The organism is Acinetobacter legionensis (genome assembly GCF_048552295.1).
GTDB lineage: Bacteria > Pseudomonadota > Gammaproteobacteria > Pseudomonadales > Moraxellaceae > Acinetobacter.
The window spans coordinates 1-90,675 of the sequence record NZ_JBIMCW010000018.1 but is presented as its reverse complement, the minus strand read 5'-3'; the positions used below and the strand labels follow the sequence as shown (position 1 = coordinate 90,675).

General features: G+C 39.5%; 86 protein-coding genes and 1 pseudogene. 38 read left to right on the top strand and 49 right to left on the bottom strand.

Features of this window, described 5'->3' with window-relative positions; translation table 11 throughout:
• From ataA to ACG916_RS14630, 6 genes and pseudogenes are all read left to right on the top strand, one after another.
• Positions 1-3,731, top strand: a pseudogene (gene ataA / locus ACG916_RS14655) (trimeric autotransporter adhesin AtaA); the annotation flags it as partial.
• Positions 3,732-3,794: 63 nt separating this feature from the next.
• Positions 3,795-4,589, top strand: a complete 795-nt coding sequence (gene tpgA, locus ACG916_RS14650; RefSeq protein WP_262783031.1) for a trimeric autotransporter adhesin/peptidogylcan-associated protein TpgA — start codon at positions 3,795-3,797, stop codon at positions 4,587-4,589.
• Between the two features lie 586 nt (positions 4,590-5,175).
• The gene (gene ilvD / locus ACG916_RS14645; protein WP_056517335.1) at positions 5,176-7,005 is read left to right on the top strand and encodes a dihydroxy-acid dehydratase; all 1,830 of its coding nucleotides are present in this window, start codon (positions 5,176-5,178) and stop codon (positions 7,003-7,005) included.
• Between the two features lie 248 nt (positions 7,006-7,253).
• Positions 7,254-8,594, top strand: coding sequence for a hypothetical protein (locus tag ACG916_RS14640; RefSeq protein ID WP_004718883.1), 1,341 nt, complete (start codon positions 7,254-7,256; stop codon positions 8,592-8,594).
• Positions 8,587-8,877, top strand: coding sequence for a chorismate mutase (locus ACG916_RS14635; protein WP_016539541.1), 291 nt, complete (start codon positions 8,587-8,589; stop codon positions 8,875-8,877). Before ACG916_RS14640 ends, ACG916_RS14635 begins: the two co-directional genes overlap by 8 nt.
• Before the next feature lie 52 nt (positions 8,878-8,929).
• Complete coding sequence (locus ACG916_RS14630; RefSeq protein WP_004718881.1) at positions 8,930-9,307, top strand: surface-adhesin E family protein; 378 nt, start codon at positions 8,930-8,932, stop codon at positions 9,305-9,307.
• Positions 9,308-9,478: 171 nt separating this feature from the next.
• On the opposite strand, the gene ACG916_RS14625 is transcribed toward ACG916_RS14630, so the two are convergent.
• A complete protein-coding gene (locus ACG916_RS14625) occupies positions 9,479-10,876 on the bottom strand; it encodes a glutamine synthetase family protein (protein WP_419330239.1) in 1,398 nt (465 codons plus the stop codon).
• A 208-nt stretch (positions 10,877-11,084) separates the two neighbouring features.
• On the opposite strand from ACG916_RS14625, the gene ACG916_RS14620 reads away from it, so the two are divergent.
• Positions 11,085-11,828 carry a sulfite exporter TauE/SafE family protein gene (locus tag ACG916_RS14620; RefSeq protein ID WP_234623450.1) on the top strand — a complete coding sequence of 248 codons (744 nt, stop codon included), beginning with the start codon at positions 11,085-11,087 and terminating at the stop codon, positions 11,826-11,828.
• 140 nt (positions 11,829-11,968) lie between these two features.
• Here ACG916_RS14620 and ACG916_RS14615 read toward each other — a convergent pair whose 3' ends face one another.
• Entirely contained in the window at positions 11,969-12,874 is a 906-nt protein-coding gene (locus ACG916_RS14615) for a LysR family transcriptional regulator (protein ID WP_035370793.1), read from the bottom strand.
• Between the two features lie 320 nt (positions 12,875-13,194).
• Here ACG916_RS14615 and ACG916_RS14610 point away from each other — a divergent pair, with 320 nt between their 5' ends.
• Positions 13,195-13,884, top strand: a complete 690-nt coding sequence (locus tag ACG916_RS14610; protein ID WP_419330241.1) for an aspartate/glutamate racemase family protein — start codon at positions 13,195-13,197, stop codon at positions 13,882-13,884.
• Between the two features lie 72 nt (positions 13,885-13,956).
• On the opposite strand, the gene ACG916_RS14605 is transcribed toward ACG916_RS14610, so the two are convergent.
• The 4 genes from ACG916_RS14605 to ribF form a co-directional block, all read right to left on the bottom strand.
• Positions 13,957-14,442 carry an FKBP-type peptidyl-prolyl cis-trans isomerase gene (locus tag ACG916_RS14605; RefSeq protein ID WP_004818226.1) on the bottom strand — a complete coding sequence of 162 codons (486 nt, stop codon included), beginning with the start codon at positions 14,440-14,442 and terminating at the stop codon, positions 13,957-13,959.
• Positions 14,435-14,974 (bottom strand): signal peptidase II, encoded by a 540-nt coding sequence (gene lspA, locus ACG916_RS14600; protein WP_004718873.1) that lies wholly within the window; start codon positions 14,972-14,974, stop codon positions 14,435-14,437. The genes ACG916_RS14605 and lspA overlap by 8 nt, the downstream gene beginning before the upstream one ends.
• Positions 14,967-17,807 (bottom strand): isoleucine--tRNA ligase, encoded by a 2,841-nt coding sequence (gene ileS / locus ACG916_RS14595; RefSeq protein WP_096732450.1) that lies wholly within the window; start codon positions 17,805-17,807, stop codon positions 14,967-14,969. The genes lspA and ileS overlap by 8 nt, the downstream gene beginning before the upstream one ends.
• Positions 17,808-17,868: 61 nt before the next feature.
• Positions 17,869-18,870 (bottom strand): riboflavin biosynthesis protein RibF, encoded by a 1,002-nt coding sequence (gene ribF, locus ACG916_RS14590; protein ID WP_262084761.1) that lies wholly within the window; start codon positions 18,868-18,870, stop codon positions 17,869-17,871.
• 207 nt (positions 18,871-19,077) lie between these two features.
• Here ribF and ACG916_RS14585 point away from each other — a divergent pair, with 207 nt between their 5' ends.
• Positions 19,078-20,208 carry a TDT family transporter gene (locus tag ACG916_RS14585; protein WP_151957664.1) on the top strand — a complete coding sequence of 377 codons (1,131 nt, stop codon included), beginning with the start codon at positions 19,078-19,080 and terminating at the stop codon, positions 20,206-20,208.
• A 181-nt stretch (positions 20,209-20,389) separates the two neighbouring features.
• Positions 20,390-21,106 (top strand): nucleotidyltransferase domain-containing protein, encoded by a 717-nt coding sequence (locus tag ACG916_RS14580; protein ID WP_419330244.1) that lies wholly within the window; start codon positions 20,390-20,392, stop codon positions 21,104-21,106.
• Between the two features lie 49 nt (positions 21,107-21,155).
• Here the strand turns inward: ACG916_RS14580 and ACG916_RS14575 are convergent, their stop codons facing one another.
• The 4 genes from ACG916_RS14575 to ACG916_RS14560 all read right to left on the bottom strand — a co-directional run bounded on the left by ACG916_RS14575 (position 21,156) and on the right by ACG916_RS14560 (position 25,005).
• Positions 21,156-22,457 (bottom strand): solute carrier family 23 protein, encoded by a 1,302-nt coding sequence (locus tag ACG916_RS14575; RefSeq protein WP_004718863.1) that lies wholly within the window; start codon positions 22,455-22,457, stop codon positions 21,156-21,158.
• Positions 22,458-22,775: 318 nt separating this feature from the next.
• Positions 22,776-23,237, bottom strand: a complete 462-nt coding sequence (locus tag ACG916_RS14570) for a hypothetical protein (protein ID WP_262084764.1) — start codon at positions 23,235-23,237, stop codon at positions 22,776-22,778.
• A gap of 14 nt (positions 23,238-23,251) precedes the next feature.
• On the bottom strand, positions 23,252-24,571 hold the full coding sequence (locus tag ACG916_RS14565) for a LysM peptidoglycan-binding domain-containing protein (protein WP_419330246.1): 1,320 nt from the start codon (positions 24,569-24,571) through the stop codon (positions 23,252-23,254).
• 2 nt (positions 24,572-24,573) lie between these two features.
• A complete protein-coding gene (locus ACG916_RS14560; RefSeq protein ID WP_262084765.1) occupies positions 24,574-25,005 on the bottom strand; it encodes a hypothetical protein in 432 nt (143 codons plus the stop codon).
• A gap of 63 nt (positions 25,006-25,068) precedes the next feature.
• On the opposite strand from ACG916_RS14560, the gene ACG916_RS14555 reads away from it, so the two are divergent.
• Positions 25,069-25,734 carry a hypothetical protein gene (locus tag ACG916_RS14555; RefSeq protein WP_315079505.1) on the top strand — a complete coding sequence of 222 codons (666 nt, stop codon included), beginning with the start codon at positions 25,069-25,071 and terminating at the stop codon, positions 25,732-25,734.
• A 41-nt stretch (positions 25,735-25,775) separates the two neighbouring features.
• Here the strand turns inward: ACG916_RS14555 and ppc are convergent, their stop codons facing one another.
• Both ppc and ACG916_RS14545 read right to left on the bottom strand, forming a co-directional pair.
• On the bottom strand, positions 25,776-28,466 hold the full coding sequence (gene ppc / locus ACG916_RS14550) for a phosphoenolpyruvate carboxylase (protein ID WP_419281038.1): 2,691 nt from the start codon (positions 28,464-28,466) through the stop codon (positions 25,776-25,778).
• A gap of 226 nt (positions 28,467-28,692) precedes the next feature.
• Positions 28,693-29,313 (bottom strand): TetR/AcrR family transcriptional regulator, encoded by a 621-nt coding sequence (locus ACG916_RS14545; protein WP_262084767.1) that lies wholly within the window; start codon positions 29,311-29,313, stop codon positions 28,693-28,695.
• Between the two features lie 149 nt (positions 29,314-29,462).
• On the opposite strand from ACG916_RS14545, the gene ACG916_RS14540 reads away from it, so the two are divergent.
• From ACG916_RS14540 to dnaJ, 4 genes are all read left to right on the top strand, one after another.
• The gene (locus ACG916_RS14540) at positions 29,463-30,563 is read left to right on the top strand and encodes an efflux RND transporter periplasmic adaptor subunit (RefSeq protein WP_419330248.1); all 1,101 of its coding nucleotides are present in this window, start codon (positions 29,463-29,465) and stop codon (positions 30,561-30,563) included.
• 2 nt (positions 30,564-30,565) lie between these two features.
• Positions 30,566-33,712: an efflux RND transporter permease subunit gene (locus ACG916_RS14535; RefSeq protein ID WP_151801881.1), complete on the top strand. Its 3,147-nt coding sequence runs from the start codon at positions 30,566-30,568 to the stop codon at positions 33,710-33,712.
• A gap of 136 nt (positions 33,713-33,848) precedes the next feature.
• Positions 33,849-34,226, top strand: coding sequence for a hypothetical protein (locus tag ACG916_RS14530; RefSeq protein ID WP_004718846.1), 378 nt, complete (start codon positions 33,849-33,851; stop codon positions 34,224-34,226).
• 93 nt (positions 34,227-34,319) lie between these two features.
• Positions 34,320-35,432 (top strand): molecular chaperone DnaJ, encoded by a 1,113-nt coding sequence (dnaJ, locus tag ACG916_RS14525; protein ID WP_004718844.1) that lies wholly within the window; start codon positions 34,320-34,322, stop codon positions 35,430-35,432.
• Between the two features lie 80 nt (positions 35,433-35,512).
• On the opposite strand, the gene ACG916_RS14520 is transcribed toward dnaJ, so the two are convergent.
• Together ACG916_RS14520 and ACG916_RS14515 are read right to left on the bottom strand one after the other, a co-directional pair.
• Entirely contained in the window at positions 35,513-35,734 is a 222-nt protein-coding gene (locus ACG916_RS14520) for a hypothetical protein (RefSeq protein ID WP_004818245.1), read from the bottom strand.
• A 275-nt stretch (positions 35,735-36,009) separates the two neighbouring features.
• Entirely contained in the window at positions 36,010-36,201 is a 192-nt protein-coding gene (locus tag ACG916_RS14515; protein ID WP_004818247.1) for a hypothetical protein, read from the bottom strand.
• A gap of 289 nt (positions 36,202-36,490) precedes the next feature.
• On the opposite strand from ACG916_RS14515, the gene dapB reads away from it, so the two are divergent.
• Positions 36,491-37,306 carry a 4-hydroxy-tetrahydrodipicolinate reductase gene (dapB, locus tag ACG916_RS14510; RefSeq protein ID WP_004718838.1) on the top strand — a complete coding sequence of 272 codons (816 nt, stop codon included), beginning with the start codon at positions 36,491-36,493 and terminating at the stop codon, positions 37,304-37,306.
• Positions 37,307-37,363: 57 nt separating this feature from the next.
• Positions 37,364-38,014: an START domain-containing protein gene (locus ACG916_RS14505; protein WP_151956668.1), complete on the top strand. Its 651-nt coding sequence runs from the start codon at positions 37,364-37,366 to the stop codon at positions 38,012-38,014.
• 174 nt (positions 38,015-38,188) lie between these two features.
• Here the strand turns inward: ACG916_RS14505 and ACG916_RS14500 are convergent, their stop codons facing one another.
• Both ACG916_RS14500 and dkgB read right to left on the bottom strand, forming a co-directional pair.
• Positions 38,189-39,364, bottom strand: a complete 1,176-nt coding sequence (locus ACG916_RS14500; protein WP_004718835.1) for an MFS transporter — start codon at positions 39,362-39,364, stop codon at positions 38,189-38,191.
• A gap of 275 nt (positions 39,365-39,639) precedes the next feature.
• Complete coding sequence (dkgB, locus tag ACG916_RS14495; protein WP_004818250.1) at positions 39,640-40,452, bottom strand: 2,5-didehydrogluconate reductase DkgB; 813 nt, start codon at positions 40,450-40,452, stop codon at positions 39,640-39,642.
• 123 nt (positions 40,453-40,575) lie between these two features.
• Here dkgB and ACG916_RS14490 point away from each other — a divergent pair, with 123 nt between their 5' ends.
• Positions 40,576-41,466, top strand: a complete 891-nt coding sequence (locus tag ACG916_RS14490; RefSeq protein WP_004718832.1) for a LysR family transcriptional regulator — start codon at positions 40,576-40,578, stop codon at positions 41,464-41,466.
• Here ACG916_RS14490 and ACG916_RS14485 read toward each other — a convergent pair.
• Entirely contained in the window at positions 41,426-41,833 is a 408-nt protein-coding gene (locus ACG916_RS14485; RefSeq protein ID WP_419330250.1) for a hypothetical protein, read from the bottom strand. The two genes, ACG916_RS14490 and ACG916_RS14485, sit on opposite strands and share 41 nt — an antisense overlap.
• Positions 41,834-41,943: 110 nt before the next feature.
• On the opposite strand from ACG916_RS14485, the gene ACG916_RS14480 reads away from it, so the two are divergent.
• Positions 41,944-43,380 carry an aminotransferase-like domain-containing protein gene (locus ACG916_RS14480; protein ID WP_419305947.1) on the top strand — a complete coding sequence of 479 codons (1,437 nt, stop codon included), beginning with the start codon at positions 41,944-41,946 and terminating at the stop codon, positions 43,378-43,380.
• An 84-nt stretch (positions 43,381-43,464) separates the two neighbouring features.
• Here the strand turns inward: ACG916_RS14480 and ahr are convergent, their stop codons facing one another.
• From ahr to ACG916_RS14440, 8 genes are all read right to left on the bottom strand, one after another.
• Positions 43,465-44,487 (bottom strand): NADPH-dependent aldehyde reductase Ahr, encoded by a 1,023-nt coding sequence (gene ahr / locus ACG916_RS14475; RefSeq protein ID WP_262084775.1) that lies wholly within the window; start codon positions 44,485-44,487, stop codon positions 43,465-43,467.
• A gap of 31 nt (positions 44,488-44,518) precedes the next feature.
• A complete protein-coding gene (locus ACG916_RS14470; RefSeq protein ID WP_151801874.1) occupies positions 44,519-45,073 on the bottom strand; it encodes a DNA-3-methyladenine glycosylase I in 555 nt (184 codons plus the stop codon).
• A 42-nt stretch (positions 45,074-45,115) separates the two neighbouring features.
• On the bottom strand, positions 45,116-45,361 hold the full coding sequence (locus ACG916_RS14465; RefSeq protein ID WP_056517037.1) for a hypothetical protein: 246 nt from the start codon (positions 45,359-45,361) through the stop codon (positions 45,116-45,118).
• Between the two features lie 30 nt (positions 45,362-45,391).
• On the bottom strand, positions 45,392-45,940 hold the full coding sequence (locus tag ACG916_RS14460; protein WP_004818257.1) for a M23 family metallopeptidase: 549 nt from the start codon (positions 45,938-45,940) through the stop codon (positions 45,392-45,394).
• Positions 45,941-46,015: 75 nt separating this feature from the next.
• Positions 46,016-47,050, bottom strand: a complete 1,035-nt coding sequence (mutY, locus tag ACG916_RS14455; RefSeq protein WP_419330252.1) for an A/G-specific adenine glycosylase — start codon at positions 47,048-47,050, stop codon at positions 46,016-46,018.
• 135 nt (positions 47,051-47,185) lie between these two features.
• Complete coding sequence (locus ACG916_RS14450; RefSeq protein WP_004718818.1) at positions 47,186-47,554, bottom strand: HIT family protein; 369 nt, start codon at positions 47,552-47,554, stop codon at positions 47,186-47,188.
• 63 nt (positions 47,555-47,617) lie between these two features.
• Positions 47,618-48,355, bottom strand: a complete 738-nt coding sequence (locus ACG916_RS14445) for a dienelactone hydrolase family protein (RefSeq protein WP_244014575.1) — start codon at positions 48,353-48,355, stop codon at positions 47,618-47,620.
• 183 nt (positions 48,356-48,538) lie between these two features.
• Positions 48,539-48,697: a DUF1328 domain-containing protein gene (locus ACG916_RS14440; protein WP_004718815.1), complete on the bottom strand. Its 159-nt coding sequence runs from the start codon at positions 48,695-48,697 to the stop codon at positions 48,539-48,541.
• Between the two features lie 189 nt (positions 48,698-48,886).
• Between ACG916_RS14440 and ACG916_RS14435 the strand changes: the two genes are divergently transcribed.
• The 4 genes from ACG916_RS14435 to ACG916_RS14420 all read left to right on the top strand — a co-directional run bounded on the left by ACG916_RS14435 (position 48,887) and on the right by ACG916_RS14420 (position 54,190).
• Positions 48,887-49,339 (top strand): YcgN family cysteine cluster protein, encoded by a 453-nt coding sequence (locus tag ACG916_RS14435; RefSeq protein ID WP_154130164.1) that lies wholly within the window; start codon positions 48,887-48,889, stop codon positions 49,337-49,339.
• A gap of 83 nt (positions 49,340-49,422) precedes the next feature.
• On the top strand, positions 49,423-50,352 hold the full coding sequence (locus ACG916_RS14430) for an alpha/beta hydrolase (RefSeq protein ID WP_419330254.1): 930 nt from the start codon (positions 49,423-49,425) through the stop codon (positions 50,350-50,352).
• Between the two features lie 70 nt (positions 50,353-50,422).
• Positions 50,423-51,697 carry a replication-associated recombination protein A gene (locus tag ACG916_RS14425; RefSeq protein ID WP_034614710.1) on the top strand — a complete coding sequence of 425 codons (1,275 nt, stop codon included), beginning with the start codon at positions 50,423-50,425 and terminating at the stop codon, positions 51,695-51,697.
• Between the two features lie 144 nt (positions 51,698-51,841).
• Positions 51,842-54,190 (top strand): glycerophosphodiester phosphodiesterase family protein, encoded by a 2,349-nt coding sequence (locus ACG916_RS14420; RefSeq protein WP_419330256.1) that lies wholly within the window; start codon positions 51,842-51,844, stop codon positions 54,188-54,190.
• Position 54,191: 1 nt separating this feature from the next.
• Here ACG916_RS14420 and ACG916_RS14415 read toward each other — a convergent pair whose 3' ends face one another.
• The 3 genes from ACG916_RS14415 to ACG916_RS14405 form a co-directional block, all read right to left on the bottom strand.
• Positions 54,192-54,725 (bottom strand): hypothetical protein, encoded by a 534-nt coding sequence (locus tag ACG916_RS14415; protein WP_419330258.1) that lies wholly within the window; start codon positions 54,723-54,725, stop codon positions 54,192-54,194.
• 300 nt (positions 54,726-55,025) lie between these two features.
• On the bottom strand, positions 55,026-57,428 hold the full coding sequence (locus tag ACG916_RS14410; RefSeq protein ID WP_419330260.1) for a TonB-dependent receptor plug domain-containing protein: 2,403 nt from the start codon (positions 57,426-57,428) through the stop codon (positions 55,026-55,028).
• A gap of 426 nt (positions 57,429-57,854) precedes the next feature.
• A complete protein-coding gene (locus tag ACG916_RS14405) occupies positions 57,855-58,043 on the bottom strand; it encodes a heavy-metal-associated domain-containing protein (protein ID WP_004818287.1) in 189 nt (62 codons plus the stop codon).
• A gap of 237 nt (positions 58,044-58,280) precedes the next feature.
• On the opposite strand from ACG916_RS14405, the gene ACG916_RS14400 reads away from it, so the two are divergent.
• Positions 58,281-58,841 carry a DUF4303 domain-containing protein gene (locus ACG916_RS14400; RefSeq protein ID WP_419310211.1) on the top strand — a complete coding sequence of 187 codons (561 nt, stop codon included), beginning with the start codon at positions 58,281-58,283 and terminating at the stop codon, positions 58,839-58,841.
• 51 nt (positions 58,842-58,892) lie between these two features.
• Here ACG916_RS14400 and purC read toward each other — a convergent pair whose 3' ends face one another.
• The 3 genes from purC to dapA are packed head-to-tail and all read right to left on the bottom strand — an operon-like array spanning position 58,893 to position 61,170.
• The gene (gene purC / locus ACG916_RS14395; RefSeq protein ID WP_004818291.1) at positions 58,893-59,612 is read right to left on the bottom strand and encodes a phosphoribosylaminoimidazolesuccinocarboxamide synthase; all 720 of its coding nucleotides are present in this window, start codon (positions 59,610-59,612) and stop codon (positions 58,893-58,895) included.
• A 37-nt stretch (positions 59,613-59,649) separates the two neighbouring features.
• Entirely contained in the window at positions 59,650-60,258 is a 609-nt protein-coding gene (locus tag ACG916_RS14390; RefSeq protein ID WP_004718797.1) for a hypothetical protein, read from the bottom strand.
• Positions 60,259-60,273: 15 nt separating this feature from the next.
• Entirely contained in the window at positions 60,274-61,170 is an 897-nt protein-coding gene (gene dapA, locus ACG916_RS14385; protein ID WP_004718795.1) for a 4-hydroxy-tetrahydrodipicolinate synthase, read from the bottom strand.
• Between the two features lie 485 nt (positions 61,171-61,655).
• Between dapA and pncA the strand changes: the two genes are divergently transcribed.
• On the top strand, positions 61,656-62,291 hold the full coding sequence (gene pncA / locus ACG916_RS14380; RefSeq protein ID WP_224964521.1) for a bifunctional nicotinamidase/pyrazinamidase: 636 nt from the start codon (positions 61,656-61,658) through the stop codon (positions 62,289-62,291).
• Positions 62,292-62,384: 93 nt separating this feature from the next.
• Complete coding sequence (locus ACG916_RS14375; RefSeq protein WP_419330262.1) at positions 62,385-63,338, top strand: bile acid:sodium symporter family protein; 954 nt, start codon at positions 62,385-62,387, stop codon at positions 63,336-63,338.
• A 329-nt stretch (positions 63,339-63,667) separates the two neighbouring features.
• On the opposite strand, the gene ACG916_RS14370 is transcribed toward ACG916_RS14375, so the two are convergent.
• Together ACG916_RS14370 and ACG916_RS14365 are read right to left on the bottom strand one after the other, a co-directional pair.
• Positions 63,668-64,138, bottom strand: coding sequence for a 2-thiouracil desulfurase family protein (locus ACG916_RS14370; protein WP_419330264.1), 471 nt, complete (start codon positions 64,136-64,138; stop codon positions 63,668-63,670).
• A complete protein-coding gene (locus ACG916_RS14365; protein WP_419330266.1) occupies positions 64,138-64,656 on the bottom strand; it encodes a GNAT family N-acetyltransferase in 519 nt (172 codons plus the stop codon). Before ACG916_RS14365 ends, ACG916_RS14370 begins: the two co-directional genes overlap by 1 nt.
• A 105-nt stretch (positions 64,657-64,761) precedes the next feature.
• Here ACG916_RS14365 and ACG916_RS14360 point away from each other — a divergent pair, with 105 nt between their 5' ends.
• Positions 64,762-65,031: a DUF4031 domain-containing protein gene (locus ACG916_RS14360; protein ID WP_004718783.1), complete on the top strand. Its 270-nt coding sequence runs from the start codon at positions 64,762-64,764 to the stop codon at positions 65,029-65,031.
• 140 nt (positions 65,032-65,171) lie between these two features.
• Positions 65,172-65,492, top strand: coding sequence for an ArsR/SmtB family transcription factor (locus tag ACG916_RS14355; RefSeq protein WP_004718782.1), 321 nt, complete (start codon positions 65,172-65,174; stop codon positions 65,490-65,492).
• A 111-nt stretch (positions 65,493-65,603) separates the two neighbouring features.
• Here ACG916_RS14355 and ACG916_RS14350 read toward each other — a convergent pair whose 3' ends face one another.
• From ACG916_RS14350 to ACG916_RS14310, 9 genes are all read right to left on the bottom strand, one after another.
• Positions 65,604-66,575, bottom strand: coding sequence for a cation diffusion facilitator family transporter (locus ACG916_RS14350; protein ID WP_004718779.1), 972 nt, complete (start codon positions 66,573-66,575; stop codon positions 65,604-65,606).
• Between the two features lie 426 nt (positions 66,576-67,001).
• The gene (gene glmS / locus ACG916_RS14345) at positions 67,002-68,840 is read right to left on the bottom strand and encodes a glutamine--fructose-6-phosphate transaminase (isomerizing) (RefSeq protein ID WP_034611139.1); all 1,839 of its coding nucleotides are present in this window, start codon (positions 68,838-68,840) and stop codon (positions 67,002-67,004) included.
• Between the two features lie 12 nt (positions 68,841-68,852).
• A complete protein-coding gene (gene glmU / locus ACG916_RS14340; RefSeq protein ID WP_244014593.1) occupies positions 68,853-70,217 on the bottom strand; it encodes a bifunctional UDP-N-acetylglucosamine diphosphorylase/glucosamine-1-phosphate N-acetyltransferase GlmU in 1,365 nt (454 codons plus the stop codon).
• Between the two features lie 21 nt (positions 70,218-70,238).
• Positions 70,239-70,715: a phosphatidylglycerophosphatase A family protein gene (locus ACG916_RS14335; RefSeq protein WP_016539097.1), complete on the bottom strand. Its 477-nt coding sequence runs from the start codon at positions 70,713-70,715 to the stop codon at positions 70,239-70,241.
• A gap of 22 nt (positions 70,716-70,737) precedes the next feature.
• Positions 70,738-71,655, bottom strand: a complete 918-nt coding sequence (thiL, locus tag ACG916_RS14330) for a thiamine-phosphate kinase (RefSeq protein WP_419330269.1) — start codon at positions 71,653-71,655, stop codon at positions 70,738-70,740.
• An 11-nt stretch (positions 71,656-71,666) separates the two neighbouring features.
• Positions 71,667-72,116 carry a transcription antitermination factor NusB gene (gene nusB, locus ACG916_RS14325; protein ID WP_004718751.1) on the bottom strand — a complete coding sequence of 150 codons (450 nt, stop codon included), beginning with the start codon at positions 72,114-72,116 and terminating at the stop codon, positions 71,667-71,669.
• Between the two features lie 3 nt (positions 72,117-72,119).
• Entirely contained in the window at positions 72,120-72,590 is a 471-nt protein-coding gene (ribH, locus tag ACG916_RS14320; RefSeq protein WP_004718750.1) for a 6,7-dimethyl-8-ribityllumazine synthase, read from the bottom strand.
• Between the two features lie 97 nt (positions 72,591-72,687).
• Entirely contained in the window at positions 72,688-73,809 is a 1,122-nt protein-coding gene (gene ribBA / locus ACG916_RS14315; RefSeq protein WP_004818315.1) for a bifunctional 3,4-dihydroxy-2-butanone-4-phosphate synthase/GTP cyclohydrolase II, read from the bottom strand.
• Positions 73,810-74,099: 290 nt separating this feature from the next.
• Positions 74,100-75,386 (bottom strand): hypothetical protein, encoded by a 1,287-nt coding sequence (locus tag ACG916_RS14310; RefSeq protein ID WP_004818317.1) that lies wholly within the window; start codon positions 75,384-75,386, stop codon positions 74,100-74,102.
• Positions 75,387-75,463: 77 nt separating this feature from the next.
• On the opposite strand from ACG916_RS14310, the gene serB reads away from it, so the two are divergent.
• The 3 genes from serB to ACG916_RS14295 all read left to right on the top strand — a co-directional run bounded on the left by serB (position 75,464) and on the right by ACG916_RS14295 (position 78,125).
• On the top strand, positions 75,464-76,684 hold the full coding sequence (gene serB, locus ACG916_RS14305) for a phosphoserine phosphatase SerB (RefSeq protein WP_004718743.1): 1,221 nt from the start codon (positions 75,464-75,466) through the stop codon (positions 76,682-76,684).
• A 430-nt stretch (positions 76,685-77,114) separates the two neighbouring features.
• The gene (aciT, locus tag ACG916_RS14300; protein WP_004818318.1) at positions 77,115-77,429 is read left to right on the top strand and encodes a ciprofloxacin tolerance protein AciT; all 315 of its coding nucleotides are present in this window, start codon (positions 77,115-77,117) and stop codon (positions 77,427-77,429) included.
• Positions 77,430-77,645: 216 nt separating this feature from the next.
• Complete coding sequence (locus ACG916_RS14295) at positions 77,646-78,125, top strand: SCP2 sterol-binding domain-containing protein (protein WP_004718739.1); 480 nt, start codon at positions 77,646-77,648, stop codon at positions 78,123-78,125.
• Between the two features lie 79 nt (positions 78,126-78,204).
• On the opposite strand, the gene dtd is transcribed toward ACG916_RS14295, so the two are convergent.
• Entirely contained in the window at positions 78,205-78,645 is a 441-nt protein-coding gene (gene dtd, locus ACG916_RS14290) for a D-aminoacyl-tRNA deacylase (RefSeq protein ID WP_004818319.1), read from the bottom strand.
• A 279-nt stretch (positions 78,646-78,924) separates the two neighbouring features.
• On the opposite strand from dtd, the gene pncB reads away from it, so the two are divergent.
• From pncB to asd, 3 genes are all read left to right on the top strand, one after another.
• A complete protein-coding gene (gene pncB / locus ACG916_RS14285) occupies positions 78,925-80,151 on the top strand; it encodes a nicotinate phosphoribosyltransferase (RefSeq protein ID WP_004718736.1) in 1,227 nt (408 codons plus the stop codon).
• Between the two features lie 92 nt (positions 80,152-80,243).
• Entirely contained in the window at positions 80,244-81,092 is an 849-nt protein-coding gene (locus ACG916_RS14280) for a sulfurtransferase (protein WP_262084791.1), read from the top strand.
• On the top strand, positions 81,089-81,940 hold the full coding sequence (gene asd, locus ACG916_RS14275) for an archaetidylserine decarboxylase (protein WP_419330272.1): 852 nt from the start codon (positions 81,089-81,091) through the stop codon (positions 81,938-81,940). Before ACG916_RS14280 ends, asd begins: the two co-directional genes overlap by 4 nt.
• Positions 81,941-81,991: 51 nt before the next feature.
• Here the strand turns inward: asd and ACG916_RS14270 are convergent, their stop codons facing one another.
• The 4 genes from ACG916_RS14270 to ACG916_RS14255 all read right to left on the bottom strand — a co-directional run bounded on the left by ACG916_RS14270 (position 81,992) and on the right by ACG916_RS14255 (position 85,490).
• Entirely contained in the window at positions 81,992-82,423 is a 432-nt protein-coding gene (locus ACG916_RS14270; protein ID WP_419330274.1) for a hypothetical protein, read from the bottom strand.
• A gap of 24 nt (positions 82,424-82,447) precedes the next feature.
• Positions 82,448-83,806, bottom strand: coding sequence for a phosphate regulon sensor histidine kinase PhoR (gene phoR / locus ACG916_RS14265; RefSeq protein WP_419330276.1), 1,359 nt, complete (start codon positions 83,804-83,806; stop codon positions 82,448-82,450).
• 25 nt (positions 83,807-83,831) lie between these two features.
• Positions 83,832-84,542: a phosphate regulon transcriptional regulator PhoB gene (gene phoB, locus ACG916_RS14260; RefSeq protein ID WP_004718724.1), complete on the bottom strand. Its 711-nt coding sequence runs from the start codon at positions 84,540-84,542 to the stop codon at positions 83,832-83,834.
• Positions 84,543-84,815: 273 nt separating this feature from the next.
• Positions 84,816-85,490, bottom strand: coding sequence for a TetR/AcrR family transcriptional regulator (locus ACG916_RS14255; RefSeq protein WP_004718721.1), 675 nt, complete (start codon positions 85,488-85,490; stop codon positions 84,816-84,818).
• Positions 85,491-85,702: 212 nt separating this feature from the next.
• On the opposite strand from ACG916_RS14255, the gene ACG916_RS14250 reads away from it, so the two are divergent.
• Entirely contained in the window at positions 85,703-86,548 is an 846-nt protein-coding gene (locus tag ACG916_RS14250) for an SDR family NAD(P)-dependent oxidoreductase (RefSeq protein WP_004818325.1), read from the top strand.
• A gap of 95 nt (positions 86,549-86,643) precedes the next feature.
• Here the strand turns inward: ACG916_RS14250 and ACG916_RS14245 are convergent, their stop codons facing one another.
• Positions 86,644-88,011, bottom strand: a complete 1,368-nt coding sequence (locus ACG916_RS14245; protein WP_004718718.1) for an MATE family efflux transporter — start codon at positions 88,009-88,011, stop codon at positions 86,644-86,646.
• 127 nt (positions 88,012-88,138) lie between these two features.
• The gene (locus ACG916_RS14240) at positions 88,139-89,293 is read right to left on the bottom strand and encodes a methionine aminotransferase (RefSeq protein ID WP_034611166.1); all 1,155 of its coding nucleotides are present in this window, start codon (positions 89,291-89,293) and stop codon (positions 88,139-88,141) included.
• Positions 89,294-89,625: 332 nt separating this feature from the next.
• Here ACG916_RS14240 and ACG916_RS14235 point away from each other — a divergent pair, with 332 nt between their 5' ends.
• Genes ACG916_RS14235 through ACG916_RS14225 form a run of 3 tightly spaced genes read left to right on the top strand, consistent with a single transcriptional unit; the run spans position 89,626 to position 90,576 of the window.
• Positions 89,626-89,808 (top strand): hypothetical protein, encoded by a 183-nt coding sequence (locus ACG916_RS14235; protein WP_004818327.1) that lies wholly within the window; start codon positions 89,626-89,628, stop codon positions 89,806-89,808.
• Between the two features lie 4 nt (positions 89,809-89,812).
• Complete coding sequence (locus tag ACG916_RS14230) at positions 89,813-90,403, top strand: hypothetical protein (RefSeq protein WP_004818329.1); 591 nt, start codon at positions 89,813-89,815, stop codon at positions 90,401-90,403.
• The gene (locus tag ACG916_RS14225) at positions 90,400-90,576 is read left to right on the top strand and encodes a hypothetical protein (protein WP_155768672.1); all 177 of its coding nucleotides are present in this window, start codon (positions 90,400-90,402) and stop codon (positions 90,574-90,576) included. The genes ACG916_RS14230 and ACG916_RS14225 overlap by 4 nt, the downstream gene beginning before the upstream one ends.
• Positions 90,577-90,675 lie beyond the last annotated feature (99 nt).

Genomic DNA, 90,675 nt, shown 5'->3' with positions numbered 1-90,675 from the left:
GCAACATCAAGACAGTGATTACTGGCAATACGCTAGATATCCAGTTGGCAGACGCACCAGTATTTGCAGGCAAAGTGACAGCAAATGGTTTAGATGCAAATGGCAACAAAGTTGAAAATGTAGCAGATGCGACAGCAGCAAGCGATGCAGTGAATAAAGGTCAGTTGGATGCAGCGACTACAGCATCAAGCAGTAAGACCGATACTTTGGGTAATAGCACTGCAACGAACTTAGGTGGTGGATCAAAATATGACAACAGCACAGGTGCAATCAGTGCGCCAAGCTACGTCACCACTAAAACAGATGGTACGACCACAACAGCGAACAACGTGGGTGATGCATTAACGAACCTCAACACTGAAGTGGTTAAACCAGTGACCTTCACAGGTAACAGTGGCACAGTTGATCGTAAACTTGGAGAGACGCTGAACATTACAGGTGGCTTAACAGGCGCAGGTTCGAACAGCAACATCAAGACAGTGATTACTGGCAATACGCTAGATATCCAGTTGGCAGACGCACCAGTATTTGCAGGCAAAGTGACAGCAAATGGTTTAGATGCGAATGGCAACAAAGTTGAAAATGTAGCAGATGCGACAGCAGCAAGCGATGCGGTCAACAAAGGTCAGTTGGATAGCTTAAGTACAGGTCTTACTAATACTGGCTTTGGCTTAAAAGCAGCAGATGGCAATACAGTTAACAAGAAGTTAGGCGAAGCAGTTGAAGTTGTTGGTGCAGATAGCAACATCACTACGAAGGTTGCAAATGGTCAAGTTGCGATTGAGTTAAATAAAAACCTCAATAACTTAACCAGCATTACAGTGAATGATGGAACCAATGGTACAAATGGTTCTACTGTGATCGGTAAAGATGGTATCTCAGTTAAAGATGGTTCAGGCAATACGATTGTAGGTTTAGATAACACAGCGTTGACGGTTAAAGATGGTAGTGGCAACACAGAAACTAGCATCAACAAAGCAATCAATACTCTCAATGCATCGCAAGGTGAAACTGATAAGTTTGCCGTGAAGTACGACAAGAATGCTGATGGTAGTGCAAACTATGACAACGTAACCCTTGCAGGTACAGGTGGAACCACGATCACCAACGTTAAAGCAGGCGCTATTAACGCAACATCAACTGATGCGATCAACGGTAGTCAATTGTACGATGTTGGTAATAGTCTGAAAAATGCAATTGGCGGTTTGACCACGAGAGATGCAACGACTGGTATCATTACGACAAGCAACATTGGTGGCACGGGTTCAAACACAATTGATGGTGCAATCAACAGCATTAAAGATTCAGCAACCAAAGCGAAGACCACAGTTACGGCTGGAGACAATGTTGTTGTGACTGCTGGTACCAATGCAGATGGTTCAAGTAACTATCAAGTTGCAACAGCGAAAGACGTAAACTTCGACAAAGTGACTGTAGGTAATGTTGTTGTTAATAAGGCAAGTGACACAATTGAAGGATTGAGTAATAAAGATCTTACAGCGAGTGATTTTGCGACTAAAGGTAGAGCAGCGACTGAAGAGCAATTGAAGCAAGCTGTTACGAAAAACATCACTGAAGTTGTAGATGGTAATGGCAACAAAGTGAATATTATTGATCAAGTTGTAAATACGAAACCTGACAATAAAAACCAAGATTCATTGTTCTTAACCTACGATAAGCAAGGTCAAGAAACCACAGATCGTCTGACGATTGGTCAAACAGTGCAGAAGATGAATACCGATGGTATTAAGTTCTTCCATACCAATGCCGATATGTCGAAAGGTGATTTGGGAACAACTAATGACTCAAGTGCGGGTGGTTTAAACTCTACAGCGATTGGTGTAAATGCAATTGTTGCAAGTGGCGCGGATAGTTCAGTTGCTTTAGGTCATAACACGAAAGCAAATGGCAAAGAGTCAATTGCAATTGGTTATGGTGCTGAAGCATTAGGTACTCAATCAATTAGTATTGGTTCGGGCAATAAAGTGAAAGGTAACCATTCTGGTGCCATTGGTGACCCGACCATTGTGGATGGTGCGAACAGTTATTCTGTGGGTAATAATAACCAAGTGCTTACAGATGATACTTTTGTACTTGGAAACAATGTGACCAAAACAGTTGCTGGTTCAGTTGTGTTAGGTAATGGCTCAGCGGCGACGACTGGTGCAGGTGTTACAGGTTATGCGTTGTCAGTTGCAACAAGTGCAGACAAAACAGCAATTAGCAATACAACATCAACAACTGGTGCAGTAGCAGTTGGTGATGCGGCAAGCGGTATTTATCGTCAAATTACTGGTGTTGCAGCGGGTAGCGCAGATGCTGATGCTGTAAACGTAGCGCAGTTAAAAGCTGTTGGAAACCAAGTTGTTACCACTCAAAATGCACTTGTAAATGGTTTGGGCGGTAATGCGAAAGTCAATGCTGACGGCACCATTACAGGACCAACCTATAATGTTGCACAAGGTAATCAGTCGAATGTTGGAGATGCTTTAACAGCATTGGATAAAGCCATTGGCTCTGCAGCAACAACATCTAAAACGACTGTTTCTAATGGTCAGAATATTGTTGTGAATAAGAGCAAAAATGCTGATGGTTCAGACAATTATGAAGTATCAACAGCTAAAGATTTAACAGTTGATTCTGTGAAAGCAGGTGATACGGTTCTCAATAATGCTGGAATCTCAATTGGTAATAATGCGGTTGTGATAAACAACACAGGATTAACTATTGCCGGTGGGCCAAGTGTAACGGTGGCAGGTATTAACGCGGGTAATAAAACAATTACCAATGTGGCAAATGCTGTTAACGCTACAGATGCAGTCAATAAAGGGCAGTTAGATAGCGCAATTGGCACTGTGAATAACAATGTCAATGAGCTTGCCAATAATGCTGTTAAATATGACGATGCATCAAAAGATAAGATCACACTTGGTGGTGGTGCAAATGGCACAACCATTAGCAATGTAAAAGATGGTGCAGTTAGTCAAGGTTCTAAAGATGCTGTAAATGGTGGTCAATTATGGAATGTTCAGCAACAAGTTGATCAAAACTCAACGGATATCAGCAACATCAAAAATGATATTAACAATGGTACTGTCGGCTTAGTTCAACAAGCAGGTAAAGACGCAACAGTTACAGTTGCGAAAGATACTGGTGGTACCAGTGTGAGTGTAGCGGGTACAGACGGTAACCGTGTTGTGACAGGTGTTAAAGATGGCACAGTCAATGCAACATCAAAAGATGCAGTCAACGGTAGCCAATTGAATACGACCAACCAAGCAGTTGTGAATTATCTTGGCGGTGGTGCTGGCTATGACAATATTACGGGTAGCTTCACTGCACCAACTTACAATGTAGGTGACTCTAAGTATAACAATGTTGGTGGTGCAATTGATGCATTGAACCAAGCGGATCAAGCATTGAATAGCAAAATTGACAATGTCAGCAACAAGTTAGACAACGCTTTCCGTATTACCAATAACCGGATTGATGATGTTGAGAAAAAAGCCAATGCGGGTATTGCAGCAGCAATGGCACTTGAATCAGCACCATATATTCCTGGTAAATATACCTATGCTGCAGGTGCGGCATACCATGGTGGTGAGAATGCGGTAGGTGTGACCTTACGTAAAACTGCAGACAATGGACGTTGGTCGATTACAGGTGGTGTTGCGGCAGCATCTCAAGGCGACCCAAGTGTTCGTATCGGTATCAGTGGTGTAATTGACTAAATCACGAGACGAGGAAGATCGAACGGTCTTCCTTTTTCTTCGCAAATTTTTAAGAGAGAAAAAATGAAAGCATTTAACAAAAAAATTATGTTCAGTGTATTCAGTGGTCTTGTGATGTCATTGAGTCATGCAGCTGAAGTTGAAACATCAAATATCCAAGAAATTCATTTTCCTGAAGTGAAAGACAGTTATTTAAAGCAAGTGAATCGTTATGAATACGATGATGTGGCACGTTTAGATAAAGGTTTAAGCAAAGATCAGATTCGCCATGTTTTGGGGAATCCACAATTTTCTGAAGGCCTTTTTGCTGTTAAAACTTGGAACTACGTATTGGATGTTCGAGAGCCGAGTTCCAATCAATATAAACGTTGCCAGTTGCGCATAGACTTTGATAAGCACTACCGTTCAGAAAATCTATATTGGAAAGGTGAACAATGCCAAGGTCTGATGGCTTGGGGCATCAATAACCAATCCGCGACAGAACAAACGGCTCTATCCCCTACAGGTCAATCAGCCAGTGTTTTATTCTATTTTGATCATTCAGATAAAAGTGGGGTAAAAAATCCTGAAGTGATTAGCAAAATTGCCGATCAAATTAAACAAACTGATGGGAATAGCAAGATTTTTGTTGCAGGTTATACCGACCGTTTAGGTTCATTTCCGTATAACCAACGTTTATCAGCAGCGAGAGCCAATACCGTTGTAAATTTGTTGAAACAACAAGGAATTCCTGCTGATCAAATTCAATTTTCAGCAGAAAATAAAACTGACGTGTATCAGAAATGCAATGGAATGAACAAAAAAATTCAATTGGTCGAGTGTTTAGCGCCTAATCGCCGAGTAAACATAACTTGGTAAAACTGAATGCATAATCAAATAAATTCAGTTTAAAAGAAGGTGTTTATTCTTCAAATAGATTGAGCCTTATTGCATGCAAACGCCCGATGAAATTCATCGGGCGTTTTAAATTATTTACTATTCTGGTTTATTTTGAATAAATCATACATCACCAAATGATATCGATTGCCAAGTTAACCGAGCAGAAGCATCAGCAAAAAAACATTTTGATTAAACAGAAATAATCTGTTTGAAAGTGAATAAACGAGGTTCGTTTAGAGAGCTTTTATAAAATAAAATTTAGTGAATTTTGTTAAATGATAAATATTTTTTATTAAAAAATAAAAAATTATTCATAGAAGTTTTGTGTCTTATCCAACACGATAGCGTTATATTAAATTCTAATGTTTTATTTATCTACAAAGCTTGTTGGAATATCAATAGACACGTCTTGTTTAAAAAAAGATCATGCTCAAGATCATTGGTTATATGCTAAGTTATAGTATGATGTGTTCATATTTCGACTGATTTATTGCTATATCATCAGTTTTATTTAGCCAGAGTGAATTGATATTCATTTCAAGCTCAAACAATGTTGGAAATACAAATGCCTGACTATCGTTCAAAAACATCGACACATGGAAGAAATATGGCTGGTGCACGTGGCTTATGGCGTGCAACAGGAATGAAAGATGAAGATTTTGGTAAACCGATTATTGCGGTAGTCAACTCATTTACTCAATTTGTACCTGGTCATGTACATCTGAAAGACTTAGGTCAGCTGGTTGCTGAACAAATTCAAGCAGCGGGTGGCGTGGCAAAAGAATTCAATACGATTGCGGTCGATGATGGTATTGCAATGGGGCATGATGGCATGCTGTATTCATTGCCTTCGCGTGATTTGATTGCAGATTCTGTTGAATATATGGTCAATGCGCATTGTGCAGATGCCATGGTGTGTATTTCTAACTGTGACAAAATCACACCAGGAATGTTAATGGCGGCAATGCGTCTGAACATTCCTGTGGTATTTGTGTCTGGCGGCCCAATGGAAGCGGGTAAAGTTAAAATCCGTGGTACAGAACATGCGATTGATCTCGTTGATGCAATGGTGGTTGCTGCTGATGATAGTTTTACCGATGAAGAAGTAAAACAATACGAGCGTTCAGCTTGTCCAACTTGTGGTTCATGTTCAGGTATGTTTACAGCCAACTCAATGAACTGTTTGACAGAAGCCCTTGGTTTATCTTTACCAGGTAATGGTTCAACTTTAGCAACCCATGCAAATCGTCAAAAATTATTTGAAAAAGCCGGTCAATTGATTGTTAAGTTGGCAAAGCGCCATTATGAACAAGATGACTACACCATATTACCGCGTTCAATTGCGACCAAAGCATCTTATGAAAATGCGATGACGCTAGATATTGCAATGGGTGGTTCAACCAATACCGTATTGCATTTATTGGCTGCGGCACATGAAGCAGGTGTTGATTTTACCATGGACGATATTGATCGTTTATCGCGTAAAGTGCCTGTGTTGTGTAAAGTTGCGCCTGCAAAACAAGATGTCCATATGGAAGATGTCCATCGTGCGGGCGGTATCATGTCAATTCTAGGTGAATTGGATCGTGCAGGCCTTTTAGATACAACAGTCTATACCGTACATGAAAATACGCTGAAAGATGCCTTAGATAAATGGGATATTATTCGTACCGAAGATCCAGAGGTTTACGAGTTTTTCCGTTCAGCACCAGGTGGTGTTCCAACTCAAACAGCATTTTCGCAAAACCGTTATTATCAAACTTTAGATGGTAACCGTGAAAAAGGTGTGATCCGTAATGCTGAACACGCATTCTCTAAAGACGGTGGTTTGGCTGTACTGTACGGAAACATCGCTGTGGACGGTTGTATTGTAAAAACTGCGGGTGTAGATGATTCGATCCTGAAATTTAATGGTACGGCTCGTGTCTTTGAAAGCCAAGATGCTGCTGTAGATTCAATTCTTGGTCATGAAATCAAAGCTGGTGATGTGGTTGTCATCCGTTATGAAGGTCCACGTGGTGGTCCGGGTATGCAAGAAATGCTTTACCCAACCAGCTATCTAAAATCGAAAGGTTTAGGTAAAGAATGTGCTTTACTTACAGATGGTCGTTTCTCTGGTGGTTCTTCAGGTCTTTCCATTGGTCACGTATCGCCAGAAGCTGCAGAGGGTGGTGTTATTGGATTGGTTGAAGATGGTGATTTGATTGAAATCGATATTCCAAATCGTACAATTCATCTCGCTGTTGATGATGCAACCTTGGCTGCACGCCGTAAAGTTCAAGACGAAAAAGGTTGGCAACCAGCTGAAGAACGTCCACGTAAGGTTTCAAAAGCATTAAAAGCTTATGCTATGCATACCACCAGTGCGTCGAAAGGTGCGGTGCGTGAAATCTAAGCGTTAAAATAAGATTCCCAAACAAAACAAAAGCACTCATGAATTGGGTGCTTTTTATTGCATTGACCTAACGATTTAAATTTTATCGAGTTTTGGGATATTGATCATTCAGATTCAAATTGTTATAAGTTTTGTTATGACTGGTTAGAATTAATTTTCTCAGCATCACCCGTGAATGAATGGTATGCTTGAGCGAGTTTCAATCAGATTTTCTTTTATTTTTCAGTGCTTATTTCGAGGCTCTACGCATGTCACTGTTACGCCGTTGGTTTGATCCAATCCGATCGAGTTGGTTTTACCAAAAGCCGATTCGTCAAGAGGTGTTATCTACGGAACAGGGACTGAGTATTTATCTGCGTTTAGATGATGTTTATAGTTATCTTGCTGTACAGCAACTGACACAATTGGAAGATCTTTTAAGTGATGATTTAAAGCCACTTAAGGTGATTATTTCCAATACCGCAGCAGAACCCCCCAATGGCATGACTATAGAGGAATGGCGCAATTATAGTTTAGAAGACGCCAAAATCTTAGCCAATCAACATCGCTTTAGTTATGATGATGAAAAACCAGAACAACCAACTCAAGAAGCATTACAACAAGCGGAAACAATCCTTAGAAATACACCGCTGACCGGTCAAAATTTTCTTTATTTACTCGAAGATGTATTCCATATGCTGTGGCAACAGCAGTATGGCAAATTGCGCACTTTATTCGTGATGGCTAGTCAGCATCAAAAACCACAGAATTTTCCAGAACGTATTTTTGGTCAAAGCCCAATTTTAGAAAGCTATTTTGAATTTGGTGGACGTAAATATCATGCAGTGGATGATTTATTACGGCTGACTCGTCGCTTAAAACAACAAAAATTATTGATTGATAACCCTATTTTTCTGATCAATCACATTGAATGGCGTGAGCATTTGATGAGTGATGCGGAAGAGCTTGCTGAAATTCAGGCCATGCATCCTGAACTTGATTTATATATTGCCTTAGAAGACCCAATCAGTTGGTTATTATTGGCATATATCAAAGAAGAACTCGCAAATTATTATAATATTCAGTTGAACTTATTTCCGCTGAGTTATCACGGTCGGGACTTTTTTGATTGGAGTTTGGCAACCCGTCTTTCCAAGCGTTCAGAAGTGAAATTTACCCCGTTCTGTCGTCCGACTGCTGAAAGCACCTTAAATATGGCAAAGCTTTATTACAGCGTACCAGAAGAGCAACGTGTAGATGTGATGTATGACATTTTACAAGCGGTTTGGACCAAGGGGCGTGATTTATCATTCAAGCCGCATTTACAGCAAATGCAACATGATTTAGGGATTGAAAATCTAACAGATACAGATGTTGAAGCTTTATTAACAGCCAATGATCAGCAATGTGCAGAGAAGCATCAACCTGATTTTCCTGTTTTAGAATTGCGTATTGAAGGAAAGCGTTACGTTTTTAATAGCCTATATCGGGTTTGGATGATTGAAAGTATTTTTAGTAATGTGTTAGAACAGAAGTATAAAGCCGAGAATGAGTTGGAACGCGCTCAACATCATATAGAAGCACAGGATGCAGAAAAAACAGATGATTAAAAAAGAGAAATGTGAATCATTAGAACAAGTACGTGATCGAATCGATCAGTTGGATCAGGAACTGATTGAGTTGATTGCAACCCGCCAATTTTATGTTGATCAAGCTGTCCGATTTAAACGTAATGTAGACGACGTACAGTCTCCTGAGCGTGTACAACAAGTAATTAATAAAGTACGTCAGAAAGCCATAGATGTTGGTACCAACCCTGATTTGGTGGAAATGCTTTATCGGGAAATGATTCAGCACTTTATCCAAAGAGAGTTAAAAGAAATCCGTCCATAACGGTGATGTAATTTCAATTTCACCCATAAAAATATTTATTTTAGAGAACGGTATGAAAAAAATTATTTTAATCTGCATTACAACAATGTTGAGTCAGTATGCACTTGCAGAAAATTGGAAATTTATTGTCAAAGATGAGGATGGTAGTTTTTATCTAGACACCGATCGTATTGTGAAAAAAGACAAAACGGTAAATTATTGGGCTAAGTTTGTTGCTGATGCAGACAGTGAAGAACTGGATATGAAAAAAGGTGACTATACACTTTCTCATAATTTAGACCAATGTGCTGATCGTACGACAAATATCACTTTGGTTGAAGATTATAAAAAAAATGGTCAATTGATCAATAGCGATCCGCAAGATTCAGATCCAAGTGATATTGATGATGATGAAATTAATCTGGCATTTTTTAAAGTCGTGTGTAAATAGTTTCTAAATTGTTATTTATTTCAATACTTAAAGCATAATCAGCTTTAACGCAATTCAGTCTAAGCTGCTTAAAATCCCTTTTATATAAAAGGGATTTTTTTATTGATCACTGTTAATTTATGGTCATCATACTATTTTGATTTAAGGCATTAGAATTTTTAAATCAGCCCTTTATATGCCCCATTCCAATTCTGCATTTGTGATTTTATTGATGACAGATTGATATTCAAACTTTTTACATGCACACCATAATTGGATAAAATCTGAACCAAAATATTGTTTAAAGACTGCATGTTTTTCAAATAATTGCAGTGCTTCAAGCTGATGAGAGGGTAAGAAATGCCGTGAGTTGATCACTTTTACTTGTTGGATTGATTGAGGTAAATCCAGTGCTGCATGTAAGCCATGCAGTACCCCCGTCAGAATGGTTGCAACACACAAATAAGGGTTGACGTCTGCACCTGCAACACGATATTCCAAGCGTTGATTGTCCTGATCTGAACAGGGGATACGAATCGCAACATTGCGATTATTGAAGCCCCAATTGGCTTCTAGTGGAACATGATTGCCAAGTTGGAATCTGCGAAATGCGTTAATATTGGGTGCTAAAATAGCCATGGATGCGGGCATTAAGTCAAGTAAACCTGCAATCACGTTCTGCATGATGGGGTTTGGATTTTTTAACTGATCTATTTTAAAAAGATTGTCTTGCCATTGATTGCGTATGCTCATATGAAAGTGCATGCCACTGCCTGCTTTCGCCATATTTGGTTTCGCCATAAAACTGGCTTTTAAACCATGTTGCATCGCAATTTGACGAATCATTCGTTTAATACACATGATGTCATCACACAGTTTTAAAATGTTGTCACTGTGCTGAATATTCAATTCAAATTGTCCAGAAGCACTTTCAGCTACAACACCTGTTAAATCAATATCTTGTCGTTTTGCTTCTAATTCAATTTGTTGAATGACAGTTTGAAAATTATGCGGAGTATCGACATCGAAACATTGGGTAGAAAGCGGATCAGATTGGGGAGAAAACGGGGCATCTTGGATATTTTTAGACAAATAAAACTCGATTTCACCGGCCATCATTGGAAAATAGTGCATCTGATGCAGTGTCAATAAAATTCTTTTTAATATATTGCGAGGCTCAATCACACAATCTGAACCATCATCGGATTTCATGGTTAATAGCAGCTGGGCATGCTGATTGGGTTGATCTGCACAAGGCTTTAGACTGCCCAAGACGGGCATACATAAGCGATCAGGTTCACCAATATATTTTCCCAGCCCACTTTCTTCAACCACTTGACCATCCAAGCTCATCGCATAAATAGACAATGGAAAATAACAACCTTTCTGCAATTGGTGGAGGGCATTTACTTCAATACGCTTACCACGAAGATGACCATTGAGATCATGTAAGCAGATATCAATAAACTGGGTCTCTGGATAATCTTCTAAATATTGTTGAATTTCTTTGTTGAAATCATGCATGTCCTGATTTTCTAAGATCAGTGCTGTGGGGAATATTTTTGTAGAACTGGCAAGCGACATATTCATTGTGAATAGATCCAAATGAGGTAAAAAAATTATAGGAAGCTTGCTTACTTGAGTAACGTAAAATGATCGTAAATTCTTTTCTTAGACGCTTAGCCAAAACACTCAACCTCAAGCCTCAATCATTGCTTGAGGCTCTATCCTAAAAACAGTGATATTTCAAAACAAAGCTTTGGCGTAGCATTGCCTCAGAATATTGAGGTAAAATGACATGATGGGATTTGTAATTGGTGTATTTGCAATTGCAGGCATGATTAAAGGCACAATTGGTCTCGGCTTACCTGCCGTTTCAATGGGACTTTTAAGCCTTGTGATTAGCCCATTCCAAGCCGCAACTTTATTGATCATTCCATCTATGGTGACCAACTTTTGGCAATTGTTTGCTGAAGGTCATGTATGGCGGTTGGTTCGCCGTTTTTATCCCTTATTGTTGGGAATTATTATCGGTTCAATTTGGAGTATTTTCCCAACATTAGGCCACTCTAGTAGTGGTTTCCATAGTGAAGCATTACTGGGGGGAATGCTGGCATTGTATGGACTATATGGTTTATTTTCCAAACGTATGCCAAATCTTGCACCGCATGAAAAATGGCTTTCCCCAATCATTGGATATTTAGGCGGTGCTTTAACTGTTGCCACGGGAGTGGTGGTGATTCCTGTGGTCCCTTATTTACAATCTTTGCAGTTAAAGCGTGATGATTTGGTTCAATCTCTAGGTTTAGCTTTTACCGTTTCAACCCTGTGCCTTGCCGTTTTTTTACATCAAAACCCTGTTGAAGATACGCCAATTGATTATCAGTTATCTCTTATTGCCTTAGTACCTGCATTAATAGGAATGTGGGTGGGAACAAAAATTCGTTATCGTATTCCAGAGCAAAAATTTCGTAAAGTTTTCTTCTGTGGCTTGGTGATTTTTGGCTTATATTCAGTATTGCATCAATTTGGCGTGATCTAATTCGTGGACTTAAATGGTCGTGTAATCGCGCTTTCCGCAAATGTGAAGCTATGGCCCTATTGGGTAAACTGAAAAAATCAAAGCAGATGATAGCGATTTAGTTAGTTTTAAAAATCAATATCAGCGTGGTGCTTAAGTCTTTAAGCTAAAATCAGTTTCGATTTTTGTGAAATTAAGAATTGGGCAAAGTGTTGATATGCTGTTGGAAGTTCATCAAAATTTTGAGCAGCCAATTGTAGTTGACGTTTTGCCCATTCACCGACTAGTTCAATTTGATCAAATGCATAGAGTTGATTGAGTCGCATTGCTGCCCGTTTGGGCATAATGGCAATGCCGACACCACTTGCAACCACTTGAGCGATCGCAGCAAAATTTGGCAATCTTAAACGATACTGAATTGCACAATTAAGCAATTTGGCTTGGTTTTCAATCGACTGCTGTAGAGAGTGATATTGCATTAAACCCACAAAGGCATAGTTCAGTGTATCGACCAGTCTAAGTTGTGTTCGCTGGCTTAATTCATGATTTGATGGACAAATCAGCACTAACGGATCATCTGAAAAGGTTAAAGTCTGTAATTGATGTGCATTAAAAAAGCTCGAAATTAAGCCGAGTTTTGCATTGCCTTTTTCAAGGGTCTGAATAATTTCATTACTTTCAGCTTCTTGTAGATCAATCTGAATATGTGGGTTTTCAACTAAATACTGAGGAAGTAATAAGGGTAGATATTCACTTTGTGCAGATGAATTACACCACAAAGTCATCTGTGTGCTTAGACCTTTTGCGAAGGGTGACATCGCTTGTTCAAGCTGTTTACTTTGTTGTATTAGACGTAAAGCCTGTTCTGCAAAAGTTTGACCTGCAATTGTGAGTTTGACCCCAGAGGCATGGCGGGTAAAAAGGCTTGTGGCATATTGTTGTTCGAGTTTTTTAATACGTTCACTGGCTGCCTGTAGTGAAATCGACGAGCGTTCTGCGCCTTTGGTGAGGCTTCCTGTGTCCACGATATTGATAAACAGTTGCAAATCGAAGAAGTCTAGGCGCATGCGAATCATAAAGAGCTGAAATGAGATCAAAGTATAGCTGAATAATCATACAAATATGCGATATCGTGTAGATTGTTTCAGCGGTAAGTAGGACGAGATTTAAATTGAAACTATGAATGAAGGCTTGATCACGACGATATCGTACGATAGTCACAGGATATTTTAAGCGATTGTATTGGAAAATATATGGGCTTGAAACAAAAGTAACTTGATTGATATTGATCATATGCCTGACTTGCTCAATTTGAGTCTACAACGCAAACCATTGATGAAATATCAAAAGACCCTAGAAAAGATGAAAATTCTAAGCGAGCAAAAAAGTGAAAACGATTGGTTTATTAGGTGGAATGAGTTGGGAATCTACAGACTTGTACTATCAGCAGCTGAATAAAAGCATTCAACAAAAATTAGGAAAATTACACTCTGCAAAAATTGTTTTAATCAGTGTTGATTTCGCTGAAATAGAAATATTACAGCGTCAAGGCTTATGGGACGATGCAGCACTGTATTTAAAAGAGAAGGCAATTCAGTTGGAGAAAGCTGGGGCAGAAGGGATCTTACTGTGTACCAATACCATGCATAAAGTTGCTTCTGCTATTGAAAACTCGGTCTCAGTTCCATTTATTCATATCGCTGATGCAACAGCAAAAGACGTTTTAAATCAGAATATTGGCAAAGTCGGTTTGTTAGGTACTCAATTTACCATGGAACAAGACTTCTATAAGCATCGGTTAGAAGAACAAGGCATCAATGTACTGGTGCCTAACCAAGCGCATCGACAGATGGTTCACAATATTATTTATGATGAATTGTGTTTAGGTGTGATCAAGGAAGAATCTCGTCAAAAATACATCCATATTGTTGAGCAGCTAATATTAGAGGGTGCTGAAGGCATTATTTTGGGATGTACAGAAATTTGTATGCTCATTGGGGATACTCAGTTTTCTGTTCCGCTGTTCGATACAACATCGATCCATGTGCAAGCTGCTGTAGATTTTACTTTGTCTTGACTTTTTTGAAGCGGGTATTTGTATCAATAAAAAAGCTCCCGAAGGAGCTTTAAATACTATATAAGCAAAGGCTTACATAATTTTCACACCTTGTTGACCCGCAGGGGTAACTTTGAAGATTTCTACTTCAAAAGTGATATTTTTACCTGCGAGTGGATGGTTGAAATCCACTTCAGTGATGTCTTCACCGACAGTTTTAACCACGCCAAATAGACTTTGTTTGGCTTTGTCTTCAAACTCAATCATGTGGCCTTCAACAGGACGTTGTTCAAATTTTACTGTATCGAATTTTTGCACATTTTCAGAATTCCACGGACCGAAAGCATCTTCTGGTGGAAGGCTAACAGTACGACGGTCACCTGCACGAAGACCAAATAAGGCTTTTTCAAAACCTGGCAATAAACTGCCATCCCCGATCACTAAGCTTACAGGCTCTTCACGGCTACGTGTGTTATCAATTTCAACACCACTTTCGATGGCAACAGAAAAATGCAGTTCTACTTTTGAGCCATCCGCAACGCGCGTTTCGTCATTGGGGTTAATCATTTGTTCAGTCATTTTGCGCTTCCGCACGTTGAATACGATGCTTTTCTAAAAAGAAGGTATCAATTAACAATAAAATCGTACCGAGAGTGATCGCACTATCGGCAATGTTGAATGCAGGGAAACTACTGCCTTGGTAATGCAAATGAATAAAATCGACCACATAACCTAATGTTACCCGATCAATTAAATTCCCCAATGCACCACCAAGAATCAATGCGATTGCAGCAGGTAAGATCAGCGTGGTTTTTGGCATACGCATGAGCCAAAAAATAAAGATGATCGATACAACGCCTGCAAGACCTGTGAATAAATAATGCTGCCAACCGCCCGCATCAGACAAGAAGCTAAATGCTGCGCCGTAATTATGCAGTAATGTCCAATTTAAGAAGGGCAATACAGGTACAGGCTGAGCATAAGTCAGCTCTGCACTTGCAATGTTTTTTGTCCATTGGTCAATGATAATGGCAAGGACAGAAAGTCCAAGCCACATCAAATTATGCGGATAAAACTGTAATAAGCCCTTTTTATTTTGCGGATTAGGCATATTTTCTCTCTTCACCTTGACCTGTAGGAAGGTTAATAATACAACGAGAACAAAGGCCTGGATGTGCATGATGTGTATTCACATCTGGAAGGACATGCCAGCAACGTGCACATTTTTCGCCTTCAGCAGCAGAAACTTTAACACGTAGGCCTTCAAGCTCTGTTGCTTCACCTTGCTCAGCGTAGTCATAAACAATTGCTTGAGAGGTGATCAAGACAAAACGAAGCTCATCGCCCAATTGCTTCAAGACGTTTTGTAGGTCTGTATTTGCCCAAAGTTCAACTTTAGCAGACAGGTTACTACCGACCAATTTAGCATTACGCGCTGTCTCAATCTGTTTATTAACCGCAGATTTGACTTCAATTAAGGTTTGCCAATCTGCTTCAGAGATCAAGTTGGTGCTTGATGCCACTGGAATATCATACCAATGCGCTGTAAATACATATTTTTCAGTTTGTTCTGGAATCAATGGCCACGCTTCTTGTGCTGTAAAGCTCAAGATAGGGCTCATCCAACGAACAAAGGCTTGAACCAAATGATACAACGCGGTTTGAGCAGAATGACGTGCTGTTGAATCAGCTTTAGTTGTGTATTGGCGGTCTTTGATGATGTCTAAGTAGAAACCACCCAAATCATTGATACAGAAACTGGTCAAAGCATTGGTGACGACATGGAAGTTCATATCTTCATAAGCTTGTTGAATGGTTTTCTGTACGTCTGCTGCACGTTGTAGGATGTATTGATCCAATGCAATCAATTGGTCCACAGGTAACGCATCTGTTGATGGTTTAAAGCCGTTCAAGTTTGCCAATAAGAAACGTAAAGTATTACGAATACGACGATAGCTGTCACTTACACGGCTAAAGATTTCGTTACTTGCGGCAATTTCATAACGATAATCGCTTGATGCAACATATAAACGTAAACCATCAGCACCTAACTGCTTGATGATGTCTTCAAGTGGGATAAAGTTACCCAATGATTTCGATAATTTGCGACCTTTTTCATCCACGGTAAAACCATGTGTAAGCAGGGCTTTATAAGGTGCACGTTTATGGATCGCAATCGACGTGAGCAATGAAGACTGGAACCAACCACGATGTTGGTCAGAACCTTCAAGATATAAATCAGCAGGATCTTGCAGTTCTGCACGTTCACGCAATACTGCATAGTGCGTTGTACCTGAGTCAAACCATACATCGAGCGTGTCACGAACAGCATTGTACTGCTCAGCATCATCACCGATAAATGCTTTGGCTTCACGATTATACCAACCATCAATGCCTTCTTTTTCGATGAGCTTCGCCACATCTTCAATGAGCTCTGCGGTACGAGGGTGCAATTCATTGGTATCTTTATGTACAAAGAATGGAATCGGCACACCCCAAGTCCGTTGACGAGAGATACACCAGTCTGGGCGACCTTCAATCATTGACTTGATACGGTTTTTACCCCAATCAGGGACAAAGTCGATGTCGTTTTCAATTGCATTTAAAGCATCTTGGCGTAACCCATTCGCATCCATGCTGATAAACCATTGTGGGGTTGCACGGAAGATGATTGGTGTTTTATGACGCCAGCAATGCGGGTAACTGTGCTTAATCGGCAGATGCGCCCAGAGTTTGCCAGCATCTGTTAATGCTTCAATGATTTTTGGATTGGCTTTATAAATGTGCTCGCCTGCAAAAAGAGGCGCAGTCGGTAAATATACACCATTACCACTTACAGGGTTTTCAACTTTTAAGTTATAGATTAAGCCAACTTTATAATCGTCCACACCATGTCCAGGTGCAGTATGCACAGCACCTGTACCACTGGTTGCAATGACATGTTCACCTAAAATCACAGGTACTTGACGATCTACAATCAATGGATGTTGTAATTGTAAGTTTTCGAGCGTCGCACCAACAAAGTCAGCCAATACTTTTGGTTGTTCAAGTTTGTAACGTTCACATGCAGATTCAACTAAATCTTTGGCTAAGATTAAGTTTTGTGTACCACGCTCAGACTGAACTTCCACCAATTGATAGGCAATATCCGCATGTAAGGCAACCGCTTGGTTTGCAGGTAATGTCCAAGGTGTCGTTGTCCAAATCACGATATCTGTTGGATTGTTAACGCTGACACCAACTTTTGCAGACAAATCAGCAAGATCTACAACACCGAAACCCACATCAATTGCATCAGATTTTTTATCTTCATATTCCACTTCTGCTTCAGCAAGTGATGATCCACAATCCATACACCAGTTCACTGGTTTTAGACCAGGTTCGATATGACCTGCTTTGGCAATTTCACCGAGCGCGCGAACAATATCTGCTTCTTGTTTGAAGTTCATGGTGAGATATGGATTATCCCAATCTCCAAACACGCCCATACGAACAAAGTCTTTTTTCTGTAATTCGACTTGGGTATATGCATATTCACGGCAGGCTTTACGGAAAGTCGATGCGTCAACTTTTACGCCAACTTTACCGATTTTTTCTTCGACTTTGAGTTCGATTGGTAGACCATGACAGTCCCAACCTGGAACATAAGGTGCGTCAAAATCATCTAAAGTACGACTTTTAACAATAATGTCTTTTAAAACTTTATTGACGACATGACCTAAATGCAATGAACCATTTGCATATGGAGGACCGTCATGCAGAATATATTTTTTCTTGCCAATACGCGAAGCACGAATCTGCTGATAAATGTTGTCGGCATACCACTCTTCTAACCATTTTGCTTCACGTACTGCGAGATTTGCTTTCATTGCAAATTCAGTACCTGGTAGGTTTAGCGTGGCTTTATAATCCACTGCATTTTCAGAAGTTTGCTTATCGCTCATGCAAGTTGTCATCCAATATTATCAGCACCATTGCTGACGCGTTTTACAATAAAAGTTTAAGTTAAAAAGGAAATTTGGGGGTGTTTTTGCGAAACTCAAGCAAACGCTCGACATCATCATCAATTCCCGCCTGAAGCGCTTCAAGTGATGGGTAATTTAATTCACCATGTAAATAGTCGAGGAAAGTGACTCGCATTAACAGACCATACAGATTAGCAGAAACATTTGGAAAATGTACTTCTAATCGCCATTCTGGATGTTCTTGTTTGATTGCAGGGCGTGTTCCCACATGGCCCGCACCAAATAACGCATCTGTTTGATAGCCAGCAACACCTATTTTATCGGGGTTCTCAGCTCTGACTTTCTGTGTCAATGAGGTACTTTCGCAAATAACATCAACAGCATAAATACCACTTAAACAGGGTTTATGACGGCCAAGTCGAACATTGATGGTTGGAAAATTCAAAGTACGACCAATTTGATCACCATATTGCACACGACCAATCATGCTATATGGACGACCTAATAATTTTGCTGCAAGTGATAAGTCACCCGCTTGGAGAACTTGGCGAATACGGGTTGAACTGACACGTTCGCCATTAAATTCAATGGTATTGAGATTGGTGACATCAAAACCATATTGTTTTAAAAATTCACTATTGCCTTGACGGTCTTTACCGAAGTGAAAATCATCACCTAAGATCAAACTTTGCGCATTGAGTTTGTTTTTTAACAGGCTTGCAAAGTTTTCAGCACTTAAGCTACGGAATTGATTATCAAATTTAGCGATAGCAATATAGTCGACACCCAATTCAGATAAATATTCTACTTTTTCTCTGAGTGATGAAATCCGTGGTGGTGCTTCATAACCTTTGAAAAACTCTAAAGGTTGCGGCTCAAAAATCATCACCAAGGTTTTTAAATTTTGGGCTTTCGCCACTTCTTTGAGTTGAGAAACCATCGCCTGATGTCCCAAATGGACACCATCAAAATTGCCAATCGTCACAGCGGTTTGGGGCAATTGAAAATTTGGTGCTAAGGCATTTAGACGTAACAGCTGCATGGTTTCAAAATAAGCTTAAAATTTGAAAGGACTATATATTGCCATAATCTCACAGTTTCGTCTTTGTTGTTGTGTTTTTATCCAGAAAAAAATGACTGAGAATACTTTTATATCAGTAAAGTTGATTCATTTTATGAAATTAAATCAATTTTATTTATTAGAGGATGCTTTTATAATCAATTTATCTGCTGAAATGAGGATGAAGCAATGAAAAAGCCATTTTACCAACTTGAACAAACAGGTGATGTGATTCGACAGTTTACGCCAAACTGGTTCACCATGACCATGGGAACAGGGGTTGTTGCACTGATCTTGCCTGAATTTCCGTTTGCATCTGATTTTTTATGGCAGCTGGCAACTATTTTATGGCAGTTCAACACACTACTGTTTACTGTATTTATCATACTGTATGTTCTACGCTGGCTCATCTATCCTCAAGAAGCGAAGCAGATTTTTTCCCATCCCGCAATGGCACTCTTTTTAGGTGCAATTCCAATGGGGTTGGCAACGGTACTAAATGGCTTTTTAAAATATGGCATACCTATGTATGGTGATGTTGCGTTCCAAATTGCGCAGTTGTTGTGGTACGTCGATGTGGTTTTAGCGGTGGGTATCGGGGTGCTGGTACCGTTTTGTATGTTCCATAAACAAGATCATCAATTGCATACAATGACTGCAATGTGGCTATTGCCAATTGTGGCCTGTGAAGTTGCAGCAACATCAGGCGGCTTACTTTTAGCGCATATGCATGCTAGTCAACAGGCAGTGGCTATTTTATTCGCCAGTTATATGCTGTGGGGGATGTCTGTATTGCCTGCTTTTGGGATTCTCACCATTCTGATGTTACGTTTGGCTGTACATCAATTGCCGAGCAAAGAGTTGGCAATTACGAGCTGGTTAGCTTTAGGGCCAATTGGTACAGGTGCATTGGCACTCTTGGTTCTAGGTGCTCAGGCTCCTCAAGTCTTGGCATTGATTCAGTTAGAAAATTTAGGTGTGTTCTTTCAAAATGCTGGGATTGTGGCAAGTTTTATTTTGCTTGGCTTTGGTGTGTGGTGGGTTGCAATCGCAGTTCTAACCACACTTAAACATGCGGCAACCGAGCTACCATTTAATCTTGGTTGGTGGGGCCTGACTTTCCCACTGGGTGTATTTACCTTGGCAATATTGAGTTTAGGTCACCAATTACATCTCAGTTTTATTGTAGATACAGGCTTAGCATTTGCTGCAATTTTAATGATGTTGTGGGTGATGGTGATGAGCAAAACTTTGCGGGGGATGTATCAAGGGAATTTGTTTTTTTCTCCTTGTTTAAAGACTTTTTTAGAACGTGAATAAACAGAAAACCTTGTTAATCAGTCTATAAAACAATCATTAAGAACCAATGATAAAATCGCCCAAGCCCAATTGTCTATTGATGACAATTGGGCTTTTTTAATATTGAAATACAAAATAAATATTATATAAGCAGTATGATGTTGGTTTGAGAAAATTTAAAAATGGATGAATGTTGCAATCAATGAGGATTCAAAAAGCATTTCAGCCCGTGCTAGAAGAGGTGATTAACGCTTTTAGTCGCAGCTTTACCGAAGATTTACATAGTATCTATGTTTATGGCAGTGTCGCTCAAGGCATTGCAATTATCGGTCAGTCAGATTTAGACCTTTGTGTTGTTTTTAAAAATAAACCTAATAATTTAAATGAAAAGATTGCTGAAATAAGCGCAAATCTTAAGGTTTTACACCCATTTCTGCCTAAAGTTGATGTCGATATTGGTTTTCTAGACGAGGTTTTAAATAAGCATTCCCTACAAAGTTGGGGAGCATGGATCAAATTCTTTTGTCAGCACATTTATGGAGAAGATTTATCTGCGCTTTTTAACGATGTTCAGATTGATCGAGATGTAATTAAGGCGATAAATAGTGGTTATGATGCAGATATACAAGGTTATTTACGTATATTAGATGCATCTGATCAAACAGCAAAAGAATTAATCAACCTTAAAAAATCTTTAATTAAACGGATAATACGACTGCTCCCTTTAACATTGGATAATATAGAAGGATGGCCATGCAATTTAAATGATACTGTGGCACAAGCGATAGATGTATATCCTGAACAAAAAGCAGCGTTTCAATACTTGTTAAACGAACTTGATCACCCAAATGTATCGAGTGAGACCTCTCTCCAAGAAATAAAAAACGTTTATTTGTGGATAGATGCTCACATTATATAAAAATAAAAAAAGCAGCCTTTTGGCTGCTTAAAATAGGTTAAATTTATAATTATGATTTATCTTTTAAGCTAAAGAACCAGTTGAGAATCAATGCTGCAAACGTTGCAGTACCAATACCACCCAAGTTGAAATCACCAAATTGAAGGGCAAAGTCACCTGTTCCTAAAATGATTGTTACTGCGGCAACCATCAAGTTTTTATTTTGAGAAAAATCGACTTTGTTTTCAATCCAAATCTTCGCACCCGCAATGGTAATTAAACCAAAGACCACGATTGAAGCACCTGTTAAAATCGCCGTTGGGATGGTATGAATAACTGCGCCAAATTTAGGTGAAAACCCTAAGAAAATTGCAAAAATACCCGCAATAACAAAAACAATTGTAGAATAAACACGAGTAACGGCCATTACACCAATATTCTCACCATAGGTGGTCATACCCGGTGCTCCGACACCACCAGAAAGCGTGGTTGCAATACCATCTGCAACAAAAGCTTTACCAATTTGTGGATCTAGGTTTTCGCCAGTCATGGCACTGACTGCTTTGATATGCCCCAAGTTTTCTGCCACTAAAATTAAAGCAATCGGGGCAATAATTAACATTGCATTGAGATCAAAAACAGGTGAATGGAAAGTGGGTGTACCAAACCATGCGGCTTGTTGAATAGGCGTGAAATTAATCGGTGTTCCATTTCCCATTACATTTGCAACAATGAAATAGATCAAATAAGCCAATAACAACCCAACCAAGAGCAATAAGCGTTGTAATAGCCCTTTCGTGAATACAGCAATTGAACCCATACACAGTACAGTGACCAAGGCCATCCACATATTAAAGTCATTACCAGCGACACCTTTCACCGTAACAGGCGCAAGGTTTAAACCAATGATCATGACCACTGCACCAGTCACCACTGGTGGCATGAGTTTTTCAATCCACTTGGTTCCCGTTGCCATGACGAGTAAGCCGAACATTGCATACAACACACCACATGCCATGATCCCGCCAGCTGCAACAGCTAAATTTGCATTTGGTGTACCTGTACCTGATGCAGCATAGCCAGTTGCAGCAATTACGACCCCAATAAAGGCAAAGCTTGAACCTAGGTAACTTGGAACACGACCACCCGTAACAATAAAGAATAAGATGGTACAAATCCCTGACATTAAAATGGCAAGGTTTGGGTCAAAGCCCATTAAAAAGGGTGCGAGTACAGTTGCACCAAACATGGCAAATGCATGTTGAATCCCTAAAACGACACTTTGCGCAGGAGGTAAATACTCATTGGTACCGACAGGTCTTGCATCAATGCTGCCAGAATAAGGACGCCATTTGGGAAACCAGTTGGACATAAATTGAGCACTCAAAAAACAAATTGGACACATCATACGCTTTCTTTTCGAGAGTTTTAATCATTTTAGTCAAACTAAGCACTTGCATTTATTAGGGAAAATTGATGTTTTGTACCATTTGGTCAAATATTTGAATGATGTTAGTGCGTAAAATCAAAGTATTAAAAAATATAAATATAAAAAAGAAGAATAATTCAGGATTTTGTAACTGCTTAAATTTTTTCCATTCAAATTGAGATTTTTTTGCAATTGTTGATGAATTAGGCATTTTATTTGTGTGAAATTGCTTCTATTCTAAATTAATAGTTTCATTTTTCGTTAGCACTGATTCAACGTTCTTCTGTTTATATACTTTATATAATTTTGAAATTCTTTTTCTAACTCGACAAGATTTTTATTATTAATCATATGCTTCTCATATTTTGGAATTTTCGACTTTAGAGTTCCTTCATTATTTAAAACAGTATAACTATAATTTTCTCTGTAACCTGTTAAAAATTTTGAATTGAAAAAATATAATATTGTCTCAGTTCCATATACTCCAGAATCACCATCTATTTGAGAAATAATCACACAATTTTTTTTATCTAATTTATAGATACTAATTTCATTATCAAAGACGGGACCTCCATTTTCAATTTCATAATCTATGATAAAGCTCTGTAAGATTTTAAATTTATTTTTAATTTCATATCCTGTATATTTATAAGAATCAGTGATTTTAGTTGTACAACCTCCAACTATAAAAATAAAAAATAACAAGGCTAAAACATTTTTCATAAACACTCCGAAAGCTAAAAATTTAATTTTTTATAATTACTTATACCAAGTACTAAAAGTTGAGGTCTTAAGTCACGCCATGTTTTTCCATTCGGATGTAATTCGAAATGAGGTCTATCAATTAGGGATTTCCATCGACCACCCCATACTAATCCTAATTGTTCACCAATTGGTCCTAATTTTTTATGATCTTCTTCTGCACTATTTCTTCTGTCTTGTGGAGATAATTTCTGATTATAGGCAACAATTTCACCATCTCGCACAGACCAAACATCTACAGCCAAACCATATTGGTGATAACTTTTTAATGGTCCCGCTTTTGTAACCCCGCCAGATAAAGCGCCTTGTGCTGCAGGGCTTCTATAACCATCCGTAATTGTCCAACATATGTTGAGTGTTTGGTAGCCAGTATTAATTAATTGAATTATGTAGGGTTGATATATTGGATGAAGTTCAGAAATTCTAGCTAATGCCCGTTTGTAATGCTTTTCTCCTCCACATGCCTCTGGTAATAAGCCACTAGTATTGACAGGATCAGGTGCTTCCACTTCAGCCACAGGAGATTCTTCTTTGTTTTGAGAAGCATTCTGTTTTACTTTTGGTGGCGTAGATTTCTTATCTTTCTTGCTCTCAATTTTAGCTTTTGCTTGAGTGAGCCCTACTTTTCGGTCATAGACTTTTAACTTTTGGTTCTCACGGAGATGATCATCGCTTAGCCCATTAAGCTTTTTAATTTCATCGACCGTATTAGCTGTAAGCTTTGCAATTAAAGTTAATGTATCTTTATACTGAACCACAATGATCGTGGTTTTTTCTTGCTGACGAGGCTTTGTTTCTACTGGCTTAGTTTTATTTTCAGGAGTTGCTGTTTTTTTGACAGGGATTTTTAGCACTTGCCCAGGATGAATATCTGTATCACTTTTTAAATTATTTATTTTGATCAATTCTGATGTCGTTGTTTGATTATCATTCGCTATTCGAGATAAATAATCACCTTCAGCCACAATATAGGTTGATCTTAGATAAGTACCAGTTGCCACATCCTTTGTAGAAAGATTCACGCCTTTCAGTAAAACTTTTGGGCTACGAACAATAAAAATTGTTTTTTCTCCAACCAGCTGTATTTTGACTTTAGATTGATATTCCCCAGATGTACTACTCCTGATCCTCACATCAATCATCGTGCCTATAGGTCGCTTAAACCAAACAGATTCACCACTGGCAGGAGTAACATGATCAGATATAAGAGAAGACCCCACCCAAAGTTGATGGACTAATCCTTGAATAGGTTGTTCTAATGCATCAAGAAATTTAATATTTGCTAAGCAATCCATCATTAAACCTCTTGATCATGCTGGTCATGTGAACGGCATAGGTATTCAAACGCGTCCTCATCGTCAAGACCATCATCTACAGACACGGTCCAATCTTCTTCTGTACCAATGAGAATATCGTAGTTATCATTATGGTCCGAGCTTAGTCTTTGAGTTCGCCCATGCTGATCCAGTGTTCCTGAAACATAGGTGTTATTTTTATTATTGATGAGTTTATATTTCACATTAGAAAAATCAGTCTGGTAAAAAAGATCATAAAAATCCCATTTATTACTAAATAGAGTCTCTTCTTTTAAGATAGGAAGTGTTGGAATTTCAGCTTTAACACGACTTCCCGTTTTAAACTGATGTTGCCCGGCAAAAACTTTAAAATCATTTGGTGTTTTAATTGTTATGCCATTTTTTGAAATGATGATTTGTGAACCACCAGCCATGACTATACCATTTATTAGTTTGTTGATATTATATGTTTAGCATATCTTACAAAAATGAACAATATGACTTTTATCATTGCTATACAACTTGAGGATGGTGTAGTGGTTGCTGTAGATAACAAAAACATTCAATTAAAAGATAAAAATATCAATGATTTTGAGGAATATGACGATGTAAAGTTGTATGGGTGGGATGGCGGTGTTATCACGGGAACGGGTGAAATGTATGTCATTGATAAAGCAATAAGACTTTTTATTAATAATGCTGAATCTGATCTTAAAAAATTACCAGAATGTTTAAATATATCGAGACAAATTCGTGAAATGGAGGTTGGTCAGCATGAGCAAATCCAATCATCCAAATTGCTCTATTCAAGCTTTAGTGATTCAGGTGCAAAAATTTTTGCGGTTGAATGTGATGAAACAGGCGTTTATCGAACTCGTGAATTTCAAAATAACGATGTAATCGTTTGGTTTTTTAACCAAAATATTCAGGAAATAACGCAAGATTTAAACAACTTGTATAGCAATGCACGAAGTTATAGTTCTTTTGAGCAACAAGCAGATGGGTTTAATTATTACCTTCATCCTATTGCAGAAATTTTCTATAAACAAAGTCAAGTCGATACTTGGATGAGTAGCAGTTTTAATATTTGCTTCCAAACAAGAAACCAATGCTTTTCTGCCTATATCCATAATCAAAGAAATGACTTTATCAAGGGTCACTAAGTTGAAGGGGTACCTATGTACCCCTTCAAAGAAACTTGAACTTAACCCGTATTACGTAAACCTGCCGCAATACCAGCAATACTGACCATCAGTGCATGATCTACAGGCGTATGCTCCGCCTGACATTCAGCCAAGTATGCACGACGACGTTTCATCAATTCGGCTTGTAATAAATGCAAGGGTAATAAATACGGCTTACGTACTTTCATGGCTTGATCAAGTACATCATTGGAACTTAACAGCTGCGATTCACCTTTCATCGCCAACAGGGTTTGTACTGCATCATGCAAGCGTTGACGTAATTCAGCACCAAGTACTTTTAAGTCCTCATCATCGGTAAGATGAGATTCATAATACAGTGCAATATTTGAGTCGGCTTTAGAGAGAACCATTTCCAACATATCAATTAAGGTTTGGAAATAAGGCCATTCCGTTAACATTTCATCCAATACCGCTTTTTGACCTTGATCAATCACTTGGTTGATCGCTGCGCCAGTACCCAGCCAAGCAGGAAGCATTAAACGAATTTGGGTCCAGGCAAAAACCCAAGGAATGGCACGTAAAGATTCGATCCCACCACTGACTTTACGCTTTGCAGGGCGTGAACCAAGTGGCAACATTTGTAACTCAAGCTCAGGGGTGACGGTACGTAAATATTTAACAAAATGAGGATTTTCACGCACGGTCTGACGATAAACCTGAACAGATAAATCCGTCATGCTGTGCATCAAATCTCGCCATGCTTGTTTTGGCACAGGCGGTGGTAATAATGTCGCTTCTAAGGTTGCAGCAGCATAAATTTCCAAATTTTGTAAGGCAATTTCTTCTAGACCAAATTTAAAGCGAATCATTTCACCTTGTTCAGTCACACGGATTGCGCCTGAAATTGAACCCGGTGGTTGAGAAAATAATGCTTGTTGCGTCGGTGCACCACCACGACTGATTGAACCACCGCGACCATGGAACAAAGTCAGTTGAACGCCGTGTTGTTTGGCAATTGCCGTTAACTCTTCTTGCGCACGATACTGGGCCCAGTTTGCGGACATAAAGCCAGCATCTTTGGCCGAGTCCGAATAGCCAATCATGACTTCGTGCTTAGCTTGGATATGCTGTTTATACCAGTGCATATTGAACAGGGTACTCATGGTACTTGCAGCACCATCCAAGTCTTTCAAGGTTTCAAATAAAGGAACAACGCGTAATGGATGCTCAATTCCCGCTTCTTTTTGTAGTAACAGTACCGCCAAAACATCACTTGGATATTCCGCCATTGAAATGATATAAGCGCCTAAGCTTTCTTTGGGTTGTTCAGCCAAAGTACGCATGGTTGCAAAGACTTCTTGAACATCAGGGTTTTCAATCAGACTACCTGAAGGCTCATTTAAATGTTTAGGCAATAACGGGCGTTTGCTTTGTAATTCTTGCAATAAGAAATTTTGACGCGCTTGTTCTGTCCATGTCTCAAAATTACCCAAACCGAGATATTCGGTAATTGCTGAGATAGCTTGGCGATGACGACCTGACTCTTGGCGAATATCCAGTTTAAGCAATTCAATACCGAAACAATTTACTCGATAGATAAAGTCGAGCAATTTACCATTGGCAATCTCAGGTAAATTACATGCCATTAGTGAACGATAGCAAAGTAATAACGGTTGTAACAATTCATCTTTATGGCGAATGATTAAACTGCGATCTACATCTGAATGTTGACCACGTAATTTATCAGCCAACCATTGACGGGTTGCTTTGAGGCGTTCACGGGTCGCACGTAAATATTCGCGGTAAGGTTCAGGATGGCTATAACCCAAAGCTTGAAGTAGCTCATTGGAATAGGCTTCAATCGAGAGTTCCCAACGAAGATCTTCGATATCACGTACATAAAGGTCAGCCGCTTTCCAGCGTGACAACCACAAAACTTCTTGAGTAATGTTATGGGTGACGTTCGGGTTACCATCACGGTCACCCCCCATCCAAGATGCAAAACGAATTGGAGAAATATCCAAAGGCAAAACCTTTGCACAATTGTCCTGAACGAGGTCATCCAATTCACGGATGAATTTTGGAACCGCATTCCATAAGGTCTGTTCAATCGTGGTAAAACCCCATTTTGCTTCATCTATCGGGGTTGGGCGATGCTGACGGATTTCGTCAGTTTGCCATGCAGAACAGATCAGTTGTTTTAAATCGGTTAACACATCTGCACGTTGCTTAGGTGTCAGTTTTTGCTGGTCAAAAGTAGACAGGCAATGATTAATGCCATCATATTTTTGGATTAAAGTACGACGACTGACTTCGGTTGGATGCGCCGTGAGAACCAATTCAATTTTTAATTCACAAATTTGTTTATAGAGCGTTTCTGCTGAAATTTGCTGATCTTTGAATTTGCTAAACAAATGATCCAGCACATTGGGTGATGGCGAATTTTCATCGCACTCACTTTGACGACGACTACGCACAACGTGATATTGTTCAGCAATATTGGCAAAATTTAGAAAGTGTGAAAAGGCGCGGGTGAGTGGCAGAATTTCATCATCTTTTAAATTTAAAAATAATTGTTCAAGTTGTTTTTCTGCTTCAATTTGACCATCTCGAGCACCTTTACCTAAAGCCCGAATTTGTTCAATTTGATTAAACAAATCTTGTCCTGCATGTTCCTTTAGCGTTTCGCCTAAAAGGTTTCCGAGTAAGCGTACATCTTCACGCAGCGGAGCATCAATTTGTTGAACCATTTGTTACTCTCCAGTTCTTGTTATCTCGAATATAACGTGATTCCACCACAATCCAAGAGACTCCCTACAAAAGTATGTAAATGACTGTGCAAGAAGTCGGCTTTGGCTTAATTTTAATTTGGATATTTAGCTTTAGTTTTTGCCCTTTTGATATCAACAAGCCTATGCGATATGCATTGAGTATGCCTTAAACAACAATTGGACATTATTTTGTTTTTAAATAATTTCAGTTGGCTTTATATTTCATCATAAATAAATCAATACTTTCGGTGATGATTTGCTGTTTTTCATCTTCGGTGGGAATTGGGCGGATCCCCAATAAGACCTCGTGGTGTCGAACACCCAATAATAATGACAGAATCAGATTGATTTGTTTTTCAATGTTATCTGCTTGAATAAATTTAAGCGTGCCCGCTTGTTGGAAAAAATCTTGCCAGACTGCACACATTCTTTGATGGGAAGAATTATAAAACTGTAAAGCTAAAGGATTTTTTTCTGCGGCAAGTTCTAACAGCAAATGCTCAAGTTTAATGGCTTCAGGTAAGCTAATAACAGTGAGTGTCAACTCGCACGCCTGAAAAAAATGCGCATAAAAATTACTTTGAGCATTGAGCTGCAATGGCCGGGCATTGATGGATGCAGCACAAGTCTCTTCAATGGAGCAGCAAAATAAAGTTTCTTTATCTTGAAAATGGTTATATACCGTCAGCTTTGTGACGCCTGCTTCTTTGGCAATTTGGTTCATGCTTGAACCATGATAACCCAATTTTAGAAATAGCTTTTTGGCGGCTTCCAAAATGTGTTTCCGTTTTTCTAAGTCCTTGGGACGTCCAGCTGTTATTTGCACAATAAGTTCCAAAAAAAGAAAAATAGGTCAATTACTCTATACATGATTCACAATTACTGTACCATGCAGTATATTAATTAAAAAATGAGCAAATAAATATACTCATTCTATTTTGCCCGAAAAAATGCATTTGATTAAGAGCCTTGCCTATGCGTAGTTTAAATTTAATGATCACGAGCCTATTGGTATTGTGTAGTGTAACAATAGTGGGGTGTAGCAAACCAGCACCTGAAGCGGAACAAATTCCCTTGGTGATGGTGACGCAACCTGCAACATCACATGAAGACCAAAAAAGTTATGCGGGGGATGTTCAAGCTCGACAGCAAACAGCATTGGCATTCCGTGTCGGGGGACAAATTACAGAACGCTATGTCGATGTTGGGGTTCGTGTCAAAGTTGGGCAAGTCTTAGCAAAACTTGATGTGAAAGATGCCCAATTACAATTGAATTCAGCCAAAGCACAACTTGAAAGTGCACAATCTGCGGCTAAGGCTGCAGCAGATGAATTTAAACGCTTTCAGCAGCTCTTACCGATCAATGCCGTGAGTCGTTCACAGTATGATTCAGTGAAAAATCAATATGATGCTGCTCAGGCAAGTTTAAAACAAGCCCAATCTAATTATGATGTGAGCGCCAATCAAACAGGTTATAACCAATTGATTGCCAATAAAAATGGGGTGATTACCCAACGTAATATTGAAACTGGGCAAGTGATTTCAGCAGGGCAAGCGGCATACCAACTGGCGATTGATGGTGATCGTGAAGTGGTGATAGGTGTACCTGAACAAGCCATTGCAGAGATTAAAGTCGGTCAAAATGCATGGGTAACTTTATGGTCTAAACCTCAAGATCGATTTGCTGCCTATGTTCGAGAGATTTCTCCAGCAGCCGATCAATCACGTACATTTATGGTTAAAGTGGCTTTAAAAGAAGGGCAGTCCGCTATTCAACTTGGGCAAAGTGCGCGGGTATTTTTTAATCAAAATATTCAAAATGTATTGAGTGTGCCTTTATCTAGCGTCTCAGCAAACAATAATCAAGCCTATATCTGGGTGGTGAATCCAGATCAAACGATTCGTAAAGTTTCAGTGACTTTGGGCAGCTATGGTCGTGACAGCGTTACTGTTGTGAATGGCTTAAATCCTGGGCAATGGGTGGTTGTAGGAGGGGTACATTTACTTCGTGAAAAGCAAAAAATAAAACCGGTAGACCGTGAAAATCGTGCTGTAACTGTTCAAAAAGGAGCATGATCATGAGTCCATTTAACGCCTTTAACTTGTCAGAATGGGCACTCAAAAATAAAGGATTAGTACTTTATTTTATGATTTTGCTCGGTATTGTTGGGCTATTTTCCTATTCAAAGCTCTCTCAGAGTGAAGATCCACCATTTACTTTTAAAGTCATGGTGGTACAAACCTATTGGCCTGGTGCAACAGCTCAAGAGGTTTCTTTACAAGTTACCGATAAAATTGAAAAAGAACTGATGAGCACAGGGCTCTATGACAAGATTATGGCTTACTCGCGTCCGGGTGAGTCTATGGTCATGTTTATGGCAAAAGACTCATTAAAATCTAACCAAATTCCAGATGTTTGGTATCAAGTGCGTAAAAAAGTAGGCGATATCAAAACACAGTTACCTTCTGGTGTTCAGGGGCCGTTCTTTAATGATGAATTTGGTGACACCTTTGGGAATATCTATGTCTTAACAGGCAAAGATTTTGATTATGCAACGTTAAAAGAATATGCAGACCGGTTACAGCTTCGCTTACAACGGGTAAAAGATGTCAGTAAAGTCAATCTGGTGGGCTTACAAGATCAAAAAATTTGGATTGAGCTTTCCAACACCAAAGCCGTGCAAATGGGCGTACCAGTTACTGCAATCCAAGAAGCCTTGGCAAAGCAAAACAGTGTGACCAGTGCAGGCTTTTTTGAAACAGGCACTGACCGTATTCAAGTGCGAGTCAGTGGTGCTTTAAAAAGTGTCGATGATTTGAAAAAAATGCCATTGTTGGTGGGAAATCGAACCATTCAACTGGGCGATGTTGCTGACGTTTATCGTGGATTTAGTGAGCCTGCACAACCTCGCATGCGTTTTATGGGCGAGAATGGAATTGGTTTAGCGGTTTCTATGCGTAAAGGTGGTGACATCATCGCATTGGGTAAAAACCTAGAAACGGAATTTAAAACCTTACAAAAATCACTGCCTTTAGGTATGGAACTGAAAAAAGTTTCAGATCAGCCTGTGGCTGTTCAACGCAGTATTCATGAATTTGTCAAAGTTCTTGCAGAAGCAGTCATTATCGTTTTATTGGTGAGCTTTTTTTCGCTTGGTTTTCGTACAGGCTTGGTGGTGGCATTTTCGATTCCGCTGGTGCTTGCGATGACTTTTGCAGGCATGAATTTATTTGATGTTGGCTTACATAAGATTTCTCTAGGAGCCTTGATTCTGGCCTTAGGGTTATTGGTTGATGATGCCATCATTGCTGTCGAAATGATGACCATCAAAATGGAGCAGGGCTATAGCAGGATGAAGGCAGCTGGTTTTGCATGGACCAGTACGGCATTTCCAATGCTGACAGGAACATTAATTACCGCAGCAGGTTTTTTACCTATTGCTACAGCCGCATCAAGCACAGGGGAATATACCCGTTCAATTTTCCAAGTGGTGACCATTGCCTTAATTGTTTCATGGATTGCTGCTGTGGTTTTCGTTCCTTATCTAGGCGATAAGTTACTTCCAGATTTTAACAAAGTGCCACAAAAAGCGCCGTGGTATCAGCGTCTTCTCGCAAGATTACGAAAGCAACCAGAACCTCAGCCCGTGATTCATCATACTGGTGAGCATTTTGATCCATATCAATCTAAATTTTACCAAAGCTTTAGAAAGTTGGTGAATTGGTGTGTCACCTATAGAAAAACCGTCATTTCAATTACGGTTGGGGTTTTTGTCCTGTCTGTGGTGATGTTTAAGTTTGTACCCCAACAATTTTTCCCGTCTTCAAACCGTGCTGAAATTTTGGTTGATTTAAAATTGGAAGAAGGCGCATCACTGACTGCAACTGAAGATGCCGTGAAGAAAGTCGAGGCATTTTTATCCAAGCAAAAGGGCATTGATAATTATGTTGCTTATGTAGGAACAGGTACACCACGCTTCTATCTGCCTTTAGATCAACAGATGCCACAAGCCAGTTTTGCACAATTTGTGGTTTTAGCATCGTCATTGGATGATCGTGATGAAATTCGTAAATCCTTAGATACACAAATTCGCCAATTATTGCCGCAGGTGCGTATCCGTGTCTCTTTATTAGAAAATGGTCCTCCAGTCGGCTATCCATTGCAATTTCGTGTATCAGGTGAAGATATTGCAATTGTTCGTCAGGAGGCGCAAAAAGTTGCTCAACTGGTGGGTGAAAATCCAAATACCGCAAATGTTCATTTGGACTGGGGTGAGCAAAGTAAAATCATTTCTTTGGTGATTGATCAAGACCGTGCCCGTCAAATGGGTGTGACCTCAGAAGATTTGGCGAATTTTTTAAACAGTTCAATATCGGGTGCAATTATCAATCAATATCGTGAAAAACGTGAGCTGATTGATGTTCGTATCCGCGGTGATCAGGCTGAGCGAGTCAATGTTGAAGCATTATCCAGTCTTGCTGTTCCAACAAGCAAAGGCACCACCGTACCTTTGGCGCAAATCGCTACACTCCAATATAAATTTGAAGATGGTTTGATTTGGCACCGCAATCGTTTACCGACCATTACTGTACGTGCAGATATTCGGACCAAGTTACAGCCTGCAACGGTGGTCAATGAGCTGGCTGAAAAAATGGATCAGCTTCGTACAACCTTACCAAGTGGTTATTTGCTAGAAGTTGGTGGCGCGGTAGAGGAGTCGGCAAAAGGGCAAACTTCTGTAAATGCAGGGATGCCATTATTCCTTGCGGTGGTATTTACTTTGCTGATGCTGCAGTTAAAGAGTATTTCGCGCTCATTCATTGTATTTTTGACAGCGCCGTTAGGTTTAATTGGGGTGGTATTATTCCTGCTCTTATTCAATAAGCCTTTTGGTTTTGTGGCGATGCTGGGCACCATTGCATTATCTGGAATGATTATGCGTAACTCACTGATTCTGATTGATCAGATCGAACAAGATATTCGAGCTGGGCAGAATCAATGGGATGCGATTTTGGATGCTACAGTTCGTCGATTCCGTCCCATTATTCTCACCGCCTTGGCAGCGGTATTGGCCATGATTCCGCTTTCTCGGAGTATTTTCTTTGGACCAATGGCAGTGGCTATTATGGGTGGTTTAATTATTGCGACACTTTTAACGTTATTTTTCTTACCAGCGTTGTATGCGACTTGGTTTAAGATTAAAAAAACTACAGAAAATACATAAATTGTTGAGAATATTAGGTGCGAAAAATTGAAAACTTCAATATAGTAGCACTTAATCTTTAACAGAAAATAACATAGGAAATTTTATTGCATAATAAGTAAATCGGTATGCAATAAATTTGAGGTCAAAAACACCCATGGGGCAAACAAATCCAGAACAGCATCGTAAATTTATTACGAGCTCTTATTTGTTTATGTTTCTTGCATTGTTTACGGTGATTACAGCCGTGTTGGCGTATTGGTTAGCACGTAAAGTAGCAGTGGCAGATAATGCAGAGGTATGGATACATGCGCAAGCGTTGTGGATTATGCGCAATGCTCTCATTTTTTTGATTTTGGCAGCCTTTGCTGCGCTATGGTTTATTCCGTTAATCTTTTTCTATTGGGACAGTTTCATTTGGGTAAAAGCGTGCACTGTGGCAGGTGTGGTATTTAGTGCCATTGCGTGGTTATATTTACTCAATACATGGCTCAAAGGTTTTACTAAATATTTACAGAAAAAAGCTGTTTTTTAAAAAAAAACCACATTTCACGCTTGTAAAAAATAACATCGCCCCCAATTTACTCTGCATAGAAGTATTATCAAATTTTGTGGAGCATCGCCAATCATGGCTAAACGTGATTATTATGAGGTTTTAGGTGTTGCTAAAACCGCTAGTGATGATGAAATTAAAAAAGCCTACCGTAAGTTGGCGATGAAGTATCATCCAGATCGTAATCCTGACAACTCAGAAGCTGAAGAAAAGTTTAAAGAATGTGCGGAAGCATATGAAATTCTTTCTGACGGTGAAAAACGTAGCATGTACGACCGTATGGGTCATAACGCCTTTGAAGGTGGTATGGGCGGCGGTGGCTTTGGTGGTGGTTTCAGCGCCGAAGACATTTTCAGTCAGTTTGGTGACATCTTCGGTGGCGCTTTTGGCGGTGGTGGCCGCGGTCAGCAACGTGCGCGTCGTGGTTCCGACCTGCGTTATGTCATGGAATTAACGCTTGAAGAAGCGGTGCGAGGCGTTAAGAAAACCATTACCTTTACTGCACCAGCACCTTGTGATGTGTGTGATGGTAAAGGTTCAAAAAATCCAAATGATGTAGAAACCTGTAAGACTTGTCATGGTGCAGGTCAAGTGCGTATGCAACAGGGCTTCTTTTCTGTTCAGCAGACATGTAGTACCTGTCGTGGACAAGGTAAAATTATTAAAAATCCATGCAGCAAATGTCATGGTTCAGGTGTATCAGATCGTCAGCAGACTCTTGAAGTTACTATTCCTGCAGGTGTTGATAATGGTGATCGCGTTCGCTTAACAGGTAAAGGTGAAGCGATCCGTGATGGTCAATCTGGTGATTTATACGTTGAAGTCGTAGTGCGTGAGCACGATATCTTCCAACGTGATGGTGCAGACTTATATATGGATGTACCTGTCAGTATCGCAGATGCTGCTTTAGGTAAAGAACTTGAAATTCCAACATTGGATGGTCGAGTTAGTTTGAAAGTTCCTGAAGGTACACAAACTGGTAAAATGTTCCGACTACGTGGTAAAGGGGTAAAACCTGTACGTAGCAGTATGCAAGGTGACTTACTTTGCCGTATTGTGGTGGAAACACCTGTACATTTGACCAGCCGCCAACGTGAGCTATTGAAAGAACTTCAAGCCACGATGGAAAGTGATGACAATAAATCGTCACCGAAGAAAAAATCTTTCTTCGATCGTTTATTTGACTAATTGAGTTTAGACCTTTTCATTTAGCAAGCTAAACATTGAAGATGTAAAAACGGAGCAACAGATCTTGTTGCTCCGTTTTTTTATTTTGATGCTTGATCTGATGGTGATAAATCAAATTCGTTGTCATCCGGGGCCGCATCTATTGAATTATCATCTTGGGGGAGTATCACCGCGGGATGTGTTGCTGGTGTCGATGATTCTGATGATGGAGCGGGAGAGGATGTAGGCGTTGTGTCTTCGGCCCAAACGAGTGAAACAGTTGTTGTTATCACCAATCCTAAAATGATTTTTTTGAGTTGCATGGTATTTCCTTTGATATTCGCTTTTTATGATTGCATCCAAGCGCTTTTAGTTTAATAGATCTGAAAAATTTAATTTTTACTTTTTAGTTATTTTTAGCTGTAATTTAATATACATTTCAATAAATTTTTAGATGATTTAAAAATAATATAACTGTTAATGTTTAGCGATAAAGCCTGATTTTTATGATGATGATTACAATTGAATTGGGCTATTTTAAAAAAAGACAGGTCGAAGATATTGGACATACCCTCAACCGCTGAAAAATAGGTGCTTATTACTCGATGATCGGTGCATCAATATCTTCAACACGAACTTCTGTTTGAGGTTCAGATGCAGTGTTGCTATTGGGTTGAACAAGTGTTTTTTCTTCAGTTGTTGCTGATGTTGTTGTAGGTGCTGATTCAGCCCAAACATTTGTCATCATCATGCCGAGTACTAGAGCGAAAGCCATTTTATTCGAATGCATATTGATCTCCTTATAAGCCATATTCTTTTCATTCGTGGCATGTAGTCTGCTGTGGGATTTTTGCATTTTGATGAAATAAATTTGAAAAGTTGTAAATTTTTCAAAGTTTTACCGATATATTTTATAAAATTAATCTATTTATTCGTTCAGGCTATTCCGGACCAATGAGCGCATCAGATCCCAAAGCAAGCAAAAAGATCACAGTATTTTTTTATATTGAAACGTCGTCTTAGAACCGAGTTTTGTTATAGTAGAGCCAAATTTTCAAATTCAGATTTAGGAAGATCGTATGTCAGCAGCTCCACGCATTGGTATTGTAGGTGCAGGTGGCCGTATGGGCCGTACATTGATTCAAGCTGTACAACAAGCAGGTTTTCAACTTGCTGCTGCAGTAGAGCGCCCGGAAAGCACATTAATTGGTGCAGATGCAGGAGAGCTTGCAGGAATTGGTGCTGTGGGGATTAAAGTGGTTGGCAACTTGGAAGAGATCCTCAAAGATGTGGATGTGGTAATTGATTTTACTGCGCCTGTTGCAACTGAACATAATTTAAAACTATGCAGTGCTGCTGGTGTTGCAATGGTGATTGGTACAACTGGTTTCTCGGATCAACAAAAAGAGCTATTAAATCAATCTGCGACTCAGACACCGATTGTTTATGCGGCAAATTATTCAGTGGGTGTGAATGTTTCGATTAAATTACTTGAGCTGGCAGCTAAAGTATTTGGCGATACTGTGGATATTGAAATTATTGAAGCGCATCACCGTCATAAAGTAGATGCACCATCAGGTACTGCTCTGATGATGGGTGAAGCTGTTGCTGACACACTGGGTCGTGATTTAAAGAAAGTTGCTGTCTATGGTCGTGAGGGACATACAGGTCCACGTGAACGTGAAACCATTGGCTTTGAAACGATTCGTGGTGGTGATATTGTGGGCGAACATACAGTGATGTTTATTGGCGAAGGTGAGCGTGTAGAAGTGACACACAAAGCCACGAATCGTATGAATTTTGCTGCTGGTGCTGTACGTGCAGCCGCTTGGGTTGTCGGCAAAGATGCAAAAAAATACGATATGAAAGACGTTTTAGGCTTAAATGATATTTAAGCTTAAAATCTGATGCGATAGAATTAAAACAATTAGTCAAATTTTGAACATTCAAAAATGAAAAAAACAGTGATGTTATTTGCTTGTGTAATCAGTGCTTTTGGCCTGACTACACAAGCTGCTTTACCAAGCAATGCCAAATTGAGTTTGAATAAAAATAACATTCAGGTATGGACATACAAGGATGCCAGTAATTCTGTGTTGTCTTATAAAGCTGAAACAACATTAGACGTACCAATTGATCGTGCTGTTGCTTTGGTATTGGATGTTAAAAACTCACCGAAATGGGTCCCCAATGTTGCCAAAGCTGAAGTGTTATCTCGCGATGATAAAAAAGGTGAATTCAGCATTTATATGGTTTTAGATTTTCCCTTTCCGTTAAAAGATCGCGATATGGTGGTCAAAGGAACCATGTCTAAAGATGCAAATGGCAGTATTTTTATTAAAAATTCTGCGATTCAGCAAGGTAAAGCACTGAATCCTGACTATGTGCGTTTAAAAGATTATTCAGGTGATTGGATCTTTCAAAAACTGGGTGCCAATAAAGTCAAAGTCATTACCTCTGGACACGCCAATCCAGAAGGTTCCATTCCTGCAAGCTTAACCAATATTTTGGTCGAACAGCAGCCTTATCAGATGTTGCAGAAAATGAAAACAGAATTGGCAAAGAATAAACCCTTTACAGCTTTGCCTGATATTTTAAAATAGGCATTGTTTGATCAATAATTCTGAAGCAGATCACTTATTGACGAAACAACGCTATATTCGAAAAAATAAAGCTTGGCAGATCTTTCCGCTCATTTAACTATTGAAAGTAACCTTTCTCAATGTGTTGATGTAGAAAGAAAGGTTACTTGCAGTCTTTGTGGCGATTGTTAAGCGCTACGCTGAATGGCTATATTGTTGAGCAGGTGCTTTATTCATTTTCATTTGAATAAAAACCAGCACTAACCCTAAAGCTGTAAGTACCGCACCTGCAATAGACACCGCAGCATAACTCATGCCCATACTCAATACTGCTCCACCAGCTGTTGCACCTAAAGCATTGCCTAAATTAAATGCCCCAATATTCACAGAGGACGCCAATCCAGGTGCTTCATGAGCAACAGACATGACACGCATTTGTAAAGGTGGGACCACTGCAAAGGCTGCTGCTCCCCAGACAATCAGTGCCAATGCTGCACCAATTTGAGTTTGAGCCAGTATTGGGAACAGCAACATGCTCACCATCAGTAACAGCAAGAAACTGGTCAATGTTTTGGTCAGTGACAGGTCTGCAAATTTCCCACCTAAGTGATTACCAATTGAAAAACCAATCCCAATCAGTACCAGCATCAAAGTAATAAACATTGGGCTTGCATGGGTGATGTTTTGTAGGCTAGGCGCAATATAGGTATAGAGGGTAAACATTGCACCTGCACTCATCACAGTGGTGAGCAATGCAAGAACCACAGGCAACCGAGTCAGCACTTTTAATTCTGCTTTGACATCAGGACGTTGACTTGCTTTATCTTCAGGCAAGGCTTTCCATAGTGACAGCATAGTAATCACGCCGAGTAAGGCGATTGCTGCAAATGACATACGCCAACCAATATTCTGCCCAACCCATGTGGCTAAAGGCACACCACCGATGTTGGCAATGGTGAGGCCCATAAACATGGTAGCAACAGCACTGGCTTGTTTGTCTTTAGGTACGACGCTTGTTGCAACAATGGAACCAATCCCGAAAAACACCCCATGATTGAGGCTGGTCAGGATTCGAGCGGCCATTAAGCCCCAATAATTGGGGGCAATTGCAGCGAGAATATTGCCAATGGTAAAAATAATCATGGCTAGAATAAGCGCTTTACGTCGTGGGAACCGTCCAAACCATAAGGTCATAAACGGTGCGCCAATCATAACTCCGAGTGCATAAGCGGTGATCAGCATACCTGCGGTTGGGATTGAAATATTCAAATTTTCTGCAATTTGGGGAAGAAAGCCCATAGGAGAAAATTCAGTTGTTCCTATTGCAAAAGCACCAATCGCCAATGCGAGTAAGGGAAAATTTAATTTCATGAGAAATCTCAAATATACAGCATATTGAAAATGATGGGATGTAACAGTGTGCGGTCAATCACGAGGATGGTCATTTACTTTTCAGCCGCTATTTTGATGAAATGACAAAATAAAGCTTCGCAAGAAAACACTCTTGCGAAGCAATCTAAGTCATGATCAAAAGGGGTAAATCATGTTTTGAAGCCTAGTAAGCAAAACCTAGCAACTAAACTTTGCTAATCAAAGCCTAAGCCAAGATTTGCGCTGCTTTAAATCACTTTTACTCCAGCAGTGAATTAAACATCCCACTGAGGTGCTAAGTTTTCAGGATCAACCTCACGGCCATTACGTTCCAATTGCGCAATTAATTGCATTTCTTCAGCAGATAGCTGAATCTCTTGTGCTTTTAAGTTGGCGATTAAGTTTTCACGTTTAGTCGATGACGGAATGACAGCAAAACCTTTCTGCAATGCCCATGCCAATGCAATTTGAGCGCTAGAAGCCTGATGCTGTTTGGCAATTTCAGTTAATGTTGGGTCATTTAAAACTTTGCCATATGCCAAGGTCATATAAGAGGTCACATCAATATTTTGTGACTGTAAAAAATTCACCAACTTATCATTTTGCAAATAAGGGCTAAGTTCAATTTGGTTGGTGGCAATATTTTCAAGTCCTACAGCAGCAATGGCTTGTTGCGATAAGTCGATATTGAAGTTTGAAATTCCAATATGTTCAGTTAATCCCAGTTTTTTCGCTTCTAACAGGTTATGCATCATTTCTGCAACAGAAATCCCTAGACTTGGCGCTGGCCAGTGAATCAAGGTTAAGTTGACTGCATCAGTACCCAGTTTCTGTAAGCTCTGTTTAAGACTTGGAATAAGTTTGTCGGCTTGATAATGATCTGTCCATATCTTTGTTGTGATAAACAAATCATCACGATGGATATGGCTTTCTGCAATGGCCTGACCGACTTCTGCTTCGTTGCCATAGATTTGAGCAGTGTCTACAGCACGATAACCAACGTCTAAGGCTGTTTTCACCGAGTCAATCACAGTTTGTCCTGTTAAACGGAAAGTACCGACACCAAATTGAGGAACGATGTTTGTCATGTTGGATTTCACTTTATTTTCTAAGATTGAGTGTATTTTGCTACTTTAATTGTTGCGGAAAAATACAGGAATATGCAAAATATTATTGACTAGAAATCAACAATAAACAGAGCGTTGACAGCAATGAAATCTACACTCGAAGAATTACAGGCTTTTATTAATATTGTTGATAGTGGTTCAATTGTTGCAGCAGCAACGCATCTTGAACAAACTACTTCAGGTGTAAGTCGAGCCTTGCAACGACTTGAATCTAAACTGAATGTCACCTTATTAGAGCGGACAACACGTAAACTTAAGTTGACCCAAGAGGGGCAATTATTTTTAGCAAAAGCCCGAAAAATTGTGCATGACCTCAATGAAGCAGAAGATGCTTTATTAAAATCAGACAGTGATACATCTGGGCTGATTCGCGTGGATTCTGCGACACCTTTTGTATTGCATGTGATTGCACCGTTGATGCAAGAGTTTTCTCAGTTGTATCCTGAGATTGAAATAGAGTTAAACAGTAACGATCAGATCATCGATTTATTAGAACATAAAACAGATGTTGCAATACGTTTTGGGGATCTTAATGATTCGAGCTTACATGCGCGTTTGTTATGTAAAAGCCGATTATATATCGTTGCCAGTCCTGAGTATTTAGCCACACATGGTTATCCAGCAACACCGCAAGATATTTTAAATCATACCCAAATTGGCTTTAGCAAAGTCAGCCGTTTAAATACTTGGCCGATTCGAGTCAATGGAGAAAGGCTTACTGTCAAACCAAAAATCAAAGCATCCAGTGGTGAAACTGTCCGCCAACTGTGTTTACGCGGGCATGGAATTGCGAGATTGTCTGAGTTTGAGATTTTAAAAGATATAAAGCAAGGACGCTTGATCGCTCTATTTGAAGATCAAATAGAGCTTTATGAGCAACACATCCATGCGGTGTATTATCAACAGGAGCATTTACCAAAGCGTGTCCGTTTATTTATTGAGTTTTTAACGCAAAAGCTGTCAAAGTTTCGATAGTCTTTTGTGGTGGTAAATCCAGACTTAGTAAAGTTTGGCTACTGGGTTGTTGTGGATTGACCAATTGGATTTCAAAATGATCAGTTGCTGTCTGAAGGCATTTGAACACCAAGTCTTTTTGCACCGGGATATTAATCTTCATTCGCTGATCACTACTGCTATGGTAGCGGTAGTTTCGCACAGCAGCAGTCTGATGTAGTGTGGGTTCTAGATGATCAAGCTGATACTCAGCTAAATTTTGTGTTTTTAAAAAGCCTTCAATCAAAGATTTACATACAAAATGTTGTTTCTGAGCAGCTTGATTGACCTGCTGAGGCTGGCAAGCAGTTAATCCAAAGACAATACTGATTAAAGCGATCGTTTTCATTTTTTTCTCCTTTCAAATCAATTTGTTTGTAAAAATTGGCTGTGAATGAAGCATAAATCTGTTAACTTTATAGATACAGATACAACAAATATTAAAATTTGAGTACAGATATGGCTTTTCAATATCAAACATTAGCACAACAAATTGCACAGAAAATTTATTGTGGTGAGTTGGCCGTTGGGCAACGACTCAGTTCTTTGCGAAAATTTGCAGCATTGCAAAATATTAGTCTTAATACAGCAAAGAGTTGTTATGAATTGCTTGAAGCGCAAGGCTTGATTTACGTCAAAGAAAAGTCTGGCTATTTTGTTCAATCGCAGCAAAAAGCCCCACAGATTGCTGTACCTGACCATCCTGATTTTAAGTCGAGAGCGCGTGAAGTTTCAAATCTAGACTTACAAATTCAAATTCATGAAGCTGCAATCAATAATAAGCTGATTCATTTAGGTTCGATTCAGTTATCGCCTAATCTAGTTCCTGTAGAGGCCCTACGCCGTTCAATACAACGTGCTTTAAAGCACAGTAAACCAGAAGACTTTTTATATAATGACCGCCAAGGGCACCTTCAGTTAAGAGAGGCTTTGTCAGCACATTGGGCTGAAGATGGTTTTTATATTGCCAAAGAAGATATTTATATCAGCAATGGTTGTATGCCGGCATTGTCTGTGATGATTCAAAGCCTGAGCCAAATCGGTGACAGTGTGATTGTGCCCACACCAAACTATAATGGTCAGTTGCAATTGTTGGCGTTGCTCAAACGAAAAATTATTGAAATCCCCGCCAATACCGAAGGTTTTGATCTGGATCGTTTAGAACAAGAGATGCAAAATTCAGCTGCAAAAGTCTGTTTATTAACGGCCAATTTTCAAAACCCTTTAGGCTTCTGTTTGACTAATGCCGAGAAAGAAAAAATCGCACAGCTGGCAGCGAAGTATCAGTGTTACGTGATTGAAGATGATATTTATGCTGAATGTAGCTTTAATGCCAAACGCCCTTTACCGATTAAATATTGGGATCAACAGGGTTATGTGGTTTATTGCGGATCCGTTTCCAAGTCGTTGTCGACCTCTTATCGGGTCGGTTGGTTCTGTTTGCCACAACGTTTACAGCACTTACATGCCAAGTTGATTTTACAAAATGTTTCGGTCAATACACCATTGCAATTGGGGCTTGCCGATTTGATTTATAGCCGAGCCTATCGTCAGCATTTGAGTGAGTTACGCCCTAAGTTGATGGCTCAAGTTGCGCAATATTTACAGTTTATTCAACATGCTTTTTATGGGGTTGAGATCCGTTTAAATCAACCGCAGGGAAGTTATGCCTTGTGGTTACAGTTCCCAGAACAGATTGATAGCTTGGCGTTGTATTATTATGCACAGCAATACAGTATCAATATTGTGCCAGGGATTATTTTTGGTGAGGATCACCGTTATAACAATTGTATTCGCTTAAATGCAGGCCATGAATTGTCTCAGGAAATTCAGGATGCAATTATGTTATTGGCAGATTGGGTAAGGGGGGAATTGTCAGCCAAGAGTGTGGCTTAAACTGATTTGTGAGTAAATGCATAGCCCGACAGCCTTATTCCATTCACGGTTCTTGATAAACCGTGATGGATGGTCAGACTTAAATTAGAAATCCGCTTTTAATACGATACGATAACGGGCTTTTCCAGAGTGAAGTCGCTCCAAAGCCTCATTAATTTTTGACATTGGATAAACTTCAATTTGTGGTGCAATGTTTTTGCGTGCGGCAAATTGTAATAATTGACGTAATGCAAAAGGGGAGCCTGTTGGTGAACCAGTCACTGATTTCGCACCGCCAATCAGAGCACCCGCAGGAATCGGCATCGGTTCGAGGACTAAACCTAGCATATGAATTGTGCCATTTGGTGCCAATGTATTGAGATATGCTTTCCAGTCCAAAGTCACATTTACTGTACAGAGCAATAAATCAAATTTGCCACGTTGCGCTTTTAACGCATTGGCATCGCGACTATTGACCACATGGTCTGCACCCATCGCTTTAAGTTCATCTGTTTTATCCAAACTTGATGTAAAGGCAGTGATCTCACAACCCCACGCTTTGAGTATTTTAATGGCCATATGACCTAAGCCACCAATTCCAATGACACCAACATGGTGAACTGCTTGAATTTGATGTTTTAAAATTGGGTCAAAAACAGTGATACCACCACACAATAAAGGGCCAGCACTTTCAGGGTTTAAATCTTCAGGAAAAGGAATAATCCACTGCCAACCTGCACGGACCTTATCTGCAAACCCGCCTGCATGACCAACGATAGTTGCAACTGAACCCCCTGTGCAAAGCACTTGTTGACCACTAACACATGGATCACAGTGCTGACAACTTTCCGCAGTCCAACCGATACCGACACGTTGACCGACTTTTAATCCTTTCGCTTCTGAACCCAGCTGAGTGATGGTACCGATAATTTCATGACCGCCGACCACTGGGAAAACTGAATTTCCCCATTCATTGTTAATCACTGAAACATCGGAATGGCATAAACCGCAATATTCAACTTTGACTTCGACCTGATGAGGCTGTAATTCACCTGCATCAAATTGATAGGGCACAAGTGCTGCACCTGCCTCTAAGGCAGCATAAGCATGAAACGTATTATTTGACATGTGAATCCTTCCTGTTTGCTCAGTTAAACTTTTAGCGGGATATACAATCATTTTCATGGTCATTGACCATACCCACTGCTTGCATAAAGGCATAGCAAGTGGTTGGACCAACAAATTTAAAACCATTCTTTTTTAACGCTTTGGAAAGCTTTTGACTGGTTTCGGTTTGTGCTGGTGCTAATTTATAATCAGGGACATCATTGAGTTGTACTTGCTGGTCGACGAAATCCCATAACCAGTTCACCATATCGATGTCTTGAGCTTTCATGTTTTGCCATGCAATGGCATTGTCACGAATTGCCGTTAATTTCCCGATATGGCGAATCAGCCCAGCATCCTGACATTTTAGGGCAAGCTCTTGTTCAGTAAAATTGGCGATGGTTTGAATCGGGTGGTTAAAAAATTGGGCGCGGTAGCTTTCACGCTTTTTTAAAACAGTAATCCAAGATAAACCTGCTTGTTGCCCCTCTAGGCAAAGCATTTCAAATAAATGCTGTTCATCTCGATTGGATTTACCCCACTCTTGATCATGATATTCAATATAAATAGGATCATCTGAACACCAACCACAGCGTTTATTTGTCATAAAAGATCTACCATTGTTCTGATTGATTTAAGTTTTAATTGTCTAAAGTTTAAATTCGACCCACTGATCTTGTTTGTTGTCCCAATAGGAAAGTTGCGCATGTTGTAAATCTTTAAAATTTACCCAAATATCTTTACCCGCTTTGTCTGCAAAGCCAGTACTGATCATTAATGCTTCATCGGTGATTTCCATAATCCAGCCTTGATGATTTTGTCCATTGAGGGCAATTTTTTGTTGATTGCCTGATTCTGCAAATTCAACTAAACGCTCAAGCAATGCTTCTGACATGGAATATTCCTAAATTGATTCAATCTAAAATTAACGTAAATAAGGGTAGGGGTTGACTGCACCTTGGCCTTTACCCCTTAAGTATAGTCCATAGTGCAAATGCGGTGCAGTATGTCGTGCATTTCCCGTATTGCCCACATAGCCGATTAACTGACCTTTTTTAACGTAATCACCTTCTTGTAGACCACGTTTGTGATCGTTTAGATGAGCATAATAGTGATAAACCCCACCTGGTCCGATGAGCCAAATCACTTTACCCCCCAGATTATTGCTCTTTAAACTGGTAATCACACCTTCAGTGCTACTATAAACTTTGGTTCCACGTGAAGCCATGATGTCAATTCCTTCATGTGCTCGCCCAGCACTACGAGATGCACCCCAAGTATCTGTGAGGTTTTGTGGTTTTACTCCATCTACAGGAATTGCCAATCGGGTTGGCATTGACATTGCTTTTAGGCGGTTAATTTGAGCTTGTGGAAGCTGAGGCTTAGATGAGCTTGGCTTTTTAGGTGCAGTGGTACATGCAGTTAAAATAATGGCAAGCAAGGCCATCAAGCAATATTGGATGCTACGTGACACGAGAAATCCTTTTTTCAAGTTTCAAAAGGGCAAATTAAAATTGAAATATGCTTCGAATACCCGTGTCTGACTATGTCATATTTTTACTGCTGAGATCAATTTTTTCATGGCTGTAGGGATGCCCATTTGTGTAGCTTTTTGTGGTGTTAACCATTCGCCCCCAAGTTCAGCCTGAAGGTATTCTTTTTGGTCTGATTCAACTCGAACAATATGCGCATTTAAAATCCATGTGAAATGGGTAAAGCTATGCGAGATTTGGACAGGTTCAACAGTTGAAGTAAGTTTTAGACTTTGACAAAGCTGTTGAAACGCGAGCTCATTTTCAAAAATCGGTAAACTCCATAAGCCTCCCCATAAACCACTGTTGGGACGCTGTTCCCATAACCATTGTTGATCTGACTCAATTAATAACACAGTGCCAGTTCTAACAGGAACAGGCTTTTTAGCTTTCTTATAAGGCAGTTCAGTTTCTAGCCCTTGTTGATGGGCTTGGCAATGTTGTTGCATAGGGCAGTATAAGCAGAGTGGCTTTTTGGGTGTACAAATGGTTGCGCCCAAATCCATAATTGCTTGGGTATAGTCGTGGTTGCGTTCAGTTGGGCATAAGCTTTCCGCCAGTTGCCACATGGCTCGTTCATGGATGGGTTTACTCAGGTCATCTTCAATGGCAGAGAAACGGGCCAAAACACGTTTTACATTGCCATCCATAATGACGCCATATTGGCGTAAGCCAAGCGACATCAGTGCGCCACCAGTAGAGCGACCAATACCTGAAAGTTCCACCCATTGTTCTAAGCTTTGTGGAAAATGCCCTTGCTGGCTGACCACGCCTGCTGCTTTATGCAAATTGCGTGCACGGGCGTAGTAGCCTAATCCTGCCCAATACGGGGCAACATCATCCCATGAGGCTTTACCCAAATCATCGACAGTTGGAAAGCGTTGGATAAATTTATCAAAATATTGCAGTACAGTTTTGACTTGTGTTTGTTGCAACATAATCTCAGACACCCAAACTTTGTATGGATCATCAGCCACTTGCCACGGTAAATCATGGCGCCCGTGTTGATCAAACCAAGTCAATAGCGCATCTGAAAATGAAAATTGCGACATAACAATCTAGCGTAAAAATTGGATGCTCAGTATAACCAAGATAAATTTATTGCGGAAAATTATCTTAAACTTGAGCAGTAATCTACATAAAAAAAGACGCCAAAGCGTCTTTTCAAATGCGTTTATAGCCACAACTTAGTTTTCGTTGATGATACCCCAACGCTTATCCAGTTTAAGCGGTTCGTTTTTATAACGTGGGATAATGTGAATATGGAAATGTTCACTTTGGTCTTCACCAAACACATGACCATCATTAAAAGCGATATGGAAACCTTCAGGTTGATGGCGAATCTTAAGCTCGTTACGTGCCAGTTCCAATAAAGAGGAAAGGCTTTTACGTTCTTTCTCTGAAACCTCAAAAAAAGAAGCAATATGGCGCAAAGGAATAATCACTGAATGACCTTTAGACAAAGGGTTATGTTCAGGCAAAATTGCACCAAATTCATTTTTATCAATGATATCAAATTCTTCAAAGTCACAATAAGGACATACTTTTTCAGTCATTTCTAATCCCTCGTTTTGTTGTCTTAATCGACGTAGAACGTATTTTAATTAAGCCAGAGTAGGTTAAGCCAAGGTACGATCTAATAAATCATACATTGCTGCTAATCCGGCTTTTTCTGCTTCGGCGTTATAACCTAGATCTACGCCATTGGCTTTTGCTTTTTCATCTGCTTGTGGGTTACTAAAGCCATGTTTAGCATCTTTCAGGATGATCACTTCAGATTTTACCTGAGCATGCTGCATTTCTTGTTTAAACGATTCAACATCTGCCAAAGACACCATGCTGTCTTTTTCACCATGTAGCACTAACACTTGCGCTTTAAATTTTTCTGCTTCCGCTGCTTTTTGCGCAGATAAATTTGCATGGAAAGTAATCGCAGCTTTTAAGTCAGCACCTGAGCGTGCCAAATCTAATATCACTTTACCACCATAACAGAATCCAATCGCAGCCAAACGCGTTGCATCGACTTCTGGTTGTGCTGCTAAAGCAGCCAAAGCCGCAGATGAACGCTCAACAATGGTCTGCTCATGTTGGAAGGTTTGCATCATCCACTCATGGGCTTGAGTCGCAACAGCCGTGGTTTTTTTATCGCCATACATATCAATTGCCAGCGCAGCAAAACCATGTTGTGCCAACTCTCGAGCACGTTGTTCAGAATACTCATTTCGGCCCCACCATTCTGGACCAACAATCACACCTGCAACTGGTTGTGCGGATTCAGGCGCAGCAAAATAACCGATTAAAGTTGTTCCATCTTTTGCTTGGTATTGAATTTCACGAGTTTTGATTGCAAGAGTCATCTGTTAATCCTTGTGTATCGGCGAGAATGAGATTGATTAAAGCATAAATATATAAGATTCAAATGACTAAATTTCGAATATTTACAATAGAAATGTGAAAATTTATGAATGAAAAAGGTCGTTTTCAAATGAAAAAGAGAAGAACCAAGGTTCTTCTCTTTCATGAAAATTGATCAGGAAAAGCTAAACTTTTCCTCTCGAAATAAAACCAACAATCGCGAGGATTACTGCGACAACGAGAAGAATGACTGCGAAGTCTTTAGACATTCCCGCAACACCACCAAAACCAAATAAACTTGCGATTAAGGCGATCACAGCGAAAATAATTGCCCAACGAAACATAAGATTCATCTCCATATTTTTGTTATGTATTTTCAGTATAGGCAGAAAAATCTGAGGGACTTGTGAAGTTGTGTTTAAAAAGTGTGATTAATAAAGCAATATGTAAAGGTTTGTTCTGTTTTAAATTTTCTAATTTCTGCTTATATACTGATATAATTATTTCGCCTTAAATGACTTTAATGTTATGCCATGACCTTTGAGATCCGCCCCCAGTTTTGGAAGAATTATACACTGTCTGAGTTAAATCCGACCGAGTGGGAAGCGTTGTGCGATGGTTGTGGGTTGTGCTGTTTGGTGAAATTAGAAGATGATGACACACATGAAATAGCCTATACCAAAGTGTCTTGTAAACTCCTCGATTGTGAAACAGCACAATGTTCTGACTATCCCAATCGTTTAGATTATGTACCCGACTGTATTCAATTAAGCCCTGAAAAATTAGCCAATATTCATTGGTTGCCTTCAAGTTGTGCTTATCGTCGGGTGAATGAAGGTAAAAATTTACCGGCATGGCACTATCTGATCACAGGCTCAAGAAGCAATGTGATTAAAGCCAGAAAATCTGCTGCTGGGCGCTGTATCTCCGAAACAGAAGTCAATGAAGAAGAAATTGATGAATACATTGTAAGATGGGTGCGGTAAATCATTTGAATCAATTATGAATTGATAATCATTATCAAATAGTAATATGATAACCAAGCCCTCCAGTTTGATGTGTTTTTAAAATGTTTGCTTTATCTTGGTTATTCAAAAAAAGTGCATTCTGTTTATGTGCAATCAGCCTGAGTTTCGGTATTCACTGCAATGTTTATGCAAAACCAGATTTGCAAGCTTTAGGGCCAAATATTGCGGAGCAAGGCTCCAGTTATTATCAATTTCAAGTAAAAAATTTTAAATCCGCAGATCAACAACGGCATTATAAAGTTTGGGTCGGTATTCCTAAACATATCAATAAAAATAAGATCTTACCTGCTGTTTACATGTTAGATGGCAACTCTGCTATGGCGCGTTTAGATGAGTTACTGTTAAAAAAACTATCCGAACAAGACAGCCCCGTGTTGGTGGCTATAGGCTATCAAACCCAGTTACCGTTTGAGTCCGCTTCACGGTCTGTAGACTACACACCTGCTGATGAATCTGGAAAAGTGGCGGCTGACCCACGCAATCCTGAACGTATGGCCGGCGGAAGTGCACAATTTAGACAGGTGCTGTTTGAAAAAATTATGCCGTGGGTCAATACGCAAGTAAAACTGGATAAGCAACGTACCGCATTGTGGGGACATTCTTATGGTGGTTTATTTGTTTTAGATACCCTTTTAAATAGTCAAAGCACAGATAATAAGTTTTCACACTATTTTTCAGCCAGTCCATCTCTCACATGGGCAGATTCTCGATTACTCAAAGCCGTTGAAAAAGTCCCGCCTGAGCAATTAAAAAATAAAAAATTATGGGTGATGGAAGGTGACATCATTCAGTCTACAACGAGACCAATCAGCCCAAATGCAGATCGGGATATGATTCAAAATAACCGTCAATTGGTTTTAGATTTGGCCAGTAAAGGCGTAGATGGCAAATTAATGCTTTATCCACATCTTAGTCATGGTCAAGTATTTCAGGCCTCGTTAATGGATGTTTTGCAGAATCGATTATTTTAAAGCTGAAAGTGCAATATTGATGATTTTCCATAGTAGACTAAGGACAGCATTCATTAATTAAAAAAGCAGTATGTCAGACACTCAAATTCCGCTTCCAGAACGTTTACGTCCACGTGATTTGTCTGAAATTATTGGGCAAGATCATTTACTCGGTGTTGCAGCACCACTCCGTCAAATGATTGATCAAGGGCATTTACCCTCGATTATTTTTTGGGGGCCGCCTGGTGTTGGAAAAACCACCATCGCATTGTTATTGGCTCAAGCAGTCGATCGTACATTTATTAGCTTATCTGCCTTAAATACAGGGGTAAAAGAGCTCCGTGAGGTGATTGCTGACAGTGGTGATTTATTAACACCGGTGGTGTTTATTGATGAAATTCATCGTTTTAATAAGTCGCAACAAGATGCCTTATTGAATGCGGTTGAAAAAGGCAAAATTACCCTGATCGGTGCGACCACTGAAAACCCTTCATTTGAAGTCAACAGTGCTTTGCTGTCTCGTTGTCAGGTGTATACCTTAAATGGATTAAGTAATGAGGCGATTCAAGAACTCATTTTACGCGCGATTCAACAAGATAAATTTTTAAAAGACCGCCATATCCAGATTGAAGAATTTGATGCCTTGGTTCAGTTTGCTGCGGGTGATGCACGTAAGGCACTTAATTTAATCGATTTAATTGCCAGTACCTTTGAGTCCGATATTGAAAATATTGTGACCAATGCGATCGTGGTCAAAGTTGCGCAACAGAACATTGCACGCTATGACAAATCAGGTGAGCAGCATTATGATCTTGTGTCTGCGTTTATTAAATCTATTCGAGGTAGTGATCCTGATGCAGCGTTGTATTGGATGGCACGTATGCTTAAAGGCGGTGAAGATCCGGTTTTTATCGCTCGTCGTATGTTGATCGCTGCTTCAGAAGATATTGGAAACTCAAATCCAAATGCCTTGCTTTTAGCGGGCGAATGTTTCCGCTCGGTTCAAGCGATAGGCATGCCTGAGTGTCGAATTATTTTAGGCCAATGCGCAGTTTATCTGGCAACCAGCGCAAAGAGTAACAGCACTTATTTAGCGATCAATAAAGCCTTAGAACTTGCAGAAAAAACGTCCAACCTACCTGTGCCACTCCATTTACGTAATGCACCGACCAAGCTTATGAAGCAACAAGGCTATGGTGTGGATTATCTTTATCCTCATAACTACCCTGAAAATTTTGTGCTACAGGAATATTTACCACCTGAATTGAAAGGCACAAAATTATATGAGTCTGCTCGTAATAAGCGTGAAGTTGAAGGTGAGCGTTTACAGCAACGTCGTTGGCAACAAGAACAGCAGCAACAGTAGTTGTGAAGTTTATTTGCTTAGGCATCTTTTAAATAGATGTTCTATTTTATATAAAGGTTTAAAATATCGGCAAAATTTAAATTAGGCTGACATCATTTTAGAAATACGCTTGAGCAAAGTGCTTCTAAATGGTTTAGAAATTTTATGAAATTATCCGTTTTATCTTTTGCTGTTTTAATTTCTTTGCCGATGTTGAGCCATGCTGAGCTTGCAAGTAAAATTTCGACCCAAAATCAGCCTAAACTTGCCGCGCAGCAGCTTAAAACACTTTATCAACAAAGTTTTGTTCAGCAAAAAACAATCCCTCAACGCTGGCGTATTCCTGGCAACAATGCCGGCAACGTCTATGTTGAAAATGGGATGCTTCATATTGATGGTCGAGCAAATTCAGTCAGTCCGACCTCAATTTTATTACCGCAAAATCTTGAAAAACAACAAAACTATCGCATTGATCTCGAATTTACTTTAGACCAAGCTGTCAATAACTCGCGTTGGGGCAGTGTGATTTATGATGTCACAGAAACTCAGGGGGTGATTCCCAGCAGTTATTATCAGTTTACCCTCAGAACAGACACCACTGCAAAAAATGGTACGGAGTTTGGTCGGCATAAAAGTAACGGGCAGTGGGAGGTCTCTGAAACGAAAGCATTTTCGGAGAACATCAAAGCAAATCAATGGTATAAAGCCAGCATTGTGGTCTCTGGACAACGGGTACAACATTATTTAAACCACCAGTTAATGCAAGATGTAGAACTTGACCAAGGGTCTGCCAAAGGCGGCATCGGGCTTTCAGCAACAGGCCTAGTCTTAAAAGTTAAAAATATTCAAGTCTCTGAACAAACCAGTGCATTGCCAGACTTAGCCAATAAAGTCACCCAAGTGCAAGAAATTCAAACTAATGTTGCTTTGGCACCGACGCTGATTCAAAAAGTTAAAACTACCAGCAGTCCATTAAATTCAACCAATCAGTTATATTATCAATTAGATGCCAATTTAAACTTGCTTGATCAGACAGGGCAGGTGGTTGAAACATTACAACAATATTTATCCAATCCACAGCGCAATACCATTCCTGTTTTAGAAATCAAAGATCCCAAAAGCATTGAAGCCTTAAAATTACTCTCTAAATCTCATGATATTAGTGATATTACTGTATTGTCCAAAAGTGATGATTTACTCAAGTCTGCGCATCAAATTGTACCTACGCTTCGAACAGCATTAGATTTAAGTCGCGAAAATTTAAAGGACAGCCATGTCGGTCTTTCTGAAATTATGCGTCGTACTAATCAGGCCTATGCACGCATCGTGGTTCTTCCGCATCACCTTGCCAACAAATCGAGTGTCAGCTTTATTCAACGTCATTTAATGACAGTGTGGGTTGATACACCAGCACATGATCCACAGGATGTCGCCAGTATTTTGACTTCAGGTGTGAATGGGATTATTACAACGCAAAGTACGCTATTTGCCAGTGTCTTAAAACAATTTCCAAAAAATACCTTATTGCGTAAACCCTTTATTATTGGGCATCGTGGTGTACCCAGTTTAGAAGATGAAAATACTTTAGAAAGTGCAAAACATGCAGTTGCTTTGGGAGCAGATATTGTTGAAAACGATATTTATTTAACCAAAGACCAGCATCTTGTGGTGATGCATGATGCAACAGTGGATCGTACTACGCGTTCAACAGGTAAAATTGAAGAAATGAGCCTTGCGCAGGTTCAGCAATTAAAATCTAAAAACAAAGCTTATCCAATACCGACCCTTGCAGAATATTTCACTACATTTAAGCACAATCCAAACTTTGTACTGATGATCGAAATGAAAAGTGCCAATCCAGCATTGGTTGCAAAAATGCAGGATGAAATTAAAAAGTACCAAGTTGAAAATCAAGTCGTCACAACCTCATTTAATGCAGATCAAGTTGCGCGTGCACAGTCACAATTGTCTGAGATACCACGAGGGTTATTGGTTGGAAGCATGCCCAATAGCCGCAATACTTTAATTGCCGCCAAACAAATCAATGCCGATGTTCAGAAATATAATTCAACGTATAACCCTGCTTATCGTGCTGATTTGATCAATCTTTTAGAAACGACCAAGCACCGTGGAATCAGTTTTTGGCCTTGGGCATTGAATGATGAAACATTTAAAAAATTATATATTGCAGGGACCTACGGGATAACCACCAATTCTGCGCAACTTTATGCGAAATATATCGTTGATATTCAAGCAACCAAGAATGTCAAAGTAAAAGCTGAACAGCCGGTATTACTCAATGCGCAATTGGTTCAGCAAGATGGCGTGAAACTCAATCAACAACTCAGTAATTTTGTGGTTTTATCAGGTTCTGCAAAACATGAGATTAAAAATGGTCAGTTGAGTTTCTCTGAAAAGGGCACTGCATATGTTTTGGCAGGTTATAAATATCAGATTGATGCACAAAACTTCTATCAAATCTTTTCAGCCCCTATAAAGGTCATCATCCAATAGCTTATTTTATGGTATCTGTTTGAAATGGGAGTTTTACATCTTTGGGGAAATTTGGAAAAAGTGTAAACAGCATTTGAGGATTATTCTTTAGTCCTGCACCGTCCAGATAGGTCCATTGATGTGATTGTAGTGAACGAATGGCGACCATAAATGAGGGCGATGCTGCTTGAATTTGACCCACAACTTTCATGGTGATGGTTTTGGGTACAAAGCAAATTTCTTCATGATCTACGATATAGCTATAAAGTGGTGGCTTTGATTGTACATTGACAATTTCTACCTGTGATTTGGCAAGCAGATTTTGAGCGTATTGAAGCAACTGCTGATAAGCTTCTGCACCGCCAGCATATTTGATTAGAGATGGATGGGTTTTTTGTTGCATAAATGAATAATCATTTTTCTTTAAATCTTGTCCTAATTGATCTAAGTCAGGCGCAATAATTTTAGGATAATCTTGCTGACAGCTTAACTCTTCCGCCTGTGCAGGATTTAAAATGATCAAGAATAAAATGACAGCATAAATTGTTTTTATCATGTTGGATTAAATCTGAATATCGTTTGTTTTGAGTATATAAGTTTCTTAAAAAAAGTTCATCAGCAATCCAAAGCTTACCGATACTCGCTGATCCAACAGGAAATTTTGTCACTCGTCTCTGTTCATCTCTGAAAAGTTAGGTAGCGTCTACGCAAATTGATTTAATTAAAATTATGAATGAAGAAAAATTATATTCTAGTGTATGTGTTTCTAAACAGGTTGAGGATATACCCAATAACGATACACATAAAAAAACCGAGTCATTCAACTCGGTTTGAAGCCCTTGGTTAACTTTAACCTCTACCACTTATAATTAATTTTGCCGTAATAGAACGCACCATTAAAGCCAAACGGTGAGAACTGGCTGTATTGCAAACTTCCGCCAGTAGGTTTGTTGATGTCATAAACATCTTTATCAGGATAAACATTGGTAATGTTGTCTCCCCCAACAGTAAATTTCCAATTGTTTAATTGGTATGTCAGTGCTAAATCCAACAGCCATTTTGCAGAAAATTTCTGATCACTGGCAGCACCTGAGTTACTGTAAGTTTCGAAGCTTCCATAACGTGTGATATTGGTATTGATACCAAAATTTCCAATTTTATAATCATTGGCTAAACTGAATTTATGTTCAGGTGTGCTTCCTGCCAATAGACCATATTGTTCACGACGGTCTAAACGGGTGAGGTTGACACCCAAGGCATTTAAAATCTCAGGGTTTTTATCGACATCGGTGACTTTATTGCGATTAAAATTATAAGCCAAAGATGTGGTTAACTCGCCATAAGGCAGGTTTTGCCATTGGTAATTGGCAACTAAATCTACACCACGAGTGCGGGTATTACTGGCATTATTAAAGAAACGAACCGTGCTGAAATTGGTATCGGTAATCCCTTTAGACACTAAATAAGCGCGAACAGCGGGGCTGCTGGCATTGATATTTGAAGATAAGCTAATGCGGTCATCAATATCAATTTGGTAGGCATCCAAAGTTACATATAGGTTTTTAGTTGGGGTAAGTACCAAGCCAAGGCTATAATTCTTTGATTTTTCAGCTTTTAAGTCTTCTGCGCCGAGCAATTGTGCAACTTGTGAAGAACTTGGAAATGTTCCAGCCTCAACAAACTGTCCATTGACCAATTGCGAAGAGGTTTGAGTGAAATATTGTTGTGCCAGACTCGGTGCGCGAAAGCCTGTAGAAACTGAGCCACGTACCGCAACTTGAGGTAAAAGCTTATAACGTAATGAAAGAGATGCATTATTGGTGTCACCAAAGTCATCATATTTCTCATAACGATAGGCTGTAGATGCTGAAAGTTTTTGGGTAATATCTGTTTCTAAATCAAGATATCCTGCATAACTGTCACGGGTCCATTTCCCGGCATCTGCTTGGCGAAAGCCTGATAAACCTGAAGAACCACTTTTATAATAAGAGGCAGGATTGCCTGCTTTAATTTGATATTGTTGATTTAAATATTGAGCACCAAACGCGACATTTAATGGACTTGCAAAAGCAGAGATCTCAAATTCTTTCGACAAATCAATATTATAAACAGCTTGAGTATTCTTTAACTGTCCATTATGGAATGAATTTGGTGTTGAACCTGTATCTTTGTATAGATCGACATTGATGGTTTTTGTATTTACATCATATTGGTTTAAGCCATAATTGGCTGAAACATCATAGCGCCAGTCTGCAACTTCCCCACGTAAGCCTGCAACAGCACTAAAGTCATCTAATTGACCGCGAATCAGTGGTAAATAACCATTTGGAAATAATGCAGGCACATTGTTCGAGGCATTACTCAAACGATAGAATCTAGCAGTTTCTGCATTACGATGGCTATAGGTTGAAAAGCCATATAATTCAACAGTATCACTGAGGTCAAAACCAGCATTAACAGAAGCTTTTACCTCATCAGATTTTGGATCACCAAAACGGAAGGTTCTTTGTCCGTATGTAGTGGCATTTGGATCACGAAAGTCTAAACCTGCGCGATTGGTTGCCTCATTGTCCTGCCATTCACCAGAAAAAATGGCATAACCATAATTGCCCAGTTGAGTACCGCCCGAGACATAGGATTGTTTTTGTTCACCATCACCTTTGTTATAAATACCGTAGCGAATACCTGCATCACCTGTTTTAGGATCAGACTTTAAGATAATGTTGACGACACCAGCAATTGCATCTGAACCATAGCGAGCAGACGCACCTTCTCTAAGTACTTCAATACGGCTGATGGCAGAAATCGGAATGGCATTTAAATCGGTCGGTGCCGAACCGCGTCCAATGGTGCCCCCAAGGTTAATAAATGCCCCTGTATGGCGACGTTTGCCATTCACTAAAACCAAAACTTGATCAGGAGAAAGCCCTTTTAGTTGTACTGGGCGAACGAGTTCTGTTCCATCGACAACGGTTGGACGAGGAAAGTTAATCGAGGGGATAATTTTAGCCAGCGCCGTACCTAACTCACTTGAACCTGTACGTTCTGTCAATTCCGCTGCACTAATCACATCAATCGGTTGTAAGGAATCTGTTTTAGAACGTTTTAGCGAACGTGTACCTGTGACAACAATGGTATCAAGTGTTTTAACTTCTTGATTGGCTGGAATCTGTTCCGCAGCGTAGGCATGTGGATACAGAAATGTAAAAACTAAGCTGGCGGTGAGGCTTAATGAATATCGTTTTGATAATGTACGCATAACTCTATTTTGTAGCTCTTTTTGTAACGGTTTGTTGTGATCATAGTGAGCTTGAGATTATTTAGAAAACAACTTTTAAAAATATAAATAGAATAAAATCTGCAAAGTGTATGGTTATTTAAAGTGTTCTCAGTTTAGAAATATAGATTTCAGCATGTGATGTTTTATAGGAAGTTTGATACACAATCTTTTGAAATTATTGATAAAGCGTATGATTTTGATTGGCTCAGTGATGAGGCTGTGATATTGAATTAAGTTGATGAAATATAGTGATGATCAACGATTTACATCAGTAAAAGCTGGGTTTGATCAATGCTATACAGACGTATAAATCCCATGACAGAGCCCAGTTTGATCAGTTTATATTTGCTTTAATGCAAAAGGGCTACCTTAAATTGATAGCCCTTTTCACTTTATCTAATCAGCTTAGCGTGGAGGAAAGCCCGCTTCTGATAAAGCATCAACCACTTGTTGCTGTGTTGCTGTTGTTTCAACTTTAACACTGTGACTTGGTGGATCGGCAATCACCTTAGCATTTTCATCTACAGATTGAATTGCTTTGGTTACACCACGTGCACAACCACCACAGGTCATATTTTCAATATAAAATTCCATATCTCACCCTGCTCTAAGAAGACTTAAACTTAAGATAAACCTTACCATAATTGTAAGGTCAAGTTTTAATGTTTAAAGTTTCATCGCAATGCTTTTTCAAAAATAATTTACAGTATTTTTAAGCCATCGATTGCTGAATTTTTTACGAATGCTAAATGCCAACATAGGCGAATGGTTTATATACAGAATTTATGCTTTGATAGTAAACTCTGCATTGAAATTGTGAATGATAAGAACATGATGATGAACAAAGACCATTTATATTCAGTGATTTACCAAGACATTCAAGATGCTTTCGCTGAGATTCAGCAGCTTACACAAGATCAGCATTTATGTGCTATTGGTTTGGGAATGGTTGAAGATTTCTGTGGTTTCTTTTATGTAGGATGCACATTAGAACAATTAAAAACCTTTGAAGACGTCTATGAAGCATGGTGGATTTCAGAATGGAGTTGTTCAAGTACTGCCAATAATCGTGTTCACGATGCAATCACGGCTTTGTATCAGGACTTGGGAGAGGATTATACAAATGAGCAATATAGCGAATTGCAAGCGCACTATCAAAAGACCATTATTCAAGCATTACAAGATTTAAGAATACAAGGAAAATTAAAAAACCAACAGGGTGAAGAAATTATTGTCATTATTCAATATGCAGACTCATCCGATGAAGATTTTGAGGACATCAGTTTCCCACAAATTAATCCTGAGTTTTTAGTGCCTTTATTTGAAAACCGCTTTCAGAAAAAAGCTGGTGAAAATTTATATGATTACCTATTAGAAAAATCAGCATCTTAAAATAAGAAACCGAGCTAAAAAGCTCGGTTTCTGAAGAATCAGTATCTAAAATTAGATATCTGAAAGATCTACACCAATGCGAGTAGCCACTTCTTCATAAGCTTCAACAACACCACCTAAACCTTGACGGAAACGGTCTTTGTCGAGTTTTTTCTTGGTGTCTTTATCCCATAGACGGCAACCGTCTGGAGAGAATTCGTCACCCAAAACGATACGGTCATGGAACACGCCAAATTCAAGTTTAAAATCAACAAGAAGCATGTTGCCTTGAGCGAATAAGTCTTTCAGCACAACATTGACTTTTTGAGTCAATTCTTTCATTTGCGCCAATTGTTCAGCATTTGCCCAACCCAATGCAATTGCTTGAGACTCGTTCACCATAGGATCGCCTAAAGCGTCATCTTTGAAGAACAATTCAAATGTTGGTGGAACAAGCTCTAAACCTTCTTCAACACCCAAACGACGGCATAATGAACCTGCAGCATAATTACGCATTACACATTCAACAGGGATCATTTGCAATTTTTTCACTAAAACTTCAGTTGGAGAAAGAAGTTTTTCGAAGTGTGTTTCAATACCAGCTGCAGCCAGTTTTTCCATGATAAAGGCATTAAAACGGTTGTTCACCTTACCTTTACGGTCTAGTTGCTCTATTTTTTCGCCATTAAATGCAGAAGCATCATCACGGAAAACTAGAATTAGATGATCCGCGCTATCTGTTTCATAAACAGATTTCGCTTTACCAGTATAGAGCAAGGTTTGTTTTAACATGGGGGAACCTTTTGCAAAAAAAAATTGCCTAGAACGACTAGGCTGGCCAGTTTTGGTAAATCTGGGTTAATAGTTCTGCAGCTTTTTCTTTGTCTGCAAAGCTATTATCGGCGTTAAACACAGCAAGTGTGTTACTTGAACCTACAGAATTAAGCTTCAATACATAAGTTGAATTATCGATTTTTACAGTTGCCTCATTGGCATTTTTGCTTTGGCCGATAACCTTATGATTTAAGCTACTGAGGGTCGCAAGTGCGTACTGCCAAATTGTAGCAGAATTTCCATCAATTTTGATCAGTGGATTGCCATTTCCATCAGTTAAAATTTGAGGACGACCAACACTTTCAGTTGATGCAGAAACTTCATCAGCAGGTGCACTGATTTGAGCAACATCTGGACGAGGAACTTCGTAACGGTTGCCTCGTTTATTTTCAAATTTTGGTGCATGCTGAAGTGCAAGAGGGTCAACAATAGGAGCTGGATACATTGGCGTTGCAGGTCTAACTGTTGAACCTTCAGGGTAGCTAAGTGGCTCTACAGTGGTCGTGTTTTTATAATCTAAAGAACCATTGCTGATTCCAAGGGAACTACAACCCGCCAAGCTTAAAGCTGAAATGGCAAGAGTTAAACCTAAACGTAATTGCATAATACTAAGCTCTTATTAAATGAGACCCACTGCTTTGAGTTCTTCACGCAGTGGTGCACGGTATTGTTCTGCTAGGGGAGTTAATGGTAAGCGAATGCCAGTACCAATTAATTCCATTTCATGAAGTGCCCATTTCACTGGAATTGGGTTCGATTCGCAAAATAGAATATTGTTTAATTTTGCAACTTGGTCATCTTTGCTTTTCGCTGTTGCAGCATCACCTGCAATTGCAGCGGCACAAAGTTCGCTCATGATTTTTGGTGCAATATTTGCTGTTACTGAAATATTGCCGTGGGCGCCTAACTGAATCAATTCACTCGCAGTCGCATCATCACCTGAATACACCACCATGTTTTTGCCTTTTAAGCCATCAATCAGCTCTTTACCACGGGGAACATCGCCAGTCGCATCTTTAATTCCTACGATTTGAGGAATATCTGCTAAACGAATCGCGGTGTCGTTGTGCAGATCTACACCAGTACGACCAGGTACGTTGTAAAGAATGATAGGTAAATCAACAGCTTCAGCAACTGCCTTATAGTGTTGGAATAAACCTTCTTGCGTTGGTTTGTTATAATAAGGGGTAACTAAAAGTGCGGCATCTGCGCCGAGTTGTTTGGCTTCTTTGGTGAGTTCAATCGCTTCGTGTGTCGAGTTTGCACCAGTACCGGCAATAATTGGAATACGTTTATTGGCAACACGGATAATTTCTTTAATTACTTCTGTGTGTTCTGCCATGCTAAGAGTAGATGCTTCGCCAGTTGTACCGACAGCAACGATACTATTAGTGCCTTGTTCTATGTGCCACTCAACGAGCTTCTCGAGACCCTTCCAATCTACGCTGCCATCTTCAAACATAGGGGTGACGATTGCGACAATTGAGCCTTGAATGGTCTGTGCTTGCTGAGTCATTTTAAAAAAATATCCTATTTTTCCATCCACATGCGTTTGAGTAAACAAGGATTGGGATGGTTGCAGTATTTTGATTTGAGCGTGAAACAATCATCTTAAAGATTGCCTAATGCTTATGCAAATTATGACTGATTCAGCGTGTCAGAACAATATGCTTTAGTCAAAGCTTGGAAATTCTTTAACAAAAGCAACAAATCACTCACATTTCCAAGCAATTTTTTTTTATTTTCAGTTTTTTATCAAACATGAACAGCGTGCAGTTTTAATCCCAATGCTGGGTAAAATCTATTCGCGCTAGAAAACAATTTTCTATTGGGTGGCGGAGTCTCGCCGTTTAGAATCTAGCGAACCGTTCTAGATGATTTCTTGGTTGATTTTGATAAGACGCTCGCAAATGTACGCTATTATATTGTATGTTGAGTCATCGAGTGTTTAAATTTTTACGATTAAAATAATAGTCATTTGGCCAATATAAGGGTAGGGAAATGTTGCAATCTGAGCGTAGTGCCTTGATCGTTGTTGATGTACAAAATGGTTTCACTTCAGGCGGAAATTTAGAAGTTGCCCATGCTGAGCAAATCATTCCAACCATCAATCAATTGGCACGACATTTTGACAATATCGTACTGACCCAAGATTGGCACCCTGAAAACCATATTTCATTTGTTGAGAATCATCCCAACCGTAAAGCTTATGAGCTGATTCAATTAGATTATGGTCCGCAAGTATTGTGGCCATCACACTGTGTACAAGGGACGCAAGATGCTGAATTTCATCCTGATCTAAACATACCAACTGCACAACTGATCATTCGTAAAGGCTTTCGTTCTCAAATTGACAGCTATTCAGCCTTTATGGAAGCCGATCATAAAACCACTACAGGCTTGGCGGGCTATCTTAAAGAGCGTGGTATAGATACGGTGTATATTGTCGGGATTGCAACAGACTTCTGTGTCGCATGGACGGCCATGGATGCCGCCAAATTAGGCTTTAAAGCCTTCGTGATTTCGGACGCGACCAAAGCGATTGATTTACATGGTTCTTTACAACATGCATGGCAGGAAATGCTGGCTGTGGGTGTAAAACGCGTGATCTCAAAAGAGATTTTCAACGCAGCATAAGTATCAAGACTTGCATCATTTGAGAAATATTACTGCTTTAGAACATCTTGTTTTAAGATAAGCCGAAATCCTCAATCTGCTTGGGTAAGGACAATGTCAGCAATTTTACGTTTTAGTCAGTTTGTACAAAAAACTTTTGCTCTATGGGTTGTGGTGTTTGCCTTTATTGCCTTATGTTTTCCAGCAGCATTTGTCTGGATGAAAGCATATATTCCATGGGTTTTAGGGATTATCATGCTGGGGATGGGCATGACCATGACCGTAGATGAGTTTAAAAATGTCTTGTCAAATCCCAAAGCAGTTGTGATCGGTGTCGTTGCACATTTTGTGGTGATGCCCAGTGTGGCATTCTTTCTCTGTAAAGTTTTTAATTTACCACCCGAAATTGCGGTAGGGGTAATCCTTGTCGGCTGTTGCCCCGGAGGGACAGCATCCAATGTCATCACCTATATGGCCAAAGGAAATACTGCTTTATCCGTCACATGTACATCTGTTTCAACGTTTTTAGCGCCTATTTTGACACCTGCAATATTCTATGTGTTAGCCAGCCAGTGGATTCCGATTGATGCGGGTTCAATGTTTATCGATATTCTTAAAGTGGTGATTTTTCCAATTATTTTGGGCGTGATTTTAAGAAGCCTATTTAAACAAAAGACCGAGCAATATATTCAATTGATGCCTTTGATCTCTGTGGTTGCCATTGTGGTGATCGTGGCAGCAATTATTGCAGCCAGTAAGGCTTCAATTTTGCAATCGGGCTTGCTGATTTTGGGTGTGGTGATTTTACATAATGGTTTAGGCTTTTTATTAGGCTATTGGGCAAGCCGTCTATTCAACTTATCTTATCCTGACTCTAAAGCTGTTGCGATTGAAGTGGGGATGCAAAATTCTGGTTTAGGTGTGACCTTAGCTGCGATACATTTTGCTGCATCTCCAATAACCGCAGTGCCAAGTGCTATTTTTAGTTTATGGCATAATATTTCTGGACCTGTTTTAGCCACCTATTGGGCAGCGAAAGCCGATAAAATGGCTGAAAATAAACAATAGGGTCTGTAGACATTTCATAAATGGCTTGCGTTGTAGGTTAAAATTGAGCAGGCAAGGCATGAAACGAAGAGAATAGCGAGACTATTTTCGAGTTTCATAACGAAGGCTGAGATAATTTTAGCCACAACCCTTCGGGACTAGCGTGTTTTTTGCCGCTACGTCGTTACGAACCACTCATTTAGAATAACTAAATTTCGTATTTCGCGCCTAGTATCGCCTAAAAAACACACGTAGTCGCAAACATAGACGAATTGTCAACAGACCCTAATACTATTTTAAAATTTACGTTTCATTTAGAGAGCCTTGGCTCTCTTTTTAATTATGTTGATTTATTCATGCGCTAACTGTTTTAAAAATTCATCCTCAGTGAGTACACTAAAGCCATGTTGTTCAAGTAGGGCTGCTGTAACCCCTTTACCTGATATTTTATGCCCTGAAAATGATCCATCATAAATCATCTGTGAACCACAAGAAGGACTGTTGGCTTTTAAAATAATATGTGTCACTTGATGGTATTGGGCGAGTTTTAGGGTTTTTTCTGCACCCAGAATAAATTCAGCTGAAACATCATCACCATTGGCATCTTTTACTTTGGCTTGTCCCTTTAAAACTTGATAACCATCACCACCTAAGATTTCAGCAGGCTGTCGAGGTGTACTTAAGCCACCTGAAACTTCAGGGCAAATCACCACGGCTTGTTGAGTGTCTAGCAGTTGTTTAAGCTTGTGTTGTAGGCAGTTCTTGGCATCGTAGCGAACATTTTCACCTACAAGACATGCACTAATCAGATATTTTTTCATTATCTTGAGGTTAATTCGAGTTGCATTAAATTCATACCAATATCATATAAATCTGTTTTAAAGTCGATGCTTAATTTCTCTGTAAAAGCAAAATTTTGATAGAATTTTTTTGCACGGGTGTTGGTTTTCAATACTTCCAAAAATACAGAAGCTTGTTGATGTTCACGTGCAATATCAATCGCATTTTGCATAAGCGCAGATGCAAAATTTTTCCCAACCGCCTCTTTAAGCAAGTAAATTTTCTGTAATTCTGCACCAATAATATCTAGATGGGGTTCATATTGATTGAGATTTAGCTTGGCATATCCAATAATTTGCGCTTGTTCATTTTCAAGCAATAGCCAAACTTGATCAGGATCTCGCAGAGATTCGGACAAATTTTCTAAACTAAAATTTTGATTGAGAAAGTTTTGTAGACCTTGTTCTGACCAAAGATCAGCAAAATGTTGGCGATATGTGGTGCAGGCAAGCTGATTGAGTTGCTTGAGATGGATTGGCGTGGCTGGATAAATTTTCATTATATGTTGTCATCAAATGACGCTTTGCTATACCTTGAATTTGTATTCAATCATGGATGAATTTCATGGGATAATCAATCCGAAATAGGGAAAATGAATCTTGTTATGAGTGTGTATGTCGATCGCGCAAAAGTTCCGTTTAAAGGCCAAGAATGGTGTCATTTGATGGCAGATACACTGGAGGAATTACATCACTTTGCGCAAATGCTGGAAATCGATGCCCGTTTATTTCATCGCTCAGCCTCTTATCCGCATTATGATATTACCCTGCAAATGCGTGTGATGGCGATTGCTTATGGCGCAATTGATGCCGATCGAAAAACCATTATTGCTTGTGGAAAGAAACTGAAGTTACAACTTAACCAATCTTTATAAAGAATTGGTTTTTTATTTAAGCTTGATAAAACCGAACCTCCAGAAAAAGACTTTATCGCGATTAAGTCTTGTCCTTATGAGAAGCACAAGAGTAGAATCTTTTATGATGAAAAATTATGAACAACGATTGTGATTAATATATGACTTTTAAAGACGGCTCAACAGAAATATCGCAAGACGAGATTATTATTCTGGCTGAAACTTTTCGACTTTTAGGAGATGCCTCACGTCTCAGAATTCTTTTATTCTGTATGCGTGGACCTAGCCCAGTTGGCGATATCTGTGAAGCACTCGATTTGTCGCAATCTTTGGTTAGTCATCATTTACGTTTATTACGTTCAGCACGCTTGGTGAAAAGTGAGCGTCAGGCCAAACAAGTCTTATATGAAATCGCTGATACGCATGTCAGTCATGTTCTGTCTGATATGGCAAAACATATTGCAGAAGAGCAGTGTGGTTAAATTTTCTATTTTTCAAATCGATTATCAAAAGCAAAGTGAATTTCAAAATGTGGATGCCACAAGGCAACAATCAATGACCTTGTGGCAATTTGTGCTTGATCCATATTGATCTTAATGACTATGTCCAGCATGAGGATCAATTTTTGTCGGTTTTTCAAGGCTACAGCTGCTATCACCTTGCCAATCAATCGCGACAGTTGGATGTTCAATATCAAATTTGGTTTTTAATTCATGTTCAATTTGTTCGGTGAGTGTCTTGATATCAACACCTGCTTCAGGTTGGACATGTAATGTTGCCATTGCTCTTCCTGAAGTAATCATCCATACATGAATATGGCTAATTTTCTGAATGCCTTGAACGGATTTTAATAAGTGAGTGGTGATATCTGTTGTATTCGCATTGGCAGGCGCACCTTCTAATAAAATATGAATGGTTTGTTTAAACAAAGACCATGCACTGCGCAATACAAGTAATGATACAAGCACAGACAAAATCGGATCAATCGGTGTCCAGCCTGAGTACCAGATGACGATTGCAGCGATAATTGCAGCAACAGAACCCAATAAGTCACCCATCACGTGCAGAATTGCACCTTTGATATTTACATGATCAGTATCATCTCGTGTGAGATACCATAAAACAAAGATATTCACCAACATACCAACAATTGCGACAATAAACATCGGTCCTGCAAGTACGGGTTGAGGTGATTGAAAGCGTACAATCGCTTCATAGACGATCCATCCAACAATCCCAAACAGGGTTAGAGAATTGATCAGGCCTGCAATCACTTCAAAGCGCATATAGCCGAAAGTACGTGATTTATCCGCAGTACGACGCCCAAAGCGAAATGCTGCATATGCTAATCCTAATGCAAGTGCATCCGTCATCATATGGCCTGCATCAGCTAACAGTGCCAATGAACCAGATATGATTCCCCCAGCAGCTTCAACAAGCATAAAACTGAAAATAATGAAGAAAGAAATCAGAATTTTTCTTTCATTTCCTGTAGTTGCTTCAGGTACATGTGCGTGGTTGTGATCACTATGGCTATTATGGGGATGATTATGATTGTGTCCCATAAGGACCTCTGAATTGGATTATTTACATATGAATATATGTTCATATGTTTGTTTTGTCAAATAACTTCATGTTAATTTTTTATTGCATTGTGAATCAAAATTTCAAAAAACTGATGCCATAAGGCACTTAGGTTTAATAAAACAGAATAAAGTTTTTAAAACGGACTGATTCACTTTCGGGCTTATCTACTTTGATGCGAAGTAAAAAGGAGGCTATTTTTCGCTAAAGGATCTTGTTGGTTCAAGTTTAGTTTAGGGTGATTGTTCTGGTTGAGGTTATTTTAAATTGATGTATCTATAAAAATTAGGCATAAAAAATCCACACATTCATGCAATTTTAGCGCATGCTTTGTGTGGATTACTTAAGCTATTGATATATGTATGAAACTTAATTTATTTCATACACTACAATAAGTAACTGATTGATTATTCAACCGTAACTGATTTTGCTAAGTTTCTTGGTTGGTCTACGTCAGTACCACGTAATACCGCAACATGATAAGACAATAACTGTACTGGGATACTGTAAGCTATCGGTGCTAACCAAGTATTGACCGTTGGAACATAGACAACATGTTGACGATCTTTAGCCACGATACCGCTATTTTCATCTGCAAAAACAAACAGTTCACCACCACGTGCTTGGACTTCTTCCATATTGGATTTAAGTTTATCCAGCATGTCATCATTCGGTGCAAGAATCACCACAGGCATATCATTGTCGACCAATGCCAGCGGGCCATGTTTCAATTCACCTGCAGCATAACCTTCAGCATGAATATATGAAATTTCTTTAAGTTTTAATGCACCTTCAAGTGCAATTGGGAATTCTGTACCGCGACCCAAGAACAAGCAATGCTGCTTCTCTTTAAACAGAACAGACAAACGTAAAATTTCTGTATCATTTTGTAAGGTATCCAAAATGACTTTAGGGATATGCCACAACGCAGAAGTGATTTCATCAAGACGTTCAGCTGAAATGGTTTGCTTAACCTGACCAAGTTTAAGGGTCAATAGCATCAAAGCTGCGAGCTGTGTGGTAAACGCTTTGGTTGATGCGACCCCAATTTCAGGACCAGCCAAGGTTAATAAATGATGATTTGTTTCACGAACCATAGACGAGGTCGCGACATTACAAATCGTCATGGTGTAGATATTTAAGCCTTTTGCTTTAGCACGCTTTTGTGTATCACGTAATGCAGCCAAGGTATCTGCAGTTTCACCTGATTGGGAAATACAGACATACAAGGTGTTATCTACAATCACAGGCGAGCGATAACGGAACTCGCTGGCAATTTCAACTTGGCAAGGTAAATCAATCAGTTGTTCAAACCAATATTTTGCAATCATTCCAGCATGGTAGCTGGTACCACAAGCAAGCACCTGAATTTGCTGAACATTTTTAAAATCTATATTTGCATTTTGTAAGAAATCTTCTCGTAGTGTATTGCCATTTAAAGCTTGAGAGATCGTTTGTTGAATTGCTTCAGGTTGCTCAAAAATTTCTTTGAGCATGTAGTGTTTATACTCACCTTTAGAGGCATTACTCACGGTTGCATCCAGTTCTTTCACTGGACGATCAACCAATTGATCATTAACAAAAACTTCAATCGTTTCACGAGTTAAACGCGCAATATCACCTTCTTCAAGATAGATAAAACGGTTGGTCACAGGTAATAGTGCCAATTGGTCTGAACTAATAAAGTTCTCACCGATACCAACACCAATGACTAAAGGTGAGCCTTCACGAACAGCAATTAATTCATCTGGGTAATCGGTATGCACAATCCCCAGTGCATAAGCGCCTTTTAGTTGAGGTACGATTTCTTCAACGGCTTTTAATAAATTTGGCGATGATTTCAATGCTTCAGTAATTAAGTGAGCAACGACTTCAGTATCGGTTTGTGATGTAAACACATAACCCAAAGCTTCAAGATCATCTTTAAGCTCTTGGTAGTTTTCAATAATACCGTTATGTACCACTGCAACATGGCCAGAAATATGTGGATGGGCATTATTTTCAGTTGGTTTACCATGGGTTGCCCAACGTGTGTGTGCAATACCCACAGAACCTAAAATATTCGACTCTGCAACCGCACCTTCTAAATTTGCAACTTTACCGACACGACGTTCACGTAAGATTTGCCCCTGATCAACCAGTGCAACACCCGCAGAGTCATAACCACGATATTCAAGACGTTTTAGGCCTTCAATTAAAATATTTGTAATGCTTCGTTCAGCAACGCCACCAACAATACCGCACATAATAATATCCTCTTATTTCTTGACCTTTTGGGGACGTTGATAATTTTCTTTCGAAATTTGTTTTGCACGTTCAAATGCAAGACTGTTGTCTGCTACATCATGGGTAATCACTGAACCCGCACCTGTGGTTGCGCCATGACCAATTTTAATCGGTGCAACCAGTGAGTTGTTGGTTCCAATAAAGGCATTATCACCAATGATGGTTTTGTGTTTATTGGCGCCATCATAATTACAGGTAATTGTACCTGCACCGATATTTGAACCCGCACCAATTTCTGCATCGCCTAAATAGGTGAAATGATTGGCTTTTGAACCTAGACCAACAGAAGAGTTTTTCACTTCAACAAAGTTACCGATATGAACTTCATCTGCCAATTTTGCACCTGGACGTAGTCGTGCAAAAGGACCAATATGTACATCTGCACCAATCACCGCATCTTCAAAAACACTATACGGTTGAACTTTGGTTCCTGCCGCAATTTGGGTATTTTTAATAATACATCCCGCACCAATTTCAACGCCATTTCCGAAAGTACATTGACCTTCAATAATCACATTAATATCAATACGAACATCAGTACCCGCCGTGAGTTGACCACGTAAATCAAAACGTGAAGGGTCAATCAAATGCACGCCTTGTTGCATCAGTGATTTGGCTTGATAATTTTGAAATTCACGCTCTAATGCTGCAAGTTGAATGCGATCATTTACGCCTTCAACCTCAAAAGCCAATTCTGGTTGAATGGATGCGATTTCCATACCATCCGCTAAAGCCATTGCCACGATATCGGTCAGGTAGTACTCGCCTTGAGCATTGTCATTGCTGAGTTTCGGTAACCATTCATGTAATTTGGTATTGCTGACACAGTAAATACCTGTGTTGATTTCTTTAATTTGACGTTGTTCATCAGAAGCATCTTTATGTTCAACAATCGCTTGGATTTTTCCATCCTTACGTACGATACGACCGTAGCCTGTAGAATCTTCAAGCGTTAATGTGACTAAACCGATGCCTGTTTGACTGGATACATCAAGCAAACGTTGTAGGGTACTTTGTTGTACACAAGGCACATCACCAGAAAGGATCAAAGAAATGCCGTCTTGGGGTAAAACAGGTAAAGTCACTTTAACGGCATGACCCGTACCAAGTTGTTCTGTTTGCTCTACCCATTGAATATTTTCATGTGCAAATGCATTTTGAACCAGATCACCACCGTGACCAAAGATTGTAATGATATTTTTTGCTTGTAATTGTTTTGCTGTTTCAATCACATGACCGAGTAGTGGACGTCCTGCTAACGGTTGGAGTACCTTGGGTAAACTAGAACGCATACGTGTTCCTTTACCTGCAGCAAGAATGATCACAGTTGTAGACATATCACACCTAACAGATCTGGCTTAAGCCATTTTAAAATATAAATAAATCACGATACATATTGCTGCCCAGAGGCCTGCAATAATATCGTCAAGCATGATCCCAAAGCCACCATCAACTTTTTGGTCAATGACACGAATAGGCCATGGTTTCCAGACATCAAATAAACGGAACAGTGCAAATCCAACCAGTGCCCAAATCCAATTCATTTGCCCTAAATAAATCAAAGGCAGGAACGTGATTGATTGCCCAGCAAATTCATCCCAAACAATACGCCCATCATCATGTACATGGATAATCTCTGCGGTTTTCCCACAAATCCAAATACCGACCAATGACATGATTATGATGGCCAATATGGAGCCATAAAAACCAATTGCAAGCCAAATCGGAATAAACAAAAGCGCAAACGCTGAGCCAAATGTACCTGGTGCTTTGGGCGCTAAGCCTGAACCAAAGCCCACACCGCAGAACACAATAAAGCGTTCAGCCCATGTCATACTTTTAAAGACAATCGGAGGTTTATGCAAAGTGTTGGTACCCTTGAAGTTGAAGTGGATGGTCTAAGCCATCTTTCTCAAATACAATCCCAGATTTTTGTGTAACTTGGCCGATGATTGTAGTGGTTACATTTGGTTTTAATTGCAAAAGTTTAGCATAATTTTGCATAGTTATTGTAAAGCATAACTCATAATCATCTCCGCCCGCTAAAGCATATTTCCATTGCTCATTGTCGCTGAGTTGCCTTAAAGCTGGCTGAATCGGGAGTTGATTTAAATTTATTTTTGCACCGACACCAGAGGCGTCTAAGATATGCCCGAGATCTTGAGCAAGCCCATCTGAAACATCAATCATACTGGACGCCAAGTCTTTTAACATGGCGCCTAGTTCGCAGCGCGGTGTTGGGTAATCTAGACGTTGTTGTAGTGGATGTCCTAAATGTTTTAGCCCAAAAGCGGCATCACCAATCGAGCCACTCACTACAATTAAATCATCGACTTGTGCGCTAGAACGGGTAATGGCTTTGCCTGTTTCAATCCAGCCCAGTGCGGTGACGGTAATGGTGAGATGTGGACTTTGCGTGGTATCACCACCAATTAAACGTACGCCAAATTGATCGCAACAATCATATAAACCCTGACTAAATTGTTTTAGCCAGTCATGATCAATTTGGGATAGGCTCAATGCGAGTAAAATACTGTGGGGTTTCGCACCCATTGCAGCAATATCTGACAGATTGACAGCAACAGATTTCCAGCCAATGGCATGTGGAGAAGTTTCTAAGGGAAAATGTCGACCAGCGACAAGGGTATCTGTGCAAATCACCAATTGATGATTTAAAGGTGGGGAGAGCAGAGCTGAGTCGTCACCGACGCCTAAATCAACATCAGTTTGCTGCTGACGATTGAAATAGGTCTCAATAATTGAAAACTCAGCCATGTAAAAACAACTTATTTGCTTTGTTGCTTTTCTGCTTCACGCAGGCTTGTTGCTAAACGATCTAATACACCATTGATGTATTTATGACTGTCAGCACCACCAAAGTGTTTTGCCAGCTCAATGGCTTCATCGAGTACAACTCGATAAGGGACTTCAAGATGGTCTTTGAGTTCGTATGCACCTAAACGTAATGTAGCAAGTTCTACACCGTCTAATGCACTCAGTTCACGATCCAGAACAGGAACAAGTAAAGCATCCAATGCTTCATGGTTTGCGATCACGGCTGTGAGCAACTCATGATAATAGCCGAGATCCACTTTATGCATTGCGTTTTCAACACGGGTACGTGCTTCAATTTCATGCACTGGGTTGTGGCTCATTTGCCATTCATAAATCCCTTGTACAGCAAAGCGACGTGCTTTACGTTTTGCTGCATAAGTAGCTTGGAGTGTTTGCGACATGCTTTAAATTGCCTTTAACAGGTTAACCATTTCAATAGCAGTAAGGGCAGCTTCACCACCTTTATTACCTGCTTTTGTACCAGAGCGTTCAATCGCCTGTTCAATACTATCCGTAGTCAATACACCATTGATTACAGGTAGGCCAGTATCTAAACCAACTACACCTAAACCTTTGGCACATTCACCTGCAACGAAGTCGAAATGTGGCGTACTACCACGAATCACTGCGCCAAGTGCAATCACTGCATCGAATTTACCAGAAGCTGCTAGTTTTTTAGCCACAACTGGAAGTTCCCATGCGCCCGGTGCATGAACGACAGTGATATTATCGTCGCTTACACCATGACGATGCAATGTATCAATTGCACCTTCTAATAAATGTTCAACAACAAAGCTGTTAAAACGACCAACTAAAATCGCGTAACGGTCTTCGCTCGCGAGATGTAATAAACCTTCAATTCGGCGAATCGCCATGGCAACCTCGATAATTTAACAGATAAGTGGTTGTACCGACTGCTTTTATTTCCCGACTAAAAACCTAATTGAGCAATAAATGCAGTCTGATTAAAAATTATTGACCAGTTTTTTGGTCAGCAGTGATGTATTCCACCACTTCTAAATTAAAGCCTGATAATGCATTGAAACGTAATGGTGAGCTAAGAAGTTTCATCTTTTCAACACCAAGATCACGTAAAATTTGTGCACCAACACCAATCGTTTGGTATTGCTGTGAAAGTGCAGCATTTGATTTTGTTGGTTTTGGCTTACCAAGTTCTGCCAAAGCAGGGCCTAAGTCAGATAGATGACGTTGACCAATCCAGACCAAAACCCCTCGATCACTGTCGGCAATTGTTTTGAGTGCTTTATCAAGGTTCCAAGCAGGCTCACCATCTTTTTTATTGAGTTTCAATAAATCACGTACAGGATTGAAACCATGTACACGGACAGTCGTCACCCCTTGTTTTGGTTCACCTTTGACCAAAGCCAAATGAATGTCTGGATTACCAATTTCACGGTAACGGTATAAATCAAAGGTACCGTATTCAGTATCTATACTTTGTTGATCCAAACGTTCTACAGTTTGTTCATTGGTCATACGATAATGAATCAGATCAGCAATTGTACCAATTTTTAAGCCATGTTTCTCAGCAAATACTTCAAGATCTGGACGACGTGCCATCGTGCCATCTTCATTGATAATTTCACAAATCACCGATGCCGGCTCTAAACCCGCTAAACGAGATAAGTCACAGCCAGCTTCTGTATGCCCAGCACGGTGTAATACACCACCTGGTTGTGCCATCAATGGGAAGATATGTCCAGGTTGTACAATATCAGCAGGTTTGGCATGAGCAGCAACTGCAGTTTGAATTGTATGGGCACGTTCTGCGGCAGAAATACCAGTGGTTATACCATTTGCAGCTTCAATAGAAAGCGTGAAGTTTGTACTGTGTTGTGCGCCATTATGGTCGACCATTAATGGTAGATCGAGTTGCTTACAGCGGTCACGACTTAGTGTTAGGCATACAAGACCACGAGCATGGGTGATCATAAAGTTGATGTCTTCAGGGCGTACGTGTGTTGCAGCAATGACTAAATCGCCTTCATTTTCACGATCTTCGTCATCCATCAGGATAACCATTTTACCTGCACGGATATCTGCTACAAGCTCTTCAACAGTATTGAGCGGCATCAACCTTCACCTTTTTGTTCTGTCGTATGACATTTTCATTGAGTACATTCGGAGCATAGTCTAACGTGTTTTTACGTATTTTGCCTATGCTTATCATCTTCCTTTGAGATAGATAGTTATACACAAGCTTGTAGGGCAATGAAAAGAGAAGAAAATTGATTTATCGTGATTTAGTATAAAGATCAGACACTCATTTCGAAAAAAATAAGATTAACTTATCGGAAATTGAGTGTAATAAAAGAAAAACCCTCGCACTTTAAAAAAGAGGAGGGTTGATAGATGGTAAATATTTAATTCTCTGAGATTGCTTCAGAATTCGGTGTATTTTTCTTACCTTTTAAAATCTCAGTACGAATATTTTGTGCAAGTTCAGCACAGTCATTATTCATACCATTGATCATAAATGAGTGACGGGTCAACACATTGGTTGGATTTGGTAAGGCAACCAATTGATAACAATCACCAATATGCTTGAGTTGATCATTGCTTAAATACAATGCCATTTCTTTGGCAATTAAATGATTCACCAAACGTTCAGCCGCTTGAGACGCATCAAGTTGCATCGCTTCTACTGAGGTGGTGACTGCACAACGTGTCTGTAACACAAAGCGTTTGTCTTCACGGTAACGTTTATACAGAACTTCTGACAATAATTGAAATACCGAACCAACCATTAATATAGATTGTGCTGCATTGGGTGTTTCAGCATCAATACTCAGGATTGCGCCATTCTGATTAAACTCTTGATGAATGGTGAAATCTTTTGCATTCAATTTGAAATGCTGTGCGCAAAGTTCAATACTTTTATTCAGAAAAATCTGACATAAATTAAAATAAGGCAGTGAAACCGACTGGTTGACCGTATTCATCAGTTGCTTTGGATCATAGTACTGAATATTCAGTGCCAAAATCTCTTGGTCATTTTCCAGTGTCGCGGTTACAGGAGTTTTGGGTTCAGGTTTTGCTTTGGCTTGCGCTTGTTGTTGAGCTTGGGCAATCGCAATCGTGCGGTTGGCTTTCTCCGCTTCAAGTGCTTCAGTCAGTTGTTGAATTTCGTGTTTTAAGCGGGCTTCATTGTTGATGCGAGCCAAAAATTCACTGCGCGTTGGGCGAGCGATGGCACGGTAGGCCAACCATAAAAAGGTATGAATTAATAAGGACACTAAAATAGCCAACCATTGGGTCCGTAAAATTTCACCAATACTTGGCTTGATCAAGGTAATTTCAATTGTGCCGACTTTTTTCTCGTTCTGTAATGCATCACGAACAAAAACTTCACCTTGACGAGTTTTTGCCATACCACTGGTTGCCAGCACTTGTTTTTTAGCATCCAGTATTCGAATCGAAGCCACGCTTGGATTGGTCGCATAGCGATTTGCCAACAGCGCCAATGACACCGTATTTGCGGGTTCGAGTTCAGATAGGCTGTCCGTGACCAATTGGCTGGTCATGAGTTGGCCTTGGCTGGCACGGTTTTCATTTAACTGATGTGTTGTTGCAACTACCAATAAAAAGGTATGAAATGCAAAACTTACAATAAGTAGGCTAGCAAATAGCCCTTGTCTTGGCGCATTCAACGTAAACTTCCAAAGCAAAAAATTTCGATTTCGATTATGATTCTTCCAATTGTTGTAGCTCAGACCCGAGTCAATTCATGCGAGAAATCATTCTTATTTCATTTTTAGGACCTGACCAACCCAATCAGTTTACTCGATTAATGCAAGTGTTGTCCGTACATTCTTTGCAAATATTAGATGTAGGACAGGCGGTCATCCATAATCAATTGACTTTAGGTATTGTAGTGTCGTCAAACGATCAAACTGCAACAGCTTTAGCCATGAAAGACATCCTTATTTTAGCACATGATATTGGTTTAACTGTTCGTTTTAAGCCGATTTCAGGCGCAGAATATGACCAATGGGTGAGTGAAGGTGGGCGCACACGTTATATCGTGACCGCTTTAGCACCAGAGCTCACAGCCGAACATCTACAAGCGGTAACCAATATTGTTTCAAGTCAAGGTTTTAACATTGAAACAGTGACGCGCTTGTCGGGTCGTCCCGAACGTAATGGACACCAAGATGGGCTGAAACGTTCATGTGTTCAATTCGGTTTGAGTGGGCAAATGCTGGATGCACAGGCGATGCGTGCCGCATGTTTACGGCTTTCTGCTGAATTAAATATTGATGTCGCGGTGCAGGAAGACAATGCCTATCGCCGTAATCGTCGCTTAGTCTGCTTCGACATGGACTCAACTTTGATTGAGCAAGAAGTGATTGACGAACTTGCTAAAGAAGCAGGGGTGGGCGATAAAGTCGCTGAAATCACTGAACGTGCAATGCAAGGGGAGTTGGATTTTCAACAAAGTTTCCGTGCACGCGTTGCGTTACTTAAAGGCCTTGATGCCACAGTATTGCCTCAAATTGCTGAACGACTAACCGTGACAGAAGGTGCCGAGCGGTTAATCTCGACACTGAAATCATTGGGTTATAAAACTGCGATTTTATCTGGTGGTTTTCAGTACTTTGCTGAATATCTACAAGAAAAATTGGGCATTGATGAAGTGCATGCCAATATCCTCGATGTTGAAAATGGTGTCGTGACAGGTGAGGTTAAAGGCCATATCGTTGATGGCGCGCGCAAGGCGTATCTATTGACTGAATTGGCTGGGAAAATGGGGATTTCACCTGAGCAAGCGATTGCGGTTGGAGATGGTGCAAACGATTTACCGATGCTTTCAATTGCAGGGCTCGGAGTCGCATTCCGTGCGAAACCTGTGGTTCGTCAAAATGCCAATCAAGCCATTTCAAGTGTAGGTCTAGATGGTGTGCTTTATCTTTTAGGCGTGCATGATAAAGATTTGTCCCGTGCTTAAATGACATGGGTTATATTGCAGAATCATGACAAATAGCGACTTTAAGTCGCTATTTTTTATTTGAAAATGAATCACTTTGCTGCCATTGGCGCTCAATAAAACAGCTTGATAAAAATATTCGTTTTAGAACTTAAAAAAAGTTTTTCAGGGATTAAAAGCTGTGTGTATTTTTTTGTAATGACACTGCATGATTGATGGTAATTAGATTGTGAGAAAAACAGGATTCTTAAAAAATGTAATGACAAATGAATGTTGCGACAAAGTGTGTCGTTTAAGCAGAAAACAGCGCTTTCCTTCTCTTAAAAACTATACATAATGCAAAGCATAAGCTTCTATAAGGTGATTTAAGAAAAATTATAAAGCTTGAAATTGTTGTGAAACACCTATTTAAACGGTTTTTTTATAAGGCATCATTTTGACGGAGGTTGTTATGGTATCAACAACATTTGCAACATTGATTGGATTCGGTCTAATTGCTGCAGCGTTGGCTACCGTTTTCTTTTCCCCTTATCGTCATTGGTTAGGGTTTATGTTTGCAGGCATGATCTTCTGGGGCACCTTGGAAGCAATGCGTTATAGTGTACAGAACATCTTTGATATTTCGGTCGCATATAGCTATTTAACCGCGATTATGTTGGCGATGTCAGCATTGATTGCTCTTTTATTGCGTGAAGATAGTCGTGCACAAAAAGCATTGGCAAATCGCCAATATATTGAACATACCCCAGTCTATGAAGATGAATAAGTTTTGAGTGAAAACTTCAGTCAATATGAACGCTAAGATAACAATAGTGACTTTAATTACACGAAAAAAATCAATTTAGACATTCCAAGGTATATCATAATGGTATACCTTTTTTTCAGTTTATACTTTGCTCTGAAAGCCATGTCTACGCAATGACAAGTTATGCTAGGATGAGCAAATTCGAATCTAATTTAAAAAACAACAGGCTTAAATGTCATGAAACTTTCTGCAATTCCAGTTGTGAAGTTACCAATCGTTGATGCAAGTACAGATCCACTGGATTTGCTTGTATTGGGTTTAGCACTTCGTATGAAACAATTGGCTCGTACCAGTCCAAAATTTATTGAATTGACCCATGACCGTCAGTTCCGTATTCAGATTGGTACTGACTTGGGCGTGGCACGCCAAATTATTGTGAACAATGGTCAAATTGATACAGTTTCAGGTGCTGAACAAAAAGCTGATTTTGTTTTACAGTTTGCTGACAGTGAGCAAGGTGTAAAAACTTTGGTAAAAGGCGATCCAACGGCTTTTATGACGGGTATGCAAAACGGCAGCATCAAAATGGAAGGCGATTTCAGTTTGTTGGTCTGGTTTAACCAAGTGGCTAAACTGATTCCACCAAAAGTTCCAAAACCAGTAAAAGACAAAATTAAATTGGCACGCCAATTCTTAAAAGAGAAGATTGGACGCTAAGCGAATCGAAAATCTTAAAAAGCCCGATCTGATTGGGCTTTTTAAGATTTAAACATTGGTATTAAACTCAAGCTTTTGATTATTCAACTTCTAAGTTAAAGGTCACAGGTCCATCATTGACCAAATGCACTTTCATATCCGCTGCGAAAATACCTGTCTCAACATTTTTAAATTGTGATCGAGCATAATCAACCAATTGTTGATACAGTGCCTGAGCTTCAGCGGGTGGCATGGCCGGCCCAAAGTCTGGACGCAAGCCTTTTTGCGTTTGTGCCATTAAGGTGAATTGAGAAACCAATAAAATCCCGCCATTGGCTTGGCTGACGTTCCAGCCCATTTTGCCTTGTTCATCATCAAAAAAACGATATTTCAAAATCTTATCAATTAATTTTTGACCTTTTTCAAAATTGTCTTCCTTCGCTAAACCTAGAAAAACCAAAATTCCTTTTTGAATTTCGCCAGTAGTTTCACCATCAACAACGACTTTGGCTTCTAACACTCTTTGTAATAATGCGCGCATATAAACAATAAGACTAAAATACGATAGCGCTATTCTAACAGGGAAAACCCAGCAAGATGATGCGAGTACGCTATTGGTGAAAAGTTGAGGCTATTGGTAAGCTTTTGAATAAAAATAGAATTTATAAAATTATCATATGAGCAGATAAATCAAAAAAATAATTCTGCTGAGATTTCTGTTGAGCTTAACTGAAAATATAGTTCATCACTTATAAATGATTACGTTATCTCAGTGAAAAATATGCTTTAATAAAAACAGCATAGCGAAATTAAAATAGATATGGCGCCAATCATCCAATCCTTGCTCGATACAGATTTATATAAATTTACCATGTTACAAGTGGTGCTACATAAATTTCCTCAAACGCACAGTGTGTATCATTTTCGCTGTCGTAATCTAGATGCTACCGTTTATCCCCTGACGGATATTCTGGATGATTTGAACGAGCAGCTCGATCATCTCTGCTTACTCAAATTCCAAGAAGATGAATTGCAATATTTACGCAGTATGCGTTTTATCAAAAGTGATTTTGTCGACTATTTAGAATTATTCCAACTCAAACGCCGTTTTATTAAAGCGGGTATTGATGAACAAGGTCGTTTAGACATTTGGGTTGAAGGCCCAATGGTTCAAGCGATGATGTTTGAAATTTTTGTTCTGGCGATTGTCAATGAACTCTATTTTAGCCGGATTCGTAATGATGACATTTATGTTGAAGGTGAACGTCGTCTACAAGCCAAAGTTGAATTATTAAAGAAATTTGAACAACAACAAGGCACTCAAGCTCCTCCATTTTTAGTCTCAGATTTTGGTACTCGTCGTCGCTATAGCCTAGATTGGCAAAGACATGTAATCCAGACCTTCCATGCAGCTGTACCCAATGTGTTTAGAGGTACCAGTAATGTGCTCTTGGCAAAGGAATTAAATATTCATCCCATTGGAACCATGGCGCATGAGTTTCTACAAGCATTCCAAGCGCTAGATGTCCGTTTAAGAGATTTTCAAAAAGCTGCTTTAGAAACCTGGGTACAAGAGTATCGTGGTGATCTGGGCATTGCCTTGACCGATGTGGTCGGTATGGATGCATTCTTACAAGATTTTGATTTGTATTTTGCCAAGTTATTCGATGGTTTACGTCATGACAGTGGTGACCCATTTGAATGGGGCGATAAAGCTTATCAACACTATCGAAAACTGAAAATTGATACCAAAACCAAGATGCTAACCTTTAGTGATGGATTAGACATTGAGCGTGCGTGGGCGTTATATCAATACTTTAAAGATCGTTTTCAAGTCAGTTTTGGTATTGGTACCAATTTGACCAATGATATGGGGCAAACGCCACTCAATATTGTGTTAAAACTGGTGGAGTGTAATGGTCAATCTGTGGCAAAAATTTCAGATAGCCCCGGAAAAACCATGACGGATAACGATACTTTCTTGGCTTACTTACGACAGGTCTTTGAAATACCTGAAGTTGTCGAAGCAGTGAAAATTGATATCTGAATTTTTGCTAAAAGAATGTGAAAAATCAGCATATTGGTAAAAAACACTGTGCTAAGATCATTTGTGCTCAAGGTCTTAAAATAGAAAAACGTATGACTACATCAGCCTTTAACTTCGAATTACTCATAGAAGCAGAACAACTTGTGCCATTTTTAGGGCATGACAAAATTCGTATTGTCGATCTAAGTCGTAGCTCTGTGTATGATCAATTACATATTCCACATGCCTTACATGTTAAACCACGACTGTTGGTTCGACAGGAAGAACAAGCTTCAGGGTTATTGCCCGATGAGGACGGTTTAAAAGCGCTGATTGAGTATTTAAACATCTCTCCCGAACATCATGTTGTAGTCTACGATGATGAAGGTGGTGCTTGGGCTGGGCGTTTGATTTGGAATTTACATTGCCTTGGTTTTTATAATACTAGCCTCCTCAATGGCGGAATTCATGCATGGTTGGCAGCAGGCTATCCGACTTCGGCTGAAGCAGAAAGTTTTAGCAAAGTTGAACCCTTAGTTACCGTCAATTTACAACATCTTGATCAACACCGAATTGAATATGCCAAACTGTTGCAAAAGGTTGAACAGCAAGCGATTCAAGTTTGGGATTGTCGAACTTCAGAAGAATATACGGGACAGCGTTTAGCAGCGCGACGCGGCGGTCACATTCCAAGTGCACAACATTTTGAATGGAGTACTGCAATTAATCGTCAAAATCATTTAAAATTGCATCCTCTAGAACGCACGCAACAACGTCTAGAACAATTAGGCTTTCAATTTGACCAGCCTGTGGTGGTGTATTGTCAGTCACATCATCGTTCTGGTCTGGCTTATATCTTGGGTCGGTTATTGGATTGGAATATTCAAGCCTATGATGGTGCGTGGAGCGAGTGGGGCAATCGCCTTGATAGTCCAATTATTACTGGAGAATCACCTGCGTGAGTCTTACATCAACGTTAAAAAAACAAATTTTTATCCAAGCACAAAAAGTCATTCCGCAACAGCAACTCAGCCGTGTTGTTGGTAAAGTTGCAGCCAGTGAAAATCCAATTGTTAAAAATTTAGCGATTCAAGCATTTAAAGCACAGTACGGGATAGACCTTTCTATTGCTGAGCAAAGTGATGCTTTAAAATATAAATCATTCAATGAATTTTTTACCCGTGCTTTAAAAGACGGTGTCCGAGAAATTGACACAGATCAGACCAGTATTGTCTCTCCGGCAGATGGTGCAATTTCTCAGTTGGGTAAAATTAAAGATGGTGATGTATTTCAAGCCAAAGGCCAAAGTTTTTCTGTAGACAAATTGATTGGCGATCCGCAATTGGCTGCACCATTTATCAATGGTGAATTTGCCACGGTTTATTTGTCACCACGTGATTATCACCGTGTCCATATGCCATTTGCAGGAACATTGACAGAAACCTTGTATATCCCAGGTGAGTTATTTTCTGTAAACCAAACGACAGCAGAGAATATCCCAGGTTTATTTGCACGTAATGAGCGTATGGTATGTTTGTTTGATACCGAATTAGGACGTATGGCGGTTGTTCTCGTGGGTGCAATGATCGTTGCAGGAATTGAAACTGTGGCGACTGGCAAAGTAAAACCAACAGGGCGTTTAGAGTTAAACCAGCATGATTTAACCTTAGAAAAGGGTGCTGAACTTGGACGTTTTTATTTAGGTTCAACCGCAGTTGTATTGTTTGAACAGAATAAAATCACTTGGGATGAACAGTTTAAAGCCAATTCTATTGTGGTGATGGGTGAAGCTTTAGGGCACACCGTTTAATTTGCTTGTTCTATGATGAGGTGCACTTTCTGTTGTAGAAAGTCACCGAGTCTAAAGCCTTATGGCATTGAAATAAGACAGCTTTAAAGCCTGTGCATCTGCTAAGGCATTGTGTGGGTTTTCAGAGGCAACATGGGTTTCGATTGGGTCCTGCATCCATAACTGCATGGTCAGCGGAGGTGTTCGGATACATTTTCCTGCAGAAAGTACCAGACTACGGGTAAACAAGGCAAAGTCTTCTGGCCAATCTGCCACAATTTCAAGACTTGTATATTGAGATAAATAAATCTGTAAGTGACTTTGAAATTGCGCTAATGAAATCGGTTTTTGATTTAAACGAGGCATGACATGGTCTTTAACCCAAGTAATTGGGTCAGCGCATTCTAAAACTTCATAAAAATGTTGATTATTCTCATCAACCAATGCCAGCGAAATTAAATCACCGCCAAAGCCATTAAACTCACAATCTAGAAATAGTTTCATTCGAATTAATCAAAAAATCAAATATTAACCTGCAAAATCAAGGCGCTCTTTGGGGAAAACCACTCTAAAAATAGACCCCCGATTTTCTTTAGAATCAATTTCTAAATACGCATTATGTTGCATTAAAACATGCTTCACAATGGCAAGCCCTAAACCTGTTCCACCTGTTTGGCGGCTTCGTGCACTGTCTACACGATAAAAGCGTTCGGTTAAACGTGGAATATGTTTTGGATCAATTCCGATCCCGGTATCTTCAACAGTGAAATAACCATGTTCACTGTCATCATGCCAACCGATTGTAACTGTGCCACCTTTAGGGGTGTATTTAATCGCATTGGTGATTAAATTACTAAACGCACTGGCAAGCTCTGCATCAGAACCAATTAAGTCACAATGACTGTCGATATCTAAATTTAAAGTATGGCCATAATCGACATTGTAGGCTTGTGCATCATCAAAAAGCTGATTCATCAAATTTGGCATATCGATGATTTGATTTTTTGCGACCTGTTTATTGCCTTCCAAACGTGAAAGCAAGAGTAAGTCATTGACCAAGGCATTCATTCGACGTGTTTGCGATTGCATCTGTTCAAAGGCACGTTTCCAGCGCGGATTTAAATCTTCTTGGTCGGTAAAGGTTTCGATATAGCCACTGAGTACAGTTAGCGGAGTACGAAGTTCATGTGAAATATTGTCGACAAAGTCTTTGCGCATTTGTTCTAGATTATGTACACGTGTGACGTCGTAAGCGACGAGCAAACGGCTTTCACTGCCGAAGCGTGTCAGTTTAATCTGTACATAATGCTCTTCATAAACCGAAGATTTTATTTTAATGCCATCTGGAGATTGGTCGATATTATTAAAATATTCAATAAAGCTCGGCTGACGGATAATGGTCAAGACATTACGACCACGATCTAGTGGTTGAATGCCCAACAGTCTTTCCGCAGCAGGATTCCACCATTCAATTTGATGTAATTCATCCGTTAAAACCACAGCTTCGGCTAAAGCAATCAGTGAGGATTGCGCACGATCAATCAATCCGACCATTTCAGCTTGAACAACCCGTTCTTGGCGTTGTGCACGATAAACATTAAAAAGTAGCGCACCCCAGATACCTTCTAGATTGGGCGGAGAATCGTAAGGACGATTTGAAATCCACTCATTCACTAAGTATAAAGAGCGTAATTGAAATAGAAAAAAAACAGCAAAACCGATGGAAATACAAATCCAAAAATACCCTATCCCTAAACCAATAAATCCGCCAATGATGAGTAAAAAACCAAGTAGGCGTAGATCTTGTTTTGCAAATTCCCACAAGCTACTGTAACGGAATTTTTTATGTTCTCGTGCAAGATCTGGGACGGGGTAGGGTTCATACATAGAAATTTATTTACCTTGAGAATGCTTAACCTAAAGCAACATCTGCACGGGTAGAGAAGCGATAACCCGTTCCACGTACAGTTTGTACGTAGCGATCAGCACCATAAGGTTCAAGCACTTTACGTAAGCGGCGGATGTGTACGTCTATGGTACGGTCTTCAATATACACGTTACCACCCCATACCTGATCAAGTAACTGGGCACGTGTATAAGCACGTTCAGGATGTGTCATAAAGAATGCCAATAGGCGGTATTCTGTTGGACCCATTTCTAAAATATTATCACTAAAACTAACACGTTGGCTCACTGGATCAAGTATTAATCCATTGGCATCAATGGTTTTTTCGCCACTGAGTGCATTGGCACGACGAAGGACAGCTTTGATACGCGAAACCAATTCACGGGTAGAGAATGGTTTGGTCATATAGTCGTCTGCACCAGCATCAAGACCTTGAACTTTATGGTCTTCTTCGCCACGTGCTGTCAACATGATGACTGGAATTTCTGCCAAGTTTTCATCACGTTTTAAGCGACGACATAAGTCTACACCGCTCACACCGCCAGGCATCATCCAATCGAGTAAAATCAAAGATGGTCGTTGGTCAACAATCATTTGATGGGCTTGTTTTGCATCTTCAGCTTGCAGGCATTGAAAACCTGCCATATCCAATGAGGTATGAATCATTTCTCGAATCGGAAGTTCGTCATCGACGATTAATATATAGTCATCTTTCACAACGCAATATCCTATGTATGAACGGTGTACCGTCTTTTATTTATGACAGGCTTATTACAAAGATTAATTATGACAGTATCATTGCAAAAAGAAGATGTTGACGAATTTTTGCAAAAAAATGTGACAAATAATCGTCGATATGATGAATAATCCATGACATTTTTAAATAAATGTTCCATTTTGAGAAAAGAAATTTATTTAAACTGAACATAAAAATACGCTATTTGACAGTTTTGTGACGATTTTATGACAGGATTGTTCAGGCTAAAAAGCTTATTTAGATGAAAATGAATCAATCAGCGATATAAATACAATTTCACATGCTGAGACAATTTCTTCAAGCGATTGTTTAAATCCACCCATGACCCAGCGCACCGCAATTTGAGTCACATAGCCATTTAAACCTGTGGCAACCAAGGAAATTTCTTGTTCACTGCGTTCAATATGCGGCATCATCAGGGTGACAAAGGAGTGAATTAATCGGTCAAAACGGCCCATCGTTTCATGGATCGTGGCATGATTATGCAGTTCTTGAACCAGCATGGCATCGATATAAATAATACGCGCCACACGTGGATCATTTTTTAACATGGTAAAGATTGCAGTTAAGCCACCACGAATCATATTTTTAGGATCAGGTGCTGCTTGCATGACGCCTTGCATCACGGTTTGCTGTAATTGTTCAATTAGTTGTAGAAAGATGACTTGGAACAGTTCTTCACTTTTTTTGAAGGACTCATAAAAATAACGTTCAGTCAGCTTGGCTTCATTACAAATATCTTTGACGGTGACAGAAAAAAAGCCATGCGTACCATAAGCTTCAATCCCTGCTTCGATTAACTTTTCTCGACGTGCAAGTTTCCGCTCAGATAAGGACATGCCTTTAAATTGACGCTCTTTGGCAGCTTTATTTATAGTTTTCTTTTCAGTGGAAAGTGGCTCATTCATTGTAAAAAATTACTCGTGTCATATTTGATTGTCACAAAGAAGCGCTTATTTTAGCAATAAAAGCCATTGAAACCTATTCTAGAATTTTTGTATAAAAAAACATCGGCTAAATCATAATATAATATTGACAATAATGATTGTCAAAATTATATTGAGCAAGTGAGCTGCACATCACTCTGAATGCTTTGTGCGGGTTTAAAAAAGGATAGACAATGAAAAATTTTAAAAACAAAGTCGCTGCAATTACTGGTGCTGGCTCTGGTATGGGACAACAACTTGCTATTTTATTGGCAAAAGCAGGTTGTCATTTATCCATTAGTGATGTGAATGAAAAAGGTTTAGCTGAAACCGTTGAACTGGTCAAACCATATAATGTTCGTGTGACCTCAAAGAAAGTGAATGTTGCCAAAGTTGAAGAAATGCGAGCTTGGGCTGCGGACACAGTGCAAAATCATGGTTCTGTAAACATGATTTTTAACAATGCTGGTGTGGCTTTAGGTTCTACCGTAGAAGGCGCATCTTATGACGAACTAGAATGGATTATGGATATCAATTTCTGGGGCGTTGTATACGGAACAAAAGAATTTTTACCTTATATCAAGAAAACAGGTGATGGGCATATCATCAACATTTCGAGCTTGTTTGGTTTAACCGCGCAACCGACTCAGTCTGCATATAATGCATCTAAATTTGCGGTACGTGGTTTTACTGAATCATTACGTCAAGAATTAGATATCGAAAAGTGTGGTGTATCAGCGCTATGTGTTCATCCAGGCGGTATTCGTACCAATATTGCAAATGATGCGCGTATGAATGACAGTTTACGTTCTTTGGGAATGAACCCTGACAAATCAGCAAAAGCATTCAATAAACTATTACGTATGCCACCAGAAGATGCTGCTCAACAAATGTTGGATGCTGTCCTAAAAGACAAACGTCGTTTGCTTATTGGGAATGATGCAAAAACTTTGGATTTAATTCAGCGTATTTTACCGACTGGATATCAAAAAATTACAGGTTTTGCGACCAAGTTTAGTAAAAAGCTAGAACCAAAATAATTGATTTATAAAATGAAAAAACCGTCAAGCTGACGGTTTTTTCATTTTAGATATTGTGAAATAATCTGTTGAATGAGAACTCAGCATCCATCCATTTAAATCAAGATCTCAATCGTTTTCTTTTTCCAAACAAATTGATAATACAAACCTTGCATAAGGCATAGACTGAAAAAGGTCAGTGCAAGCGCATACCAAATGCCTTGTAAACCAAACCACTGGCTAAATAAATAAGCACATGGAACTTCAATGAGCAGGATGGATAAAATATTAAAAATCATAGGAACAGTCACAGTTCCGCTGGCCCGCATGATTGAGGCAAAAATTGCACTTGCACCAAAAAATATAATCGACCACAGCACGATAAATAATAATTGTTGACCCAATTCAATTACCGATGGATCTGTAATAAACAACGCCATCAAATATTTTGAACAAATATAGGCCAAGAGTACCAATGAACCTGTAATCACAATATTACTCAGCAGCGCCGTTCGCGTCACTTTTGCCAACAGCTCAGACTTCCCAGCGCCAATCGCTTGAGCGGCGAAGATGGAACCTGCAATCGCAATCGACAATGCAGGGAATTGGATATAGTTGAGCACTTGGTTAACTGCACCGTAGGCCGCTGTTGCATGTGCACCATGTTGGTTAACCAGCCCAATCACCACCAGACCTGCGACCGAGTTAGTCACCATTTGAATACCTGTTGGCACACCCAAGCGTAAAATACTGCGACTAAATTGTGGGTGATAGCGGATATGTTGGATTAACGCTGAATCTGGTCTTAAAGCATGATCTTTTTTATTTAAATAGATATAGAGGAAAGCTAAGGTCGAAATAAAGCCTAATCCACTGGCAATCGCTGGAGCAATAATGCCAAGCTTAGGTAGACCAAAATAACCGCCAATCAAGGCTGGGGTTACAATGACGCCCACAATGATCGTCAGACTTGATGCCATTAAGGGTGTAGTACTATCGCCCACACCACGTAAAATAGAGGTGTAGGTAATATAGATGAATAGAAAAGGGCTACTCATTAACATCCATTGAACATAGGGCAGTGCAAGATGCATGATTTTGGGATCTATACCCAAAAGCAATAGAATTTCTTTGGCAAAAAACACCCCTAAAAAGGCAATGATTGATCCACCAATGAGGGTCATAAATAACAATGCGCCAACAATGGTACGCACTTTTTCGATATCTTTGGCGCCCCATGCTTGTCCAACCAAAACAGTTGCACCTGTAGATAGACCAATCACAAAAGCCAGCAATAAAAATAGAATCGGAAAAAATACCGAAATTGCGGCAATCGCTTCTACACCGAGCATTTGCCCAACAAAAATGGTATTAATTGTTCCAGACAGATTTTGCAGAATATTGGTTAGAATCAGTGGGCCAAGGAAGATTAAAAAAACCTTCCAGAATTTGGGTTGGTGAAGCATATCGGGACGAGCTGGCATCTTTTATTCTACTGTCTATTTCGAGTGTCTTTATCTTATTGATAATATAACAAACGCTGGGTAAAAAGCCTGAGTATTTGAGTAACTCAGGCTTTAGTTTTACAGAAATGATCTGTATGGGTTGGGATTAAATTTGATTTAAAATTTCACATGCCTGAATTAAAGTTTGTTCCTTTTTGGCAAAACAAAAACGTACTAAACGTAAGTTTTCAGGAGCTTGCTTATAAAAAACAGAAACTGGAATCGCCACAATTTTATGTTTTTCCGCTAAGAATTTACACATCTCTACATCATTTAAATCTGGGCGAATTTGGCTGTAGTCAACATTTTGAAAGAATGTGCCTTGAGAGGGAATTAAACTGAATTTTGAGTCCGCAATACCTGAAATAAACAGGTCACGCTTTTGCTGATAGAAGCTTGATAAGCCATCAATATGTTCAGGGTGCTGTTGCATAAAATTGGCAAGTGCCATTTGCACGGGGGTTACCCCACAGAAGTTGGCAAATTGATAAATTTGACGAAATACTTTCATGAGCTCTGGTGTCGCAATGCAATAACCTGTTTTCCAACCCGTTACATGAAAGGTTTTACCAAAAGAACCGACTACAAAACTACGCTCTCTGAGCTCTGGAAATGACAATGCCGAATAATGTTTTTCGCCGTCAAAAATTAGATGCTCATAGACTTCGTCTGAAAGCACAATAATATTTTTATCTTGAATCAGTTCAATTAAATTTAGCCAGTCTTGTTTAGACCAAATCGCCCCAGTTGGATTGTGTGGCGTATTTACAATCACCATACGGGTTTTATCTGTAATCGCAGATTTAACTTGATTCCAATCTACAGAAAATTCAGGCGCATTGAGTGGGATATGAATGGCTTTACCACCGACCAATTGTACGCTCGGAGCATAACTGTCATAGCTTGGATCAAAAATAATCACTTCATCGTCTTGATGGATGATGGCTTGTATTACGCTAAAAATCCCGATCGTTGCCCCCGGGGTGATGGTGATTTCTGTGACTGGATCAAGTTGTAATTGATCACGATTTAAAAATAATTGCGCCAGTTGTTCTCGCAGCGCTAATAGACCATCACCAGCTGCGTATTGGTTAAAACCGTCTAATGTGGCTTGGCTCAGTGCTTGTAGCAACGCAGGCGGTGCATCGAAGTCAGGAAAACCTTGTGACAAGTTAAGGGCGTTAAGACGATGTGCCATTGCGGTCATGATGCTGAAAATGGTGACGCCTTGAGCAGGGAGTTTGGAGTGGATTTCGATCATGACCAGACTGATTTTATAAATGTGTGTGTGGCAGTTTAGCAGGTCGTTTTAAGGAGCTGAATAGGATTAAGTAATCTATTGGTTAGGGGAGACGATGGGTGTTCAAGATAGATGAAGTTAGGTTTTCGATGGGCGTAATTTTTAGTTACACAATATATGGGGGAAGTTGAGTTGGTATTTGGGCTTTATAGCTCGTATTATATTGATAATTGAGGATACGTTTTGGCCTCACATATATAAGATACTTTATGTAAACAAAATATAGCCATATAATTTTTAATCTAGGAATAGATCGATTTTTGTTATAATGACTAGGACAATAGGAGAATATTATGCAAAATCAAGTCCTAAGCTTAAGAGAAAAGGCTCGTCGTTCTTTTGAAGCCCGTAAGAGCGATCATCAAGCTAGATTGACATTTTTAAAAGATGCAAAAATTCTTGATGCAAACGGTAACTTTAATGACCAATTCTTCGCTAAATCATCTAGTAACAGTGATCAGGTTAGAACTAAATAATTAAATGTATAGTCGTCGTTCTAATTTAGTTCTAGGTTTTCACGGCTTAGATGAATCAGTAGGTAAGCGAATAATTCTTGGGGATGATGAATTACTGCCTAGTGAAAATGACTATGATTGGTTAGGTCATGGCATTTATTTTTGGGAGAATAGTCTCGCACGTGCTCAAATGTGGGCAGAACAACAAAGTAAAAGAAAAGATACTAGTGTAAAGAAGCCTTTTGCTATCGGTGCCACTATAGATCTAGGACACTGTCTAGATCTTCTTGATCAATACTGGCTAGATTATGTGAGTGACGCATATACATTTATGGTGGAAGAGTTAAAAGCCGAAGGTAAAGAAATACCTAAAAATACTGCTTGGACACCTACTGATATAGACTTTAAAAAAAGAGAGCTGGATTGTGCTGTGATTTTATATGCAATTCAAATGGCTGAAAAAGAAGATGAACCATTTGATTCTGTAAGAGCTGCATTTTGGGAAGGAAAAGATCTTTATCCTAATGCTGGGTTTAAACAACATAGTCATATACAAATTTCGATTATCAACCCCCAATGTATTCGTGGAATTTTTCTTCCTAAGCAAGATATTTGAAACAAACTCAATTAGAGCCTGATACAATTGCGACCCTAGAATCTATGGCATTTGAAGAGTTGTTAGAAACAGATAAGCTATTAAATAAAGATATTTTAAAATTAAAAAATATATCTATGAATGAAAAGAAGAAATTAATAGAAGTGCATAGCATGAAAAAATTCGAGGCTTGAGATTTTGAGCCTGTAAATTATTTTGTGTAAGTTCCATTTTTTATAAATGATCTTTTAATCGATCATCGAACTGAATCGTAAACCAATTCATTGCTAAAC

What these genes read in the sequence shown, in the direction of transcription:
- ahr (WP_262084775.1), bottom strand. Translation starts at nt 44,487, where the DNA reads ATGTCAAATAATACGTTTCATGCTTATGCTGCCTTAGAGGCAGGTGCA.
- ACG916_RS14235 (WP_004818327.1), top strand. Translation starts at nt 89,626, where the DNA reads ATGCAAAATCAAGTCCTAAGCTTAAGAGAAAAGGCTCGTCGTTCTTTT.
- ribBA (WP_004818315.1), bottom strand. Translation starts at nt 73,809, where the DNA reads ATGCCGCTCAATACTGTTGAAGAGCTTGTAGCAGATATCCGTGCAGGT.
- ACG916_RS14500 (WP_004718835.1), bottom strand. Translation starts at nt 39,364, where the DNA reads ATGAAATTAAATTTTCCCTTACTCGCATTGGCGATTGGTGCTTTTGCA.
- ACG916_RS14410 (WP_419330260.1), bottom strand. Translation starts at nt 57,428, where the DNA reads ATGCGTACATTATCAAAACGATATTCATTAAGCCTCACCGCCAGCTTA.
- ACG916_RS14390 (WP_004718797.1), bottom strand. Translation starts at nt 60,258, where the DNA reads ATGCAATTACGTTTAGGTTTAACTCTTGCCATTTCAGCTTTAAGCTTG.
- ACG916_RS14580 (WP_419330244.1), top strand. Translation starts at nt 20,390, where the DNA reads ATGAGGATTCAAAAAGCATTTCAGCCCGTGCTAGAAGAGGTGATTAAC.
- ACG916_RS14615 (WP_035370793.1), bottom strand. Translation starts at nt 12,874, where the DNA reads ATGCGCCTAGACTTCTTCGATTTGCAACTGTTTATCAATATCGTGGAC.
- ACG916_RS14295 (WP_004718739.1), top strand. Translation starts at nt 77,646, where the DNA reads ATGAAACTTTCTGCAATTCCAGTTGTGAAGTTACCAATCGTTGATGCA.
- lspA (WP_004718873.1), bottom strand. Translation starts at nt 14,974, where the DNA reads ATGCCTAATCCGCAAAATAAAAAGGGCTTATTACAGTTTTATCCGCAT.
- ribF (WP_262084761.1), bottom strand. Translation starts at nt 18,870, where the DNA reads ATGCAGCTGTTACGTCTAAATGCCTTAGCACCAAATTTTCAATTGCCC.
- ACG916_RS14640 (WP_004718883.1), top strand. Translation starts at nt 7,254, where the DNA reads ATGTCACTGTTACGCCGTTGGTTTGATCCAATCCGATCGAGTTGGTTT.
- ACG916_RS14625 (WP_419330239.1), bottom strand. Translation starts at nt 10,876, where the DNA reads ATGAATATGTCGCTTGCCAGTTCTACAAAAATATTCCCCACAGCACTG.
- thiL (WP_419330269.1), bottom strand. Translation starts at nt 71,655, where the DNA reads ATGGCTGAGTTTTCAATTATTGAGACCTATTTCAATCGTCAGCAGCAA.
- ACG916_RS14375 (WP_419330262.1), top strand. Translation starts at nt 62,385, where the DNA reads ATGTCAGCAATTTTACGTTTTAGTCAGTTTGTACAAAAAACTTTTGCT.
- ACG916_RS14575 (WP_004718863.1), bottom strand. Translation starts at nt 22,457, where the DNA reads ATGTCCAACTGGTTTCCCAAATGGCGTCCTTATTCTGGCAGCATTGAT.
- ACG916_RS14570 (WP_262084764.1), bottom strand. Translation starts at nt 23,237, where the DNA reads ATGAAAAATGTTTTAGCCTTGTTATTTTTTATTTTTATAGTTGGAGGT.
- ACG916_RS14280 (WP_262084791.1), top strand. Translation starts at nt 80,244, where the DNA reads ATGACTACATCAGCCTTTAACTTCGAATTACTCATAGAAGCAGAACAA.
- ACG916_RS14245 (WP_004718718.1), bottom strand. Translation starts at nt 88,011, where the DNA reads ATGCCAGCTCGTCCCGATATGCTTCACCAACCCAAATTCTGGAAGGTT.
- ACG916_RS14370 (WP_419330264.1), bottom strand. Translation starts at nt 64,138, where the DNA reads ATGAAAAAATATCTGATTAGTGCATGTCTTGTAGGTGAAAATGTTCGC.
- dapB (WP_004718838.1), top strand. Translation starts at nt 36,491, where the DNA reads ATGTCAGCAGCTCCACGCATTGGTATTGTAGGTGCAGGTGGCCGTATG.
- ACG916_RS14480 (WP_419305947.1), top strand. Translation starts at nt 41,944, where the DNA reads ATGGCTTTTCAATATCAAACATTAGCACAACAAATTGCACAGAAAATT.
- ACG916_RS14505 (WP_151956668.1), top strand. Translation starts at nt 37,364, where the DNA reads ATGAAAAAAACAGTGATGTTATTTGCTTGTGTAATCAGTGCTTTTGGC.
- dkgB (WP_004818250.1), bottom strand. Translation starts at nt 40,452, where the DNA reads ATGACAAACATCGTTCCTCAATTTGGTGTCGGTACTTTCCGTTTAACA.
- ACG916_RS14585 (WP_151957664.1), top strand. Translation starts at nt 19,078, where the DNA reads ATGAAAAAGCCATTTTACCAACTTGAACAAACAGGTGATGTGATTCGA.
- ilvD (WP_056517335.1), top strand. Translation starts at nt 5,176, where the DNA reads ATGCCTGACTATCGTTCAAAAACATCGACACATGGAAGAAATATGGCT.
- ACG916_RS14450 (WP_004718818.1), bottom strand. Translation starts at nt 47,554, where the DNA reads ATGACTGAAAAAGTATGTCCTTATTGTGACTTTGAAGAATTTGATATC.
- pncA (WP_224964521.1), top strand. Translation starts at nt 61,656, where the DNA reads ATGTTGCAATCTGAGCGTAGTGCCTTGATCGTTGTTGATGTACAAAAT.
- glmU (WP_244014593.1), bottom strand. Translation starts at nt 70,217, where the DNA reads ATGTCTACAACTGTGATCATTCTTGCTGCAGGTAAAGGAACACGTATG.
- ACG916_RS14435 (WP_154130164.1), top strand. Translation starts at nt 48,887, where the DNA reads ATGACCTTTGAGATCCGCCCCCAGTTTTGGAAGAATTATACACTGTCT.
- ACG916_RS14565 (WP_419330246.1), bottom strand. Translation starts at nt 24,571, where the DNA reads ATGGATTGCTTAGCAAATATTAAATTTCTTGATGCATTAGAACAACCT.
- ACG916_RS14365 (WP_419330266.1), bottom strand. Translation starts at nt 64,656, where the DNA reads ATGAAAATTTATCCAGCCACGCCAATCCATCTCAAGCAACTCAATCAG.
- ACG916_RS14540 (WP_419330248.1), top strand. Translation starts at nt 29,463, where the DNA reads ATGCGTAGTTTAAATTTAATGATCACGAGCCTATTGGTATTGTGTAGT.
- dnaJ (WP_004718844.1), top strand. Translation starts at nt 34,320, where the DNA reads ATGGCTAAACGTGATTATTATGAGGTTTTAGGTGTTGCTAAAACCGCT.
- ACG916_RS14360 (WP_004718783.1), top strand. Translation starts at nt 64,762, where the DNA reads ATGAGTGTGTATGTCGATCGCGCAAAAGTTCCGTTTAAAGGCCAAGAA.
- glmS (WP_034611139.1), bottom strand. Translation starts at nt 68,840, where the DNA reads ATGTGCGGTATTGTTGGTGGCGTTGCTGAACGAAGCATTACAAATATT.
- ACG916_RS14520 (WP_004818245.1), bottom strand. Translation starts at nt 35,734, where the DNA reads ATGCAACTCAAAAAAATCATTTTAGGATTGGTGATAACAACAACTGTT.
- ACG916_RS14335 (WP_016539097.1), bottom strand. Translation starts at nt 70,715, where the DNA reads ATGACATGGGCTGAACGCTTTATTGTGTTCTGCGGTGTGGGCTTTGGT.
- dtd (WP_004818319.1), bottom strand. Translation starts at nt 78,645, where the DNA reads ATGCGCGCATTATTACAAAGAGTGTTAGAAGCCAAAGTCGTTGTTGAT.
- ACG916_RS14405 (WP_004818287.1), bottom strand. Translation starts at nt 58,043, where the DNA reads ATGGAATTTTATATTGAAAATATGACCTGTGGTGGTTGTGCACGTGGT.
- ACG916_RS14535 (WP_151801881.1), top strand. Translation starts at nt 30,566, where the DNA reads ATGAGTCCATTTAACGCCTTTAACTTGTCAGAATGGGCACTCAAAAAT.
- pncB (WP_004718736.1), top strand. Translation starts at nt 78,925, where the DNA reads ATGGCGCCAATCATCCAATCCTTGCTCGATACAGATTTATATAAATTT.
- ACG916_RS14470 (WP_151801874.1), bottom strand. Translation starts at nt 45,073, where the DNA reads ATGACAAATAAACGCTGTGGTTGGTGTTCAGATGATCCTATTTATATT.
- tpgA (WP_262783031.1), top strand. Translation starts at nt 3,795, where the DNA reads ATGAAAGCATTTAACAAAAAAATTATGTTCAGTGTATTCAGTGGTCTT.
- serB (WP_004718743.1), top strand. Translation starts at nt 75,464, where the DNA reads ATGCGAGAAATCATTCTTATTTCATTTTTAGGACCTGACCAACCCAAT.
- mutY (WP_419330252.1), bottom strand. Translation starts at nt 47,050, where the DNA reads ATGTCGCAATTTTCATTTTCAGATGCGCTATTGACTTGGTTTGATCAA.
- ACG916_RS14255 (WP_004718721.1), bottom strand. Translation starts at nt 85,490, where the DNA reads ATGAATGAGCCACTTTCCACTGAAAAGAAAACTATAAATAAAGCTGCC.
- ribH (WP_004718750.1), bottom strand. Translation starts at nt 72,590, where the DNA reads ATGGCGATTCGCCGAATTGAAGGTTTATTACATCTCGCGAGCGAAGAC.
- ACG916_RS14465 (WP_056517037.1), bottom strand. Translation starts at nt 45,361, where the DNA reads ATGTCAGAAGCATTGCTTGAGCGTTTAGTTGAATTTGCAGAATCAGGC.
- ACG916_RS14250 (WP_004818325.1), top strand. Translation starts at nt 85,703, where the DNA reads ATGAAAAATTTTAAAAACAAAGTCGCTGCAATTACTGGTGCTGGCTCT.
- ACG916_RS14490 (WP_004718832.1), top strand. Translation starts at nt 40,576, where the DNA reads ATGAAATCTACACTCGAAGAATTACAGGCTTTTATTAATATTGTTGAT.
- ACG916_RS14620 (WP_234623450.1), top strand. Translation starts at nt 11,085, where the DNA reads ATGATGGGATTTGTAATTGGTGTATTTGCAATTGCAGGCATGATTAAA.
- ACG916_RS14430 (WP_419330254.1), top strand. Translation starts at nt 49,423, where the DNA reads ATGTTTGCTTTATCTTGGTTATTCAAAAAAAGTGCATTCTGTTTATGT.
- ACG916_RS14635 (WP_016539541.1), top strand. Translation starts at nt 8,587, where the DNA reads ATGATTAAAAAAGAGAAATGTGAATCATTAGAACAAGTACGTGATCGA.
- phoR (WP_419330276.1), bottom strand. Translation starts at nt 83,806, where the DNA reads ATGTATGAACCCTACCCCGTCCCAGATCTTGCACGAGAACATAAAAAA.
- ACG916_RS14420 (WP_419330256.1), top strand. Translation starts at nt 51,842, where the DNA reads ATGAAATTATCCGTTTTATCTTTTGCTGTTTTAATTTCTTTGCCGATG.
- ACG916_RS14560 (WP_262084765.1), bottom strand. Translation starts at nt 25,005, where the DNA reads ATGGCTGGTGGTTCACAAATCATCATTTCAAAAAATGGCATAACAATT.
- ACG916_RS14630 (WP_004718881.1), top strand. Translation starts at nt 8,930, where the DNA reads ATGAAAAAAATTATTTTAATCTGCATTACAACAATGTTGAGTCAGTAT.
- ileS (WP_096732450.1), bottom strand. Translation starts at nt 17,807, where the DNA reads ATGAGCGATAAGCAAACTTCTGAAAATGCAGTGGATTATAAAGCCACG.
- aciT (WP_004818318.1), top strand. Translation starts at nt 77,115, where the DNA reads ATGGTATCAACAACATTTGCAACATTGATTGGATTCGGTCTAATTGCT.
- dapA (WP_004718795.1), bottom strand. Translation starts at nt 61,170, where the DNA reads ATGACTCAGCAAGCACAGACCATTCAAGGCTCAATTGTCGCAATCGTC.
- ACG916_RS14445 (WP_244014575.1), bottom strand. Translation starts at nt 48,355, where the DNA reads ATGACTCTTGCAATCAAAACTCGTGAAATTCAATACCAAGCAAAAGAT.
- nusB (WP_004718751.1), bottom strand. Translation starts at nt 72,116, where the DNA reads ATGTCGCAAACACTCCAAGCTACTTATGCAGCAAAACGTAAAGCACGT.
- ACG916_RS14415 (WP_419330258.1), bottom strand. Translation starts at nt 54,725, where the DNA reads ATGATAAAAACAATTTATGCTGTCATTTTATTCTTGATCATTTTAAAT.
- ACG916_RS14355 (WP_004718782.1), top strand. Translation starts at nt 65,172, where the DNA reads ATGACTTTTAAAGACGGCTCAACAGAAATATCGCAAGACGAGATTATT.
- ACG916_RS14555 (WP_315079505.1), top strand. Translation starts at nt 25,069, where the DNA reads ATGACTTTTATCATTGCTATACAACTTGAGGATGGTGTAGTGGTTGCT.
- ACG916_RS14350 (WP_004718779.1), bottom strand. Translation starts at nt 66,575, where the DNA reads ATGGGACACAATCATAATCATCCCCATAATAGCCATAGTGATCACAAC.
- ACG916_RS14425 (WP_034614710.1), top strand. Translation starts at nt 50,423, where the DNA reads ATGTCAGACACTCAAATTCCGCTTCCAGAACGTTTACGTCCACGTGAT.
- ACG916_RS14230 (WP_004818329.1), top strand. Translation starts at nt 89,813, where the DNA reads ATGTATAGTCGTCGTTCTAATTTAGTTCTAGGTTTTCACGGCTTAGAT.
- ACG916_RS14270 (WP_419330274.1), bottom strand. Translation starts at nt 82,423, where the DNA reads ATGAAACTATTTCTAGATTGTGAGTTTAATGGCTTTGGCGGTGATTTA.
- ACG916_RS14605 (WP_004818226.1), bottom strand. Translation starts at nt 14,442, where the DNA reads ATGACTGAACAAATGATTAACCCCAATGACGAAACGCGCGTTGCGGAT.
- ACG916_RS14400 (WP_419310211.1), top strand. Translation starts at nt 58,281, where the DNA reads ATGATGATGAACAAAGACCATTTATATTCAGTGATTTACCAAGACATT.
- ppc (WP_419281038.1), bottom strand. Translation starts at nt 28,466, where the DNA reads ATGGTTCAACAAATTGATGCTCCGCTGCGTGAAGATGTACGCTTACTC.
- ACG916_RS14515 (WP_004818247.1), bottom strand. Translation starts at nt 36,201, where the DNA reads ATGCATTCGAATAAAATGGCTTTCGCTCTAGTACTCGGCATGATGATG.
- ACG916_RS14485 (WP_419330250.1), bottom strand. Translation starts at nt 41,833, where the DNA reads ATGAAAACGATCGCTTTAATCAGTATTGTCTTTGGATTAACTGCTTGC.
- ACG916_RS14240 (WP_034611166.1), bottom strand. Translation starts at nt 89,293, where the DNA reads ATGATCGAAATCCACTCCAAACTCCCTGCTCAAGGCGTCACCATTTTC.
- purC (WP_004818291.1), bottom strand. Translation starts at nt 59,612, where the DNA reads ATGTTAAAACAAACCTTGCTCTATACTGGTAAAGCGAAATCTGTTTAT.
- ACG916_RS14440 (WP_004718815.1), bottom strand. Translation starts at nt 48,697, where the DNA reads ATGTTTCGTTGGGCAATTATTTTCGCTGTGATCGCCTTAATCGCAAGT.
- ACG916_RS14530 (WP_004718846.1), top strand. Translation starts at nt 33,849, where the DNA reads ATGGGGCAAACAAATCCAGAACAGCATCGTAAATTTATTACGAGCTCT.